Below are 115343 nucleotides of genomic sequence, written 5' to 3' on the forward strand. Positions count from 1 at the left end.
AAAAACCGTTCGATCATTGCCCGGGGGATGCGTGGTTTGCTTTCTCTTGAGGCGAGGGCGTAACCGATTAGTACTCCGTCGAGCGGGAGCTGGCCGCTGTGGTTGGCGATGATCAGTACCGGACCCTTTTCCGGTACTTTATCGACACCGTAGGCTTCGACGCGGAAGTAACGTTCATAGAGCAGTCGGACCAGGGAAAAGCCTACTTTAACGGCCTCGTTGTTATAACCCCAGGGGTCATAACCAAGTGTACCGATGGGCTTGCGTATCTTGTTGATTTGTTCGTCCAGCGCGGGCGAAACCAGTGCGGATTTAATCCGTGAGGTGATGCTCATGAAGGGTCCTTGTGTTCTTCCAGCCTACTGATCATGACGCTGAGGGTGTGGCTTTGGCCGCTATTGAGCACGTAGATGTTATCGAAAGCATTGGCGGTTTCGACGCAGAGCATTGTTTGCCAGGCCGTGTCAGGAAAATCCGAAAGGTGTCGGGATTTTTCAGGGCCTGGATTCCAAACCACAGCAGAGCGGCTTCCACTACTGCACAGGCGGTAGGCCGTAGCCGGGGTGTTTAATCCGATATCGGCACCCCCGGTATCGTAGATGCGGTCTACTTCCCCATCAAAGCACAAGGCGGTGTCCTGACGCTTGCGGGACCATTCATCAAGGGTGTCGATATAGTTGCAGCGATCCAGTCCGGTAATCTGGGTTCGGGTGATATCTGGCGTGGGCAGGTAGGTGTGGAGCGCCTGGGAAAACGCGAGGGGCGTTCGGCCAAGGTTGGTGCTGGTCAGTGCCACCTGAAGCGCTGTGGCGGCAAAGCGAAACGTGATTAGCGCCGAAGCGCGCCCGCCCCAGAGCTCGGCAAAGTCCTGGCTGGCGTCCAGGGATAGCGATATTTCAACATCCTGCGCGCTTTCCCGGACATCTTCTAAGTTCCAGACAGCCGTTCTTGCGAAGCCGTGTGGGGTGTCGCTGAGTACGGTCTGGCGGACGGGGTCCGGATTCTTGCCCGGGACGCCAAACCATGGCCAGCAAACCGGAATGCCCCCGCGAATGGCACGGCCAGTCATGAAGCGGGCGGTGTCGCTCAACCAGAGCCAGTTGCCTGCGCCTGCTGGTGCAAAGTGGGAGAGGTGGGCGCCTTGTAAAAATAGCCGGGCGTAAAATTCTGGGTGCCGTACTTCTAAGGCCTCCAGTTGATCGACGGTGGTCCAACGCGTAAATGACCAGGAGCCTGGGGCTGTTTTCACTTCCTGCCTCGTTTTAAGAAAGCATATTGAATCATAAGCATAGTGAAGATTAATTGAATTTGATCGAATGCGCGATAGAGTCCGGTGCGCCGGGAGACAATAATTGACGGAATGTTGCAATGGGGATTGAAGCCGCTGGCTAGCCCTGTTAACATGCGCGCCGCATCTGAACGAGCTGGTTCAGATCGTTATGGTGGCTCCGCTGGTGCCTCCGCAACAATAAACCGTGAACCCGGTCAGGCCCGGAAGGGAGCAGCCGCAGCGGTGGACTTGTGTGCCGGAGTGTCGCTGGTGGAGTCACCCCCAGTTTTATCTCTCTTCCTTCCCCGTTTTCCCGAAATAATCAGGCAGTTGGACATCGCATACCTGGAACGATCAGCTTCTTCTCATCCCGGGTCCGTGCTATTGTTGATTCCGAAATACAGCCGCAGTTGATGGAATATGAGCTACCAGGTACTAGCCCGTAAATGGCGCCCTCAGACGTTTCAGGACATGGTCGGTCAGGAGCATGTGCTCCAGGCACTTGTGCATGCCCTCGAGAACCAGCGTTTGCACCATGCCTACCTGTTTACCGGTACCCGGGGCGTGGGCAAGACCACCATCGGCCGACTGCTGGCGCGGTGCCTCAACTGCGAAACCGGGGTAACACCAACCCCTTGTGGTGTTTGTGACAGTTGTCGTGAGATTCAGGAGGGGCGCTTTGTCGACCTGATTGAGATCGATGCCGCCTCCAGAACCGGCGTTGATGATATGCGGGAGCTGACCGATAACGTCCAGTATTCGCCGACCCGTGGGCGCTTTAAGGTGTACCTGATCGACGAGGTCCATATGCTGACCAATCAGTCGTTCAATGCCTTCCTTAAAACCCTGGAAGAACCCCCGGAGCACGTAAAGTTCCTGCTGGCGACCACCGACCCCCAAAAACTGCCGGTCACCATTCTTTCCCGCTGCCTTCAGTTCAACCTGAAGCGGATGACGCCTGAGCATGTTGCCGGGCATCTCAAGCATGTACTGACGGAAGAGGGTATTCCTTTCGATGAGCCGGCGTTGTGGCTGTTGGCCCGGGCCGCAGATGGCAGTATGCGTGACGCCTTGAGTCTGACCGATCAGGCCATTGCCTATGGCAACCAGAAGCTGGCGGCCAGCGATGTCAGCAGCATGCTGGGTACCATCGACCAGCGTGATATCGAAAAGTTGGTGGCGACGCTGGTTGCCGGGAACGGACCAGCGTTGTTGTCTGAAATTCAGCGGATCTCTGACTTCTCACCCGACTACGGGGTAATACTCGCCGACCTGTTGTCACTGTTCCACCGGGTAACCATGGAGCAGGTAATCCCCGGTAGTGTTGATAATTCCCTTGGAGATGCCGGGCAGGTGCAATCGCTTGCTCGCCAGCTCAGCGCTGAAGATGCCCAGCTGTTCTATCAGTCGGCGTTGATGGGCAGGAAAGATCTGGCGATCACCCCGGATGCAAAAATGGGGTTTGAGATGACCCTGCTACGAATGCTGGCATTCCGGCCTGGTGCTGAGCGCCGCGAGCCTTCGGCGGTGCAGTCCGGCAGGCCGCTTGCTTCAGAGCCAAGTGAGGAACCGGGGCCGGTTGAAAGTGCCGGTGCTCATCCGGAGCCAGCAGCAGAAGCTGCTGAGGCATTGCCAATGCAGCCTGTCGCCGATGAGTTGAGCCATCAGACGCCGTCATTGGACAGCGCTGCAGCTGCCGAGGCTATCCCACCGGTTGAGGACTACCCTGGCGTGACTGAACCAGCGCCGGTAGAAGCTCCCGCAGAAACGCTGGTCGATCACTCTTCCGCCATGGCGATGGAGCCGAATGATCCGCCGCCCTGGGATCCAGATCCGGTTACTGAACACCTGGAGACGGTTCCAGCGGAGCCACAGTTTAGCCCGGAGCTGGGCACCACCGTTGCAGCCGAACCGCTGAACGCCAGCAAAGCGGACGCGGACGTTGAGGGTGCAAGTGCGCCAGAAGGCGAGCCAACAACTGAGATAGTAGCTGCCGAGACGGGATCCGATGGCGAGTTCCTGTGGGCGAGGGATTTTCGCAGCCTCGGTATCGCCGGTATGCCCGGTAATCTCGCCAGCCACGCGGCGATGGCGTGGCAAGGGGATGCTGTTGTACTCACCCTGGATCAAGGGCATCAGCGTCTGCTGACCGAGCGACATCGAGTTCGTATCCTGGAGGCCTTGCAACAACGCTTCGGTGACCATATTTCCCTAACGGTGCATGAAGGTGCTCCCGGCAGCGATACGCCTGCAGCTTGGGAGGAGCGTGCCCGCATTGCCCGGCAAAGGGCGGCTGAAAACGCGATACGAAACGACCCGCTGGTCAATTCGATCGTTGAACGATTTGAAGGGCGTGTGGTCGAAGACTCGATCAAGCCACTGTCTTAGGCGCTAGTCGCCGGGCAGGGACCGTATTTTAAGAGGTAAGCGATATGATGAATGGTATGGGCGACCTGATGAAGAAGGCCCAGAAGATGCAGGAAGACATGCAAAAGGCCCAGGAAGAAATTGCCAAGGCCGAGGTAACCGGCGAGTCAGGTGCTGGAATGGTTAAGGTTGTGATGAACGGCCGGCATGACGTTCGGCAGGTTGAGATTGATCCCTCCTTGATGGCAGAAGAAAAGGACGTCCTTGAGGACTTGCTGGCCGCGGCGGTGAATGATGCCGTGCGCCGGGTTGAGGCAAACCAGAAAGAAAAGATGTCTGGCATGATGTCCGGGCTTGGCATGCCTCCCGGCTTTAAGATGCCGTTTTAACATCTTGTAAAATAAATAGATTACGAGGTCCTTCATGGCATTCAGTCCACTGGTCGACGAGTTGGTGGAGTCGTTGCGCTGCTTGCCCGGTGTGGGCCAGAAAACCGCCCAGCGAATGGCGTTTCATTTGCTTGAAAAGGGGCGGGGAGGTGGCGAGCGCCTGGCATCAGCGCTGTCCGGCGCCATGACGGGTGTGCGCAGGTGTGAGCGTTGCCAGAATTTCTCTGATACGCCGGTATGTGGCGTCTGTGAGAATCCCAAGCGTAATAACGGCACGGTCTGTGTCGTTGAGAGTCCATCGGATCTGCTCGCGATTGAGCAGGCTGGGGGGTACGAGGGGAGCTATTTTGTGCTCATGGGGCATCTCTCACCCATCGATGGTATTGGCCCAGCTGATATTGGCATTGATCGACTGGTTGCGCGGGTTGGCAGTGAGAGCATCAGTGAGCTGATTCTGGCGACCAACCCGACCATAGAAGGTGAAGCTACGGCCCATTACATCGCGGACCGGCTGGATGGCGTAGACGTTTTGATTACCCGTCTTGCCCATGGCATACCGGTGGGTGGCGAGCTTGGCTATGTCGATGGATTTACCCTTACCCATGCTTTTCGCGGGCGCAAACCGCTCGTTGAATAAGTCTCCTTAACGTTTTGATAGCAAGTTTGTATGACTAACGACCACGCCGAATACGTCGAGGCAGCCCGATGGCTCAACTCACCGGAAGAGCTCAACCAATGGCTCTCCTCAACGCCGTCTGAGCCGCTGGCGGTTGATACCGAGTTCGAGCGCGTTACTACGTTTTTTCCTATCCCCGGCTTGGTCCAGCTCGGGATTGGGGAGTGCTATTACCTGGTCGATCCTGAAGTTGCCGAAGCCTCGGACGGCTTTCGGGAAGCCCTGGCGGATGGGTCGAGAATAAAGCTGTTTTATGCCATGAGCGAAGACCTGGAGCTGTTCCGGCAGTGGCTGAATGTCAAACCAGCGGGGGTTATTGACCTGCAAATTGGCGCAGGGCTTGCCGGAGCCGGTTTCTCGGTCGGGTACGCCAAGTTGGTTGAAACGCTTTTTGGCGTCCAGCTTGATAAATCTGCGACGCGCTCTGACTGGATCAGTCGCCCTCTGTCAGCTGCGCAGGAACAGTACGCGCTTGATGACGTTCGTTTTCTGCTCCCGCTTTATAATTGGGTCAGGGCAGGGCTTGAGCAAAAGGATTTGTGGGAAGCGTTGGAGCAGGAGTCTGCCCGATTTGCCAGTGACCTGTACGATCAAGATGACCCCGGCAGCCATTACCTGAAGCTTCGCGGTGGCTGGGCTCTGAATGGTCAGCAGCAGCAAGTGCTGCAACGATTGACCGAGTGGCGGGAGTTGGAAAGCCGGGATCGCAACCGGCCCCGTAATCGGATTTTGCCCGACCCGGTCCTGATCGCTCTGGCGGAAGCCATGCCCGATAGCAAGAGTGGCTTGAACGCGATCAAAGATTTACCCCCGGTCGTCGTGCGTCGATACGGTGACCGGTTGTTGGAGCTGATCAACCCCGGTGTGGATGACGACGCAGCTGAGCATGAGTTTCAGTGCATCCGGCCGCCGTTGACCAAAAGTCAGCAACAGCTCTACAAGAAGGTTAAGCAGGTTTTCGTCAGGGTAGCGGAGAGCCAGGACATCCCCATTGAAATTCTGGCACCCAGAAAACGCCTGGAAGTACTGGTGCAGAACGGCTTCTCCACTGAGGACGCGCTTATGCAAGGGTGGCGAGGCGCGTTGTTGAGCGATGTATCAAATGAAATCAAGGCAGCATTGAGTATATGACCGACAAGCAGTTTGTCTCCGTTTTCCGTAGCGGAAAGAAAGACGACACTTACCTTTTTGTTCGTCGTGGACAGGAGTGGGATGCGCTTCCCGAACCCCTACGGGAAGTGTTTGGAGCCCCTCTTCATGCGATGGATCTCATCCTGACACCTGACCGAAAGCTTGCCAGGACAACCGGCAAGGTAGTGCTTGAGGCGTTGGAGAAACAGGACTTTTATCTCCAGCTGCCGGAAGAGCATGAGGCCTATGTGGTGGAGTTCAAGGAAAAGCTAAGGAAGAACCGTGAATGATTGCGGCGATTCCGTTCTGGCAGCGTAAACGTCTGGATGAGATGACTCCTGCTGAGTGGGAGTCACTTTGTGATGGCTGTGGAAAGTGTTGCCTGGCAAAGCTTGAAGATGAAGACACGGACGAAGTCTATTACACAGACCTGGTTTGCCGGTATATGGATAGCGAAAGCTGTCGTTGCACCGTATACGATACCCGGCTTGCCAAGGTTCCTGAGTGTGTCGACCTGACGCCGCAGACGGTGGGCGATTATCATTGGTTGCCCTACACCTGTGCCTACCGAACGATCGCAGAAGGGCGTCCACTTGCCGATTGGCACCCGCTCAGATCTGGAGATCCTGAAAGCGTGCATGAGGCAGGCGTATCCGTCCGCAATCGCGTTATCTCCGAAGATAAGGTCCCAGAGGAAGACTGGGAAGAACATATTATTCACTGGATTTTGTGACCATGACTGCAGATGCACAAACCGCCTACGGGATCTTCTGGGCAATTTATGCGGTAGGATTTCTTATATTTTTCATCATGATGAGCCGGCTTTTTAAAGTCATACCTCTTTATGGCCTGCGGACGCTTTTGCTGGCAGTGCTGATTGTCCTGATATTGCCACCGGTTGAGTCCAGTGAAGTGGCTGGCTGGTGGGTACCCGCCTGGCTCCACGCCGGGTATGAAACGATTCTGGGCAACACCGAAGAAGCGGCCAGGGCGATGGTGAACATGGGCATTGCCGGTATTGTGATGGCTTTGGTCTGGATACTGGACCTGGTTCGTTATCGGCTGGTGAAGCGATAAGCTGAAAAGGGCGCTGAGGGCGTGGTGAATCGAGCTCTGCTCTGTCTGTGTCTACTTTGGGTGTTGGTGCTGCCCGGGCAGGTAAGCGCCGGACAGCCCATGCCACAAATCCCGGAGGGGCGGGATGTTCGCATCATCGTGGACATCTCCGGGTCGATGAAGCAGACCGACCCCCTCAATCTGCGTCAGCCTGCTGTACGTCTGTTAGCGCGAATACTCCCTGGCGATTCCACGGCAGGCATCTGGACGTTTGGGCAATACGTCAACATGCTGGTTCCCCACGGTGCCGTTAATGACGCGTGGCGGGAGCGGGCTATTGAGCGTTCGCGCCAAATCAACTCCGTCGCGCTTCGTACCAACCTGGGTAAAGCCCTTGAGGTAGCCAGTGATAGCTATTTCACCCAAGGTGACCTGAGCAATACCCACTTTATTCTGCTCACCGATGGCAAAATTGATGTCTCCGATGATGGGGCCCTAAACGATCAGGAGCGGGCAAGGGTCCTCAGTGAGGTGTTGCGGGGGTTGTCCGAGGCGGGTGCCACCATCCATACCATCGGACTGTCCGAGGCCGCAGACATAAATTTGCTGCGGGCATTTTCCGATCAGACCGGGGGCAATTTCAGCCTTGCGGAGTCAGCCGAAGAGCTCAACCATGCCTTCCTTCGTTCACTGAATTCGGCAGTTCCCCAGGAGCAAATTCCGCTTGAGGGTAACAGCTTCCTGGTGGATGACGGTGTTGAGGAGTTCACTGCCCTGATTTTTGGTGGTGCGACGTCCAGGGGGGTGACCCTGGTCAGTCCCGGGGGAGAGGAGCAGAATTCAAGTCGTCACCAGGCGTCGACGCGCTGGTTTCGTGAGCCTGGCTACGAATTGATCACTGTTACCGATCCCGATGCTGGTGAGTGGTCGGTTCAGGGCGCTTTAGGGGATGGCAGCCAGGTAACCGTCGTCAGCAATCTGAAGATGGTGTTGTCGCCTCTGCCTACCCGCTTCACCGAACAACACCCCGTCGTTATTGAAGCCGTGTTCTATGACCAGGCTGATCCGATTACCGATCCGGAATTCCTTGGTGTTATTGACGTCACGGTCACACTGACGTCGGCGGACGGACGATCCGGGACTAAGACTCTATCGGCGGATCAACCGCCGCAGGACGGCGTCTATCGGGACGAGATTAGCCGCCTGCCGTTTGCCGGTGAATTCACCCTGGAAGTTGTGGGTAACGGAAAGACGTTTTCCCGGAAATACAGTCAGACTTTGACCTTTGATGTGGCCGAACCGGAACAGTCTGTTTTGGCATTGCCTGATGGCGATGATGTGACTGGTTCCGATTTGGCTAACTCTACTATGGATAGTGTAGAGCCTGACCTATCGCCAGTTACCCCAGCCATAGCACCGATTGATGTGGCTCAGGTCGAATTACCAAGCCCTATAGCTCCGGTAGAGGCAGACGCGCCCGCGAACCTGGAGTCTGACGGGGAGGGATTGAATGCCTGGTACCTCGTAGGTGGTAGTGTTGTTGGCCTGGTGGTTCTTGCCGCTGGCTTGTTGCTGGTATGGCGGCAGAAGGCCAATTCTTCTGGTGTTGATGCGGCTGAGCCTGAAGGTGGCGATGAGGTCCTCGATACCGATGAACCAGCCATCCCCGAGCTGGACGAGCAGGTCATTGACGAAGAAGAGTTTGGCCTGGTGGATTTCGACCTTTCCGAGGTTGAAGGTGGCGAAGATGAGGGCCAATCCCAGAGCCATGACCGAGACGGCGGCGGAAGGAATGGGGGGCAGTAATCCGGGCATTTGGCTTGGGGTACGGACGGGTTGGTCTTTGCTGGGATCGACAGCAGGCGTTTAGGAAGATAGCATCCTATCAAGAGAGCCTCTGAGCTGGATGTGCAGAGGCTAATAACTGACTCGCTGACATCGGGCGTTTGATTACGGCGCCCCAGCGGCGGATATCACGACACAGGACTTTGATAATGAAGTTTACCGGTACCGAAAACTACGTCGCCACCGGCGACCTGCAAATGGCGGTTAACGCGGCGATTGCACTGCAACGCCCGCTGCTCATCAAGGGTGAGCCGGGTACCGGTAAGACGTTATTGGCGGAAGAAATGGCGTCGGCATTGGGAATGAGGCTTATTCCCTGGCATATCAAATCGACCACCAAGGCCCAGCAGGGCTTGTATGAGTATGATGCGGTATCCCGTCTACGGGATTCCCAGCTGGGTGACGAAAAGGTCAAGGACATCCGTAATTACATCGTCAAGGGCAAACTCTGGGAAGCCTTTGAGGCAGACGAACAAGTGGTTCTGCTCATCGATGAGATTGACAAGGCAGATATCGAGTTCCCTAACGACCTGCTGCTGGAACTCGACCGGATGGAGTTCTTTGTCTACGAAACCCAGGAATTCGTTAAAGCCAGGAAGCGCCCCATTGTTGTCATCACCAGTAACAATGAGAAAGAACTGCCGGACGCCTTCCTGCGCCGTTGCTTCTTCCATTACATCAACTTCCCGGACCACGACACCATGCAAAGCATTGTTGAGGTCCACTTTCCGAACATTCAGCAGGAAATCGTTCGCGATGCCCTTGAACTGTTCTTCGATGTCAGGAAGGTTCCGGGCCTGAAAAAGAAGCCGTCCACCTCTGAACTGATTGATTGGCTTAAGCTGCTCATGGCAGATGACCTTTCTGCCAAGCTGCTCCAGGAAAAGGACGCCAGCTCCGCGTTGCCGCCGTTGTACGGAGCGCTGGTCAAGAACGAGCAGGACGTGCACCTGCTCCAGAAACTGGCCTTTATGGCCCGCCGACGTGGCTGAGGGTTTAAGGTGAGCGTTTGTTTGCCAAAATTCACCCTGTTTACTGGGGGCGGTCATGCTGATTGATTTCTTCATGGAAGTCAGGCGAGCCAAGGTACCGGTGAGCCTGAGGGAATTCCTTGATCTGCTGGAAGCGCTGAAAGCCAGGCTGGCGTTTGCAGATATGGAAGAGTTCTACTACCTGGCTCGACTCTGTCTGGTCAAGGACGAGCGCCACTTTGACAAGTTCGATCGGGCGTTCGATGCCTATTTCAAGGGCATTGAGAACCTGGATGCCTTGCTGGAAGCCCTGATTCCCGAGGACTGGCTTCGTGCCGAGTTTGAAAAGCAGCTTAGTGACGAAGAGAAGGCAAAGATCGAGTCACTTGGTGGCCTGGAAGAGTTGATTGAAGCCTTCAAACAGCGGATGGAAGAGCAGAAAGAGCGCCACCAGGGTGGGAACAAGTGGATCGGTACAGGCGGGACTTCACCGTTCGGGGCCAATGGCTATAATCCGGAAGGGTTCCGTATTGGCCAGAAGGATGGGCGACAGGGGCGTGCAGTCAAGGTTTGGGAGAAGCGGGAATATCGTGACCTGGATGACAGCATTACCCTGGGAATCCGCAACATCAAGGTTGCCCTTCGGCGGTTACGGAAATTTGCCCGCCAGGGGGCTGCTGATCAGCTTGACCTTGATGACACGATTTCATCGACAGCAAGGAACGCCGGTTTTCTCGATCTAAAAATGGTCCCGGAGCGACACAATGCGATCAAGGTGTTGATCTTCTTTGATGTCGGTGGATCCATGGACCCGCATGTACGGGTTTGCGAAGAGCTGTTTTCAGCCGCACGACTCGAGTTCAAACACATGGAGTACTTCTACTTCCATAACTTTGTCTACGAGAGTGTCTGGACCAACAATATTCGCCGTATGAATGAAACCACCGATACCTGGGAAATTCTCCGTAAGTATTCGCCGGACTACAAAGTGATTTTCGTCGGTGATGCCACCATGGCGCCTTATGAAATTACCCATCCAGGTGGCTCCATTGAGCATTGGAATGAGGAAGCTGGTGCGACCTGGTTTCAGCGGATAACGGATCATTTTCGCAAGGTGGTCTGGCTGAACCCGCTGCCTGAGAGTTATTGGGGCACGGGGGGCTCACTGGGCATTACCAAACAGCTCATTAGTGACCACATGTACCCCCTGACCATTGATGGCCTTGAATCAGCCATGAAACAGTTGAGCAAATAGGGCAAAAAAAAGCCGATGCGGTTGAGAGCATCGGCAAAGCTCGGCATATCAAGCGGTATTCACTCAATTGCTTTCCCGCCGGTGGTACTCTAAGCAATGTCAGGGCCACTACTTGTATCCTTCTGAATTTACGAAAAAAATCTCTGGTTTTCTGAATTTTCAAGTTGTAGGTCAACCTACTTCTAACGCTGTTTGTAAAGAATTCTGACGACCGCTGTACGACTCCACGCCTCCAACTTTTTCATTTGGTGATCTGATACCGTTCTTGCTGCATTGCCAGTGTTACCCTTTCTGTACTTTTGTTACGGAATATATCGGGGATGACGTTGGGAATGATCAGTAAGCGTCTTTCATCGTTTCGAGTTGCAGGTACTCTGGCTTTAACGCTTTTACTGGGGCTGGGTTGGCAGCAGGGGCTGGCGGATGAGGGGCTGGATGCCCGGATCGAACAGCTGAAGGGTGAGGTTGCGGTGCTTAGCCAGGAATTGCTGGAGCTTCAGGAAGCGACACTGTTTCCGGCAGATACCCGTGTCTTTCTTTTTCTGTCCCTCGTGAACAAAGATGCTCTTGTACCGGAAAGCATCGAAATAGCGATTGATGGTCGCCCAGTCGCCACTCACCTCTATAGCCCTCATGAAAAAGAAGCACTGCAGCAAGGCGGCCTGCAAAGGCTGTACGCAGGAAACCTGGCCGTTGGTGAGCATCGCCTCGAAATCAAACTGGCGGCACAGACCGGGAATGAGCGATACGTTCGACGGGAATCTGAACTGATGTTCCGTAAACGGGCCGGCGAAAGCAGCATCGAGGTTCAATTGGGCGCAACGGCACCAGATTTTGAACCCACCATGACACTGCAGGACTGGCAGTAAGGTTGGTCAGGCCGTGTTCCCTATGAAGTTACGAACCTCATCTTCTTGTCTCCATTCGGTCATTGTTGCAACAGCGATGGGTATTGGGCTGTATGCGGCTTTCTCCATGCCAGTACATGCCGCTGGGATGGACGACGATCAGATCCGAGTGCGCTTGGCACAGTTTAGTTCCGCAGGCAGCCGCTATCCGGAGACGTTGGCGTTCTTGGGGGAGGTTGAGTCTCCGACCGCTCAGCTCCTACGCGCCAAATCCATGATCGGTACCGGACGAACCGCCGAAGCGGTCCCGCTGCTGCAACAATTAACACGAGGCGACCGCCACCGCGGACAAGCCTGGTTGTTGTTAGCTCAAGCCGGAATGGTAGGGCGTGCGGACGTTGATATTGACGACGCACTTCGCAATGCCGAACGGCTTGGGCACGGCGAAACACGCGAACAAGCCCGATTCTACCTGGCCGAATCGTTACGAACCCATGCTCAGCCAGACCGGGCCGGGCAAGTGTTGGCGACCATGGAACCAGGGTACTGGGCTGCTATTGGTTACCAGAATATTGCGGCTGATTACGCGCAGCTTGACGGTTCTCCTTCGCGATCATTGGTTGCGCTCCGTGTGGCACTTGCCCTGCTTGCGGAGGACGATGATGCCGAGCGAGCACGCGCGTTGAAATCTGAGCTGTTTTTGCAGGCAGGATACTTGGCCTATCGTGCTGAAGACTTCGCTAAGGCCGAAAGCTTCCTTAGGGAAGTGTCACTCGACAGCTACAACACTCCCCAGGCGCTCTATTTCCATGGGCTTGCCTTGGCCGGCCGTCAAAACTTCCGGGAAGCCATGCAATCCTGGCATCGGGCGAAAAAATATTCCCTGGCGTTACCCGGTGTGGCGGATGCCTGGCTTGGAATGGGGCAGGGCTACGACGAGCTTGGTTATCTGGGTCAGGCCGGTGAAGCGTTTCTGGCGGCCAACGCGGCGTTTGAAAGTGAGCGGGTGACCTTGAAGTCACTGATTGAACAGGTACAGCAGCAGGGCGCCTGGTTAGCGATGGCACAGGCCGCCCGCGCCACCGACCTTGAGTGGTTTCTGGCCGACAGCCAATCGCTGGCCCAGCCAAGGCGTGCCTACCTGCTGAGGTTTGCCGAGACCGGGGGCGGCCAACAAGTGATTAACCGGGTTGCGACGTTGTTTAGCCTGTCGAATGAGCTCGACTCCCGATACGAGGACCTGCAAATTTTCAGGCAGGCTGTTCAGCAACGGCTGAATGACCTTCCGTCCGAATCCTACCTTGATGACCAGCGCGTTCAGGCGGATCCCAGGATCGCGGGGCTGGTTGACGCACTGAAAACCATTGGCCCCAGCGCCAGTGGTGATCAGCGGCGGCAGCTTGAAGGGTTGGCGCAAACCCTTGCCGATTTGCGCTTTGCCTACCAACACCTGCCGGAGCAACAGCCAATGGCTCGTCGGCGGCTGAGGGAGCTTGACGGTAAGTTGGCCAGCATGAGCGAGGCTATCGAAGCATTGAAACGGCAGGTTGCCGGGATTCAGCGGCAGGCGGAGCAGGCGCTGGATCAGCAAATGGTCGCCTTCCTTGAAAGCGAGGGCGAGCGAATCGAGTTCGCCCAGGACCGTGCAGAGCAACATCTTGCGTACCTATACGAACACCTGGCTCTTCGCAATCTCAATCAGGGTGACAGGGAATGACGATCGTTCGCCATATCCGTCGTGCGTTGGCTGCCGGTACCCTGATGGGCAGTGCAATCTGGGCTCCAGCAATATCCGCCCAAGAGTCATTCCAGGTTAATCTGAATCAGGATGGCGACACCATCGGCGATATGCGCCCGGTGTACCTGCAATACCGCGCACAGGCTTTACCAGCAATCTCCCCCAGGGAGGCCGCCAGGCGATACCAGCAATTATTTGAGCAATCCGATGAGCCGGAGGTTCGGATTGACGCGCTCAACCGGCTGTCTAATCTTCAGCAGCTGGCTGAGGAAGACCTGCGTTTCTCCCCGGAGAAAGAGATGGAGGTCTATCAGGATGCGCTCGGCAGCTATGACGAGATCCTCGGTCGGGGAGCTTTTCAGGGCCGCCTGGATGAATTGCTGTATCAAATGGCGAAGGCCCATGCCTATGTTGGGCAAAACCCGCAATCGATCGCCCGGTTGAAGCAAATGGTCGGGCTGTATCCGGATTCAAGTCTTGTTCCCGAAGCTCGCTTCCGTATTGCCGAAGCGGCATTTTCTGCCGGCCAGTATCGGGAGGCCGAACTCATGTACCGGCAAGTCCTGAATGACACGGCGGCTTCCGAACAGCGGTCATCCCAGAGCCTCAACGACAAAGCCCACTACATGCTGGGCTGGGCTCAATACAAGCAGGGGGCTTTTGGTAGGGCTTCGGCGAGTTTCCTGGAAGTGCTCGACAAGCAGAATGAACGCACCCAGGGGTTTGGCGCTATTCCGGCGGCGTCGCTGGATATGATTGATGACACGTTCCGAATTATCGCAATCATGGCGGCCAAACAAGGGGGAGAGGCCGCTCTGGGCGCTATGCTCGATGGCACCCCAGATCGTGGCTATGTGAGTTTACTTTATGACCGCTTGGTGGATTTCTATGTGGGCACGGGGGAATACCTTGATGCCGTCGAGGTGGCGAATGCTTTTATCGAACGCTACCCAGACAACCGAGGTGTGCCTGCGTTTCGTGTTCAGAACGTCGATGTGTTCATGGCGAGCGGGGATAGCGTTCGTGCTTGGCGGGCAAGGGAATCGTTTGTTGAAGCCTACCAGTCGTCGATGGCCTTCGAGTCCCTCGGGGATCCTGAACGCCAGCGCTGGTGGGAATACTGTCGTATGGTTGCGGATCACTACTACCGGCAGGCCAGTGAAGGCGGTGCCCCGGCAACTGTGAAGGCTGGCTTCTCCAAGGCCTCTGGCTATTACGCGGTATTGGCAGACCGGGTAGCAGATGCAGGAGAGATATTGCGGCTAGCGGGAGATTCGGCACTTCAAGCCGGGGATTACCCCGCGGCAAATCGCTACTACCGGCGCGCAGCGTATAGCGCCGGCTCTTACCCTGGAGCGGCGGATGCGGGCTGGGCGTCGTTAATTCTCGAGCGAGAAGGGCTAGCAGAAGGTAGCACTGGGCTTGTGGATCTTCCGGGCTATGCCGCCAGCGCGGACCGGTTTGCACTGGCGTTCCCCGATGATCACCGGTTGGGTGAGCTTCAGGCTGACGTCGCCGGTCGGTTGCTGGCCGCCAATGACTATGCTGGCGCTGATCGCTTTGCAGGGCTTGCTATTGGCAACGCCGGAGAAGATAGCGGCATTCAGTACAATGCTTGGTTGGTTGCGGCTGAGTCACTTGGTGCACTGGCTCGTCATTCTGACGCTGAACACGCCTGGAGGCAGGCGCTGGCCCTGACGGCAGTTGGTTCAGTGGTTGTCTCGGTGGAGGAAGCTCAGACATTGAACCGCCAACTGGCAACCAGTATCTATCGTCAGGGGGAGGTCGCTGACCGGTCAGGTGATCTTGATCGGGCAATTGCGCACTATCAGCGGATTGAAGCCGTTGCTCCGGGGTCTGAGGTTGCGGTCAAAGGGCGATTTGACGCAACCAACGCATTACTTCACGGCGAGCGCTGGCAAGCCGCCATTAACGAGCTCCAGCGGTTTCGGCAGGACTACCCGGCTGATCGCCTGACCCCACAAATATCGGAAAAGCTGGTCTACGCCTACCAGGCATCTGGACAGCCCGTGCGGGCGGCGGATGAGCTGGTACAGCACGGTTCGGGTGATTGGCAAACCCGGTTAAGGGCGGCTGAGCTTTATCACGCCGGGGCTGCCGAACCTTCACGTAATGCAATCTATCAAGCATTCCTGGCCCAGGGCATTGTGGCGGATAGCCCGGATGCACACATCCAGCATCAGCGTATCCGTCAGCGGCTCGTAGAAAGCGCCGGGGAGGCAGAGCGTGGGGATGGCCTTAGGCGCGATATCGTCGAAACGGAACAGGCAAGCCGCTGGCACAGTGAGGAAACCCTGGCCTGGGCAGCTCAGGCTGCGCTTGCTTTAGGAGTTGAAAGCGCCGAACAGTTTGAGGCCATCGCGCTTGTTTACCCGCTTTCCGAGTCCTTGGCTAAGAAACAACGGCTTATGGAAAGTGCCAAGGCGTATTTCAACCTGATTCAGCAGTTTTCCGATGGTCCCTTGTATTCCGAATCCCTCTACCGCCGTGCGGAGCTGTACCGTGCTATGGCCCGCGACTTGATGGCGTCCAGCCGCCCGCCTGAGCTGACCGAGCTCGAACTGATGCAGTACGAGATGCTCCTTGAGGAGCAGGCATTCCCGTTTGAGGAGCTGGCGATCGAAGTGCATGAAGAGAATCACCAGCAGCTGGCGCAAGGGCAGTTTGATGAATGGGTGCAACGGAGCCTGCAGGCGCTGGCAGAGCTCCACCCAGGACGCTACGCCCGAGAGATGCAATGGATGGGGTGGGACAACAAGAGTGTGACCCAGAGGGAAGACGATGCTTGACATCAGTTCATACCGATTGCGTCTACTGTTGCGAGCTGTGGCCATTGCCGCGATCGCCGTGGCGGCTCTCAACGGGTGCGCGAGCTCGGCAGTAAACCCAGGGGCGGCGTCCCAAGCCGCCATCCCAGCGGTGACTGAACAACGGACCTGGGTGCCAGAGCCGGTCGAACCCCTTGATGAAGCCCAGAGTCAGCTGCTCGATAGTGCAGAAGGAGCCTTGGCCAGTGAAAACTGGGTGATGGCTGCAGAGCGTTTGGAGGCGCTGGCCAATGCCCGGCCAGATTATGCGTTGGCCAAGGCGCGGCTGGCCTGGGTCAAAGAGCGTCAGGGCGACATCCCGGCGGCAAAGGCGTTGTATCGAGAGGCCCTGGAGCAGCGCCCTGATGATGTCGTGTCGGTAAACAACCTTGCGTTGTTAATGCAGCGGGAAGGTGGCTTTGGTGAAGCCCGGGGACTTCTTGAACAGGGGCTTAAGTACTCGCCTGAAGTTCCAGAGCTACATTTTAATTTGGCAGTGTTGTCAGAGCTTTACCTGCTTGACCTGGAAACGGCGCTGGCCCACTACCGGCGTTACCAGGAGTTGTCTGAGGACGAGAATGCCCGGGTTGCCGGCTGGATAGCGGACCTTGAACGGAGGGTTCAATAGATGACGGCAAAGCAGTTGGCACTGCTGGCGATGTTAGCGTTGGGGGCTGCCCTTGTATCCGCTGATCCCGTAGTCGATGAGGATGATGCTGGCGGCGGCGAAACGGTCTCTGCGCTCACCGTTGAGGGCATCTCTGCGCAGCCGGGCGATGATGATCCTCGGGTTCTGTATATCCTGCCATGGCAGGCCCCAACGATACCTCGTCGCCCCAGGTCGGAACTGAGCTCCGAGATGCCGGAACTGATGACGCCCATTGACCCGGTGGTGTTCGAGCGTCACCGCAACTTTCGCGAAACCCTGAATCCAGAGCTGGATTCAATTTACACACCGAACTAGAAGGCTGGAGTTAGATCATGTTGGAGACAGTAGTACGTTTTTTCCAGGAAGGTGGCCCGTTCATGTACCCGATCGCTCTGGTTCTCATGGTTGGGTTAGCGATAGCGATTGAGCGTTTCGTGTACCTGTCCTCGGTTCGCCGGCGTAATCGGGTCGCGTTTGAGAAGGGTATTCTTCCGTTGTTGCAGAAACGTGATTATCAGCGCGCCATGAAGGCCGCGAACAGCTCCGATAGCGCCATCGCTTCCATCATGGGCGCTGGCATCGGCCGCTTGCTGAACAACCGGCGCAGGGAAGATATTGAATACGCTATGGAAGAAGGGCTAATGGAAGTGTTGCCGCGCCTTGAGAATCGCACTCAATACCTTGCTACCCTGGCCAACGTCTCAACACTTCTTGGCTTGCTGGGTACGATTATCGGGCTGATTGCAGCCTTTACCGCCGTCGCCAGTGCGGATCCTTCCCAAAAGGCGACGTTGCTGTCTGAAAGCATCTCCGTTGCAATGAACACAACGGCGTTCGGTTTGATGGCAGCAATCCCACTACTGATGTTCCATGCCCTGCTGCAAACCCGAACCAACGACATCGTTGATAGCTTTGAAATGGCAGGGGTGAAGCTGCTCAACATCATTTCGGATCACAATCCGGAACAGGCCGCCTGACACGGAGGCTGATCCATGAGAAGGAGACATCGCAGACTGGTCTCTACACCCGACCTCGACATCACCGCATTCATGAATCTGATGATCGTGCTGGTACCGGTGTTGCTGTTAGGAATGGTGTTTAGCCAGATAAAGATGATTGAACTCAACTTCCCCGGCATGGCTTCTGGTGAGGCGCCTGCCGCCGACCAGTTCAGACTGTCTGTAGCTTTGATTTCGGATGGCCTGGAAGTCGCCGACAGCGATCGAGGACTCATCCAGGCATTGCCGATGAAGCAGGGGGGCTATGATTTTGAAGGGTTAAGGGAAGTGCTTGTCCGTATCAAGAGCGCAGTTCCGGAAAAGACAGATGTCATGCTCGAAGTCGCTCCTGGCATTGATTACCAAAGCCTCGTTACCACCATGGATACACTGCGATCATACGAAGCGGTTGTTGCGGCGACTGTGGTTGAGGCCGAGTTGTTTCCCGATGTTTCGCTCGCTGATGCGGCGGAAAATCGAACTCTGGCGGTTGCGGCCGTAGGAGGGGGGCAATGAAGCTGTCCCGCCGCGCCAAGCGCATGCAACGCCATTACAAGCGGATGCACCGGCCAGGTGGGCTGAACCTGGTGTCACTGATGGACATCTTTACGATACTGGTGTTCTTCCTGATGGTGAATTCCTCGGACGTGAAGGTGCTTCAGAATACAGCTGATGTGCCATTGCCGAGCTCGAATGCTGAACACCAGGCCCGAGACACGTTGACCGTGTTGGTGACCGATGAGGCGATACTGGTCGACGGCCGGGAGGTCGCGAAGCTGTCATCTACTGATCCGGACGCCGCCACAGTGCCGGGATTGGCAGAAGAGTTGAGTTATCGCCGTGACCGTCACGCTGCGATCCCTGAGGCGGGACTGGAAGTCACCATTCTGGCCGGGAGGGACACCGAATATCGACTTCTTCGCAGGGTGATGCAGACCTGTGTCGATCACGATTTCCGGCAGGTACGGCTAGCGGTCGAGTCACAGAACGAGGGCGGTGACCATGGGTGATCGCTATGGCTCCAGTCTTCCATGGGCAGCAGAAAAGGGAGACCGTGCTCGCTTCGGTAGCATTGTCGTCATCCTCTCTGTGTTGTTTGTGGGACCGGCGTTGTGGATTCCGTTCGTCGAGCTCCCTGAGCCGGACCGGAGTGAGGCAGAAGCATTGCCGCCTCAACTGGCGAGGCTGATGGAGCGGAAGCCGTTGCCCGAACCTGAACAGGAGCCAATGGTAGCGGACCCGGAGCCCGAGGAAACGGTGGCGGAGCCGGAGCCGCCCGCGCCTGTGGAGCCTGAGGTGCGTCCAGCGCCAGCGGTTGCTGACAGGCCCAACGTCGAGCCGCCCCAACAGACGGTTCAGCAGGCCAGGGAGGTCGCTGCGCGATCCGGACTACTTGCGCTTCAATCACAGCTGGCACAAATGCGTGAGCCGAAAGTAAATGCCCCACAAACCATGACGGCCAATGTGGTCGATGCTTCAAGTGTTCACGCTGATGGGTTGGCGGAGCCGGGTCCTGAGGTTCTGAGCGGCAGTGGTGGGGTGCGCTCCGAGTCGGTGACGCATAGGGACGTCGAGTTGGCCGGCCACCAGGTGCGTCAGGTCGAAGATGCGTCGCCTGTCGAGGCTGAGGTCGCACGAGTACCGCCACCAGCCGGGCCGGCACAGCGTGGAATGAACAATATCCGCCAGGTGTTCGATGCTCAGAAAACGGCGTTGTATGCCCTCTATCGGAGGGAGCTGCGTCAGGATCCCACGCTAGAGGGCAAGGTGCTGCTTGAGTTGGTGATTGAGCCGGACGGTCGGGTTTCGCGTTGCGAAGTTATCAGCTCTGAGCTGGGCAACCCGACGTTGGAGTCGCGGCTGGCCAGCAGGGTGTTACTGTTCAACTTCGGGACGGAAAATGTGGAGCGCAGGACAGTACGGTTCCCAATCGATTTCCTCCCGTCGTAAAACGTACAAGGGGCGCCTTAGCCCTCAACCGTGATGTTCGGGAGTGATGGCGCTTCAAGTTCCACGCTCTCGGTGGGCGCCATCACCTTGGCTTCGCCAGTGACCACAACCTGATCGTTTTGATTGCAGACTGCACAGTCAATGATCACCCGGTTTTTAGGCAACTTCTCCTTCACGGTCAGGGTTACGGTCAAGGTGTCACCCAGCTTGACTGGTCGCTTAAAGGCCAGGTTCTGTTCCAGATAAATTGTGCCTGGTCCTGGCAGGGTGGTGGCGAGGGCCGCTGAAATCAGAGAGCCGCTCCACATACCGTGCGCAATCCGTTCCTTAAACAGGGTCGTTTTAGCGAATTCGCTGTCAAGGTGAACGGGGTTGACGTCCCCTGATACTGCGGCAAACAGAGCCAGGTCATTCTCAGTCAACGTACGGCTGAAGGTGGCGCTGTCATCAATCTTTAGTTCATCATAGGTAACGTTTTTCAGTATCTTAGGCGTGTCTTGCATGTGCTGATCCGCTCTGTGAGTGCGAAGAATGGGTGCTCGGAGAAAACTACCTCATCGCTCACAAAACTGCTATTCTCTGCCCTCATTTTCGAGGCTGATCCTTTGGTCTGGTTGCGTTTTGAGCGTTTTATGTGCTAATCGAAACCGTTTCGTTTGGCAGCCGCCATTGAATCAGTGAATTCAGACAGAATTTTATAAGGGCCTGTGTTCCAGCGTCGGAGCAACCGGCCTGATAACTACTAATAAGCACAAACGAGAACAGGAGATGGTGTGATGGATTTCGAGACGTTTTACAAGGATAAGTACCCCGCGGGCACGCCCCGGTCAGTGGATCTGGACAAATATCAGAGCATGGTTGATGTGCTTGAACAGTCCGTTAAAAAGTTTGCTGACCGCCCGGCATTTAGCGCCGTTGGCGTTACCCTGACTTATCGTGACCTCGATACCCAGAGCCGTAATTTCGCGGCCTGGATCCAGAACCACACCAACCTGAAGCCTGGCGACCGTATCGCCGTTCAGATGCCCAACGTGACCCAATACCCGGTCGTGGTTTATGGCGCTATGCGCGCAGGCCTGATCGTTGTTAACACCAACCCGCTGTATACCACACGGGAGATGGAGCACCAGTTCAACGATTCTGGCGCCAAGGCGCTGGTTGTTCTGGCCAACATGGCTGATAACGCCGAAAAAGTTCTGCCGCACACCGGCATCGAGCATGTGATTGTCACCGAAGTTGCAGACATGCATTCGCCGCTGAAGCGCACCCTGATGAATGCCGTGGTCAAACATGTCAAGAAAATGGTCCCGGCCTACAACCTGCCCAAGGCGCATCGTCTGCCTGCGGTTCTGAGCGCCGGTAGCAAGGCCAAATTTACGCCGGTCGAGCACAAAAAGGATGACATCGCTGTTCTGCAGTACACTGGTGGCACCACGGGTGTGGCCAAAGGTGCCATGCTGACTCATGGCAACCTGGTTTCCAACCTGCTGCAAACCCGTCCAATGTTGGGCGACACCATTGTAGAAGGGCGTGAAGTCGTTATCGCTCCGCTCCCGCTGTACCACATCTACTCGTTCACCCTGAACTGCGGCATCATGCTCGAAGGTGGCGCCCATAACATTCTGATCCCTAACCCTCGTGACCTGCCTGGGTTTGTGAAAGAGCTTAAGAAGCATAAGTTCACTGCGTTCCTTGGCTTGAATACGTTGTTTGTTGGTCTTTGCAACAACGAAGAGTTCAAGAATCTGGACTTCAGTTCGCTGAAAATGACCGCCTCTGGCGGCATGGCCCTGACCAGCGATACGGCCAAGCTGTGGAAGCGTGTCACCGGTTGTGAAATCACCGAAGGTTACGGCATGACCGAAACCTCTCCGGTTGTTACCTTCAACCCGCCTTCGGCTATTCAGATCGGCACGATCGGCCTGCCGATCTGCAACACCGAAGTGAAAACGATCGACGATGAAGGTAATGAGACGCCGCTCGGTGAGCCTGGTGAGCTGTGTGTGCGTGGACCTCAGGTCATGCGCGGTTACTGGCAGCGCCCGGAAGATACGCAGAAGTCCTTTACTGAGGATGGCTACCTGCGTACTGGTGACGTGGCTCTGGTCCAGGAAGACGGCTATATCCGTATCGTTGACCGTAAGAAGGACATGATCATTGTCTCCGGCTTTAACGTCTTCCCGAATGAAATTGAGGACGTGGTATCCAGCCACCCGAAGGTTATTGAATGCGCAGCCGTTGGTGTGCCAGACAGCAAGAGTGGTGAAGCGGTCAAGGTCTTCCTGGTCGCAAACGACAGTGGGTTGACTGAGGCGGAACTGAAAGAGTTCTGTCGCGAGCGCCTGACCGCGTATAAGGTGCCCAAGACCTTCGTATTCCGCGAAGAGTTGCCGAAAACCAACGTTGGTAAAATCCTTCGTCGGGAACTGCGTGATGAGGTCACCCAGTAACGGGTGATGACGTCCGGGAGTCTGTTAAAGCAGACTCGCATTTGAGAAAACCCTGCTTCGGCAGGGTTTTTTCGTTCAACGACCACGCGGTTGGCGGTACACTTGGAAAGCCTTCGACTCTCCCTCAATGGATGGCAAGCACGTTTTAGTCCAACGGAAATTTCGTTTAATGGTTCAGCAAGATACTCCCTCAAAGCTCGATTCGCCGGCAATCCAGGCACAGGTCAACACCCTTGTCGCTCAATTGGATGAGTGTAACCAATCGCAGGCTGCTCAGATTCGACGCCGACTTAACCGCTGTAAAGGGCGTCCCAATGCCGACGAGTTCGAGCGCCTGAATGATTTGTTGGCGCGAGGGAAGGCGATCGTAACCCAGCGGCGGGAGGCTCATAGGCAAGCCACGTTTCCTGAGGGACTGCCGGTCTCCGGACGGGTTGAGGATATATCTGCTGCATTGGAGCAGCATCAAGTCATCATCGTTGCGGGTGAAACCGGGTCCGGTAAGACGACTCAGATTCCCAAGCTCTGTATGAACATGGGATTGGGAGTGCGTGGCCTGATCGGCCATACCCAGCCGCGCCGTATCGCCGCTCGGAGCGTGGCTGCCCGGATAGCGGAAGAATTAGGGCAGGAGCTGGGCGACCAGATTGGCTACCAGATCCGGTTTACTGACACCACGAGTGAGTCGTCCCGCGTTAAGGTAATGACCGACGGCATTCTGCTGGCGGAAATCCAGAATGATCGATTCCTTGACCGTTACGACACCCTGATCATCGATGAAGCTCACGAGCGAAGTCTCAACATCGACTTCATCCTCGGATATCTCAAGCAGATGCTGCCCCGGCGTCCGGATCTGAAGGTCATTATTACCTCGGCTACGATCGAAGTTGAGCGGTTTAGCGAGTTCTTTGGCGGCGCGCCGGTGATCGAGGTGAGCGGCCGCACCTATCCTGTTGAGACCCGGTACCGACCTTTGGTTGGCGATGATGAGGATCGTGATCAGGGCTGGAATGATGGAATTCTTGCAGCGCTTGACGAAATCGAGGCCCATGAGCGCCAGTTGGGGCAGAGGCCGGGTGATGTGCTGGTGTTCCTGCCGGGTGAGCGGGAAATCCGGAACCTGAGCAAGCAGCTTCGTCACGTGGATTTGAAGCACACTGAGGTATTGCCGCTGTATTCGAGGTTGTCGAACCAGGAGCAGAACCGGGTTTTTCAATCCCACCGTGGCCGTCGGATCGTTTTGTCGACCAACGTGGCTGAAACGTCGCTGACGGTTCCCGGCATTCGCTATGTCATTGATACCGGTGTAGCCCGGATCAGCCGCTACAGTGTGCGTTCGAAGATCCAGCGCCTGCCCATTGAGCCGGTATCCCAGGCCAGCGCCAATCAGCGCGCCGGCCGATGTGGCCGGGTTGCTCCTGGTATCTGCTTTCGGCTCTACGGTGAAGACGACTTCCTGGGTCGGCCGGAATTCACCGACCCGGAAATTCTGCGCACGAACCTGGCGTCGGTCATTCTCCAGATGACCACCGGTGGGCTGGGGGATATCCGTAAATTCCCATTCCTCGAAGCGCCAGACAACCGGCTGATCAATGACGGCTACAAGCTGCTTGAAGAGCTGAATGCGGTTGACCGGGGCCGGAAGGTAACGAAACTCGGCAGAACCATGGCTCGACTGCCGTTGGACCCGCGCCTGGCGAGGATGTTGGTGGAGGCGTCTTCGCAAGGGAGTCTTGCTGAAACCTTGGTGATTATTGCTGGGCTCAGTATCCAGGATCCCCGAGAGCGGCCCCAGGAAAAACAGCAGGCTGCGGATCAGGCGCACGCGCAGTTTGTTGATAAGGAGTCCGACTTCATCAGCTTGCTGAACCTCTGGAATTTCTATGAAGAACAGCGTCAGGAGCAATCCCAGAATCAGCTGAAGAAGCTATGCACGAAGCACTTCCTATCGTGGATGCGCATGCGCGAATGGCGGGACATTCATCGCCAACTCGCGGTTATCTGTCGCGAACAGAAGCTGCCGGTCAACTCAGAGACCGCGAATTATGTCTCTGTGCACAAGGCGATCCTGGCTGGGCTTCTTGGGCAGGTTGCGCTGAAGCATGAGAACAAGGAATACCTCGCGACCCGAAATCGCAAGGTTTTGATCTTCCCTGGATCCAAAGTTGCTAAAACCGCGCCAAAATGGCTCGTAGCAGCGGAAGTGGTAGAGACCAGTCGGGTATTTGCCCGCATGGTTGCGAAGATCGATCCGGAATGGATTGAGCCGCTTGCGGGGCATATCGTCAAGCACAACTACTTTGAACCCCATTGGGAGCGTAAACGGGCTCAGGTGGTAGGGTTTGAAAAGGTGTCGCTGTATGGGCTAGACATTGTTCCGCGTCGCCGTGTTGTCTATAGCAAGATCGACCCGGTTGTGTCCCGGGACCTGTTTATTCGCCGCGCCTTGGTAGAGGGAGATTTTGACAGCAAGGCTCCATTTCTAAGTCATAACCAGGGCTTGTTGGAAGATATCGAAAACCTCGAGAACAAGATTCGCCGGCGTGACCTGGTTGTGGATGATGAAGCCTTAGTCTCGTTCTACGATCACAAGCTGCCCGATACCATTGTCAGTGGTGCCCATTTCGAAACGTGGTGGAAATCGCTGCCACCTGAGGCGCTGAAGGCCATGGAGATGGGTGAGGACGATGTCCTGCAACGCCCGCTTGATCAGGGCGCTGAACAGCAATACCCGGATCACCTGGACTGGGAGGGAGTGCAGTACCCGCTGAGTTACCAGTTTGAGCCAACCGGAGACGATGACGGCGTTACGGTGAAGGTCCCGCTGATGGCGCTGAAGCAGCTACCTAATCAGCGGTTGGAATGGTTGGTTCCCGGGCTGGTTCGGGAAAAGTGCATCGCGCTGGTGAAGTCATTGCCGAAGTCCCTGAGACGGAATTTTGTTCCGGTGCCGGATTTCGTGGATCGGGCCCTGGAAAACATGTCTCCGTCCAATGAGCCGTTAACCACTACGCTAGCCGCCCAGTTACGTCGGATGACCGGGGTCACCATCGATGACCAGGACTGGAATACGACGACGTTGCCACGACACCTGAAAATGAACGTCAAGGTCGTTGGCGACAAAGGGAAGGTGTTGGCGCAGGGAAGGGATGCGGATGAGTTGCAGCAGAGACTTGAAGCGGAGGCCGAAGCGGCTCTGAGTGCCACGTCAGTCTCGGCCAGGGCGGAGGATACGGTCGAGGCCGAAGACTGGCAGTTCGGTCACCTCGCTGTGTCACTGCGGGAGGAAAAAGGGGGGATGCAGGTAACGGTCTATCCTGCACTCGAAGATTTGGGGCATCGTGTCCGCCTGACCCGCTTCCTCGATCCGGTTGTTGCGGAAGACGAAACCCGCAAGGCAATTGCCAGGCTTTTAATCAACCGGTTGGGTAATACTCTGGAAGGCATTGATCGGCGGCTGAAGGACTTTAAGCCTGCTGCGCTGTTGTTTGCACCGGTCGGGCAGGCTCGGGCGCTGTTGGATGATCTACTTTTGGCCTCGGTCATGAGTCATTTCCTGGCCGACCAGCTGCCGAGAGATCTTCAGGCGTTTGAGCAAATCTATAATGACCGCCGGGGCGACTTCATTCCGGCACTGGAGAAGGACTGTCAGCAATTGCATGCCGCCTTGAAGGGGTATCATGCGGTGATGAAGCAGCTCAAAGGGAAGATCAACCTTGCCCTGGCGAATAGCATGGCTGATCTGAAATTCCAGATGGAGCAGTTGGTCTATCCAGGGTTTCTGGTCAATACCCCCGGGAATTGGCTGGCGCAGTTCGGGCGTTACTTTGAGGCGGCGGCGCTGCGATTTGAAAAAATGCCGCGGGAGATGGGCCGCGAACGAGAGTTTCTACACAGCATCGAACCGTTATGGTCCCGCTATGCTAAAAAGCGTGAACAGCACCAGCGCCAAGGCCTCCGTGATCCGGAATTGGTCCTTTACCGGTGGATGCTGGAAGAGTATCGGGTGTCTTTCTTTGCCCAGCAGCTGGGTACGCTGATGCCGGTTTCAGTGAAGCGGCTCGACAAGCAGTGGGCGAGTGTAAAGAGCTAGCCGAACATAGCCTTAGACACAGGTATACACGGACCTCGCTGCCGAATGTGCTAATATCGGTGCGGTTCGATCATTTAATCAATAAAACATGACATGGGGTTACGCGTGAATAAAGCCGTCATTAGCGGTACCGGACTTTACACACCGCCAGCAACGATCAGCAACGAAGAGTTGGTCGAGGCCTTCAACGCCTTTGTAGAGCTCCACAATAGCCGCCACAGCGACGAAATTTCCCGGGGCGAGATGGATGCGCTTTCGCCTTCTTCCGCAGAGTTCATTGAGAAAGCATCGGGCATCAAGCGTCGCCATGTGATCGACCGCGAAGGTATTCTTGATCCGGAGCGGATGTGCCCGCGTATTCCGGAGCGCAGTAATGACGAGCCGTCCGTTCAATGTGAAATGGCGGTTATCGCCTGTAACGAAGCCCTGGAGCAGGCGGGTAAGTCGGTTGAAGACGTAGATGCGGTGATCGTTGCGTGTTCCAACATGCAGCGGGCGTACCCGGCGGTGGCGGTTGAAGTTCAGCAGGCGCTGGGTATCAACGGCTTTGCCTATGACATGAACGTTGCCTGCAGCTCCGCTACGTTTGGCATCCAGGCAGCGGTGAATGCCGTCGAAACTGGCACTGCCCGTGCTGTGTTGGTGGTCAGCCCCGAGATTTGTTCAGGTCACCTGAACTTCCGGGATCGTGATAGCCACTTTATCTTTGGTGATGCCTGCACTGCGGTTTTGGTCGAACGTGACTCGCTGGTCGCGGAAGGAAAAGGCTTTGACGTTGTAGGAACGCGGCTCAAGACCCAGTTCTCCAACAATATCCGCAATAACTTCGGTTTCCTCAATCGGGCGGATGAATCTGGTATTGGCCAGCCTGACAAGCTCTTTATCCAGCAAGGCCGGAAGGTTTTCAAGGAAGTCTCCCCTATGGTTGCAGAGACCATTCAGGGGCATCTGGCCAGTCTTTCCCTGAGTCCGGAAGACCTCAAGCGTATGTGGCTGCATCAGGCCAACCTTAATATGAACCAGTTGATTGCTCGTCGGGTTCTCGGCCGCGACGCGACCACAGACGAAGCGCCGGTTATTCTGGACGAGTATGCCAACACCAGTTCCGCCGGTTCGGTTATTGCGTTCCATAAGCACAAGGCTGATCTTGTCAGTGGGGATTTAGGCATCCTTTGTTCCTTCGGTGCTGGTTACTCCATTGGCAGTGTTTTGGTTCGACGCCGGTAAGATACGCCGTTATCCGACTATCGGGCCAAAATGAATACCCGGTAGTCGGCATTTCCCGTTTTTTCCTATCCATTCCTACGTTTTTTGCGTAGCCTTCTTCTAGCCACCACTGGTAATGGCAGGCTTTCCCGCGTAGATTTGTGCGTCGAGATTGAGCGGGTGTCACAGGCGTAGAAATTCGGAGCGTCGGGCTAACGGGTTTACCGGATACTGGTGCCCCAACCGCTGTGGATAATGGACTGATACAATACCCGGCAATTCGGATAATCGGACACGGACAAGACGACTCAGGACTGGCATGAATCAGCCCCTCAGTACACGCTTATTGACCCCTCTAGCATTGATTGCACTGCTGCTCATGGCTGCGGTTGGGCAGGCCCAACCCTATGGGCCCGAAGATGAACCTGCCACGACCGAAGTCGACCCCTACGAAAGCTGGAATAGAAAAGTCTTCGGTTTCAACGAGTTTGTCGATTCATGGTTTTTGCGCCCAGTTGCCCAGGGGTACCGGACCGTGATGCCCAACTTTGCGGACCGGGCAGTGACCAATTTTTTCAACAACCTCAGCGAAATCAAAAATCTGGTCAATAGCATTTTTCAGTTGAAAGGGGAGTCCGCCGTCGTTGCCGTTGGTCGGTTTACCTACAACACCACGTTTGGGCTGGGTGGATTGATTGATGTGGCAACTGCATTCGACCTTCCGGAGAGGCCAGAAGATTTTGGTCAGACCCTTGGTTATTGGGGGGTAGGAAGTGGCCCATACCTGATGATGCCGTTGTTGGGGCCGTCCAACCCACGAGACTTTACCGGGTTGATGACCGATATCTTCGTGTTGCCATCGCCCTGGGATTCCGTGGACAGTCCTGAAAACTATTACGCCAGGGGTGTGCAGCTTGTCGATATCCGGGCAGATTTGATTCCCGCGGAAAGCTTTTTGTCCGGCGATAAATACAATTTTGTGCGCAATGCCTACCTCCAGCGCCGGGAGTTCCTGATTAACGACGGTCGCCAGGTGGTTGATCCGTTTGCCCAGGATGGCGAAGATTTGATGTTAGAGGATTTCTGATCGGTTTCTGAAGGTTTCAACAGGACAGAGTAGGGAGTGTCTCGATGGCCGATACCCGAATTCGAAGATACCGGAAGATGCTGGCGACAGCACCAAACTATGAAGTCTGGAAGGCCGCCGCTTTAGAGTTAGATTATTTGGAGCGGAATGTCGAATGGAAGGAGACGTTCTCCTCTGACCTTTACCATTACGAACTCATATACGACCGCCTAAGCAGTCTGCGTCAATACCATCAGCAATCCGACTTTGATCGACTGAAGCGGGCGCTCAGAGAGGGGCTCCATCACGATCTGGGTAACATCGGAAACCCCGCGCTTTACTCCCAATCCCATGTCGGTACCAAGCACCTGATTGAGGAATACATCAATCAGGTTTGCGAATCTCTGGAACTGCTTTGCAATAAGCCGATCCCCGGTTTCCCAGCGCGTGAGAAACTGCAGTTTTTCCGTGACACGCTGACCAGTTTTGGTCGTCCCACCTTATTGCTCAGCGGTGGTGCAACCTTGGGCATGTTTCATCTCGGGGTGATCAAAGCCCTTTGGGAAAAGGGGTTGCTTCCCCAGGTGGTTGCCGGCTCCAGCGTTGGAGCGATTATTGCCGGCATGCTCGGGGTGCATGCCGATGCCGAAATCCCGGAGATGCTGGTGCCGGAGAACCATAGCCTGAACGCCTGGAAGTGGAATGGACTGCTTTCCGCGCTTAGGGGTGGGGGGCTGATGGACCAGGGCCAGCTCAAGAGTTGCCTGCGAGGCAATATCGGTGAGTATACGTTTGAAGAGGCCTATCAGAAGTCGGGCCGCTCCATCAACGTGAGCGTCTCGCCAACACTGAGCCACCAGAAGGCGAGGTTGTTGAATGGCTACACTTCTCCGTACCTTCTGGTTTGGAGCGCGGTTCTGGCCAGTGCAGCCGTGCCGGGCATCTTCCCTCCGGTCACGCTGATGAAAAAGGATTTGCACGGCAGTGTGCTGCCTTACATGGCGAGGCAGCAGTTTGTTGACGGCTCGGTCGTAAGCGATCTTCCAATCGAGCGCCTGATGCACCTTTACGACGTGAATTTCACCATCGTTAGCCAGACAAATCCCCATGTCGTGCCGTTCCTTAACCGGAAGGGCAAAGATGAGAAACTCGGGTTGCGGCAGTTGCCGATGCACATACTCAAATCCGAGGTTCAGTTCCACGGTCAGGGTGTGTTTGACTACCTGAGAAAGCGGATGCGTCCTGAGTTGATGCGGCAGGTGTCGGGCCATCTATACACCATTATGGCTCAGCGCTACTTCGGTGACGTCACCATTGCGCCGAACTACGGCCTGCGGCACTACCGAAAAATGATCTCTAACCCCGATCCCGATTTTATCCGGCAGCTGATTCTGGAAGGGGAGCGAGCCACCTGGCCAAAGATCTCGATGATTCGCTCACATGCCCGCATCTCCAAAACACTGGAACGTTGCGTGGCACGCCTCAAAGGCCAGGTCAGTCGTCTTGACGGTGAGTTGCGGCTAGTGACTGGTTCTGATGGACAGAACGACTGATCGATGATGGATTGCTGGGAAGATGGCGTGGCCGGTGTCGGAACGGTATGATACGGCGATATATTTCGGACCCAGATTGGCGTGGGTCTGCCTGAGATTCTGGCCAAGCACCTGACTGGACATCCATGTACTACGACTTTTTCGGTTTCCGGGAACCCCCGTTTTCGATTGCTCCCGACCCTCGTTACCTCTATCTGAGCGACCGCCATAAGGAAGCACTGGCGCACCTCATGTACGGGGTGAGTGGTCATGGCGGCTTTATCGTGATTACGGGCGAAGTGGGTACCGGAAAAACGACGGTCAGTCGATGCTTTGTTGATAATGTGCCTGAGCATGTCGACATGGCTATTATCCTGAACCCCAGGTTGTCTGCGCGCGAACTGCTATCCAGCATCTGTGACGAGCTTGGTATAGCTCATCCGGCGGGATCATCGATCAAGAAGTTGGTTGACCTGATCAACAAGGACTTGCTGGAGGCCCATGCCGCCGGGCGCCATAAGGTCTTGCTGATTGATGAGGCTCAAAACCTGTCGTCCGATGTACTGGAGCAACTGCGATTGCTCACCAATCTGGAAACGGCCGAGAAAAAGCTCCTACAAATTATCCTGCTGGGCCAGCCCGAGCTGATCGAGATGCTGGCACGTCCAGAACTGCGACAGCTGAACCAGCGCGTTACAGCACGCTACCACCTGGACTCACTGACACGGGAAGAGCTTCCCTCTTACCTCCGGTATCGCCTGACGGTCGCAGGGCAACGGGGCGAGATATTCTCGCCAGCAGCGGTTAAAGCGCTATTCAGGTTAAGCTCTGGAACGCCGCGCCTGATCAACCTCATCAGCGACCGCGCTTTGTTGGGCGCCTACTCCGAAGGTGAACACCAGGTAGGTGTACAGCACGTTCGGCAGGCCGCCAAAGAAGTCGTTGGTGCGCCGAACCGCACGAACAAAAAAGGGACGGGCTGGGGGCTGGCCCGGGTTGCCAGCGTACTGGTTATGCTGGCGCTGATTGCCGGTGGAGCGTTTTTGTTAAAGCCAGACTGGCTGGCGGGCGCGGGCATCGTTGGGGTTGTTGACGAGCCAGCCTTGCCGGGAACAGACAAGGCCTCCACACCGTCGGTGCCTGTTGAACCAGAGTCCGCACCCAGTGCCCCGGAAGAGATGGCGCCTAGCGTTCCGTCTCCTGAGTTTTCCCTGTCAGAGAATACCTTCTCTCAAACCGAAGCGTTTCGCGCTCTGTTTGGCCTTTGGGGGGAGGATTACGTCGCATCGAACTACCCTGTGGCGTGCGATTATGCTCAACAGCGTGGGTTGAAATGCCTTTACCGCGAAGGGACACGGAAGAGCCTGGAACGGCTGAATCGGCCAGCGGTGCTGCAGCTGCAGGATGAGGATGGCAACACGACGTTTGTCACGGTGGCTTCGCTTGACCAGGGCAGAGTTCAACTGGTTCAGCACGACGGTGAGATGCTTGAGGTACCGTTCCATTCCTTAGACGATTACTGGTATGGCGACTTTACGATCCTTTGGCGCCTTCCTCCCTATCTTCGTGATGGCGCTGCCGGGAATACTGAGCAGGGCGAAGAAATCTGGTTGAGTTCCCAGTTAATGCAGTTGGCGGAGCGTTATGCCGGTGATGCCGTTGAGCGGACCGAGGTCTTGGGCATGGGTTACCGTGACCAGATTCGTTGGTACCAGGAAAAAGTGGGGCTTAGCGTCGATGGCATTGCCGGAGTTATGACCCTCATCCGGGTTAACAGCGATCTCAACCCTGGGGTACCACGACTGGTACCACCGTTGGTGACAGGCGGAGGTCTGAACTGACATGTCCTACATCCTGGATGCACTTCGCAAGTCAGAATCTGAACGACAGCAGGGTAAGGTTCCTGATCTCGGGCAGCAGGTTCAGCTGATTCATCAGCCCAAACGTAAGCCGGTGTCCTCCGGTGTTTGGCTGGGGCTGATCCTGACCATCAACACCGTTGTGTTGGCCTATGTTTTCTGGCCTGGGCGAATGCCGACGGTAGTGGCCCAGCCAGAGACGCAGCCAGAACAGACGCCACCTCCGGTTGTTTTACCACCGGTACAGCCGGCTGCCCAGCCGGCGGCCACCCACACCATTAAGGTGCAGATTGGCGATGCAGTTGCGGAAATTGAAGTTCCAGGCAATCTGGTGGTGGCAGAGCCATCGGTATCGGAGCCATTGGTGGATGAGGAGCCGACATTGGCCCAGGCGTCAACCGACCAACCCGAGATCACTGAGCGCCCGACGGTTATTGTGCCGTCAGCCAGCCGCTATCAACCATTGAGTGATTCAGACTACAACGACAACGCCTATGGGGTAGGAGATCGTGTTCCCCACCTGGTGGAGCTGCCGATGTCGTTTCAAAAGGGCATACCTGATTTGATCTTTAACAGCCATGTTTATGCCTCGGAGCCAGCGGCGCGACGGGTGATGATCAATGATCACTACCTCCGCATCGGCGACAGCTTCGACGGGCTGCGCGTTGAGCGGATTTCTGAAGAGGGGGTTGTGCTCAGCAAGGCCGGGACACGTTTCCGTGTTGGCGTGGTTCGTGACTGGATTAGCCCCCACTGATGGCCCTCTCTGACACTGTTAAGCAAGAAATCCAGCAAGCGTACCGCGCCATTCTTGCCGGCAAAGGTGTGAAAGCTCGGTACGGGCAGCGCCTGATGATTGCGGAGATTGCCCGCTACATAGGGGATATCACGGCCAATGACGGCAAGCGTACATCAGCGCCAGCGACGTGTGTGGTTGAAGCCGGCACTGGTACCGGGAAGACACTGGGCTATCTTGTTGCGGCAATTCCCATTGCCAGGGCGCTCGGTAAGACCCTGGTCGTTTCCACGGCAACCGTCGCACTGCAGGATCAGATCGTCAACAAGGATCTGCCAGACCTGCGCAAGCACACCGATCTGAAATTCAACTGGAGTCTTGCCAAGGGGCGAGGACGTTATCTCTGTATGTCCCGTCTGGAAGCCCGATTGCATGAGGAAGGCGTAGGCGATAGCGATACAATGCCGCTCTTTCTCCTGGACGACCCTTCAGACGAAGAGCCGGGTACCCGGGCGTTCTTTGAGGATATGTTGGCACGTTATGGTTCGCGCGAGTGGGACGGAGATCGTGATCACTGGCCAACTCAGATTCCGGATGAGACCTGGCGGCAGGTGACAACAGACCACCGTCAATGCACGAACCGTCATTGCAGCTATTTTGACAGCTGCGCGTTCTTCGACGCCCGAAAGGGGCTCGAAGATGCTGATGTGGTTGTTGCTAACCACGACCTGGTCCTTGCCGACCTTGCGCTGGGAGGCGGCGCGATCCTGCCAGAGCCAGAGAATGCCTTGTTCATTTTTGATGAGGCTCACCACCTGCCGGACAAGGCGCTAAACCACTTCGCGGCATCGGTTCCGCTGAACGCCACCCGTCAATGGCTGAAGCAGCTTTCCCAAGCGTTGGCGAAGATCCCCCCATTTCTTTCGCCAGGGACACTGGCCGCGAAAACCGTTGATAAGATAAGTGCATCCGCGCGGGACGTCGATGGTGTACTGGTACAGGTATACAGTCAGGTAGATGGTGAAACCCCGTGGGACATGAACGACGAGCGGCGTTCCGCTCAGTGGCGTTACCCGGAAGGAAACCTGCCGGATGCCTTGACCGAAATCGCAGCAACAGCCCAGGTCAGTACAGCCACGCTGGTTCGGCAACTCGGTGTCTTGGCTGACGAGCTTCAGAAGGCGTTCGATGACAAGAAGGATCACGACGTTGATCGAGCTACTGCTGAAGCCTGGTTTCCAGTTATTGGTGCATTTCACAGTCGCGCTGAAGATCAGTACCGGCTTTGGACCGCCTGGTGTGAAAAGTATGAACCGGAGGAGGGGCGTTACAAAATCCCTCCGCCTGCCCGTTGGACCGTTAAGCAACGTTGGGACCATGCTGAGGATATAACCCTGTTTAGCAGTCCGGTCTTGGCGGATAGCCTACTCTATAGTCGATTATGGTCGCGCGCCTATGGCGCTGTCTTAACCAGCGCCACATTGACGGCCCTTGGCCGCTTTGACCGGCTTCAAAGCCGCGCTGGATTGCCAGAAAACAGTCGTTTTTTGGTGGTGCCAAGTTCTTTCCGTTACGCGGAAATGGCAACGGTGGAGGTTCCTGCCATGTCCGTGATGCCGACAGACGACGACTTTACGGAAGCCTTGGTCAAACGCTTGCCGGATCTCTGGGCTGGCGAAAAAGCCACGCTGGTCCTGTTCACCTCCCGCCGCCAGATGCATGCCGTGCGGGACGCACTTGCGCCAGATTTCCCCGACCTGATTACTACCCAAGACGACATGGCAAAGGGTGAGGTGCTCAAGCAGCATTGCGAGCGGGTCGATGCAGACAAACCCAGCGTCTTGTTCGGTGTGGCGAGTTTTGCGGAAGGCATTGACTTACCGGGGCATTATCTTGGGCATGTGGTGATCACGCGGCTACCATTCTCGGTGCCGGATGACCCGATTGAGGCGAGCCTGGCTGAATGGGTGACGGGGCGTGGTGGCAATCCGTTTATGGAAATCACCGTTCCAGACGCTTCAGTGAAGTTAGTGCAAGCGGTTGGCCGGCTTTTGCGGACAGAGCAGGATACTGGCCGAGTAACCATTCTCGATCGCCGTATTGTCGCGCGTCGCTACGGTCAGTTGCTGTTAGATGCCTTGCCGCCGTTTCGGCGAGTTATCGAACGATAAAAAAAGAGCCAATCATGGATTGGCTCTGTCGGAAGTTGGTTGGGCTAACAACCTGAAGTTCACAAGTGTGGAAGAAGTCTGAAGGCCTGAATTTCAGAATTCTGCCAGTGAAGTTTCCCTCACCGTTGAAGCTATCTTAAGGGAGTAGGGGCGTAACCGGATCGTCCAAAGGGCGTAGGGGGCGTAGATATTGCCCGGAAAAGTGTGATGTATGTCACGGTTTGCTTAGAGGAGGCCAATATGGCGGGCTTTAGCCAGTGCCTCGGTGCGACTTCCTACGTCAAGTTTTCCGTAAAGATTCCGGATATGGGCCTTTACGGTTGTTGCTGCAACGGCCATTTTCTCGGCTATGTCCTTGTTGGCTAACCCTTCGTTGATCAACCCCAGCACTTCCTGCTCACGTTGGCTGAGCGGTTCAATCAGGCCGTCGGATCCGGCACCATTGGTGGTTTGGCGGGGGAGTTTTCCAACCCGTTTTTCGAGCGCATCCCGTAGCCGGGTGTGCCAGTGACCAGCGCCCTGAATGCCCTGAGTTGTAAGCAAAAGGGTCTTTAGTGAATCCGGTTCATCGAGGAAAATCTGAAAAAAGCCTCCCTCTGCGCCATAGTCGAGGGCCCGTTCGAGCATATTGCGGGCCTCTTCCAGCTGGCCACTAGCCCCAAGCGATGAGGCATAGACAAGCAACACCTCGATAACCAGGCGGCTGTTTTGTTCAGCCTCGGCCTTTGTTAGCAAGTCGGCGAGTAACGTGCACGCCAGGTCAAACTGCCCCAGCCTGATATGGACCCGTGCCGCACTGACGGCATTTTGGCAATCGTTGAGAGGGCTGCTCTGAGGGCGTTGCTGCCAATCACGCAGCCAGGCTTTTGCCTTGGAAACCTCATTCGCCGCGAGGTGACAACGAACAAGGAGTGCTCCACTGGCGGGCGGTTCAAACACAATATGTTCCCTGCGCCGCCGTGCCACTGACTCTGCGTCTTCCAGCGCTAAGATGGCATCCTCATAGCGCGCCTCGCTGAACGCCTGGTGCCCTCGAACGTGTTGGATCACAACATGTTGTCCGGGCTCCGTGCCATTTTCCAGGTGATCAAGTAACGGAAGCAGGCTGGCATCCGAGAGCTCCTTCTCTTTCCTCTCACGGTATATTTCGACCAGCGTGCTGTTCTGCCAGCAGGAGATCAGCCGCGGTTGTGAGGGATCATAGAAGTGGTCGTCTACCCAGGTGCGGATGTCAGTGGAGGTTTCCAGCGCCTGATCAATCTCACCACGGCTGTACTGAATCCACGCCAGTAGCCCACCACTAGACAGCACCGTGCTGGCCTTGCGCTCCAGCTGGCCATAACGGACGGAGGCGGCGAGGGCCTCTTCGGCTGCCCCAAGATCGCCTTGACCAAAATAGTCGAGACCCAGCCCATAGTAAGTCACCGACTTGAGCGGAATCCGGGTATGGTCAATCTCTCTCAGTACCTGCTGAGTCAGGTCTTGTGCGCTTTTATCGTCGCTTTTCGAGCGGGCGATATAAGACCGGATCAGCGAGATCTCGTTATGAAGGGCTAAAGCACCCTCTGCATCGGGGTGGGAGTCAGCGACGCGGCGGTCAAGGATATCCTCAAGGTCGCTCAGTTGAACTTCGATCTGCGACAGCCTGTTGGCAAAGAATAGCCCCCAGATCCTGACCATGAGTAGTTGGGGGCGGTTGATCAAAATATCCGATGGGAGCTTCTGGAGCCACTCTAGCACCGGGAGGTGGTGCCCACCCTGGATAAGGTTGTTTCCGTGCTGCTCAAGCACCGTTGCGAGTCTTGCCCAGTCTTTCCTTGAAATAACCTGAGCAACGGCTTCTTGCACATGGTCGTGTGTCAGAAGCCAGTCGACAGCCCTCTGCTCAAGAAGATTAACCCGGTCGCCGTCAAGGGCTCGTGCACGTTGCAGCAGGGCATCCCTGAACAGGTCGTGGTAACGGAACCATTCATTTTTGCTGTCCAGCGGGATCACAAACAGGTTCAGTCGAATCAGCCGCTCAAGAAAGGCCTGGCTGTCGCTATTGGCCCGCATGGCGTCACACAGCGAGCCGGACAGTCGCGAGGTCATAGCGGTATCGAGCAGGAACTGGCGGATGTCTTCGGGTTGCTGATCGAGAATTTCGCTGAATACGTAGCGGTTGATTTGTTGGCCGCCGACCTCGAGTGTCTTGGGGCTTTCATCGGCGTTGTCGGGGCTTCGGCCTGACAAGGCGGTTAGCTGCATGGCCGCCACCCAGCCTTCTGTTTGCCGCCATATCTGGCGAGATTCTTCATCGGACAGCGACAGTGCCATGTAGTCCCGAAAAAAATGGCGACATTCGGATTCCGAAAACGCCAGTACCTGGGGTTGGATATCGGTCACCCACTGGCGGACGCGCCATCGCTCAAGTGGTAACTCCGGCTCGGTTCGAGACGTTATCGTCACGGTGATACCGGGGGGGAGGTAGTCAATGAAGTAGGCGAATTGCCGGTGAATTTTCGGGTCCTGAATCAGGTGAAAGTCATCCAGGACAATCGTGCTGAGTGCGGGGGTTTGAGTGAGAGCATTCAGCAGGCCGGCAACGGCACCCTCCATCTCGTGATCTTCAAAGCTCGCAAGCCGGCGGCTGAGCTGGTCTGTGCCGGTTACGCCACTGTGTTGTGCAGCCCCAATCACATATTGCCAGAACCGTCTCGGGGAGTTGTCGTTCTCATCCAGCGAAAGCCAGGCGACATTCTCCGCTAACCCGACGCACCATTGGCTGACCAGGGTTGTTTTCCCATAGCCCGCGGGTGCCACAACAAGGTTGAGGCGTTTCGGAGGACTTGGGTCCAGCAGACGGTGCAGGCGGGACCGATTAACGGCACGCACATCCGCTGCTGGCTTGAGAAATTTTGTGGTCAGTAGCATGGGAGCTGTATACGACATTGTTGCTTCAATGAATTGTCTGATTTGAGCCGGTGAAGTCAAGGGGTGCTAGATCATTTTGTTACCAGTTGAGCGGGCGCTCGTTGAGATTTGGTCTAAACTGACAGAGCAAGGGCTATGTATTCTAAAAAAGTATGAAAAATAAAGTTTTTATGCGTATTCTTGGGGCTGTAGTCAGTGTGCAAAGTTCGCTGGTTATTACCCCATGCCATTGAAGGAGCGACCGAGTCGATGAAATTACAGCAGTTGCGTTATATATGGGAAGTTGCGCACCATGATCTGAATGTATCTGCTACGGCTCAAAGTCTGTTTACGTCGCAGCCTGGTATATCCAAGCAAATCCGGCTACTTGAAGACGAATTGGGTATCGAGGTCTTCGCCAGGAGTGGCAAACACCTGACGCGCATTACGCCCGGTGGTGAAACCATCATCCGTGAAGCAGGGGAGATCCTGAGGCGCGTTGAGGGCATCAAAAAGATTGCCCAGGAATTCAGTAACCAACGCAAGGGTGATCTCAGTATCGCCACCACCCATACCCAGGCCCGTTATGCGTTACCTCCCATTATCCAGGGCTTTATTGAGGCCTACCCGGACGTATCCCTGCACATGCACCAGGGCACGCCCATGCAGATCTCGGAGATGGCGGCCAACGGTGCGGTAGACTTCGCCATCGCAACAGAAGCAATGGAGTTGTTCAACGATCTGATCATGATGCCTTGCTATCGTTGGAATCGCAGTGTCATTGTGCCGAGAAACCACCCGCTGGCACAGGCAAGCACCCTGAGTCTCGAAGAGTTGGCCGAGTTCCCGTTGGTCACCTATGTTTTTGGCTTTACCGGTCGATCCAAGCTTGATGAGGCATTCCAGTCCCGTGGGCTGACCCCGAAAGTCGTATTCACCGCCGCAGATGCTGATGTGATCAAGACCTACGTTCGCTTGGGACTAGGCGTAGGGATTGTCGCTTCCATGGCCTATGACGAGAAGGTCGACTCGGATCTGGTGTGCCTGGATGCAAGCAAGCTGTTCCGCCCGAGCGTTACCCGGATTGGCTTCCGCAAAGGCACCTTCCTGAGGGGCTACATGTACGACTTCATCCAGCGCTTCGCCCCGCACCTGACCAAGGAACGGGTTGATGAGGCGGTGTCCCATCAGGGCAACCGAATGGAGTTGGAGGCGTTGTTCGACGACGTGGAGCTTCCGACCTACTAGACCTACTAGTGAGTTGCTGTGTTAGCGGATAACACTAAAAAAGGCCCAGAGTGGGCCTTTTTTGTAGGTGGCGGAATAGACGCTGGCGGTCAGTCGTGGGCGATGATGTTGCCAGCGTGCAGGCCGCACTCTTTTTTGGTCGCCTCTTCCCACCACCAGCGGCCTTCCCGTTCATGTTGCCCAGGCAGGACAGGGCGGGTACAAGGCTGGCAACCGATACTGATGAAGCCTTTCTCGTGGAGTTTGTTGTAGGGAGCTTCAGTCATCCGAATGTAGTCCCACACTTCCTTCGATGACCAGTTGGCCAAGGGGTTGAACTTGATCAGCTGCTTGTCGTCGGTCGAGAACGCCGTATCGATCTGTACAACCGGGACGTCGTTGCGAGTTCCGGGGCTCTGATCTTTACGCTGCCCGGTAATCCAGGCATCAACCATTGCCAGCTTCCGGCGTAGGGGGGCTACTTTGCGGATGCCGCAGCACTCGGAATGCCCATCTTCATAAAAGCTGAACATACCCTTCTTTTTAACGAGCGCTTCGACCTCGGTCGACTCTGGAAACATGACCTCGATTTCGATGCCGTAGTGCTTTCGAACCTGGTCAATAAACTCATAGGTTTCCGGATGAAGCCGGCCGGTATCAAGGGTAAACACCCGGAGGTTGTCGGTTAGCTTATGGGCAAGCTCGATCAGCGCGACGTCCTCGGCTCCGCTGAAGGAGATGGCAATGTTGTCGTAGCGAGCCAGCGCGGCCTTGAGAATTGCGCGAGGGCTTTGGTCTGCGAGTTCCTGCTGAAGCTGTTCAATATCGGTCATGGCACGCTTGAGTCTATGTAAGTGTGTGACAAATCTACCATTGTGCTGGTATTTACCGAAAGAAAATGGCGGTATATCGATATACCGGTGCCAAGGCCGGTGCATTCGCTTACGGATTTTTCTATCATACGACCTTCATCTGGGGCATCAGCCCGTTTATAGACAGAAATTAGGAGATCGCAGTGGAACTCGCTTGCCTTGACCTTGAAGGGGTACTGATCCCAGAAATCTGGATCGCATTTGCCGAGAAAACGGGAATTGAGGAGCTCAAGGCAACCACCCGTGATATTCCGGACTACGATGTGCTTATGACTCAGCGTCTGCGCATTCTGGACGAGCATGGCTATGGCCTGAACGAAATCCAGGAAGTTATCGGTACGCTTGATCCTCTGGAAGGGGCTCGAGAGTTCCTGGACTGGCTTCGTGAACGTTTCCAGGTGGTTATTCTTTCAGACACCTTCTATGAGTTTGCCATGCCATTGATGGCCAAGCTGGGCTTTCCTGCGCTGCTGTGCCATAAGCTCGAAGTGGCTGAAAACGGTCGCATCACCAACTACCTGTTGCGCCAGCGTGACCCCAAGCGGCAGTCCGTACGCGCATTCCAGTTGCTCAACTATCGGGTCATTGCGGCGGGCGACTCCTATAACGACACCACAATGCTGGCTCAGGCCGAAGAAGGCATCCTGTTCCACGCACCCCAGAATGTGATCGACGAATTCCCGCAGTTCCCGGCCGTTCATGACTTCGAAGCGCTGAAAGAGACCTTCCTGCGTCTTAGCAATCGTTTCTGAAGCCAGCGAAAGCCGGTGATGATATGAAAGGTCGCTTCCAGGATAACTGAAGCGGCCTTTCTTTTTTGGTTCGCTTAGCCCTTGTTTTCTGCAGTGCCAAACGCGAGGTTCAGTTCATTCATTAACGGGCCAACTTTGTCCAGGGTCTCCTGAAGTTCGGAATCGGGGTTGGAATCCGCAACAATACCCCCGCCGCCATGGCAATAAAGCGTGTCGCCGCGGGCATACAGGGTCCGGATGGCGATGTTGCTGTATAGATCACCCCGTGGATTCATCGCGAAAACGGAGCCGCAATAGGGGCCTCGGGGACTGACTTCGAGTTCGCGGATGATTTCCATGGCGCGTATTTTGGGAGCGCCGGTAATCGAGCCCCCCGGGAAGCCCTGGGCTAACGCTTTTACAGGGTGAATCGCCGGATCAAGTTCGCCAGTGACCGTGCTCACCAGGTGATGCACATTGCGATAGCTCTCAAGATAGAGGATCTGGTCGGCGCGAATGGTGCCGGGTTGGCAAAAGCGACCGAGGTCGTTTCGCAACAGGTCGACAATCATGATGTTTTCAGCCCGGTCTTTGGGGCTGGTCAGCAGATCCTGGGCGAGTTTCTGGTCGTCTTCCGGGGTTTTGCCGCGGGGCCGTGTTCCTTTAATGGGGCGGGTAACCACATGCCCTTGGTCGATCTCCAGGAAACTTTCTGGCGATATCGACAGCACGGGGTCTCCGTCAATGCTCACGTACGCCGAGTGCGCGGTCGGAAACCGGCGGGTGAGGTGTTGATAGGCCAGCCACAGGTTGCCCTGGTAGCGTGCCTGGAACCGGTGGGAAAGGTTCACCTGGTAACAGTCACCGGCCACGATGTAATCAAGGATTTTTAGAACATTGCCCTTGAAACGTTCGCCCGGCTCATCTTGTGAAAACGGCGCAATGGTAAGTGACTCTTCCTGGCCCGATGTACGGGCGGTCATTACCAGTTGCTCAAGCCGTGTGGTGACATCCGGGTCGGCCTCAGAGGACAGGTGAAGCTCCATTTTCAATGGGTCTGCCGTCGGGGTCAGGAACCAGCCATAATGCGCAGCCCTGATAGCGGGGCGGGCGCCTGCTGGAGCCAGTGGCCGGAGCGCCTTTTCTATTCCGTAGCCCGCCTCATACTCAAAAATCCCCGCCAGCTTCTGACCTGGCTTCAATCTGGCACCGACTTGCTCAAGCTGTAGTTCAATGTCGTCGCAACTCTGCCCGTCGCTCGCGATGTGCATGGAAGGTTGTGCGGCCATCCAGCTTTGGGTCTGATCTCCCTGCCATTCACCGTTACCAAAACAGACAAAGCCGGGTAGGGACGCGATCGCAGTGAGAAAACGATCACGGTGTTGTTGTGAATCAAGGTGCAGGATGTAAAGGCGTTCGGACATGGGGTGCTTTGATTGGTCGTAACGGCATTTGAAGCGAGAAAGTCCGTCATTATCTCAAAGATTCGGGCCCGTGAAACGCGGATTCGATCGATTGGAATCACTTTTGGTCAAAACAATGATAAATCAGGAGGACCTGTGAAGAAGTCAGGACTAATTTGCTCGGTTGTTGCAGCGAGCTTGTTTTCTGTTTCATCGATGGCTCTGGCGCAGCAGGAAGACGCACCGGCCCAGCCAACGGCTGAGCAGATTGCTCAAGAGGTTCAGGGAAATACCCGTTTTATTGCACAGAATGCGCTGAGTAAGGCCAAGTCTTTACTTGAATACTATGGCGACTTTGCCCCCTTCGGCCTGGCGCTGTTCCCAAATGGCGATATCAAATACGTTTGGGCGGTTCGCCCTGGCGAAGAAGTTGAGAACCTCAACGCTCCGTTGGTGCTTAACACTGTTCGTACCGCTTTGGGTACGCAGGCCCAGGCCGGACGTATTCTGGGGTCGGCTGTCGTCTACAAGTACCAAGCGACAGGTGACGCAGAGGAGCCCCAGATTAATATTGAACTAGAGTACCTGGGTGGGTTTTCTCAGGTCTTAGCCACCCGCTATACCGAAACTGACGAAGGGTACCAGTATAGTGAAGGGGTGTTTGGCAGCTTTAACCCGATCGTTTTTGCGGAGAACAATGCTGGGGTTGAAGCCAACTGACGGTGAAGTGAGACGCGGTTCTTGTAAAAAAGTGAAACGAGTCTCAGGGGAATGTAATTGGGTGTAAGTGGTTAGTTAATTATTGTGCGCCGGATCTCAGATTCCCCCTCACGGGTCTGCAAAACTAATCCTGCGGTTAAGGAAAAAATGATCGCAACAAAAATAATAGAAATATTCCTTACTAAGGAGAACAATTATGAAAGGCCTGAAGAAAATTGCTCTGGCAACTGCGGTTGCAGCTGTACCTTTTGCCGCCCAAGCTGAACTGCGCGCTATCGACGACGCAGCCATGGGTGATGTTACCGGTCAGTCCGGTATCACTGTTGAGTTGTCTGCCGAAGTAAGCGTTGGCGAAATCGCTTATCAGGACGACGGTTTCCTGGCCATCACTGGCGTGACCATCGGTGGTGCGGCTCCTGGAACTGCTCTTGATGACGTTAAAGTGTACATCGACGTTGCTGGTACTGGCGGTATCGCTGACACTGGTGCTCAAGCTATGGGCTCTCAGTACCTGACTGGCGCTGCTGCTGCTAGCGGCGGTGTTGTAGCTTGGTCCGACACTAACCCTGGTCGCGACACTATGCCGACTGTTCAAGACGGTGACCTGGTTATTGGTCTGCGTTCTGTGTCTGGCATGCCGATCGACTACGGCGTTAGCGTAGGCAGCGTGTCTCTGGCTAAGAGCACCAGCACTGTTGGCGACCTGGCCTCTACCGCTGGAACCACTCTGGTTTCTAATATGAACATCACTGGTCTGCTGGGTCCGATCGACATCGTGATTCAGGAAGACACCAGCGTGATGAACATCAACGCCTACTTCAACGCTCAGGGCACTCTGAACGCTGACTTCGTTGGCACTTACCTGGATTTCGAGCTGCACAACCGTCGTGGTGCTGACACCAACAACCTGAACATCGGTGGTGGTGCGGTTGACACTTCTTTCGCTCACGCTCAGGTTGATATCGGCCTGGCCACCAACGCTGCTGGCGAAGATGCCCTGGCATTCAACGTCAACAACTTCTCTGGTGACCTGGATCTGACCAACATTCGTATGGGTAACGCAGCCAACCCAAGTATCGGTAATGTTTACATGACCGACGTTGCTGTAAATGCTCAGATGACTGTTTACGGTCACTAAGCTGATCTTCAGCTTCGGCTGAGAGAAAACCACCCTTTGGGGTGGTTTTTTTATGGGCGCTTGTTTGTGCCCAATGTGGTTTGCATCGACAAAAAGAAAGGGCCTCCGAGGAGGCCCTTTGTGTGTTTCCCGGCTTAAGCGAGAGGAGGTTTACTGCTCCGGCACCTGAATAGAGAGGTCGAATCCGCCGCCTGGGCGAGGTACAAGTGTGATGGGGCCTTCGTCAATGCCTTGCGGCAGGGTGATCTGATCAATGCCGGGCGGGTTGCCAATCGACAGATTAAGGTTGCTGCCATCAAAGGCGATACCCAACTGATCGTTCAGGAAGGTTTGGGCAAAGGGACCTTCGGGGATCACCAGCTGTTCCCCAAAAATAATGGGCGGAATGTTGAGGATCTGATAGTCCGGCGGCTGAATGGCGGCGATCTCGGATGTCGGGGTGAGAAGGGTGCGGCGGATGAATTCTTCCTCGGCTTCTTTCAGTGAGGCAAAACGTTCTTCGTCCTCACGGAACTGGAATTCCGCCCGCTCTGCCTCGGCTTCGGACTCCATCTGCACAGGTTCCCCCGGGGAAATTGTGAGGGATCGCAAGATACGACGACGGTCTTCTTCGGCTCGCTGCTGTTGTCTTGGCACGACAATAACCGCGGAATCTTTAACGTACGTTTCAACCATTTCGTCTGACGTCAGGGTCCGTACGCCTGCAAATGCCGGCAGACTACCCACTGCCCCGATAATGGCAGTTAACAGGATAGATTGTTGTTTCATGAGCGGCCTCAGGCTATTAACCAGAACATTTAAAATGTTTCCGAATTACAGCAGCCAATCGGAAACTCGTACCTATTTCAAAGTATTTGTGTTTAAGGGGCCTAATTCAAGGATAATATGGCGGGTTTGTGATCGCCTTTGATGATATAGGGCGCGAGGACTTATCGGTTGGGCTAAGCGGGGTTGTGAATGCTTTTCAAGCTAGTGGGAAAGAGGCTTCGTCAACGATGGGCCCGTTGGGTGAATCGCCGGTTGCCACGATCTGATCAGCATCAGTTTGCCCAAAATAATATCTTCATCCTTCCCACCGGGATGGGCTGGCTGTTTGCTGCGCTGTTGATCGTTATGCTGTTAACGGGCATCAATTACCAGAACAGCCTGATCTTCCTGCTGACGTTTTTTCTCGGCGTGGTTTTTGTGGCTGCCATGCATCAGACCCACAGCAACCTTTCAGGACTGGAGCTGACATTGATTCACGCCGGGGAAGGGTACGTGGGCGACTCGATACCATTTCTCTTTCGTGGCAGTGCGGGCAAGCACGACAATCTCGCGTTAACCGTCGGCGTGGAAGGAGCCAGCCAGGGGAGCAGGCTGGTGATGCAGCATGTGAGACCCGAATCATCGTCCGACATGCGCCTGGTCGTCACTGCAACCGAGCGTGGATACCTGCTGCTTGACCGTGTCCGGATTGAAACCCGCTTCCCTTTCGGATTGCTGAGGGCCTGGTCATGGCTTCGCCCCCAGACAACCGCCATTGTCTACCCTAAGCCCCTGCTCCCACCAGTACCGGTGGATCATGGTGTGAGCGGGGATGAGTCCGGCATTGTTACTCAAGCGCCCGGTCAGGACCACGTAGAGATCAGGCCGTGGCGTCAAGGAGACCTTCTTCAGAGAGTGCAATGGAAACGCTTTGCCCGGACTGGCGAAATGGCGATTGCGGAGTGGCATGGTGAGCAAGGCAACCCCGACTGGCTAGATTTTGCGTCGTTTCCCGGGGTGGATACTGAGTTGCGCCTAAGCTACCTGACCGCATTGGTTCTTGAGCGGGATAAATCGGGCGAGGCATTTGGTCTAAGGTTGCCAGGGCAGGACGTTGAGCCAGATGGCGGCCCGGCCCATACCCAGAGGTGCCTGCGTGTACTGGCCTTATTTGGTACAAATGGTCGGAATTCCGATAGGGAGGCGGCATGAGGGGCACGAGTCATCCCAGCGCCGCAGATGTTGACCAGGAAATTCCCGGTCGCGCACTGATCTGGTTGATTTGCGCCTTTCTGTTGCTGCTCCTGCCCCAGTGGGACCGGTTACCTTTATGGCTGCCAACGATCTGCGTGGTGCTTGCTGGCTGGCGCTGGTTGGTTCACCTGGGGAGAATACGTTTACCTGGCCGGTGGCTGCGAACCGGCTTCATGATCGCCATGATCGCAGTCTACCTCACCACGGTCAGTGGGCGTTTTACCGTCGATACCGCGGCATCGTTTTTCGTCATTGCGATTGGATTGAAGTGGATTGAAACCCGCTCGTCCCGCGATTTCTATGTGCTGTTCTTTATACTGGTTTATCTCGCTGCCGTGAACTTCCTGTTCGAACAGGGGATTCTCTGGACTCTGGTTAACTTTACCGGAGTCATGTTCCTGTTAGTGGGGCTTCAAATCCTCAACGCCCCGAATGCGCCTGGCGCCTTGAGGGCCGGGTGGCGCCGGCTTCTGAGCATGTTCGTCAAGACGCTTCCCATTGTGATTTTGCTGTTCCTGTTCTTCCCACGGTTATCACCCTTGTGGAGTGTGCCTTTGGTGTCTGGGGCAGCCAAGACCGGTATCAGCGACACGATGACACCCGGTGATATCTCAAATTTGGCACAAAGCAGTGAACGGGCATTCCGGGTCGCGTTCGGGGGTGAAGTTCCGCCACCACAAGACCGATACTGGCGAGGGCTGGTGCTTGACCGGCTGGACGGAAACACCTGGACCCAGTCGCAACCCGAACCCTTCCGGCGGTTGGGGCGCGTTATGAATGACGGGGGCGCAGGCGAGTTGGGGGTGCGCGATTACGATGTGCTGATGGACCCAACCGGTCAAAGTTGGGCCTTTGCGTTGAAGGGGTCGGTGGCGGCTTCCGATAATGTCCGCCAGGTCGGCGAAGGCTTGTTTCTCTTCCAGCGCCCAGCGGATACCCCCGTCCGATACCGGCTGAGCCTCCAGGGTGACACTCCAGCCGCTGACGATCTCCAGGCGAGTGACCTGCGTCAATACCTTCAGCTACCAGCGGGCGGAAATCCAAGGGCGAGAGTACTTGCCAAGGAGCTCAAAGTAAGCAGTTTGGATGCGCGGTCGTTTATCGATTCGGTATTGCGCAAGTTCCGGAGCGAAGCCTATTACTACACGCTCCGGCCACCGCAGATGATGGGTGATTCAATAGATCAGCTGCTGTTCGATGCCAAAAGGGGATTCTGCGCCCACTACGCCGGCGCGACAACGTTCCTGCTTCGGGTGGCCGGCATACCTGCGCGAATCGTTGTGGGGTATCAAGGGGGTGAGCCCGGAGCTGGCGGAGAGTACCTGATCGTGCGGCAGTACGATGCTCACGCCTGGGTAGAAGCATGGCTGCCGGGGCAAGGGTGGGTAAGGGTCGATCCCACTGCTGCCATTGCTCCCAGTCGCATCGACGGTGGCTTGAGAGAGGCCGTCGCTGAGGAGGGGTCATTCCTCGAAAACAGCTGGGGCTCACCGCAGCGGTATTCAGACATTCCGTTGGTCCAATGGGCATCGCTACAGTTGGATCGGATGAACTACCAGTGGCAAAGATGGGTTGTCGGGTATCAGGGGCAGACCCAAATGGATCTTCTATCACGCCTTCCCGGGCAGTGGGGCTTAAAAGAACTCGGGTATTTCAGCGCGGGCCTGGTGGCGTTTGGCGTGCTGGTCGGGGCTGTGGTTTCTGCGCTCCGGCAGCGCGCCCGGTTCCGCCAGGACCCGGTTGCAAGGCTGGTGGGGCAGTGGCGTCAGGCTGCAAGGCGCAGCGGGGTGGATATTCAGGAAGGGGATACTCCGCTGCAGATAGCGGAGCGGGTTGCGGTCGTGTCTCCTGCGGCGGCGGGACCGGCCCGCACCTTTGCCCGGGCTCTCTACAACCATTACTATGTGGCGACAGAGCAAGAGGCTGGTCAGGCCGGCAGGAATGATCTTGACCGCCTCAGGCGGCTTCTTAAAACTGCGCGGAAGCAGATGAAGGTGGTGCGCCCAAGTGCACGAAAAACCTAGAGGTAGTTAGTCATGAGCGCCCATACAATGAACTGGCATAGTGATGCCTGGCGATTTGTCGACAGCAGTCTTAAGGCGGGCCGGTTATCACACGCTCTGCTTGTGGGTGGCGAGCGTGGCGTCGGTAAGACTGAATTCGCAGACGGCGTGGCTGCGTTACTGGTGTGCGACAAACCAGACGTTTCCCCTGAGTCGGGCAGGCTGGCACCCTGTGGCCGATGTAAGCAATGTGAGTTGGTCCAGGCCCAGTCCCATCCAGATATTCGGCGTTTTGCGCCTGAAAAATCACGAATGATCCGGGTGGATCAGGTTCGTGCATTATCAGCCTTTGCAATGGCATCCCCTCAGGTGGCCCGCCGGAAGGTGATCGTGGTGGATCGTGCCGACCAGTTGAATATCAATGCCGCCAATGCGTTGCTGAAAACCCTTGAGGAGCCGCCATCGGATTTGGTGTTGCTGCTTCTTCAGGAAAGCGGGCGGCCAATCCTGCCGACGTTGCGATCCCGCTGCCAGACCGTTGTCTTGCCAACCCCGGACTTTGCCACGGCCAAGGCCTGGTTGGAGGTAGAAGCTGCTTCCCGGGCCGTGGATGAGGGCGAATATGAAGGGGAGGCGCTTGAGCGAGCGCTCAGGTTGGCGGGCAACGCACCGAGGTTGGCCAGGGAATACCTCGAAGGTGAGTTTATTGCTCAGCGGAAAATTGCCTTGGACAGCTTTCGCCAATTCATGAAGAACGAGCTGCCCCTTCCCGAGGCCTCCAAGCCATTCAAGGATTTGGGGCTTGATGGAATGTTGTGGCTGCTGGAGGGGCTGGCAGCCGACCTTGCCAGGCTGGGATGTGGTGGCGAGCCCAGGGACACCGAAGCGGCGGATATGTTGCAGTACCTTGCGGTCAACAACCCGCCCTGGCGTGCCCACGAACTGCTGGAGGCCTGCCGCGAAACGCGGGCGGCGGGTATCTACAACGCCAGCGTTGAACTGGAGGCGGAGCGTCTGCTCATGAAGTGGCAGGCCCTGATGCCTTCAAGACGACGCAAAGCGGGTTGAGTGATGGCCAGAAACTTCTGTGCGCACCTGATATGTGCCTGCTATGATTGTGAAATACAATAAGTTTTAATTGCCGTTAACGCGCTGTGTGGTTTTGCAGGGCGCTACAGTAGCGGCTGGCTGGATTGCGATAGGGGTAGTGACATGGGGCCAGGTTTTGGCGCGCGCAGTGGTATTTTGACTCTGACGATCAAGGATAAGGCCGTTCTTTATGCGGCCTATATGCCGTATATCCGTCAGGGTGGGCTGTTCATCCCAACCCAGAAACAGTATCAGCTGGGTGATGAGGTTTTCCTCCTTCTTAACCTGATGGACGAGCCAGAGAAAATTCCGGTGGCAGGCAAAGTGATCTGGATTACACCGAAAGGTGCCCAGGGCAATCGTGCGGCAGGTATCGGTGTTCAGTTCAGTGGCGACGACGAGTCTGCACGGACCAAGATCGAATCGTACCTGGCCGGGGCGCTGAGCTCAGATCGACCGACCCACACCATGTAATATGAATGATCCAAAAGCAGGGGTAATTGCACCTCGGGAGCGCAACGTGCATCGGGAAATACGCTGGCCGTTGCGCCATATGGTGCTGGCAGGTCTCCACTGGCCAGCCCGAAACCCGGAAACCCGTGGTGTCCCAGTGGTCATGCTCCATGGCTGGATGGACAACTGCCTCACGTTTGCCAAGATGGCCCCGCTCCTGACCGAACTTGGCGATGTTTATGCCATCGATATGGCCGGGCACGGTCATTCAGACCACCGTCCGCCGGCGCAATCCTATCTCCTGGTTGATTACGTAGCCGACCTGGCCGAGCTTCTCGATACCCACTTTGATGGCCCGGTACGCCTTGTCGGGCATTCCCTGGGTGGAGTCATATCCCTGCTGTACACTGCGGCTTTTCCTGAGAAAGTGTCTCGGCTGAGCATCATTGACAGCTTTGGCCCATTGAGTCGTTCGCCCAGTCAGGTTATTCCCGAACTTCGGCGTGCATTGTTAAAACGTCAGGCGGGTTCCGGTAGGAGCCCACTGTACGACTCCGTTGATGCTGCCGCTGAGGCCCGTGCCGGAGGGTTCAGCCCGTTGTCTCATGAGGCCGCGCACATTCTGGTTCCCCGGAATCTTCGGGAAGTGGATGGCGGGTACTGCTGGAGAACTGACCCAAGGCTCCGGCACCCGTCCATGATGGCCTTTGATGAAGATCAGGTAATGGCGGCCCTGAAAGCTGTAAGTACGGAGACTTTGCTGTTGCTTGCGGAAGAAGGCTTACTCGCCAAGAACAGTAACGTCCAGGCCCGTTTCGATGCGGTGACATCATTGCAGGTGTCGACGGTTCCGGGCACCCATCATTGCCACCTCGACGGTGACGTTGAGCCAATGTCAGACTTAATCAAGGAATTTTTACAGGATGACGCGTGAACTAAGGGCGGTATTTGGTGGGCTCCTGGCGATTATGGTTCTTTGCAGTGCCATACCAGCCAGCGCTTCCGATTTTTTGGAGGCGTTCCCCCTGTCCAGGGTGGAAAACGAAATTAGCATAGAGTCACCGGCTCACCGGATTCTGTTCAGCCCGGTGAGGGAAGTTAATGACGAGATCCGCTCTGAAACCATGGTGCGGGTGCCGGTTTCCGGGATTGGCCAGCTAATGAAAATCGCCACAGACTCCGACCGTCGGGCGGCAAGGGATTATTATCGCCAGCGTTTGCAGGAGGTGAGGGCTTCGGTGCTGTATGAGTGCCAGGGCCGGGATTGCGGGCGCAGCAACGTCTGGGCGAACCAGATTTTTGGTCAGGCGACGCTTTATGGACGGGATGACCAGCAGGACTACCTGGCTGCGCTCGTTGAGAATAATGATCGCCGCTGGCTTGTGCTGGTGTACACCGTTACCAGGGGAAACCAGAGGGAGTATGTCTGGGTTGAACAGCTTGAGATCGGGGCAGACGCTGTTCTTCCCGGTGCGGCTAGCGACGGCGGGCGGGTTCGTGGGCCCATTATGGTTCCGTGGAGCGGCGGTGTTACCGTGAGGTTCGACTGGAGCTCTACCGATCGTCGCCACCTCACTTCCTGGGCCTCTGAGCCAGGGGCACAAGTAGTGCTGACCAGTCATGCGGAATTGCAGCCCAATGAGTTGCTCGAGCAATCGATGGAACGCGCCGCTCAAGCCGCGGATGCGATGTCGGCATTGCTGGCCAAGACCGGTGTCAGTGAAGAAAGACAGAAAATCCTGATCGTGGGGCCGGCCATCCAGTTCCGGGAGCCGACACGAAACGCAGATCACATCGAACTCCTGGTTATTCTAGCGCCATGACCCAGTCAAATTCCGAGAACGAGGCTCATTCCGAACCCGCCAAAGCCAATGCCGGCGTTCCGCAAAAAACAGCAGCTGTCAGCGGCGCCGTTGCGGCCAGCCCCGAGCGTTCCGGTCGCCGTAAAACTGTAGCGCTTACCCTCGGCAGCGGCGGTGCCCGGGGCTATGCCCACATTGGCGCCATCGAAGTCCTCCAGGAGCACGGGTACGACATCATCGCTGTTTCCGGCTGTTCAATGGGAGCGCTCATTGGCGGAGTTTTTGCTGCGGGAAAACTGAAAGATTACAAGGACTGGGTGACCGGGTTGGGGCAGTTTGATGTGCTTAAACTGTTGGATGTCACCTTCAATTCCGCAGGGGCGATTCGCGGCGAGAAAGTCTTTTCTGTTGTCAGGGAAATGCTCGGTGATACCCGGATTGAAGATTTGCGGATTCCTTATACGGCCGTCGCAACCGACCTGTTGTCCCACAAGGAAGTCTGGTTTCAGGAAGGACCAGTGGATCAGGCAATCCGTGCGTCCATTGCAATCCCAGGGCTGATCGCCCCCATGGTGCTTCAGGGCCGGGTGTTGGTGGATGGGGCGCTGTTGAACCCACTGCCGATCATTCCCACGATTTCATCCCACGCGGACCTCATCGTTGCGATCAACCTCGCTGGGGAAGAGGATCAGGTCCCGACCGTGCAAGACGCCATGTTTGCCGGTCAGGATGAGCCCAGGGAAGGCGAGGAATGGGCGGAGAAGGTGTTGGATAAGGCGTCGCGCTGGTTTGATTGGGACATCCTCAAGGCATTTACCGGCAAACGCGATGGGAGCGGCGGGGATTCCGCGGAAACCGAAGCGAGAATCAACCGGGCGCTCGAAGAGAAGCGGGCAGAGCAAAGCCAGATCGCTCAGGACAATGGGAAAGGCCTGTTGTCAGAGCTCGATGCACTGGATTGGGATAAGCTCGGTATTGGCCGGTTTGATGTCATGAACCTGGCGATTGAGTCGATGCAAAGTGCGCTGGTCCAATACAAGATAGCCGGTTACCCGCCTGACCTTCTGGTAAACGTGCCCAAGAACATCTGTCGCACCTACGATTACCACAAGGCACCTGAGCTGATCCAGATTGGCCGGGAACGAATGGAGCGTGCGCTGGAACGATACGAAAAGAGGCGTAGCAGCTCCGGTCCGCTGGCGCCCTGATTAAAGCAGGACTGCCGTCAGTGTGTGAAAGCGCGTATAATTCGCGGCCAGCCCAGTCGTACCCAGAAGGATGCCAGACCTGTGACACTGCCCATTGATGATCTCCACACCGTTCGTGATTACCTGCGGTACGTTTCTTCACGCTTTGCTGCGTCTCCACTGTTTTTCGGGCACGGTACGGATAACTTCTGGGATGAGGCGGTTCAGCTGGTGATGAGAAGCCTTCACCTGCCGCTTGAGAACAACAAGCTATTTCTCGATGCCCGCCTGACCCGAGACGAGCGGGCGCTGATTCTGGAGCGTGCAGAAAAGCGGATTGCCGACCGGACACCGTTGGCTTACCTGCTAGGTGAGGCCTGGTTTATGGGAATGCCGTTCAATGTTGATGAACGGGTGTTGGTGCCACGGTCTCCCATCGGCGAGCTGCTGCAGTCTGAACTCCAGCCATGGCTTGGGGACAAACCGGTTCACCGCATTCTGGACCTCTGTACGGGGAGCGGCTGCATCGGTATCGGCGCAGCGACAGTCTTTGAGGACGCCGAGGTCGACCTTTCCGATATCTCAGGTGATGCCCTGGAGGTTGCTGAAAGCAACATTGCTTTCCACCAGCTTGAGGACCGGGTTCGTGCCATCCAGTCGGACGTTTTTGATAACATCCAGGGCCAATACGATGTGATCCTGAGCAATCCTCCTTACGTGGATGCTGAGGATATGGCCTCAATGCCGGAAGAGTTTCACCATGAGCCGGAGCTGGGGCTGGCGGCCGGGGATGACGGTCTCGACATTGCCCACCGAATTCTCGACAAGGCTGCTGACCACCTCGCACCCGGCGGGCTATTAATCGTAGAAGTGGGCAACAGCTGGGTCGCGCTGGATGAGGCTTATCCTGAGCTGCCGTTTACCTGGCTGGAATTTGATCAGGGTGGCGACGGTGTCTTCCTGCTGCAGGCTGAAGACCTGCGGCAGTGGAAAGAGAATAACTCTCAGTAATCACTTTATCTAATCAATATAAGATTCTGAATTATGTCTGGAAATACCTTTGGCAAGCTGTTTACGGTGACCACGTTTGGCGAAAGCCACGGGTTGGCACTTGGCTGCATTATTGATGGCTGTCCTCCCGGACTTGAACTCTCTGAAGCGGATCTCCAGAAAGACCTGGATCTACGCAAGCCGGGCACGTCTCGCCATACCACCCAGCGTAGAGAACCGGACGAAGTTCGCATCCTGTCAGGGGTGTTCGAGGGAAAAACCACGGGCACACCGATTGGCCTGCTGATTGAAAACACCGATCAGCGCTCCAAGGATTACTCCAAGATTTCCGAGCAATTCCGTCCGGCTCATGCCGACTACACCTACACCCATAAATATGGGCTCCGTGACTACCGGGGTGGTGGGCGTTCGTCGGCTCGTGAAACAGCCATGCGTGTTGCGGCCGGTGCGGTTGCTCGCAAGTTCCTGGAGCAGCGCCTCGGTATTCGCATTCGTGGGTACCTGTCCCAGCTTGGTCCGATCACCATCGACAAGCTCGACTGGGACCAGGTTCACCAGAACCCGTTTTTCTGTCCCGATGCCGACAAAGTGGCTGAACTGGAGAGCTACATGGACGCCTTGCGCAAGGAAGGCAATTCCATTGGCGCCCGAATCAACGTGGTGGCAGAGGGTGTACCGCCGGGGCTGGGTGAGCCCATTTTTGATCGGCTGGATGCGGATCTGGCGCATGCGCTCATGAGCATCAATGCCGTCAAAGGTGTAGAAATTGGAGCTGGGTTTGGCTGCGTCACTCAAAAAGGGACCGAACATCGTGATGAGCTGACACCAGAAGGGTTCCTGTCAAATCACGCCGGGGGCGTATTGGGAGGCATTTCGTCTGGCCAGCCGATCCTGGCGAGCATTGCGCTCAAGCCGACCTCCAGCCTTCGCCTGCCTGGCCGCAGCATTGATATCCACGGTAACCCCGTTGAGGTGATCACCACCGGACGTCATGATCCCTGTGTCGGTATTCGTGCCACGCCGATTGCCGAAGCCATGATGGCCATCGTATTGATGGATCATTACCTGCGCCATCGCGGCCAGAATGGCGACGTCTCCGTCACCACGCCGGACATCGAACGCCGCTGAGGGCCGGGGCTATCTACTGGCGTCTGTCTAACCTTTATTTCTGGTTTTTCGCGCTTCTTGGCGCGCTCCTCCCATACTGGTCCCTCTACCTGCAGGGTAGAGGGTTCAGTTACCTCGAAATCGCCACCTTGATGGCGACCATTCAAATCACCAAAGTTGTCGCACCCAGTCTATGGGGCTGGCTTGGCGACCGTAGCGGGCAGCGGGTACGGTTGGTTCGCCTTGGCGCGGTGGTCGGCGCGATCAGTTTCGCGGGTGTGTTTATCGAGCCGGAGTTTTTCGGCCTGATGCTGGTGATGCTGGTGTTCACGTTCTTCTGGAACGCAATCCTGCCGCTGTACGAGGTCATCACCCTGCGGGGGCTCGGCTCAGATAAAGCGCGGTATGGGCGGGTACGGCTCTGGGGATCCGTAGGCTTCATCGCAGCGGTTGCCGTTGTGGGCACGTTGCTGGACTTCATACCGGTCGCAAGTTTGCCCTGGTTGGTTATGCCGGTGTTCCTTGGCATTGTGGTGTCCTCGTTCATGATCCCTTCAGAGCAAGGGCAGGTGCGAGAGCGTAGCGGTGGGGAGAGTCTTCGGGGCATCCTGGCCAACCCGGCAGTGATCGGGTTTTTCCTGATGAACTTCCTGCTGCAAGTGTCCCACGGCGCTTACTACACCTTTTTCAGTATCCACCTTGAGCAGTATGGCTACAGCAGTGTGTCCATTGGATTGTTGTGGTCACTGGGGGTTCTGGCCGAGGTTGTCTTGTTTGTTGCCATGCATGGCCTGTTCGCCCGTTACAGTTATCGCCAGATTGCGTTGGCGGCCTTGGCGCTGACCTTGGTTCGGTGGGTGCTGATCGCTGAGGCCACCCAGTGGCTGGTGGTCCTGTTGTTTGCGCAATTGCTCCACGCCGCTTCCTATGGGGCGCTTCATGCCTTGTCGGTTCAGTATATCCATGGGTACTTTGGTAAAGGTCATCATGGCCAGGGGCAGGCGTTATACAGCGGGCTTACCTTCGGTGCCGGGGGCGCATTGGGGGCCTGGATGTCGGGATTTCTGGTGGAAGGGTTTAATACCGATGTGGCGTTTTGGGGAAGTGCTATGGCGACCCTGGTTGCTCTATGGGTAACCTGGCGGTGGTTGAGGCCACCACCAAGTCAGGACTCGTCTGGTTAGACCGCCAATTAAAACGGGTTATCCAGGTCTTCCTCTTCTTCGTCCGTCGATTCTAGGCTGAGGGTGAAGCCACCGCTGCTGGCAGGTTTGTCGGTGGCTGCGCTGTCCTTAACACTGCTTCCGCCAGTCTCGTTGCCATGCAGCTTGATCTTCAACCGCAGGTTGTTGGCTGAATCCGCATTCTTGAGGGCTTCATCTTCGGTAATCTTGCCATCCTTCCAGAGGTGGTATAGCGCCAGGTCGAAGGTCTGCATACCGATATTGACGGATTTCTCCATAATCTCCTTGATGCCATCAATCTCACCGCGAAGGATTAGTTCACTGATGGTCGGCGTTCCCAGCAAGATTTCGATGGCGGCGCAGCGTTTGCCATCCACGGTCGGGATAAGGCGCTGGGACACGAAGGCGCGAAGGTTCATTGCCAGGTCCATCAACAGCTGCGGGCGACGCTCTTCCGGGAAGAAGTTAATGATACGATCAAGAGCCTGGTTGGCGTTGTTGGCGTGCAGGGTTGAAATACACAGGTGACCGGTTTCAGCGAAGGCCAGGGCATGCTCCATGGTTTCCCGGTCGCGGATCTCGCCGATCAGGATAACGTCTGGGGCCTGCCGCAAGGTGTTCTTCAGCGCTTTATGGAAGCTGCGAGTATCAACGCCGACTTCACGCTGGTTGATGATGCTTTTCTTGTGGCGGTGAATGTACTCCACCGGATCTTCGATGGTGATGATGTGACCGCTGGAGTTGGTGTTCCGGTGGTCAATCAGCGCCGCCAGGGACGTGGACTTACCCGAACCCGTTGCACCGACGAACAGCACAAGGCCTCGCTTGGACATGACCACGTCTTTCAGGATGGGGGGCAGGCCGAGTTTGTCTGCGTTTGGAATCTCCGTCACGATGTTACGTGCAACGATGGAAATCTCATTGCGCTGACGGAAGATGTTAATCCGGAAACGGCCAACCCTGGGAATGCTGTACGCCAGATTCATTTCGAGTTCCTGCTCGAACTCTTCAATCTGTTCGTCATCCATCACCTGATAGGCAATGTCCTTGATGGCGCCAGGAGCCATCGGAGTACGGTCAATGGGCTTGAGCGTGCCCTGGAACTTCGCGCAAGGGGGCGCCCCGGTGCTCAGGTACAGATCCGAACCATCCTTCATGGCGAGAATTTTCAGGTAATCATCAAAGCCCATGGGGTCTCCTAAGGTGTTTGCTCATTGTTGCTAGACCTCCGGGTATAAAGGAACTCCTGCTCCTGTTCCCGGACGATACGTTTAAGGGCATTTGCCGCCGCACTTGGCTCCCGGCCGGTAAGCCCAATGGCGCCCAGCGTTCGCGAAACGGGTTGGTCGATCGGAATCTGAACCACTGAGCCGTCAATCATGCCTTGTGGGATAACGCTCCACCCAAGCCCAACACTGGTCATCATCTTGATGGTTTCCAGATAGTTGGTCGGCATCTGTGAGTTCAGGATCAGGCTATGCTCAAGAAACAACCGACTCACCACGCGATAGGTTGCCGTCGAGGCATCTGGTAGCACTGCCGGGTACTGACTGAGATCGGCAAGCGTTACCTGATCCATCGATGCCAGGGGGTGATCGGGGCCCACGGCAAATGCCATTGGATCTGACCATTGTTCGTATACCATGAAATCCGCCCCCATACTGTCACTGAGTGTGACAAAGGCTAACTCTGCGTTTCGCTTGCGCATCTGTGCGTATGCGGCCTCAGACTCCATGAACTGCAGATTCACCCGTACATTGGGGTATAGGCGGTGGAATCGGCGGAGCCAGCTTGGCAGGTGATGGAGTCCAATGTGGTGGCTGGTGATGATGTCCAGGTCGCCACCAATGTCGGCGTTGTCCTGAGAAAGCGCTACCCGGGCGTTATGAAATTCATCAAGGATACGGCGGGCATGGGGCAGCAGGCGACTGCCGGCCTCGGTCAGGTGCAGTTGGCGCTGACTGCGATCTATGAGTTGGTGACCCAGCAGACCTTCGAGGGACGAGAGCCGCTTGCTAATAGCTGGCTGGGTAAGGTGAAGGGACTCAGCGGCTTCCGAGAAGGACCCGGTATCAACGATGGTGACAAATGCTTTCAGGCTGTTACTGTCCATGGTAGGTATACCTATCGCTATATCATTCCTTTGCGGAATGGAATCTATAAAAAACATGAATTGTGGTTATTCGACCAAAGGGTATACCATATTTGCCATACCCGCACTGTTCCGATGGACCCCTACCTGAGGCCCAGGATAGGGCGGTGCAACAAAAGAATTAACGAGAGAGCTGAGGAGCCTTCCATGGCCGGTAAGACCCTGTACGACAAATTGTGGGACGATCATCTCGTCAAGCAGCGGGACGATGGTTCCGCATTGATTTACATTGACCGTCAACTGCTGCACGAAGTGACCTCGCCGCAGGCCTTTGAAGGGCTCCGGTTGGCTGGCCGCAAGCCTTGGCGTCTTGACGCAAACCTGGCAACGCCAGACCACAACGTTCCGACTACTGATCGCGACAAAGGTATCGACGGGATTGTTGACCCGGTTTCACGTACCCAGGTCGAGACCCTCGACCGGAACTGCGATGAGTTCGGCATCCAGGAATTCAAGATCAAGGATCAGCGTCAGGGCATCGTTCATGTAATCGGGCCAGAACAGGGTGCGACCCTGCCGGGCATGACCATTGTCTGTGGCGATTCCCATACCTCCACCCACGGGGCGTTTGGCACCTTGGCCCACGGCATCGGAACATCTGAGGTTGAGCACGTACTCGCTACCCAGTGCCTGGTCCAGAAGAAAATGAAAAACATGCTGGTCAAGGTCAACGGTCAGTTAGGCGAGGGTGTGACCGGTAAAGATGTGGTGTTGGCCATTATTGGTAAGATCGGCACCGCCGGCGGTACCGGGTATGCCATCGAATTTGGTGGTGAGGCTATTCGTGGCTTGTCCATGGAAGCACGGATGACCATCTGCAATATGTCCATCGAGGGCGGTGCACGGGTTGGCATGGTAGCGGTGGACGACATCACCATCGATTACGTCAAGGGGCGCCCCTTTGCGCCGTCCGGCGACCAGTGGGACGCCGCGGTTGCCTACTGGCGCACCTTGCACAGCGATGACGATGCAGTGTTTGACAAGGTGGTGGAGCTTGAAGGTGCTGACATCAAGCCGCAGGTAACCTGGGGCACATCCCCGGAAATGGTGACCTCGGTTGATGGGCGCGTTCCTGATCCTGCGGAAGAAGCTGACCCGATCAAGCGTGAAGGCATTGTGCGGGCGCTGAAATACATGGGGCTTGAAGCCAACATGCCGATTACCGACATCAAGTTGGATCGGGTGTTTATTGGTTCCTGCACCAACTCCCGCATCGAGGACCTGAGAGAGGCTGCTGAAGTCGTTAAAGGACGGAAGGTGGCATCAACCCTCAAGCAGGCGCTCGTTGTGCCAGGCTCAGGGTTGGTTAAGGCTCAGGCTGAGGCTGAAGGTCTCGACAAGATATTTGTGGAAGCGGGCCTTGAATGGCGCGACCCCGGTTGCTCTATGTGTCTCGCGATGAACGCTGACAAGCTTGGGCAAGGGGAGCACTGCGCCTCAACCTCCAACCGGAACTTTGAAGGCCGGCAGGGCTTTGGTGGTCGTACGCATCTGGTCAGTCCGGCGATGGCGGCTGCAGCTGCAGTCACTGGCCACTTTGTCGATGTACGTGAACTGACCCACTGATCCACAGACGGAGAGAACCATGCGCGCATTTACGCAACACCAGGGCATCGCTGCCCCAATGGACCGTTCCAATGTGGATACGGACATGATTATTCCGAAGCAGTTTCTTAAGTCCATCAAGCGTACCGGGTTTGGCCCAAACCTGTTTGATGAGCTGCGCTACCTGGATGAAGGTAAGCCTGACCAGGACTGCTCGGGACGACCGCTAAACCCGGATTTTATTCTTAACCAGGCACGTTATAAGAACGCCAGCGTACTGCTTGCCCGGGACAATTTTGGTTGTGGTTCAAGCCGGGAACATGCGCCGTGGGCGCTGGACGATTACGGTTTCCGGGTCATTATTGCGCCGAGCTTTGCCGACATTTTCTATAACAATTGCTTTAAAAATGGCTTGTTACCCATTGTTCTTGAAGAGCAAATTGTCGAAAAGCTTTTCCAGGAAACGGAGAGTCAGGAAGGCTATCAACTGACGGTTGATCTCGACTCAAAAACAGTCACAACGCCCAGTGGCGAGTCCTTTGGGTTTGAGGTTGACGACTTCCGCCGTCATTGCCTGCTGAACGGTTTGGACGACATCGGTGTGACTTTGGAAGATGCCGAGTTGATCAAGAGCTATGAAGCCAAGCGCCGGGAATCATCACCCTGGCTGTTTAATGCTGGAAACTGAAACAAGGATTTAATATGAGCAAGTCAGTACTGTTGTTGCCGGGTGATGGCATTGGCCCTGAAATCGTTGCGGAAGCGGAAAAGGTTCTGCACAAGGTCAACGAAAAGTTTGGTCTTGGCCTGAAGTTTGACTCCGCCCTGGTTGGGGGTGCCGCGATCGACGACAGCGGTGTTCCGCTGCCGGAAGAAACACTCAGCAAGGCCCGCGATGCGGATGCGATCCTGCTGGGCGCTGTGGGTGGGCCCAAGTGGGATGCCCTGGAAATGGCTTTGCGTCCGGAGAAAGGGCTGCTTGGTCTGCGCTCCAACCTGGCACTGTTCGCCAACCTTAGACCGGCGATTCTTTACCCTCAGCTTGCTTCGGCATCGTCGTTAAAGCCTGAGGTGGTATCTGGCCTTGATATCATGATTGTCCGTGAGCTCACCGGTGGCATTTACTTCGGGCAGCCTCGCGGTGTGCGCGAACTGGAGAACGGCGAGCGTCAGGGTTACAACACCTACGTTTACACCGAATCTGAGATTCGACGCATCGGCCGGGTTGCCTTCGAAGCGGCTCAGCAACGTAACAAAAAGCTGTGCTCAGTCGATAAGGCTAATGTGCTCGAAGTCACTGTGCTGTGGCGCGAAATCATGGAAGATCTGGCGAAGGAATACCCAGACGTCGAACTCAGCCATATGTACGTCGACAACGCTGCCATGCAGCTGGTTCGTGCGCCCAAGCAGTTTGATGTAATTGTGACCGGGAACATGTTTGGTGATATTCTGTCCGATGAAGCGGCCATGCTTACGGGATCTATTGGAATGCTGCCGTCGGCTTCTTTGAACGCTGACAAGCAAGGGATGTATGAGCCGTGCCATGGATCCGCGCCCGATATTGCTGGTCAGGGCATTGCCAATCCACTGGCCACTATTTTGTCTGCGGCAATGATGCTGCGGTACAGCCTGCAGGCTGAAGAAGCTGCGCAGGCCATTGAAGCGGCGGTTAGCAAGGTGCTTGATCAAGGGCTGCGGACTGCGGACATTATGTCTGAGGGTCATACCCGGGTCTCCACCCTTGAGATGGGTGAAGCGGTGCTGGCAGCGCTTTGATGTAAGAGTGCTGGCTGCTTTTTTTAGAAAGCCCGACAGCAACAAGATGCTGTTGCTGCGGGGTTAGTCATCCTGTCCTTATCGGCGAAACAGGTAAGGGCGGGCATTAGAAGAGGTTCAAAGTTCGCAGATGAAACGAGTCGGACTTGTTGGCTGGCGAGGCATGGTTGGTTCCGTGCTTATGCAGCGTATGCGTGAAGAAAACGATTTTGCCGACATCGAACCGGTGTTTTTCACGACCTCCCAGGCCGGAAAGGCGGCCCCGGACGTCGGCAAGGAAGGCGTGCCTCCTCTGCAGGACGCTTACGATATTGAAATCCTCAAGGGGATGGATGTCATTCTGACCTGTCAGGGTGGAGATTACACCTCGGCGGTATTCCAGAAGCTCCGTGACGCCGGATGGAACGGCTACTGGATTGATGCGGCGTCAACCCTGCGCATGGCTGATCACTCGGTGATCGTGCTGGACCCGGTTAACCGCAAGGTCATCGATCAGGCGCTGGGTGATGGTGTTAAGGATTTCGTCGGTGGCAACTGTACCGTTAGCCTGATGATGCTAGCCCTTGGCGGTTTGCTGGAGAAAGACCTGATTGAATGGGTCTCTCCCATGACTTATCAGGCGGCCTCTGGCGCGGGCGCCCAGAATATGCGGGAGCTCCTGAGTCAAATGGGTGTTCTGCGTGACGGTGTGAGCGAGCTGTTGGCAGATCCGTCCTCAGCAATTCTCGATATTGACCGTACCGTGACTGACACCATGCGTTCAGAGTCTTTCCCTGCGGATAACTTCGGTGTACCGCTGGCAGGCAGCCTGATTCCGTTCATTGATAAGCAGATGGACAACGGCCAGAGCCGGGAAGAGTGGAAGGCGCAGAGCGAAACCAACAAAATCCTTGGTCGCTCCGAGCAGCCGATTCCCATTGATGGCATCTGTGTCCGTATCGGAGCCATGCGCTCCCATAGCCAGGCGCTGACGATCAAACTGCGCAAAGACCTGCCGCTTGATGAAATTGAAAGTCTGCTGGCTCAGGGCAACGACTGGGTTAAGGTCATTCCGAATGAGCGTGAGGCCTCTATGGCTGAGCTCACGCCAGCGAAAGTGACTGGCACCCTGAGCGTGCCCATTGGGCGGATTCGTAAGCTGGCCATGGGACCGGAGTACATTTCTGCGTTTACCGTTGGCGACCAGCTATTGTGGGGAGCCGCGGAGCCGCTGCGACGGATGCTCCGCATTCTCCAGGAGCGGTAACTCAGGAACCGGGAGGGTGGCGTAATGCCAACTGCGTCCGGTTTCAGGAACCCAAACAGGGGCGGAGGCTGATTTCAGTCTCCGCCCCTGTTATTTTTCAGGCGTTGTCGGTTCACGTCATGAGGTTCGTGGGCTATGCTTGCAGGGGCGAAATTCTGCCCGCTCTGGCGTGTGGTAACAGAGGGTTCCACGGAATAGCTGAAGAATTGGTGGAACGAATCTGGCTGATTGATTGATAAAACAGAATTTATCAACAATACTTGGCCCATTGAAGCGCTGGCCGAACAGGCCGAAATTGGTTATTCACAATAATTAGAACCGTTTTAGACGATCGTCTCAGGAAAGAAGTCATCCAACCTCGTCCGATTCTGTTTGTAGCGAGCAGTAAAGAATAACGGAGACTGGAAAGGAATTAGCATGAAGGTACGCAAACTTGCGGTTGCCCTGGCACTGGCTGGTGGGCTCGGCTCTGGAGTCGCACAGGCACTGGGACTGGGAGAGATTGAGCTTCAGTCCTATCTGAATGAACCGCTTGAGGCGGATATTGGTCTGACCCGAAGCGGGGGAGTTAGCCCGTCCGAGGTATTCGTAAACCTCGCATCAGATGAGGCATACCGCCAGGTTGGTATTGATCGAAGCTATTTCCTGAACAGGCTTAAGTTCAACGTTGCCACGTCAAGAGATGGCAGCCTTGTTGTCAATGTTTCTACCACCGAACCCGTAAGGGAGCCGTACCTCAACTTCCTGGTGGAGGTGACCTGGCCCAGCGGACGGTTGATGCGCGAGTATTCGTTGCTGATTGACCCCCCTGTTTACGCGGAAGATTCGGGTATTACTCAGCAGGTTCAGGCGCCGTCAGTAACAGCCGCGCCTGCTCCAACTCAAGCGCCGCAGCAAACTACAGCGCCAGCCAGTCGTCCACAAACAACGTCCACGACAGCAGCGTCTGGCAGTGCGCCAGGAACGTTCGGACCCACAGGTCCGGCTGACACGCTGTGGGGCATTGCGTCTGCCGTTAAGCCTGACAGTTCAGTCAGCAATCAACAGGTGATGCTGGCTATTCAGGACTTGAACCCGGATGCGTTCATTGGTGGGAATATCAATCGCCTGAAGCGCGGACAGGTACTTCGCGTGCCGACACTTGAGCAGATTCAGGCTCGGTCTGCCGCCCAGGCAACTCGTGAAGTCAGTCTCCAGAATCAGGCCTTGAGCACATCCACTCGCGCCGTTGATGCACGAGAAGAGTCACTGGTCGCGGATAGCGGCTCCCAGCAACCAGCAGCGAGTGTTGAGCCGGCAGGTGACGAACTCAAGCTGGTTGTAACCGAAACTGGCTCCGAAAGCGCCGACAACGACGCTGGTTCTGCCGGTGGCGAAAACCAGATGTCTGGTGGTGTCGATTCCGGATCTTCCGTCGCGATGGAAGAGCTGGACAGCACGCGGCGTGAGAATCAGGAGCTTTCAGGGCGGGTTGAGGATCTGCAGTCTCAGGTTGAGACTTTGCAGCGATTGCTGGAGTTGAAGAACAGTCAGCTTGCTGAATATGAGCAGTCGTTGGCGGCCGATGCCACTGAAGGCGAACCTGCGGGATCTGTTGTAGACCCCTCTGTTGTTGCTGCTGGTGAAGCCCTTGATGCTGGTGAGCCGGTCATGGGCGAAGGCGACGATGCCGAGACCGCCGGTGCTGGTGTCGAAAGTGAAGAGGGCGCTGACCTTGTAGCTGAAGGCGAGTCTGGCGTAGCTCAAGATGCCGCTGAACCCGCTGTTGAGGGTGCTGAAGAAGCCGAGTTCGCTGGCGAAGGCGGTGAGCTGTCTGACGAGGCATCCCTGACGGCGCCTGGTGTTGAGGGCATGAGTGATGCTGACACTGCTGAAGCTGAGCAGGTCGAAGCACAGCCGGACAATGAGGTAGTTGCTGCTGAGACTGGGGTTGCACCAGCTCCAACCGCGCAGGAAAAGCCGCGGCCAGTAGTGGCAGCACCGGCTCCGGCGGAAGCGGAGAACAAGGATTTCCCGCAGAACATTATTGATGCCATTGTTGGCAACCCCCTCTATCAAATCGCACTGGGAGGCGGGCTGGTTCTGTTCCTGCTGCTGATGCTGTTGGTCGCGCGTCGGAATGCCAATAAGGAAAAGGCGTTTCATGACACGCTAAATGATGAGTCTGAAGGTGATGATGCGCCAGTAGAGCTGGCAGCGGAAGGTCAGGATGAAGGCGAGGCTGGCAACGACCCGCTTGCAGAAGCTGATACCTATATTGCCTATGGTCGCCTGGATCAGGCCGCTCAGGCCCTAGAAAGCGCCATCTCCAATGAGCCTAGCCGGACCGATTTGCGCCTCAAGCTGCTTGGCGTTTACGCCGACGCGGAGGATCGCAACTCCTTCGAAAAGCAGTATGGTGAGCTGGAAGCACTGGAAGATGACGCGGCGATTTCTGAAGCCGCCGCCCTTCGCTCCAGACTTGAGGAGGCAGAAGCTGCGCCGAGCATTGACGAGCTCGAATCCCAGCTGATGTCTGATTCGTTCTCTGTCTCCTCAGAGTCAGAAGAGGTTCTGGCTGACAACGGTGCGGATGAATCAAGCGAATCAGATCTGGAATTTGGCGACCTGGACTTCACATCCGACGAAGAATCCGAGAAGCCAGCGGCAGAAGGGGCAGAATCTCCAGTCAGCGAGAACGATCTGTCGTTTGAGCTTGACGAGACTGTTGCTGACACGGCTGAAGAAGTGTCAGCAGACGCACCGATCGAGTTTGACCTGTCCGACCTTGAGCTTGACGCTGATGCCTCTGGAGAAGATGACGCTCTGGCAGGGCTTGAAGACGAAACTACCGCCGTATCTTCCCTTGAGGATGATGGCCTGAGCCTTGACTTCGATCTTGAGGGAGTTGCAGGCGATGAGGGTGTAGTGGAGGAAGAGGTCACGGATGTTGACCTTGACCTGGGCGAACTCGAAGTGGATATGGAGCAGGAACTCACGGACACCGCTGAAGAGACGGTTGACCTTGAGGACGATTTTGCATCACTCGATCTTGGCGAAGAGACACTGGAAGAGGAGTCCGTCAGCTCTGAAATGCTTGATGAATCTTTCCTGGATGAGTTGGATGCTGAGCTGGACAAAGTGGCAGGTGGCGAAGATCAACTGCCGGCTTCTGAACCAGATGCCCTCGAAGACCTTGAACTTGATATCACCGACGAGGATCTTGCGTTGATGGGTGAGGTGGCCAGCACCTCTGGTGATCGCGCGGAAGACGAAGATCTGCCTATTGCTGGCGATGAACTCGGGTTCGATGAAGCGCTGGGTGAATCAGGTGAGTTCGATATTGATGTGCCGGTGGCTGATGAGGCCGTGTCCGAGGATGCTACCTCTTTCTCAGGCGCGTCCACGGAGCAGACGGCTCAGCCTTCATCGGCTGACAGCATCGCTGGTATCGACGAAGCCGCTCTCGGTGACGATGACGATTTCGATTTCCTGGCCGGCACTGATGAAGCTGCAACCAAACTTGACCTTGCTCGAGCTTATATCGAAATGGGCGATTCTGATGGTGCGCGGGACATTCTGGAAGAAGTTGCCATTGAAGGCAGTGACGAACAGAAGGTAGAGGCCCAGGATCTTCTTAAATCTCTGTCCTGATTCGTTATAATGTAGTAAATATGGTGTAGAGCGCCGGCTGAAGGTTACCCTCAGACCGGCGTTTTACGTTATAGCGACAACTGACGGATTGTTGGCCCGCTACTTCCATTATCAATTGCTTTCGGTAACGCCCTTGTTTATCCATCCTCCTGAATTGACAACTGAAGTCGCCGTCGGTGATGGACGTGTCGCCATGGTGTTTGAATACGATGGTGAGCACTTCCATGGTTGGCAGTTTCAGAAGTCCGGTGTGCGCTCGGTCGAAGGTGAGCTGGTCAAAGCCATTCAGAAGGTTGCAGCACACCCCGTTGAACTCGTTTGTGCCGGACGAACCGATGCTGGCGTGCATGCCAGCTACCAAGTGGTTCATTTTGAAACAACCGCCGTTCGTAGTATCAGGTCTTGGGTGATGGGCGTTAATACGGCTTTGCCTGACGCCATTGCGGTTCACTGGGCGGGCAACGTAGCCGAAGATTTCCACGCTCGCTTCTCGGCGATCTACCGGCGTTACCGCTACGTGATCTACAACGGTCGTGTTCGCCCTGGAATCATGCGTCGACAGGTAAGCTGGAACTTCCGCTCACTGGATGCGGACGCCATGCATCGTGCTGCGCAGGCGCTTGTCGGTGAGCATGATTTTTCGTCTTTTCGCGCCGCAGGTTGCCAGTCTCGCTCCCCAAATCGATTTATGGAGTCAGTTTCGGTAAGCCGTAAGGGCGACTATGTCGTTATTGATGTTCAAGCCAATGCCTTCCTGCATCATATGGTTCGGAACATTGCCGGTGCGTTGATGGCAGTTGGGTGCGGACATAAAGACGAAGCGTGGGTTGGCGAAGTGCTTGCGAAGCGGGATCGAACCCTCGCGGGTGTGACAGCGCCGCCTTATGGGTTGTATCTTGTTGATGTCGGTTATCCTGAGGGCGCCGGTATCCCACTCGGAATTAGTGGCCCTGGGTTTGTCCGGCCATGGTTTTCCGGGCAAGAGAATCTTCCGATTGCCATGTCAAAGATTCGTATCAACAAGGCGCCAACGGCATGAACAGCAGGATCAAGATCTGTGGGATTACTAAGCCTGAGGACGCCCGTGTTGCCGCCGACGCCGGTGCTGACGCAATTGGGCTTGTCTTTTATGAGCCAAGTCCCCGAGCGGTAAGCCTCGAAGCGGCAGAAGAGGTCGTGAAGGCGATACCGGCTTTCGTAACGGTGGTCGGTCTGTTTGTTAACCCTGATCGCGCCTTTGTCGAAGAGGTTCTTAAGCGGATTCCTCTGGATCTGCTGCAGTTTCATGGTGACGAAACGCCAGAGTTCTGCCGGCAGTTCAACCGACGCTGGATCAAGGCGGTTCGGGTGAGGAATGCGGCGGATATCAACTCAGCATTTGCGCGTTTTTACGAAGCCTGCGGCCTGCTGGTGGATGCCTTTGATCCAGCGCATTATGGCGGTACCGGTAAATGCTTTGACTGGACGATGATTCCTGAAAAGCGGCCATTGCCCCTGATATTGGCCGGTGGGCTCAACTCTGATAACGTAGCTCGCGCTGTAGAGCAGGTCAGGCCCTGGGCGGTAGACGTCAGTGGCGGAGTGGAAATCCGTAAAGGCGTTAAAGACCATAAACGAATGACTGATTTCCTGAAAGAGGTCCAACGTGTCAACAAAACTTACTAAAGAACTGCTCGAAAGCCTCCCGGATGCTCGTGGCCATTTTGGCGACTATGGCGGGCGTTTTGTTTCAGAAACGCTGATGGATTCGCTGGTGACCCTTGAGCGCGAATACCATCGTTTAAAGGATGACCCGGAATTCCAGGAAAAATTTGATAAGGACCTGGCCCATTACGTTGGTCGCCCAAGCCCTTTGTATTTTGCCGAGCGCCTCACCCGGGAAACGGGCGGAGCACAGATCTGGCTTAAGCGTGAAGACTTGAATCACACCGGGGCTCACAAGGTCAACAACACCATCGGACAGGCGCTGCTCGCAAGTTTCCTTGGTAAAAAGCGCGTGATTGCGGAGACAGGCGCCGGCCAGCATGGTGTTGCGACAGCAACCGTGTGTGCACGACTCGGGCTGGAATGCCACGTATTTATGGGCTCCGAGGATGTTCAGCGTCAGGCGCTGAACGTCTATCGCATGAAATTGCTGGGCGCTGAAGTGCATGCGGTTGAAAGCGGCACTCGAACACTGAAAGATGCCATGAATGAGGCAATGCGTGACTGGGTGACGAACGTTGATGATACCTTCTACATCATCGGTACCGTTGCAGGCCCTCATCCATACCCACTGCTGGTGCGTGATTTCCAGGCTGTCATCGGCCGGGAAGCGCGGGCGCAGAGCCTTACCCAGGCAGGAAAGTTGCCTGATGCCTTGGTGGCCTGTGTTGGAGGGGGGTCCAATGCCATTGGACTGTTCTACCCATTCCTGACGGATGAATCGGTAGCGATGTACGGTGTTGAGGCCGGCGGTTTTGGTCTGGAGACTGGCCAGCACGCCGCGCCTTTGTGCGCAGGGCGCCCGGGAGTTCTCCACGGCAACCGGACCTACCTGATGGAAGACGAGAACGGCCAGATTTCCGCGACTCATTCCGTCAGCGCCGGGCTTGATTACCCCGGGGTAGGGCCAGAGCATAGCTGGTTGAAAGATGTCGGCCGGGCGAATTACGTTTCGGTGACCGACGAAGAGGCCCTTGACGGTTTCCGTCAGCTGACGCGAGTCGAGGGCATTATGCCGGCCTTGGAATCGTCCCACGCGGTGGCATACGGCACCAAGCTCGCTGCGGGCATGGACAAAGATCAGGTGGTTATCATCAACATCTCCGGACGTGGCGACAAAGACATTCACACCATCGCCAACCTTGATGGAATCGAAATATAAGAATCTTTTACCTGAGCCATCGCCAGCCGGATCAAAGATATTCGTACAGGAGCATCCATGAGTCGCATCGAAGGGGTTTTGAACAACCTTAAAGGGCAGGGGCGCAAGGCCTTGATCCCTTACATCACTGCGGGTGACCCAAGCCCCGCTTTAACCGTTGATCTGATGCACACGCTGGTTGAGGCGGGGGCAGACATCATTGAGCTGGGTGTTCCTTTCTCAGACCCAATGGCTGACGGTCCGGTCATTCAGTTGGCGTGCGAACGGGCGCTGGTACACGGTACCTCTCTAAAACAGGTGATCGACATGGTTCGTGAGTTCCGGACCAGGGATGACGCCACGCCAGTTGTGCTTATGGGTTACCTCAATCCCGTTGAGGCCATGGGCTATGAAGCATTTGCCGATGCAGCGGCTGACGCGGGGATTGACGGTGTACTGACCGTTGACCTGCCGCCGGAAGAGGCGGTTGATGTTGCTCCGCTGTTTGCAGCCCGGAGCCTGGACCCGATCTTCCTGCTTGCTCCGACCACAACTGATGAGCGTATTCGGGCGATCAGCGAGCACTCTTCCGGTTATGTGTACTATGTTTCCATTAAAGGGGTAACCGGGTCTGCTTCGATCAATGTCGAAGAGGTTGCGGCAAAGGTCCAGCATATTCATGAACTGACGGCGCTGCCTGTTGGGGTCGGGTTCGGTATTCGAGACGCCGAAACTGCCGCTGCGGTTGGTCAGGTATCCGATGGTGTAATTGTTGGTAGTGTTCTGGTCGATACAATAGCCAGAAATCAGACTGATCCGGAGCAGCTCAAGCGTGCGCTAACGGATCTGTTACAACCTATGCGCAATGCACTGGATAACCTCACTTCCTGAGAGAGGTGGGTCTGGAACGCAGGCATCGAACGACAGGACGACACAATGAGTAACTGGCTGGATAAGATTATGCCGAGCAAAATTCGCTCGGAATCAAAGCCTCGTGCGGGCGTACCGGAAGGGATTTGGAAGAAGTGCCCAAAATGTGGCGCCTTTCTGTATAAGCCCGAGCTCGATAAAAACCTGGATGTATGCCCAAAGTGTAATCACCACCTAAGGGTGACTGCGCGACGTCGACTTGAGATTTTTCTGGATCCGGAAGGACGCCAGGAAATCGGCGCCGACCTTGAGCCATGGGATCGTTTGAAGTTCAAAGATAGCAAGCGTTATAAAGAACGGCTTGTTCTCAACCAGAAAGCAACTGGTGAGAAAGATGCACTTGTTGCGTTTCGTGGTCAGACGCTGGGCATTCCTCTGGTTGCCTGTGCGTTCGAATTTAGTTTCCTGGGCGGTTCCATGGGCCAGGTCGTGGGTGAGAAGTTTGTTCAGGCGGCCAATATCTGTCTGCAGGAGCGAATTCCACTGGTTTGTTTTTCAGCCAGTGGCGGTGCTCGTATGCAGGAGGCCATTCTGTCGTTGATGCAAATGGCGAAAACGGCTGCGGTACTTGAGCGGATGAAGCAAGAAGGCATCCCCTATATTTCGGTGATGACGGACCCCGTTTTCGGTGGCGTGTCCGCAAGCCTTGCGATGCTTGGCGACCTCAACGTGGCTGAGCCCAACGCCCTGATTGGCTTTGCGGGTCCTCGGGTGATTGAGCAGACTGTCCGCGAAAAACTGCCGGAAGGCTTCCAGCGTAGCGAGTTTTTGCTGGAACACGGCGCGATCGATATGATCATTCATCGCCACCACATGCGTGAACGGCTGGCCTCGGTGCTGGCGAAGTTCACCAATCAGGATCGTCCTGAACCTGAGGCGCCCATTGAACTGGAAGTGACCGAGAAACCGGACGGTGATGTCGAACAGTCCTGATACTTCTGCAATGCAGCCGGTTTCGCCGGCTGTCGGAGCCACTCTTGACGAGTGGCTTTCTTATCTTGAAGCGATTCATCCCACAGAGATTGATCTGGGGCTTGATCGCGTTCTCACTGTGTTTCGCCGCATGTTTCGCACGCCGCCGAAGGCGCGCGTGATCACCGTTGCAGGAACCAATGGAAAAGGCAGTACGGTAGCTTGTCTGTCCTGGTTGCTGGGCAAGGCTGGTCGCACTGTTGGCACCTACACGTCGCCACACCTCCACCGCTATAACGAACGCGTTACCGTCAATGGCAAACCAGCTTCGGACGAAGCGTTGGTCTCGGCCTTTGAAGTCATCGAATCAGCTCGTGGGCGCACGTCCCTGACGTATTTTGAGTTTGGCACCCTCGCAGCATTCCACGTGTTGGCTGAAGCAGGTGTTCAGGATTGGGTGCTTGAGGTTGGGCTTGGCGGGCGCTTGGATGCGGTTAACGTTATTGACCCCCATCTGGCGATCATTACCTCGGTCGATATTGATCACGTTGCATTTCTCGGCGATGACCGAGAGGTGATAGGTTTTGAGAAGGCCGGAATTCTGCGTCAGGGCCGAGCTGCCATCTATGCGGATGTCGATCCCCCTTCGTCAGTATTGCAGCAGGCCGCTGCCCAGCGCATTCCGCTCATACGCCTCGGCGTTGACTATTCGTTGGCGGAACATGACGGAAAGGCCGTGCTGTCTCTGCCAAAGGGCAGAGGGTTGGTCGGGGGTGATGTTCAGATCCCCGATGTGGTGCTGCCGTTAAACAGCGTGGCTGCGGCGGTTGTTGCCATCTCCATGCTTGAGCCTGCAATGAGTTCCGATCAGATTACTGCATCGTTGGGCGGGGTGACGCTTCCCGGGCGTTTCGAACGTCTTGCCTCGCAACCTGATATCTACGCTGATGTTGGTCATAACCCTCATGCTGCGGCGTGGCTTGCCCGACAGGTGGCTAAGCGTCGTCGAGGCGATGGCCGGGTCTGGGCGGTCTACGGCGCACTGGCCGACAAAGATGTAGCCGGTGTGGTTCGGGAAATGGCCGTGGTTGTGGATTCCTGGTACCTGGTTGGGCTGGACTGTCCACGGGGGCTTTCTTCCGATGAACTGGCCCGCCGTTGCGGGGAACCGTTGAGCGGTCTTGACGTTTCGAACTATCCGTCCGTCGCTGATGCATTGGTTCAGCTTCGCCAGGAAGCTGACGAGCGAGATCTGATTATCGTATTCGGATCATTCTTTACAGTCGCGGATGGCCGTATTGCCCTTGCTGCCCAGGGTTGTTCCTGAAACCGCCTTAAACTTTCGTTAAATCCGGTCAGGGCTTTTGAGTTCTGCATTGGGGATGGTTAGTATCTGCGGTGACGAGCGTTTTATTAATTGAAACCGAACTGGAATAGGGGATAGGACAAGGTGGACGGACTCAAGCAACGGGTTATTGGCGCGCTGGTATTGGTTTCATTGGCAGTCATATTTGTGCCCATGCTGTTTGATGAGCCCCACTCAGAACGGTCATCCCGGGTTATTGACTTGCCTGAGGAGCCGCCATTCCCTGAAGTGGATGTGTCCGACCCTGTTGCACCGGCAACGCCTGTCACGCCAAACTACCGAGTGGAAGAAACAGCGGCGATTGAGGAGCCTGCTACTCCCCAGCCCGCGCTCGTTTCTGAACCTGTCGATCCTCAGCCAACGGAAGCAGTTGCACCAGTGGCCCCGGTTCCAGCACCAGAACCTGAGCCCCAGGTAACTGCCCCGGAACCCGCGCCTGAGCCAGTGACCCCCAACGAATATCGCAATGCACTTGATGGCGCATGGATTGTCCAGCTTGGCAGCTTCGGCAATGCTGAGAATGCTCGCCGTCTTCGGGATCAGGCCAGGGAAAAGGGGTACAGCTCCCATCTTCAGGAAGTCAGTCGGGGTGACTCCGTACTGACCCGGGTATTTTGCGGTCCGTTTGCAGAGAAAGCGGAAGCTGAGCGAGCCAAAAGAGCGCTTGATGCGGCCTTCGGCTTGAACAGTCTCGTCAGTTCCGGCGATAAGTGAGTCAGGGTAGGGCGGGCTGTTGAACCTCCGAACTAACGGTTTGGTGTGGCGGTGATTCCTGATAGAATCTGCGTTTCTGTTTCACCACCGGGTTTCCCATGGACGCGCTGATCTGGATCGACTGGGTCATCATCACTCTGATCGCCGTATCAACACTTATCAGCCTTAAGCGCGGTTTTGTTAAAGAAGCCCTGTCTCTGGTCAGCTGGGTTGGTGCGTTCATCATTGCCCGCACCTTTCACCCTCAGATGGAGACCCTGCTGGAGAGCTCCGTCGAAACCCCCTTGGTTCGTCTGATTGCTGCGTTCGCAATCCTGTTTTTCGCAACCTTGATCGTGGGGGCCATCATCAACAACCTGATCGGCCATCTCATCCATGTAACCGGGCTCACCGCAACCGATCGCGTTCTGGGAATGGGCTTTGGACTTCTGAGGGGCGTGGTGGTTGTGGTCGTTGCCATAGCCTTCCTGAGATATACGCCCGTGGTCAACGACACCTGGTGGCGTACATCCATTATGATCAACAACCTGGCCGTGATTGAAGACTGGTCCAGGCGCACCTTTGGTGACGAATTCGCCGAATGGCTCGGCCCGGTTGAGGAACAGCCGGAATCCATTATGGAACCGGCGGAAGCCGCCCGCTAATATTCAGTTTTAATGCTTCGGAGAAGATCCTACCCATGTGTGGAATTGTCGGTATTGTCAGTACTTCTAACGTCAATCAGGCACTTTATGATGCCTTGACGGTTTTGCAGCATCGGGGCCAGGATGCCGCGGGTATCGTTACCTACCAGGACGATCGCTTTTACCTCCGGAAAGACAACGGGCTGGTTCGCGATGTATTCCGCACCCGTCACATGCGTCGCCTTGTAGGCAACGTCGGCATCGGCCACGTTCGTTACCCAACAGCAGGTAGCTCCAGCTCTGCAGAAGCACAGCCGTTTTATGTCAACAGCCCTTATGGCATTACGCTGGCACATAACGGCAACCTGACCAATGCCGACGAGCTGAGCCGGGACCTGTTCCGCACCGACCTTCGTCACATCAACACCAACTCTGACTCTGAGGTTCTGCTTAACGTATTTGCACACGAACTGCAGAAGCTTGGTAAGTTGACTCCAACAAAAGACGATATCTTTGCCGCAGTAAAGGCTGTTCACAAGCGGTGCAAGGGCGCGTACGCCGTTATCGCCATGGTTACCGGTTATGGCATTGTCGCCTTCCGGGACCCCAATGGCATTCGGCCGGCTTGTTATGGGATTCGCGATACTGATGAAGGTCGTGAGTACATGATTGCCTCAGAGAGCGTTGCCCTTAATGCAGCAGGGTTTACCCTCGAGCGTGATATTGAGCCTGGCGAGGCGGTTTACATTGAAACAGATGGTTCTTTGTATACCCAGCAGTGCTCAGACAGTCCTCACCTGATTCCCTGTATCTTCGAGCACGTCTACTTTGCTCGCCCGGATTCCATCATCGACAAGGTGTCTGTCTATAAGGCACGGTTGCGTATGGGGGAAACTCTGGCCGACAAGGTTCTGCGAGAGCGCCCGGATCATGATATCGATGTTGTGATCCCCATTCCTGACACCAGTCGTACCTCCGCGATGCAGATGGCGCACCGGCTTGGCGTGAAGTTCCGGGAAGGCTTTATCAAGAACCGTTACATTGGCCGGACCTTTATCATGCCGGGCCAGAAACTGCGGAAGAAGTCTGTTCGCCAGAAACTGAACCCAATTGATCTGGAGTTCCGGGGTAAAAACGTCATGCTGGTGGATGATTCCATTGTGCGCGGGACGACCTGTAAGGAAATCGTTCAGATGGCCCGCGATGCCGGCGCCCGGAATGTGTACTTTGCATCCGCTGCACCCCCAGTTCGTTACCCGAACGTTTACGGCATTGATATGCCGACGGTGAATGAGCTGATCGCCCATGACAAGAGTATCGAAGAGATCTGCCAGGTCATCGGTGCCGACTGGTTGTTGTACCAGGATCTCGAAGACCTGATTACCTGTGTTAACGATGTTAACCCTGAAATTGAAGCCTGGGAGTGCTCAGTATTCGACGGCAAGTACATCACCGGTGATATTGATCGCGCGTACCTTGATCGAGTCGAGGCTCTGAGAAATGATCAGAGCAAGAGCAAGCAGAACGGCGATGAAGCCGACAACGGCATCATTGACTTGCACAACGATAACGACTGATTGACGGCGCTCCGGCCTTCAGTGAACAGTAGGAAGAACGCGTAATGACCTTTAGCCGCGAAGAACACGTACTGATCCCCGAATCGGACCTCGAGGGTATGTCCATTGATACCCTGGCCGTTCGGGCCGGCCAGGTCAGGACCGGTCAGCTTGAACACAGCGACCCGATTTTTCCGACCTCCAGCTTCGTTTACGGCAGCGCCGCTCAGGCAGCGGCCCGATTCGGGGGGGAGGAGCCGGGCAATATCTATTCGCGGTTCACCAATCCGACTGTTCAGGCTTTTGAGGGTCGTATTGCTGCAATGGAGGGTGGGGAACGTGCGGTTGCAACCGCTTCTGGAATGGCGGCCATACTGAGCACCTGCATGGCATTGCTGAAGTCCGGAGACCACGTGGTGTGCTCCCGTGGGGTTTTTGGCACCACTAACGTCCTTTTCCAGAAGTACATGGCGCGCTTTGGGGTGGAAACCACCTTTGTCAGCCTGACCGATATGGATGAATGGGCTGCAGCGGTTCGCTCCGAAACGCGGATGCTGTTTCTGGAAACGCCCTCCAACCCCCTTTGCGAGGTGGCGGACCTTGCCGCATTGTCCGAACTGGCCAAGCGTTCCGGTGCGCTCCTGGTTGTCGACAATTGCTTCTGCACCCCGATCCTCCAGCGCCCCCTGGATTTTGGTGCCGATATCGTCATTCATTCCGCGACCAAATACCTGGACGGCCAGGGACGTTGCGTGGGCGGCGTGGTCGTAGGCCCTAATGCATTGATGGACGAGGTCTACGGCTTCTTGCGGTCGGCTGGACCGACCATGAGCCCCTTCAACGCCTGGGTGTTCCTCAAGGGTCTGGAAACCTTACCGATTCGTATGCGTGCGCATTGTGAGAATGCGCTAGAGTTGGCCAAGTGGCTTGAACAGAACCCGATGGTGGAAGAAGTTTTCTACTCAGGACTGCCCGCGCACCCACAGCATGAGTTGGCAAAAAGCCAGCAAAAAGGGTTCGGCGGCGTGCTTTCATTCAGGGTTTCTGGCGGACGGACCGAAGCGTGGGCATTTATCGATGCAACACAAATGATCTCCATCACAGCCAACCTTGGTGATGTGAAAACCACAATCACTCATCCCGCCACTACGACCCATGGCCGGTTGTCTGACGAAGACAAGGCGAAGGCCGGAATCACCGAGAACCTGATCAGGCTGTCGGTTGGCATTGAGGATGTCGAGGACCTCAAACGCGATCTGAGTCGCGGGCTTGAAGCGCTGGGACAATAACTCGGCGCTAACGCGCCATCACGGTGGCAGCAGATAATCAGAGCCGTATCACGGCTGGTACACCCAAAAGGCAAAGGATTCGTCAGGCAGTTCATGGCAGAGGCAAAAAAAGCGACTCAAACACCGCCGCTCACTGAAAAACAGCAGCGTTTCCACGGACTGGTTGCCCAAGGCGCCAGGGAAGGGACGGTGATCGCCATGATCGTGCTGGCAATTTACCTGGCCATGGCGTTGGTGACGTTCAGTTCCGCCGACCCAGGCTGGGCAAGTGTTGGCCACCAGGTTGACGTAACCAACGCGGCCGGGCGCACAGGGGCCTGGCTGGCGAGCCTGTTCATGGACTTTTTTGGTCACGTCGCTTTTCTCTTTCCGGTGATGGTCTTTGGCTATGCCATCATGATGATCCGCCGCCGTAACGACCCACTGGAAATGCACTGGCCGTTGTTCCTTTTGCGATTCGGCGGGTTCGCACTTATCTTGTTGTCCGCAACCAGTCTCCTGGCACTTTATTCCGTGCTAGGCCTGAATGCCTCATCCGGCGGCGTGATGGGCGTGGCCGTTTCCGATGCCATGGTCCGTTTGTTCAACCTGCCCGCCACAACGTTGATGCTGGTTGCCATCTTCCTGTTTGCATTGACGGTGACCACCGGGCTGTCCTGGTTTTGGTTGATGGATCGTTTGGGCGCCATGACACTTTCCGGCTACGAACGGGCAAGTGCCTTCATCCGTGGGCGCTTCAGCAGACCTGAAGCTCAGGGCTCAGCTGAACCCGTGGTGCGCAAGCAATCCAAGGCCACAGAGCCTGAACCTCCAGTGCTCCAGGCGCCGACATCTCCAGCCCCAGAGAAACGCAAGGCCCCAGGACTGCTCGCGAAGCTTGGCAATTTGTTCAAACGTCCGGCGAAGAAGGGCAGGGCGTCCACCCAGGATGAGCGAAAAGAGCCAGGCCTGGACGGCGTTATGCCGGATATCGGCGAAGAGACCGTCTGTTTGGAAAGCTTCCCGAACGAGCGATTCGAACCGGAGGAGCGTCCGCTGGAAAGGTCGGCGGAGAGAGCGATGGAGAGGCCAGTAGTCGCTGAAAAGGCGATCACTGAATCCAGACCAAACAAACCGCCTGTTCAGGTTGATGAACCGAAGAAAAAGCTATCCAAGTCTCTGAAAATCCTGCCTTTCAAACGGGATGAAGAGGCTCGAAAAAAGGACAGCGAAACTCAGCCTTCCCTGTTTGATGACATTGAATGTCCAATTCCTCCGATCTCATTGCTCGACCCCCCTGAAGAGCAAAAGGAAAAGGGCTATTCCGAAGAGTCGCTTGAGCATATGTCCCGACTGCTTGAGGAAAAGCTGTCTGATTTCGGCGTGTCGGTGGAAGTGGTTGAGGTTAATCCCGGCCCTGTAATCACCCGTTTCGAGATCAAGCCAGCACCGGGTGTCAAAGTCAGCAAAATCTCTAACCTTGCGAAAGACCTTGCCCGCTCGCTGGCTGTGCTTAGCGTCCGGGTGGTCGAGGTTATTCCCGGCAAATCTGTGATCGGCATTGAAATCCCGAATGAAGCCCGGGAGATGGTGCGCCTAAGTGAAGTGCTGGGCGCGAAGGTCTTCGAGGAGTCCTCCTCACCACTGACGCTGGCGTTGGGGAACGACATTGGGGGTAACCCGGTGGTCGCCAACTTGGCCAAGATGCCCCACCTTCTGGTTGCTGGTACCACCGGGTCAGGTAAGTCCGTTGGTGTGAATGCCATGCTGTTGAGTATGCTTCTGAAGGCATCGCCGGAAGAGGTTCGTTTCATCATGGTGGACCCCAAGATGCTGGAACTGAGCATCTACGACGGCATTCCTCATTTGTTGTCACCGGTTGTGACCGATATGAAGGAAGCCGCCAACGCCCTGCGCTGGTGTGTCGCTGAGATGGAGCGCCGGTATCGATTGATGGCCAACCTCGGGGTAAGGAACATTGCCGGCTACAATCGCAAGGTCAAAGAAGCTATGGAGGCTGGTGAGCCGCTGCTTGACCCGTTGTGGAAACCGGATGAATACCTGGCCAACGACGAGCAGGAACGGCCGGAGCTGGATACGCTGCCGTTTATCGTGGTGGTGATCGACGAATTTGCCGACATGATGATGATTGTTGGTAAAAAAGTGGAAGAGCTGATTGCGCGGATCGCCCAGAAGGCCCGTGCGGCCGGCATCCACCTTATCCTGGCAACCCAGCGCCCCTCGGTGGACGTCATTACCGGCCTGATCAAGGCCAACATCCCCACACGTATCTCCTTCCAGGTGTCCTCAAAGATCGACTCCCGGACCGTACTGGATCAGGGGGGCGCAGAACAGCTGCTGGGCCATGGTGACATGCTGTACCTGCCACCGGGAACGGGGTTGCCAGTGCGTGTTCACGGCGCCTTTGTTGACGATGACGAAGTGCACCGCGTGGTTAGTGCCTGGAAGGCCCGAGGTGAGCCGATTTACGTCGACGATGTTCTGAATGGCGCGGAGGGCGAAAATCTTCCGGGTGTCCCCACGCTGTCGGAAGGCGGCGATGACAACGAAAACGATGCCTTGTTTGATGAGGCGGTGGCGTTCGTAACCGAGGGGCGTCGGGTATCCATATCTTCTGTTCAGCGTAAGTTCAAGATCGGCTATAACCGGGCGGCTAACCTGGTTGAAGCCATGGAAGCTTCGGGTGTCGTCAGTCCTGCGGGCCATAACGGAACCCGTGAAGTACTGGCCCCGCCACCTCCCCGAGATTAGGAGAATTACTATGGTGCTTCGTAACGTCCTCCTTGCCATGACCGCGCTGATTGCCGGTCTGTGCTCCCCAGTCACCCTGGCGCAGGACGCTGATCCGGCCAGTCGGCTCGCCGATATCCTGAAAGGGTATCGGACCTATCAGGCCAGCTTTATCCAGATCCTGGTCAACGAAAGTGGCGGCCCGGTCCAGGAAACCCGTGGAGAGCTTAAGGCTCAGCGGCCTGGTTTGTTCTATTGGGAAACGCAGGCACCACTGTCCCAGTTCATTGTCAGTGATGGCGAGAGCGTGTCTGTGTATGACCCGGACTTGGAGCAGGTCACCATCCACCGCCTGGATGAGCGAGCAAGCAGCACCCCGGCACTCTTGTTGAGCGGTGAAGTCGGTGACCTCTCCGAAAGCTATGAGGTGAGCCAACGGGCACTCGGCGAAAAGACCCTCGAATTCACCCTGAAGCCTCGCAATCCCGATTCGCTGTTCGTTTCCCTGCGCCTGTCGTTCTATGACGGTGAGCTTCAGGAAATGCGAATGGAAGACACCCTGTCCCAGTTCAGTATTCTCAGCTTTGACAACGTTGAATTGAACTCAACCCTCCCAGACAGCACCTTCACATTGGATTACCCGGAGGGCGTCGACGTAATTCAGGACGACGTCTGATGCAGGACAGCCTGTTTGGCGAACAGCCAGGCATAGAACCACTGGCCGCCCGGATGCGGCCGAAGACCCTTGATGATTACGTTGGTCAGACTCACCTGGTGGGGCCGGGTAAGCCGCTGCGCCGGGCGCTGGAGCAGGAACAGCTCCACTCGATGATCCTCTGGGGGCCACCCGGCGTCGGCAAAACCACCTTTGCCCGTTTGCTGGCCAACGTTGGGCAGCTCAGCTTTGAAACGCTCTCAGCGGTGCTTAGCGGGGTTAAGGACATTCGGGAGGTGGTCGAGCGAGCCAAACTGCGAAAGCAGTCAAATGGCCGCGGAACCCTGCTGTTTGTCGATGAGGTCCATCGCTTCAATAAAGGCCAGCAAGACGCCTTTCTCCCGCATATTGAAGATGGCACCTTTATCTTTGTGGGTGCGACTACCGAAAACCCTTCTTTTGAACTCAACAGCGCGCTGCTGTCCCGAACCCGCGTCTATGTACTGAAAAACCTTTCTGAGCCCGAGCTGCAGTTGCTGCTTCGGCGAGTGCTTGCCGCCCCTGAAGGGCTCGCCGGACAGGTGGCAGTCGCCGATGAGGTGTTGGCACTGATCGCCGCAGCAGCATCCGGGGACGCCCGACGAGCACTGAATATTTTGGAAGTAGGAGCCGACCTGGCGGAGCCCAATGACCAGGGCGTACCCACGATTTCGCGGCAGAACCTGGAACTGGTGCTGCAAACCAGCTTGCGCAGGTTCGATAAGGGCGGCGACGTGTTCTACGACCAGATCTCGGCGCTTCATAAGTCAGTTCGGGGGTCCGACCCCGACGCCTCGCTCTACTGGCTCTGTCGAATGCTGGATGGCGGCTGTGATCCGCTTTACGTGGCCCGCCGGCTGGTACGTATCGCCAGTGAGGATATCGGCAATGCAGACCCGCGAGCGCTTAGACTGACTTTGGATGCCTGGGATGCCCAGGAACGTCTCGGGTCGCCCGAAGGTGAGCTGGCCCTGGCACAGGCCGTAACGTATCTGGCGTTGGCGCCCAAGAGCATTGGGGTCTATCAAGCATTTAACCAATGCATGGCGGACATCCGTAGCGAGCCTGACTACGAGGTTCCGATCCATTTACGCAATGCGCCAACCAAACTGATGAAGTCGCTCGGCCATGGGGATGAGTACCGCTACGCCCATGATGAGCCCGGGGCGTTTGCAGCCGGCGAATCGTATTTCCCAGAAAGCATTCATGGACGCCGCTACTACCACCCGGTAGAGCGAGGTCTCGAAATTAAACTGGCTGAAAAACGGGAAAGGCTGGATGCCCTGAATGAGGCCAGCCCGCGGCAACGCTACCCAAACGACCCCGGAAGCTAATGCCAGCGCTGTGGCAAGGCGCGCTGGCGTAGGTATAATGCTGACATTGTGTCTTTAGCCCCTGGTGCTGTGGGCTCCTTTATAAACCCGAACTTTCGAAAATCAGGATAACCATGCTCGACCCCAAACGTGTCCGTAACCAGACCGAAGAGATTGCCCGTCAACTGGCGGTGAAGAACTACGCCTTCGATATCGCCAAATTTGAGCAACTCGAAGAGCGCCGTCGTTCAATCCAGGTGCGTACCGAGACTCTTCAGAGCGAGCAGAACAAACGATCAAAATCCATCGGAAAGGCCAAGGCGGCAGGCGAAGATATCCAGCCGTTGCTCGAAGAGGTTGAGAGCCTGAAGAAGCAGCGCTCTGAAGCCGAAGAGGAGCTTCGTCAGCTTCAGGATGAACTTAACGATTTCCTGGCCGGCATTCCCAATGTTCCGGATGACACGGTTCCCCCGGGCGAAAGTGAAGATGACAACGTAGAGGTTCGCCGCTGGGGGACGCCAAAGGAATTTGATTTCGAAGCGCTGGATCACGTCGCTTTGGGTGAAAACCTGGGTGGCCTGGACTTTGAACGTGCCAGCTCACTGGCGCACGCCAGGTTTGCGGTGATGACTGGCGGTATTGCCCGCCTGCATCGTGCACTTGCCCAGTTCATGCTCGACCTGCATACCAGCGATCATGGCTACACGGAAGCCTACGTACCTTATCTGGTGAACGCCGATACGCTTTATGGCACCGGCCAGCTGCCGAAGTTCGAAGAAGACCTGTTCAAGATGGAGGGTGAAAACCCTCTTTACCTGATCCCGACCGCGGAAGTGCCCGCCACGAACCTGGTGAGCAATACCATCCTTGGTGATAACGAGTTGCCGTTGCGCCTCGTGTGCCACACGCCCTGTTTCCGCAGTGAGGCCGGATCTCACGGGCGTGATACCCGGGGGATGATCCGTCAGCATCAGTTCGACAAGGTTGAACTGGTACACGTTGTTCGCCCGGCAGAATCCGACGCTGCGCTCGAAGCACTGACCGGCCACGCCGAAAAAGTACTGCAACTGCTTGAGCTGCCGTACCGGGTAGTGGAACTGTGTGGTGGCGACATGGGCTTCTCTGCTGCTCGTACCTACGACCTCGAAGTCTGGTTGCCGGGGCAGGGCAAGTATCGTGAAATTTCTTCTTGCTCTAACACTCGTGATTTTCAGGCACGGCGCATGCATGCACGTTGGCGTAACCCGGAAACCGGAAAGCCCGAGCCTGTGCACACTCTGAACGGTTCAGGATTGGCCGTAGGCCGTGCTCTGATCGCTGTAATGGAGAACTACCAGCAGGCGGATGGCAGCATTCTGGTTCCCGATGTGCTCAAGCCGTACATGCGAGGCATTGACAGGATTCAATGAACCAAAACAGACAACAGGGCGCCCCAATTGAGGGCGCCAGCACCAACACGGTGCCAACCCGCCATCAAACCAACCCAGTGACAGATAGCCGAAACGATTCTGCCGGCGAAGTGTTCCTCATTGGTGCGGGCCCGGGCGATCCCGAACTTCTTACCCTGAAAGCGTGGCGCTTGCTGAGTACCGCCGAGGTGGTGCTTTATGATCGACTCGTTTCCCCTGAAATTCTTGAGCTGATTCCCGAAGAGGCTGAGCGTATCCACGTCGGCAAACGGCGGTCAGAACATACGTTGCCCCAGGACCAGATCAACCAACGATTGGTTGAACTCGCGAAGAAGGGTAAGCGGGTAGTTCGACTGAAGGGGGGAGACCCGTTCATCTTTGGACGTGGTGGGGAAGAGATTGAAACGCTGGCAGAAGCAGGCGTACGTTTCCAGGTAATTCCCGGAATCACTGCTGCGTCAGGTTGCGCCGCATACTCTGGCATCCCACTGACTCACCGGAGCCATGCCCAGTCTGTTCGATTTGTTACCGGGCACCTGAAGGACGACACCTGTGATCTGCCCTGGCAGGATTTCGTCCAGAATAACCAGACGCTGGTTTTCTACATGGGCCTGGTTGGGCTTCCGGTTATTACCCGTGAACTGGTCAAACACGGGATGTCCGAGGATATGCCCGTTGCCTTGGTTTCCAAGGGCACTACGCCGGAACAGAAGGTTGTTGTTGGCGATCTGAGCAATATTGTTGAGCGGGTTAAAGACAGCGGCGTTACCGCCCCGACCATCATTATCATTGGTCATGTGGTGAGCCTTCGTTCCAAGCTCGACTGGGTTGGCGATCCATCGATTTGATCGCCGCGAGACACAAAAAAGCCGAAGCACCTGGTGTCTTCGGCTTTTTTGTGTCTGGCTACCGGGTCGTTCAGCGCGTGGGCAGAACGTCCTTCAGCTTCTCTCTCATTTCCCGAATGGCCTTCTCGGTCGTATCCCAATCGATACAGGCGTCGGTAATGGAAACACCGTACTTGAGGTCGTCCAGGTTGTCCGGGATGGCCTGCGCGCCCCAGTTGAGGTGACTCTCAATCATCAGGCCCTGAATGGATTTATTGCCCTCAAGGATCTGATGGCTAATATCCTGCATAACCAATGGCTGAAGCCCCGGGTCCTTGTTTGAGTTGGCATGGCTGCAATCCACCATAATGGAATTACGCAGCCCCGCCTTTTCCAGCGCCTGTTCGCACAGGGTAACACTGACAGAATCGTAATTCGGCTTGCCGCCACCGCCCCGCAGTACCACATGACCATAGGCATTACCGGCCGTGCGAATGATGGAAACCTGACCCTGCTGATTGATGCCCAGGAAACTGTGGGGGTGGGAGACCGATTTCATCGCATTGACGGCAACGTCCAGACTGCCGTCGGTCCCGTTCTTGAAGCCAATGGCCATGGAAAGTCCGCTACTCATTTCGCGATGGGTCTGGGATTCCGTGGTGCGAGCACCGATGGCGGACCAGGCGATGGTGTCCTGCAGGTATTGGGGAGAAATCGGATCCAGTGCTTCGGTTGCTGTCGGCAGACCAAGCTCGGCAATGTCCAGGAGTAAACGGCGCCCGATATGGAGACCTTGTTCGATGTCGAAGGTGTCATCGAGGTGTGGATCGTTGATCAGCCCTTTCCAGCCAACCGTTGTCCGGGGTTTCTCGAAGTAAACGCGCATGACAATCAACAGGGTATCGCTGACTTCGTCCGCCAGGACTTTCAGTCGCTCAGCGTATTCCCGGGCCGCTTTAACGTCGTGGATGGAGCAGGGGCCTACTACAACAAACAGTCGATGGTCCTTGCCGTCCATGATGTCATAGATCGCCTGACGACCTCCGTCCACAGTAGCCGCCGCCTTATCGGACAGAGGCATTTCCTTCTTCAGCGCTTCAGGCGTGATCAGTGTTTCCTGACTGGCCACGTTGACGTTCTCGAGCTTATTACCGGACATTCTGTTCTTATCCTCGATGTAATACGTTCTCGGAAGCAGTGTCACGAACTAAAAAGTGCTCCCGACCTTGATCGTTGTGCATGCTGGAACCGGCATCCCGCAAAGGCTCCAGAGGGTTCGATATACTGCGCCATTTACCTTGCCTTTGCAATCGGATGGCGCCCAGGCCCATGCGGCACCTGTGCCCCATCCGGGTAGATGTTCGTTGGTTACATAAACAGGTGGAAGTAGCGCTGCTTTCATGACGTAATGAACTGATTGTCGGCGATATTGCCTTTTTATCCAGAACCGGACGCTATGTTGAATGTCATTGACGACCCATGAGAATCCAGTACGACTGGACACCGCCGCTTTAGAGAAGAAAACCGACGCCATCATTCAGGGCATCCGTATTCCGGATCTCCCGTACCCGATCAAGGCCGTTGACCCTGGTCAGGAACCGGACTGGCGTCCGCTGTTGCTATCCTGTTGGAGTGAACAACGGAACGAAACGGTCTCCCACGTACTCCGCTCGGTATCCGTCTGCTGGACTGTCCGACAGGTTAATGCGGCCTATATCTCCGACCGGGTCATGGATGTCTTGCTGAAAACCTCGGGGTTGCACCTGGCCCTGGTCCAAAAAGTTGCCCGTTTGAGGTTCTTTCTCGCATGGCGGTTATCCGAAGAGGGCGGTAGTGCGTTTGACGGCCACCTGTGTGAGTGGCTGGACAGCCTGGGTGAGTGGCGCGGCTGGAGTGATACCGGAGGGCGTTCATCACGGGTTTTGCTGGATCAGCTTGAAGGCATGGTCATTGCGGTATCTGCGAGCTTTGAAACGCAGTCACTTGAACCGTTTCACCGCTTTTGTGACCAGTGGAAAAGCGATGCCCTGGCTCGTCATGAGCGTACGGCCAAACTCCAGGTCCGGTTGCTTGAATCGGAGACCGGCATGGCACGCCAAAGGCAGGCCGAGCAGGTGGCGCGAGCGGCTATTGGCCGCGCACTCACCAACCGGGAATTGCCACCCGTTATCTCAGGCTTCATCCGGAACCATTGGCTGCCGCTGATGCGTCAGGCCGTGCTGGCCTCCGGAACCGAGAGTGCGGATTGGCGTCATGCGAACAAGCTACTCCAGTGGTTGACCTGGATTGGTGACCCCTCGCTGTCCCATGGCAGCTCCGAGCGCCTCTACAAGGTAGGGGAGCAGATTGGCGACAGTTTGTCGTCAGTCTGGGAACGGGTTCAGGGTGGTTCGCTACCAAGTGGTGCTATGACCGCCATTGAGGGGGTAATCGTCGCACGTCTCAGGGGCGAAGAACTTGAGCTGGCTCCTGCGCTTGATGGCGGCTTGGAGACCTTTGACGAGTCTTGGCTATCCACCCAGAATCCATCCTCAGCCGATCTCGCAGCGGTCAGCAAGCAGTGGTTCGTTGAAGGTGTGGGGGCGCATGAACAGCGGCGGTTCTTTACCGCGTTTCTGGATGCCTCCAGTGAAGTGCTCTGGACCAATGGGGCAGGCACCAAACTTGGCATAACACCCTGGCATACGTTTGTTCAGGCACGAAACAGTGGCGCACTGCGCTTGCTGCCTCAGATCAACGGCTTTGAGGATTTGCTCTGTGACACCGTCCAGTCGTTAGACACCCTGTACCATCAGCAACGGCAGCAACGCCGGGCTGCTGCCGAGCGTGCGAGGGAGCAGGCCGATGCGCTTCGAAAGAAAGTGGAAGCGGCTGAGGACGCTAAACGGAACGAACTGGAAATGCAGCGGCTGGAGATAGAACGAGAGCATGCCGAACGTGAACGACGACAGCAGGAGCAGCGTGACGCTGAAGCGCTCAGGCTTCGCCGGGAAATGGAGTCCCAGGCGCGAGAACGTGTCGACGGGTTGAAGCTGGGAAGCTGGATAGCTGTTAATGACAGTGATACTGACAGTTCGCCCACCCGATTGAAGCTTGCGGTAAAAATTGCAGCCACCAAAAAATTGGTGTTTGTCGATCGTCTTGGCCTCAACCGAACGGAATATACCGAACAGGGACTTATCGACGATCTTGTTGAGGGCCGGGTGCGGGTACTCAGCGATGCGGCAGAGTTTGACGATGCCCTATCACGGGTGGTCGGGCGAATCCGGATGGGTAAGCACTAAAGAACGACTAGAATACCAGAGAGCCCGTCGAATTCGATTCTGGAAGGGAAACCGATGGATGAAGCATAGTGCCGGCGATCGTGAACAGCGTTCCGAGTACCGTTTAACGGGGCGCGCTAAAGTTGAGATTGAGCTAGAGGCTGCAGACCCTGAGCTGAGGCTATCCGCACACACGGTCACATCCTATACCCGTGATGTGTCGGCACATGGGATTCGTATAGAGACCGCTGAGTCAGTCAGGGTTGGCGCCCTGTTAAACGCGAAGGTACAACTCTCACCCGAGGAGAGGCCTTTCGAGCTGGTGTGTGAAGTGGTTTGGTGCGAAGCGACCAATGCCGGGGAAGAACGTTGGTTAATCGGGCTTAGAATGGCTGAATCTGAGGATGTCCGATTCCTGGACTGGATTGAAGCGGTTGCGGAAGCGATGGCGGGTGAATGAGTCCCGGGAGCGCGGAAGACGGCTCCCGGGTTGAAGCCAAACTGAACTTAGTCGTCCAGCTGGCCCATGGCGGTGACGTTAAAACCGGCATCAACGTGCATGATTTCCCCGGTTACGCCACTGGCCAGGTCGGAGCACAGGAACGCGGCTGCGTTACCGACTTCTTCCTGAGTAACGTTACGCCCCAGCGGTGCGCGCTTGGCATTTTCCGCAAGCATCCGACGGAAGCTCTTGATACCGGACGCTGCCAGGGTCTTGATCGGCCCGGCGGAGATGCCGTTGACCCGAACCCCGTCCTGCCCCAGGCTTGAAGCCATGAAGCGAACGTTGGCCTCCAGCGACGCTTTAGCCAAACCCATCACGTTATAGTTCGGCAACACCTTTTCGGCGCCAAGGTAGCTCAGGGTCAGCAGGGAGCTATTGTCGCTGAGCATCTGGCGGGCTCCTTTGGCGAGGGCGACAAAACTGTAGGAACTGATGTCGTGGGCAATACGGAAGCCGTCACGGGTCGTGACATCGACATAGTTGCCGTCAAGTTCGTGCGCGGGCGCAAAGCCTACGGAATGAACAATGATGTCGATCTTGTCCCAGTGCTCCCCGATGGCTTTGAAGACGTTTTCAATTTCTTCGTCACTGGCTACGTCGCAAGGGAATGTCAGGGAGCTTCCCCAGCCCTCGGCGAACTGCTCAACCCGAGATTTGAGCTTGTCGTTCTGGTAGGTGAACGCCAGCTCGGCACCTTGTTGATAAAACGCTTCCGCGATACCGGCCGCGATGGAATGTTTGCTGGCTACGCCTACAATCAGCGCTTTCTTGCCGCTGAGAATTCCCATTTGATGTCTCCCTGAGTAGCAATGTTCAAGTATTATCCCCGAAGCTGTGTGACGGGGTTACGCTCAATTGGTCGTAGTCCCGGCCACAGCGTCGGTGTCGCCATTACCGGCGTGCTGGTAGAAGAAGGCAGCTGACAGCAGCTCCCGAGTGTAGTCCGATTGTGGCTGGGCAAAGATAGATGCGGCATCGCCATATTCCACGATTTCACCATGGCGAAGGACCAGAAGCTTGTGGCTCAGGGCGCGAACCACCGCCAGGTCATGACTGATAAACAGGTAGCTGATGCGGTAGCGCGACTGGAGGTCCAGTAGCAGCTCGATAACCTGGCTTTGAACGGTACGATCAAGGGCCGAAGTTGGCTCATCGAGAATGATCAGTTCTGGCCGCAGCACCAGCGCTCGGGCGATGGCAATGCGCTGCCGTTGCCCTCCTGAGAACTCATGAGGGTAGCGGTGACGGTCTTCCGGATTGAGCCCGACGTCCTCAAGTGCCTGTACCACTTTATTGTCATGCTCACTGACGGGGGTGTCGGGCTCATGGATCTCCAGTCCCTCGCGGATAATCTCTGAAATGGACATCCGCGGGCTCAGGCTTCCAAAGGGATCCTGAAACACAATCTGAACCCGTCGCCGATAGGGCCGGAACTGCTTTTGGTTAAGGTTGGCCAGGTTTTTTCCGTTCAGCTCGACCGCGCCTTCGCTGGCTGTGAGTTTGAGCAGGGCATGTCCAATCGTGGTTTTGCCGCTGCCACTTTCCCCCACAATCCCCAGCGTTTCACCCGGATTGACGGAAAAACCCACGTCCTGAACGGCCTGAAACCAGGTCTTTGGTTTGCCAAGCCAGGTTTTTGAGGTCGGAAAGCGCACATTCAGGTCTTTGACGGTGAGCAGGGGGGCGTCCGCGGTGGAAGGCGTCGGAGGCGTTCCCTTGGGCTCCGAGGCCAACAGCTTCCGGGTGTAAGCGTGCGCTGGTTGAGAGAACAGGGACTCCGTATCCGCCTTTTCCACCAGCCGGCCTTTTTCCATCACCGCAACGGTGTCAGCATAGCGGCGGACAATGGTGAGGTCGTGGGTGATCAGCAACACCGACATACCCAGCCGCTTTTGCAGATCGCCCAAAAGTTCCAGTACTTGCTTTTGAACGGTGACATCCAACGCGGTGGTGGGTTCATCGGCAATCAGCAGGTCGGGCTCATTGGCCAGCGCCATGGCAATCATGACGCGCTGCTTCTGCCCACCGGACAGTTGATGGGGGTAGCTGCCCAGTCGCTCTTCCGGATTGGGGATTCCAACCAGGGTCAGTAGTTCAATGCAACGCTGCCTTGCCTGCGGCCCCCGCATACCCATGTGCAGCGCCAGGGTTTCAGTGATCTGCTTTTCCACTGTATGGAGTGGGTTCAGCGAGGTCATTGGCTCCTGGAAGATCATGCTGATGGTACGTCCACGTACCTGACGAAGCCGCTGTTCCGGAGCTTTGAGCAGGTCTTCTCCCTGATAGCGGATTTCACCCGTTGGGTATTGGACGTGCCGTCCATCGAGAAGGCGAAGGACGGAGAGGGCGGTGATGGACTTTCCGGATCCGCTTTCGCCAACCAGCGCCAGCGTTTCACCTGCCCGAAGGGATAACGATACATCTTCAACAACGTTTTTCCCGTCGTTGAACCGTATGGAAAGGTTGGAAATGCTCAGCAATTCTTCCATGGCCTAGTTCTTCCTGGGGTCAAACGCATCACGAACGGCTTCACCAACGAACACCAGTAACGTCAGCATCAGTGCGAGACTGACGAAAGCGGAAATGCCAAGCCAAGGCGCGTGGAGGTTGGATTTGCCCTGGGCGATAAGCTCTCCCAGCGACGGCGATCCCGAGGGGAGGCCGAACCCCAGGAAGTCCAGGGAAGTCAGCCCGGTAATGGCACCGGTTAAAATGAATGGCATAAAGGTCAGCGTGGCGACCATCGCGTTCGGAAGGATATGCCGAAACATAATCTTGCGGTTACCCAGCCCCAGCGCCCGTGCAGCACGCACGTATTCAAAATTGCGGGCACGAAGGAATTCCGCGCGAACCACATCCACCAGCCCCATCCAGCTGAACAACAGCATAATCCCCAGCAGCCACCAGAAGTTCGGTTCCACAATGCTGGAGAGGATAATGAGCAGGTAAAGCGCAGGAAGTCCTGACCACACCTCAATAAAGCGCTGGCCAAGCAGATCCACCTTACCGCCGTAATAGCCCTGGAGCGCACCGACGGCCACGCCCACAAGGCTGCTCAAGATGGTCAGGATCAGACCAAAAAGAACCGAGATCCTGAAACCATAAATCACCCGTGCTGCGACGTCCCGTCCCTGATCATCGGTGCCAAGCCAGTTTTCGCCAGACGGAGGCGCCGGTGACGGTACATCCAGGTCGTAATTGATGGTGTCGTAACTGAAGCGAATCGGTGGCCACAGGATCCAGCCGTTTGCGGTGATCTCATCCTTGATGAAGGGGTCCCGATAGTCCGCTTCTGTGGGCAAAAAGCCACCAAAGGTCTCTTCTGGAATGTGTTCCAATAAAGGGAAATACCAGTCCCCTTTATAGGACAGCGCCAGCGGTTTGTCGTTTGCAATCAGCTCTGCGGCTAAGGAGAGGACGAACAGCGCAAGGAAAAGCCAAAGAGACCAGTAGCCCCGCCGATTATTCCGGAAGTTCGATAACCGGCGTTGCTGGATGGGGGAAAGGTTCATGATGGCCATCATCAACCCTCCCGACTTTCAAAGTCGATACGGGGATCGACAAGCACATAGGTAATGTCGCTCACCAGTTTCAGCACCAGGCCAATCAGTGTGTAGATGTAGAGCGTTCCAAACAGAACCGGGTAGTCGCGGTTCAGCGCAGCTTCAAACCCGAGCAGCCCCAAACCGTCCAGCGAGAAGATAACCTCAATCAGCAGCGAGCTGGTAAAGAAAAGAGACACCAGCACACCCGGCAGACTGGCGATGACGATCAACATGGCGTTACGGAAGACGTGACCGTAGAGTACCTGCCGTTCCTCAAGCCCTTTGGCGCGGGCCGTCACCACATACTGCTTACCGATTTCATCCAGAAAGGAGTTTTTGGTCAACAAGGTGAGAGTAGCGAAACCGCCAATGACATTGGCAGTAACCGGCAGGGCGAGATGCCAGAAGTAGTCGCCGACCTTTTGCAGCCAGGACATCTCGTTCCAGTCGGGTGATGTCAGACCTCGCAGCGGAAACAAGTCGAAGTAGCTGCCCCCCGCAAACAGGACAATCAGCAGGAAGGCGAACAGGAAGCCGGGGATGGCGTATCCGACCACGATCGCGGAGCTGCTCCAGACATCAAAACGGGAACCGTTGGTGACGGCTTTCTTGATCCCCAGCGGGATGGAAATAAGGTAGATAATGAGGGTGGACCAGAGCCCCAGCGAGATCGAGACAGGCATTTTGTCGAGGATCAGGTCGATGACCGAGCGGTCACGATAGAAAGAATCACCAAAATTAAAGGTGGCATAGTCACCAAGCATTTTCATGAAACGCTCAGGGGCAGGCTGGTCGAAGCCGTATAAATGCTCCAGTTCCTCAAGCAATTCCGGACGGATGCCCCGGGTGCCCCGGCTTTCGGATGCCCCATCGCCACCGGACACTTCGCTGCCTCCGCCGCCACCGGCACGGGTGAGTGCTCCGCCCCCATGCCCCTCCATCTGAGCGACAAACTGTTCAATCGGCCCGCCAGGAGCCGCCTGAACAATGATGAAGTTCACCAGCATAATGCCAATGAGGGTTGGTATGATCAGGGCCAACCGTCTGAGGATATAAGCGCCCATAGTCAGCGCCCCCCCCGCAACCAGAGGGGGCTTTCCTGCCGTAGGGCAGAGCGGAACTGGTTCATGGTGTTATTGCTCAATCCACCAGTTATCGAGATCAATCCCGTTTTTGGGAATGGTTTCCGGCCTGTTCAGCTGGGACCAATAGGCAATTCGGTCCATGGCCAGGTGCCATTGTGGGATGACGTAGAAACCGTGGAGAAGCACTCGGTCCAGGGCGCGAACACGGTGTATCAGGGACTCCCGATCCGGCGCTTGGATTACCTGGTCAACCAGTTCATCGACAACCGGGTCATTGATTCCCATATAGTTCCGGGAGCCGACCATGTCCGCGGTCTCTGAGGACCAGTATTCCCGCTGCTCATTCCCTGGTGAGTCAGACTGGCCAAGTACCTGGGTAATCATGTCGTAATCGAAACTACGCACCCGCTGAATGTACTGGGTGGTGTCGACCATCCGGACTGCAACGTCTATTCCCAGCTTTTCGAGGTTGGCTTTGAAGGGAAGCACAACCCGCTCAAAGGTCTTCTGGAACAGAAGGATTTCAAAGGTCAGGGGCTCTCCGCTCTCAACATTGACCATCTTGCGATCACGGATTTCATAGCCAGCTTCCTTGAGCTTCAGCATGGCGATGCGAAGATTGCCCCGCAAGCTGTTGTCGCCCGTGGTGCTTGGCGGATTATACGGCTCGGTAAATACGCTGGCCGCCAACTGATCGCGGAAGGGCTCGAGAATCTCAAGCTCCTCGGGTGTTGGCAGTCCGCGTGAAGCCAGTTCACTGTTCTCGAAGAAGCTGTCAGTTCGGGTGTACTGCCCATAGAACAGGTTGGTGTTAGCCCAGTCGAAATCGAACGCATAGGCAAGGGCTTCACGAACCCGAGGGTCTGCAAACTGTGGGCGCCGGGTATTGTAAACAAACCCCTGCAAGCCAACGGGGCGGTGGTGCTCCAGGCCTTCAGTGCGAATCAGTCCCTGGTCAAACTTGTCGCCAGTGTAGGCTGTTGCCCAATTTTTTGCCGAACTCTCAAGGCGGAAGTCATAGTTCCCTGCCTTGAAGGCTTCGAGAGCGACGGTATCGTCAGTGTAATAGTCGAACCGGATATGGTCGAAATTGAAAAAGCCCCTGCGTACTGGGAGTTCTTGGGCCCAGTAATCATCAACCCGCGAATAGGTAATTGATCGACCGGCATCGAAATTCCCGATCCGGTAGGGACCACTGCCAACCGGTGGGGTCAGTCCGTTTTTTCCAAATTCATGGTCATCCCAGTAATGTTTGGGAAGTACCGGAATCTGGCCGAGGATGAGTGGGAGCTCCCGATTCTCGCTATCACCAAAGTCAAACCGGATTCGGTGACTGCCCTCTATGGTGACGGCCTTAACGTCCGCATAGTAGCTTCGGAAGAAGGGGTGCCCCTGGGTGGTCAGAAGTTCAAAGGTGAACTTGACGTCTTCGGCGGTTATGGGGGCGCCGTCGTGAAAGCGTGCCTCTTCCCGCAGATTAAAGACGACATAGCTGCGATCATCCGGAGTTTCTACCGATTCCGCGATCAGGCCATATTCACTGAATGCCTCATCAGCACTTTGAACCATCAGGGTATCGTACAGGTACGTGTTGATCCCGACGGCGGCGATCGTACCGATAACAAAGGGGTTGAACGAGTCAAACCCGTTGGACACGATGCCCCGTCGCAGGGTTCCGCCTTTGGGGGCATCGGGGTTGACGTAATCGAAGTGAGGGAAGTCCGCCTGGTAAGCGGGTTCTCCGTGCATCGCCAGGGCGTGCTGTGGGGCGACCTGGTCTGCGGAAAGTGGCAGGCTGCTGAACCCGAATAGTGCAGCAGCCATCAAGGAAAGAGCATTACGGTATGAATTCGTCCTGTTTCTTACCATGGATCTCGCACTTGTGGATTTTTGTAATGGTTAGTTGGCGTTACGAATATCCACGTAGAGTACCAGACTTTGTCCGGGTTGGAGATAGCGCGAAGTATTAAGGTTATTCCAGCTTGCGATGTCCCTCACATTGACCGAAAAACGGTTGGCAATGGCGGACAGGGAATCGCCACGGCGCACCTGGTAACCCACCCGGCGAACCATGGAGCTGTTGCGGGCGCTGGCAACGGTTGCCGGCGAAGCGTTCTGGGACCAGATCACCAACTTTTGGCCAACCCTGAGCGGGTCGCCTGGAGCCATGCCATTCCACGCGGCAACCTGGCGAACCGTGACGCCGTTCTCACGGGCAATGTCCCAGAAGGTGTCGCCAGAGCGGACGGTGTGCTCAAGCCTTTGACCGTTTCCACTGCGACCCCCACGGGCTTGGGTGGAAGCGAGCCGCTGGCTTTCACTCAGCGCATAGGCGGACGTTCCTTGCCTTGCCGTTGGGATCAGCAGGCGCTGCCCAATGCGAATCATGTCACCGTTCATGTTGTTAACTTCTTTGATGACGTCGGTGGTGGTACCGAACTTTCGTGCAATCCGAATCAGGCTGTCACCGGATTCAACACTGTAGTTCTGCCACGAAACCCGATGCTCGGGGGGCAGGGCGTTGAGCCCTTGGCGGAACTGTTCAGCACTCTCGGTGGGGACAAGCAACCGGTGCGGGCCATCTGGGTTGGTCGCCCAACGGTTGTAGGATGGGTTGAGCAGGTAGATCTCGTCGATACTGACTCCGGCCAGGGTTGCGGCCTGCGCGAGATCAAGTTGCGAGCCGGTTTCGACGACTTCGAAGTAGGGCTGGTTGTCCAGCGATGGAAGTTCGATGCCATACGCCGCCGGGTCCTGGTAAATTTTCGCCAGGGCGATCAATTTCGGAACGTAATGGCGGGTCTCTCGCGGCAGGTCCAGAGCCCAGAAATCCGTTGGCTTGTTGGCGCGCTGGTTGCGACGAATTGCACTGGAAACAGTGCCACCGCCGCTGTTATAGGCGGCCAGCGCGAGGGTGTAATCCCCGTCAAAACGAGTGGCGAGCCTGTCCAGGTAAGTGTACGCAGCATCTGTGGCCGCCAGGATGTCACGCCGGTCGTCATGCCACCAACTTTGGGTCAGGCCAAAATACTTGCCGGTTGATGGAATGAACTGCCAGAGGCCCGCTGCACGCCCATGGGAATAGGCGAACGGGTCAAATGCGCTTTCAACGACGGGCAACAGCGCAAGCTCAGTCGGGAGGCCCCGCTTTTCAGCCTCACCAACGATATAGTGCATGTAGCGACTGGCCCGCTCCGATACCCGGCGAATGTATGAAGGGTGGTTAACGTACCAGTTGAGCTGTTGCTCTATGCGCTCATTGGTAACCGATAGATCCAGGGCAAATCCGTCTCGGAGTCGTTGCCACAGATCGTTGTTTGCCATTGACGGCTCGACTTGCGGAGGAATGTCTTCCAGCGACTCCCGCGCTCTCTCCGCCGCTGCACGCAGTTCCGGGTCGATGGAATCATCAATACCGGATCCTGACACCTCGCCATCATTGCCGGACTCGACTGAGCGCACCAACCCTTCATCCCCGGCGGCAACTTGCAGGTTGTCTGAAGAAAGCAGCATATCCTCTTGATCTTCTGAGGAGTTCCACCACGAACCCGTTGGGGAAGACAGGCTGCTGCAACCAGCGGTAAGCGTGCTGGCGAAGAGGATTGTCGCAAAACGTCGTGACATCATAAGTCGAAGGCCCGGTTCAAATTCCCGTAAGAACCTGAATCTTAATGTTATGAATGGGATAGCTTGTAAATGTGTACAGAATTCTATGGGATGCGATTTTCTGCGGTCAAGAAGACTCGCGTTACTTCACCGACACCTTTTGTTAAGGGACGTGCAGTTGACGCGGTTTCGCGTCAAAAATGATCCTTGCCGTGCCTTACTGCCGCAAATACCTGGTCTGGACCGTCGCAGGAAAGGTTGTGGCTCTGGGCGTAGCGAGTGGCAGCGGCGATGACTGCAGGGTCATCCCAGCGCAGGAACGGGTTGAGCTGCTTTTCTCTGCCAAGAAGAGCGGGAACAGTGGGGGTCCCGTCTTGACGAAGCGCCTCACATTCGCGCTCAAAATCCGCCAAGGCTTGATCGGCGGGTAGCAGGTTCCTGGCGAATTTAAGGTTCGACAAAGTGTATTCGTGGGCACAGTAAACCCGGGTGTCATCGTCTAGCTGGAGGAACTGCTCAAGGGATGCCCGCATCTGAGCCGGCGTCCCTTCAAAAAGCCGGCCGCAGCCGCAGACGAACAGGGTGTCGCCACAGAACAGCGCCGGGCAGCCATCCACCGGTGAAGGGCAAAAATAGGCAACATGATCGAGGGTATGCCCCGGTACAGCCATCACCTCAAAAGTCACGTTTCGCCAGATAAGTCTATCGCCGGACGAAACCGTTTCTGAGGCGGCCTTGAAGGGGGAGTCCGATGGCGCGACTATTCGGTCTGGCCCCAGGGCTCGCACCAGTTCCGCGATGCCGCCGACATGATCGGGGTGGTGGTGAGTCACAAGAATGGTGTCGAGAGTGAGGCCATGTTCGTCGAGGTAGGCAATGACTGGACGCGCATCACCAGGGTCAACCACCAAAGCTTTGCGACTGTCACTGTCGAAAAGGCACCAGATGTAGTTGTCGTTAAAGGCTGGGATTGCAGAGATCGACAGCATGGTTACCCCGATGTTAACCAGTTGATGTGACTGCTATCATAAAACATTCGTTCATTTAGCCCAATGCCCGGGCTTACCGGAGTGAGGTGGTGTCAGCTATGGACTCAGAACGGCTGGGTTATGCCGAGCGCCTTCGGAATTTTGAACATTGGTTCCAGACCCCTCTGGGGCGAGCGCTTATCGCCGATCAGCGACGGTGCGTTGATTCCGTTCTGGCCGATATTGCGCCGGGTGCCCGGCTATTGCAGATGGGGCTGAGTCACCGCCTGCCACTGACCTCCGGGCTCGATTTCACCCACAAAGTCGTGACCACCCCCGAGTGGAGTCGCCATATGCCCGATGGCGTGGCGGTCTGCGACAACGACGAGCTTCCATTTTCCAGTGAATCCATGGATCTTGTGATCCTGCATCATGGCGCAGACTTTTCTGCGTACCCCCATCAGGTGGTTCGCGAAGCCTGTCGGGTTCTAAAAGGCGGCGGGCAGCTACTGCACATGGGGTTTAATCCGGTCAGCCTCTGGGGCTTGCGAAAGCTTCTGAGCCGAAGTCATAACGGTCCCTGGGGTGGGCGGTTTATCCTGCGGTCACGGATGGAGGATTGGTTGCGACTTCTTGATCTCGGGATCGATCGCTCTGGCAGCTATTTTCTCCATTTGCCCCTGAAGAACCTCAGCCCCAGCGGCGGCTTCCCATTCCTTGATAGAATTGCTGATCAGGGAATCCTTCCCGTGGGCGCCTATTACTGTATCCTTGCCACCAAACGAGTGGGGGCTCCGGTGCAAACCAGGCGGAGCTGGCGCCAGGGCAATGTGATTGCGCTTCCTGGCACCACCGCGATTGGCGCCTCGCGAGGATGTATCCGTGACAACGGTGGAGTGAATGGAAAATAAGGTAGTGATGTATACCGACGGCGCCTGCAAGGGCAATCCAGGGCCGGGCGGCTGGGGGGTAGTTCTGCGGTACGGTGACGCAATGAAGACCCTTCATGGCGGTGAACGGAACACCACCAACAACCGCATGGAATTAATGGCCGCCATTCAAGGGCTTCGCGCCCTGACCCGAACCTGCTCAATTGACCTTTACACCGACTCCCAGTATGTCCGCAAGGGCATCACGGAATGGATGAAAGGCTGGAAAAAGAACGGCTGGAAAACAGCGGCGAGAAAACCAGTGAAGAACGACGACTTATGGAAGGCCCTTGATGAAGAGGTGGGTCGCCATACGGTCACCTGGCACTGGGTTAAAGGGCATGCTGGAATTCCGGACAACGAGCTTGCCGATGAGTTGGCCAATCGCGGCGTGGATGAACTGACCTCGGCTTAATCAGGATTACCAATGCGACAGATAGTACTCGATACAGAAACCACAGGCATTGACCCGAACGATGGTCACCGGATCATTGAAATTGGTTGCGTCGAGCTGATAGAGCGCCAGCTGACTGGCCGGCATTACCACGTTTATATCAACCCCGAACGCGAGGTTGAGGCCGAAGCAATAAGCGTTCACGGCATTACCAACGAGTTCCTTGCCGACAAACCACTGTTCAAAGACATCGTTGAAGAGTTCTTCGATTTTATAAAAGGCGCCGAACTGGTCATCCATAACGCAGCGTTTGACGTCGGCTTTATGGATGCCGAGTTTGCCCGCCTCAGGCCGGTCCGGAAAACGGCGGACCACTGTGGCATCGTTGACTCCCTGGCCATCGCCCGGGAAAAACATCCGGGTCAGAAAAACAACCTCGACGCCCTATGTAAAAGGTACGGTGTCGACAACAGCAGTCGTGAGCTTCACGGCGCTTTGCTCGATGCGGAGATACTGGCGGACGTCTACCTGCTGCTAACCGGGGGGCAGACCGCACTGACTCTTGACGACAGCGATGAGAACTCAGGGGAGTCAGGGGGCATTCGTCGCCTCTCGTCCAGCCGCCCAGCTCTAAAAGTTGTCCACGCGGGAGCAGAAGAGGAGGCCGCCCACGCCGAGCTGATGGGCGTTATCGAGAAGGCCGCCGGCGAAACACTGTGGGGCAAACTCGAGCCCTAGTTCAGTGCCTCGGATCTGTTACCAAGTGCCTTGCCGGTGAGAACTGGGTCTGAGTGTACTTATTGTTACACTTAGGGTTTCTTGAGGAACATGAGTTTTGTGTTATAAGTAATGGTCAGTTCGCCAGTTTTTTACGTGGCGCGCTGTTCGGTCAGGGAGTGGCTTGGGCATAAGTCGGCGAACCGTCAGCGCATCGCCCGTAGCTAACACGGCCCCAATAAGAAAGAGGAAGCGGCTTGGCGCCGCAAACAGGTACAGGAAGCGTATATGGTTCAATCGTCTCTAGCGACGAAATCTCAGTCGTTTGACTTGGTCAAAGATGAAATTGGGCAGACCATCCGCCAGGCTGAAGCCAGCCTGGAACGCTTCCAGGAAAACCGTGACAGCGGGGAAGATCTGCAGAACTGTGTCGATTTCATCAACCAGCTGCGCGGGATTTTCGTCCTTGTTGAACTGAGGGGTGGGGCGCTGTTATGCCAAGAAGCAGTAGCGCTCGCCAACGATGTCCCAGTCGGAGCTAATGACGACAAGAACGTCCTGCTCACCACGCTGAACACCGCACTTTTCATCCTCCGGCGTTACGTTGAGTACTACCACCAGCAGCGTGAGGATCACCCTGAACTTTTGTTGCCGGTGATTAATGACCTGCGCGAGGCACGCAAGGAAAAGCCCTATCCCGAATCTGGCTTTTTCGATCTTGATGCCAAGCACCGCCCTGATTTCTGCAGTCATATCCAGGTAGCGCCGTTTGAAGGCAATGAACGCGACTTCGAAGTGATGGCTCGCCGGATGCGCCTGACCTTTCAGGTGGCACTGCTGAGCGCACTTCGCAACCGCAGCGACGTTGTGAGCCTGAAGCTGATCAGTCGTTCTGCCCGGGGATTTGTCCAATTGTGCGGGCGAGGGTCGATGGCTCAGATGTGGTGCCTCGTCGCCACCGTTGCAGACACCATGCTTGATCGTGCGATGGGCTTTTCCAAAGCACGAAAACGCATGTTGATGCGCATCGAACGATACACCCGCGAAATCGTTTATGTCGGCCGGGTAGCCACCGCCAAGGACGCCCCGGATTCGTTAATTAAAGACCTGGTTTACCTGCTGTACCGCAGCGGCTCGGCCAACCCGGAAGTCATCGATATTCTTGCCGGGTTCGGTACAGCTCCGGCAGAGTACTCGGACTCCATGTTTGAGGCGCACAGTAAGCGCCTCTACGGACCGGGTTCCGACGTGCTCAAGTCGCTTTCCGAGGCGCTACAGGAAGAGCTGAACCAACTTAAGGATAAGCTCGACATTATCGAGCGAGGCATCGAACCCGACCTGGCCGAGCTTGCCTCCATTGCCGAGACCCTCGAGCGCCTGGCCAATACGCTGGTTATGCTTGACCTCAACCAGCTTTCGAAAGCATCGCGCGCAGAAGCTGTGAAGCTGCGGCAGTGGGAAAAAGACTCACGTCTTCCCGGGGAAGAAGAGCTGTATACGCTGGCCGATTCTGTTCTCGCTATCGAGAGCGCCATCGCCCAGATGGAAACCCGGGGTATCACCTCTGAGACTGATGCGCTCGCCGCTGCCCGCAATACCCGTGACAGTTCGCTCTATCTCCGTGAAGCGTTATTTGTTGTGGGGGACGAGGCGAAAGGGGCTCTGACCCTCGCCAAGCGGGCCATCACAGCATTTATCGAATCAGACTTTGAAAAGCTCCATCTCGCCAACTTGCCGGCAACCCTCCATAGCATCTGGGGCGGATTGAAGATGGTTGATGACGAGGAAGCGGCCAGTGTGCTTGGACGGGTAGCAAGCTCCATCCAGACCAAGCTTCTCGATGAGAAAGAGGCGCCGTCAAACCAGATTCTTGAAGCGCTCGCAGACGCATTAACGTCGCTGGAGTATTACATCGAGTGCATTGGCACCCGGGAAGAGCGAAACCCGGATCTGCTGAAACTCGCTGAGTCCTCTCTTGACGATGTAGGGTTGTAATTAAGCCTTATCCTCCTCGTTGGTAGTCGCGTGCTTTCCCTGCTTGGCGGAATGTTCGTGGCTACCGCCTCACGGCTCTGTGATCGAAATGCACAAGACATAAAAAAACCTGCCAGCTGGCAGGTTTTTTTAAAGCAGGCTGGAACTTAGCCCATGGTGAACAGTTCACCCAGCTTGGTTGCCAGCATCATGTCGCCTTCAGCGCGCAGCTGACCAGCCATGAAAGCCTGCATGCCGTCAGTTTCGCCGGAAACGATGCCCTTCAGCGTGTCAGTGTTCATGATCAGGGTAACAGACGGATCATCGTTTTCACCTTCAACGAGTTGGCAAGTGCCGTCGTTGATGACCAGGTGGTAAGTGCTGTCGTCTTCGATAGCAAACTGGAATACCAGATCCAGGCCAGAAGCGGCGTCTGCGTTGAAATTCTGGGAAAGTGTTTCAAAGACCTGTGCTACAGACATTGTTTTACCTTCTAGTATTTTTGGCTTTCGCTCTTTTTTGAGTATTTGCCGGCGCGCTCTGGCCTTTACGACTGAAATGAGCAAGCGTTCAATATCCCGGCAACGCAATTCGACTTTATGGGGATGGTGGTTGGCTGTCAAGCTTGATCGAACGCTTGTTTTAATTTTTTCAGTTTTTGTCGCCTCAGGCCAAGCGAACAAAGAACCGCAAACAGCCTTGCTCAAGCTTGTTAGTTGCTCCCCCTCAGTTACAATCAACTCCCTTGAACTCAAGTCTCAGTTGGAGAAAGGCTTTGGAATTTCTGTCAGATTATGGATTGTTCTTGGCTAAGGTTGCTACCGTCGTCGTGGCGCTGATCATTATCATCTCAGTCATCGCGTCGGCGGCCCAGAAGGATCGTGGGGATCAGCAAGGAGAAGGGGAGCTGCGTACCCGGAAGCTTAACGACCGGTACCGACGCCTGAAAGAAGCCCTTCAGTCCAGACTGATGGACGATGAACAGCGCAAGCAGTGGCAAAAGTCCGAAAAGAAGCGGCTCAAAGCAGAGCAAAAAGCCAAAAAGCAGCGGGCCAAATCGACCACTGACAACGAAGGTGCGCCACGCAAGCCGCGGGTTTTTGTCCTTGATTTCCACGGTGACATAAAGGCCAGCGATACGGACATGCTTCGGCAGTCCGTGACTGGTGTGCTTAGCGTTGCTGAGGCAGGAACCGATGAAGTGGTTGTCCGTCTGGAAAGCGGCGGCGGACTGGTGCACTCCTACGGCCTGGCGGCGGCTCAGCTGGATCGCATCCGCAATAAAGGAGTGGCGCTGACGGTTTGTGTTGATAAGGTCGCCGCGAGTGGTGGCTACATGATGGCCTGCGTTGCCGACCGTATCATCGCCTCCCCCTTCGCCATTCTCGGCTCGATTGGGGTTGTCGCCCAACTGCCTAACTTCCATCGTTTGTTGAAGAAGAACGATGTCGATTTTGAGGTGCTCACCGCCGGGGAGCACAAGCGAACCCTGACTGTCTTTGGTGAAAACACCGAGAAAGGGCGGCAGAAATTCCTGGATGACCTGCAGGACACCCACGTTCTGTTCAAGGAATACGTCGGTGAGCGCCGGCCAGCTCTAGACATACACGCGGTTTCCAACGGCGACATTTGGTTTGGCAAGCGAGCATTGGACGTTCATCTTATTGATGAAGTGATGACTTCTGACGAATATCTGTTGGCAGCCTGCGAACGGGCGGATGTCGTTGCAGTTGGCTTCCATCAAAGGCGTTCCCTGCCGGAACGCCTTGGGTTGGCGACCAGCTCAGCAATCGAGCATTCATTCTGGCGCATCGTTGGCACATTCCGTAATCAGAATATTCAATAATAAATCACAAACAGAGGACGGCAGAGCAATGGCTGAAGACACTCAATTCAAAGCGTGGCAGGTCTCAGAGCAGGACGGTGAATTCCGGGGCGAAGAGGTTACCCGCAAGGTGGCTGATCTGCCGGAGCATGATGTGCTGATCAAGGTCCACTATTCATCCCTGAATTATAAAGACGCCCTGTCTGCCTCTGGAAATCGCGCGGTTACCCGAGAATACCCACATACGCCGGGCATTGATGCGTTTGGCGACGTGGTGTCCTCAGCCGACGACCGTATCAAGGTAGGACAACACGTTATTGTGACGGGCTATGACCTTGGCATGAACACCGACGGTGGGTTTGGAGAATATATCCGTGTACCCGCAGCTTGGTGCGTGCCGATGCCTGACGGCTGGGATGGGCTCAAGGCCATGACCTACGGCACCGCTGGCCTGACAGCAGGGTTGTGCGTCAGCAAGATTCTCATGGCTGGCGCCAAGCCGGAGCAGGGCAAGGTCGCTGTAACCGGCGCTACCGGCGCCGTTGGCAGTGTTTGCGTTGAGCTTCTGGCAGGGCTGGGGTTTGATGTGGTTGCCATCAGCGGCAAAGCCGACCAGCAGAGCCTACTTAACGAATTGGGCGCCCAGGAGGTAGTTGGTCGCGAGACCCTTACCCCGGGCAACCGACCGTTACTGAAGCCGGCGTATGCCAACGCCATCGACACAGTTGGTGGCGCGCCGCTGGCCGAGTTGCTCAAGCAAATTCAACCAGGGGGGTCCGTCGCCTGCTGCGGTTTGGTTGCCGGCGCTCAGCTAGAGACCACCGTGCTGCCTTTTATACTTCGGGGCGTCAACCTGCTCGGGGTCGATTCAGTTGAAATACCGCTTGAGGACAAAGTGGCGGTTTGGGAAATGCTGTCTGGCGAATGGGCCTGTCCGGTCACAGAGCAGCACCGGCGAACCATCGGCCGCGCTGAGCTTGCTGGCTCGCTCAGTTCATTCCTCAAAGGCGAGTCGGTCGGAAAGGTCGTCCTTGATCATTCACTCTGATCAGTAACCCTTAGTCGAGGTGAGACATCTCAAAAAAAAGAGGGCTCCAGCGTTTGCTGGGCCCTCTTTTTTTTTGAGTCGACCGAATCAGGAAGCGCGACGACGGAACAGTGGGACGTCAGTGTCCGTTGCTGCCTGATAGCTGTTGCTAAAGAAGTTCAGGCAAGCAGCCGCCTTGCTGGCGTCCTTGTCTTCCCGAAGGGCATAGGCGTCAAAGCCACAGCGCTTCATGAACTGCAGCTGGTCGAGCAGGACGTCACCAATGGCTCGAAGTTCATTCTGATAGCCGAACCGCTCCCGCAGAAGGCGCCCGATGCTGTATCCGCGGCCATCACTGAACTTGGGGAAGTTAACGGCGATCACCGGCAACTCGTTTACCAGGCCATCCAGGGCTTCCGGTTCGTCATGGCTTTCAAGCCAGACGCCCACATCGGTACGACCGGAAAAGTGTTCCTGTCCCGCGATCCATAGGTCCATCGGGATAAGCACAGGGCCTTCGGGAAGGTCCAGCGAATCACCAGGGGCAGGGCGCGCTACCACAGTCCAGTTGTCGGCGTTGATTGAACCGTCTTTGCTGATAATGTCAGGCATATACACGCTCCTTAAACGGATCGATACCAATACGGCGGTAGGTGTCGATAAACTCTTCTTCGTCGTTTCGGTTCTTCACATACACGTCAACAATCTTCTCGATGACGTCTGGCATGTCTTCCTGAGCGAAAGAGGGGCCCAGAATTTTACCGATGGTGGCGTCATGCTGTGATGAGCCGCCAAGGCTGACCTGGTAGAACTCCTCGCCCTTCTTATCTACTCCAAGCACACCGATGTTGCCGACGTGGTGGTGACCGCAAGCGTTCATGCAGCCTGAGATATTGAGATCAATGTTGCCAAGGTCGTACAGGAAGTCGAGGTTGTCAAAACGACGCTGGATGGATTCAGCGACCGGGATCGACTTTGCATTAGCCAGTGCGCAATAGTCACCGCCAGGGCAGCAGATGATATCGGTAAGTGTATTGAGGTTTGGTGTCGCGAAGCCCATCGGGATGATGGCCTGCCAAAGCTCAAAGAGTTGGTCTTGCCGCACATCCGCCAGAACAACGTTCTGTTGATGGGTAACCCGTATCTCACCAAAGCTGAACTGGTCGGCAAGATCCGCAATCTGCTCAAGCTGACGGTCGCTGACGTCGCCCGGTGGTGTACCGGTCGCTTTCATGGTGAGTGTCACAATCGCATACCCGGCTTTTTTGTGGGAGTCGACATTTCGGCCAACCCAGTTATCAAAAGCCTTGTTCTCGAACCGCAGTTTTGCCAACGCATCGGACTGATCGGCAACCGTTTCGTATGCTGGCTCAGTGAAGTAAGCCTGAACACGCTCAATGGCTTCAGCGGTAAGCTTGGTTGGAGAACCCTTAAGGTGCGCCCATTCCGCCTCAACTTTTTCAGCAAAACCTTCCGGACTCAGGGCCTTGACGAGGATTTTGATCCGCGCCTTGTACTTGTTATCCCGGCGGCCATAGCGGTTGTAAACGCGGACAACGGCCTCAAGATAGGTCAGCAGGTCATGCTCTGGCAGGAATTCGCGGATGACAGGACCGACCATCGGGGTACGCCCCAAACCGCCGCCCACATGAACCCGGAAACCCAGGTCGCCGGCGTCGTTTTTGACGACCTGCAAACCGATGTCGTGAACCTGAATCGCTGCGCGATCGGTGTGCTCTGAGGCGTTGACAGCAATCTTGAACTTACGCGGCAGGAACGCGAACTCCGGGTGGAAGGTTGACCATTGCCGGATGATCTCGCAGTAGGGACGAGGATCCACAACTTCGTCCACCTGAACGCCTGAGAACTGGTCCGTGGTGGTGTTACGGATACAGTTACCACTGGTCTGGTTTGCGTGCATCTCAACTTCGGCAAGCTCTGCCAGAATGTCGGGCACATCTTCAAGCGCCGGCCAGTTGAGCTGCACGTTCTGGCGGGTGGTGAAGTGTGCATAGCCCTTGTCGTAGTCACGGGTGATACGTGCCAGGCGACGAAGCTGTCCGGAACGCATCATGCCGTACGGTACGCAGATACGAAGCATTGGCGCGAAGCGCTGGACATACAAGCCATTCTGGAGGCGCAGAGGCAGAAACTCGTCTTCGCTCAATTCGCCGGCCAGTGCGCGGTCGGTCTGGTCCCTGAACTGGGCAACCCGTTCGGCCAGAATCAGCCGATCGTGTTCGTCGTAAACATACATAGCGGTACGTCCTGCTAAAGAGATTTCGGGCTATTTTGCGGTGGGGGAGAATAGCATTACCGCTATATTCTTAAAATGATTATTTCCAAATATGGTTATCGGTTTTAGAGATATAGATTGGACGAATCAAAGATCCCAACCTAGATTGAAGAGTACTTATAAAACAAAAAGGAAGGCGTCATGAAAAAGAGTGTCCGCACCGACAGTCAGGTTGATTCTGTGGCTGCAGTCGTATTGATCCTACTGATGGTTGCCTTTGCAGTGACGTGGGTCTCCGGCCAGTAGTTCAGGGAATAACCAGCTTAACCACCACCACGAGCGTCAACACAAACAGTACAGTAAAAACGACACCAGTAATGATGTAGGGCCAAGGGCTTTGGCTGGAGAAGTCCTCCTCTCGCCGTTTACTGGACTGCACGCCCAAGGCTCCGGCAAGAACACCCTGAATAACTTTCAGAATGCCTGGCCTGGATGGCGAACGAGAGTTTGGCGTTTGGGTATTCCGGGGGGTTGCCTGGCGCGTCATGGGCTTCTTTCCTTGCAAGCTTTCAGGAAAGGCTAGCCCATGACATGAAGAACAGCCAGGCAGGTTCGACTAGCGGTTACTCGGCAGGGTCGTAGGCCAGGCTTGGGGCCAACCAGCGCTCGGCCTCGGCTTGCGAGATACCTTTGCGTTTGGCGTAGTCTTCGACCTGGTCACGGCCGATGCGCCCGACGGCGAAATACTTCGAATCCGGGTGCCCGAAGTACCAACCGGAAACGGCCGCTGCTGGGAACATGGCAAAGTGCTCCGTCAGCTCGATCCCCGCATTGCTGGTTGCGTCAAGCAGGGAGAACAGTGATGCCTTCTCTGTGTGATCCGGGCAGGCCGGATAGCCCGGAGCCGGACGGATACCACTGTATTGCTCGCGAATCAGCGCCTCGTTATCCAGCGTTTCATCGGATGCATAACCCCAGAACTCTTTGCGAACCCGCTCGTGCATGCGCTCGGCGAACGCTTCAGCCAGGCGGTCTGCCAGGGCCTTGACCATAATCGCATTATAGTCGTCGTTGGCCTGCTTAAACTCCTCAGCAAATTCTTCCGCGCCAATACCTGTCGTTACCGCAAAACCGCCGACATAATCGGTGGCGCCAGCGTCTTCCGGCATCACAAAGTCCGACAGGGCAGCCATGGCCTGGCCTGAGGCCTTTTCATCCTGCTGCCTGAGGTGGTGCAGGGTGGCCAGCTCCTCGGAGCGGGTTTCGTCGGTGTAGAGCACCAGGTCATCGCCCCGGCGGTTGGCGGGCCAGAAACCAATAACGGCGCGAGCGGTTACCCGCTTTTCATCGATCATTCGACGAAGAATCTTCTGGGCGTCGTCGTACAGCGTTCTTGCCGCTTCACCACGCTTTGGATCATCGAAGATCTTTGGATATTTGCCCGCCATATCCCAGGAGATGAAGAAAGGCGTCCAGTCGATGTAGTCCACCAGCTCATTCAGGTCGTAGGCGTCAAAGGCGCGGACCCCGGTGAACGCGGGCTTGCGAGGCTGATAGCCGGAGAAGTCGAGCTGAGGGGCGCGGGAACGGGCTTCCTCAAGCGAAACCAGCTTAACCCTTTCGCCACGGTTTTTACGGCGTTCACGAATTTCATCGTATTCCTGGCGTGCCGCTTCAACAAAATCCTGCTTTTGTGACTGACTGAGCAACTGGGAAGCGACATTAACGCAACGGGATGCGTCGGCGACGTAGAGGGCGATGTCGTTTTTGTACTTGGGCTCAATCTTGACCGCGGTGTGCGCCTTGGAGGTGGTCGCTCCACCAATCATCAGCGGAATCTGGAAGTCCAGGCGCTGCATTTCGCTGGCAACGTGCACCATTTCGTCGAGAGACGGGGTGATCAGCCCACTCAGGCCGATGATGTCCACATCTTCCGTTCGGGCGGTCTCAAGGATCTTGTCGCACGGAACCATGACACCAAGATCAATAACTTCGTAGTTATTGCACTGAAGCACAACCCCAACGATGTTTTTGCCAATGTCGTGAACATCCCCTTTAACCGTGGCCATCAGAATCTTGCCTTTGGCCTTCTGACCCTCGGTCTTCTCCGCTTCGATAAACGGAATGAGGTGAGCAACCGCCTGCTTCATGACGCGGGCGCTTTTTACCACCTGGGGCAGGAACATTTTCCCGTCACCAAACAGGTCGCCCACCACATTCATTCCGTCCATCAGCGGACCTTCAATGACATGGATCGGGTGGCTGGCGTTTTGTCGGCAGGCCTCAGTGTCTTCTACTATGTAGGTGGTAATGCCTTTGACCAGTGCGTGCTCCAGACGCTTCTCAACCGGCCACTCACGCCACGCCAGGTCTTCGACTTCCGTCTTGCCGGCTTTGCCACGGTATTGTTCGGCGATTTCAAGCAGGCGGTCGGTGGCATCGTCGCGGCGGTTGAGCACAACATCTTCCACCCTTTCTTTCAGTTCCGGCTCGATTTCGTCATAGATGACGAGCTGACCCGGGTTGACGATCCCCATGTTCATACCAGCCTTGATGGCGTGGTACAGGAAAACTGAGTGGATGGCTTCACGAACCGGGTCATTGCCCCGGAACGAGAAAGATACGTTACTGACCCCGCCAGACACCGATGCATGCGGCAGGTTCTCACGGATCCACCGGGTCGCTTCGATAAAATCAACGGCGTAGTTGTTGTGCTCTTCAATCCCGGTCGCAATGGCAAAAATGTTAGGGTCAAAGATAATGTCGGCGGGGTCGAAACCGATACCGGTGAGCACATCGTAGGAGCGCTTGCAGATCTCGGTTTTGCGCTGGTAGGTATCCGCCTGACCGGTTTCATCAAACGCCATCACCACCACCGCCGCACCATACCGCATGCAGTCCCGTGCCCGATTAATAAACTCTTCCTCGCCTTCCTTAAGGCTGATGGAGTTCACAACCGCCTTACCCTGGATGCAGCGCAGGCCAGCCTCGATCACGTCCCATTTGGATGAGTCGATCATGATGGGCACACGGGAGATATCCGGTTCTGAGGCAACCAGGTTCAGGAACGTCACCATCACGTCCCTGGAATCGAGCATACCCTCATCCATGTTGATATCGATGATCTGGGCACCGTTCTCAACCTGATCCCGGGCAACACTGAGCGCTTCCTCGTACTGCTCGTCTTTAATCAGTCGCAAGAAACGCTTGGAACCGGTCACATTGGTGCGTTCGCCGACATTGATAAACAGCGTGTTCTTATCACCGGTGAATGGCTCCAGGCCGGAGAGTCGCAAAGCTGCCGGCCGCTCGGGGATCTTGCGGGGAGGGTACTTGGCCACGGTTTTGGCAATGGCAGCTATATGGTCCGGGCGTGAACCGCAACAGCCGCCGATGATGTTGAGGAATCCATCACGGGCGAACCCTTCAATGATGGCGGCCATTTCCTCGGGGGTCTGGTCGTATTCACCAAACTCATTCGGCAGGCCCGCATTGGGGTGGGCGCTAACAAAGGTGGTGGCCTTGTTGGACAGTTCCTCAACATAAGGACGCAGGGCGTCAGCACCCAGCGCACAGTTCAAACCGACAGAGAGCGGTCGCGCGTGGGATACCGAGTTCCAGAACGCTTCGGTGGTCTGACCCGAAAGGGTCCGGCCAGAGGCGTCGGTGATGGTCCCGGAAATCATGATCGGCAGGGTAATGCCACTGTCTTCGAAATATTGCTGGGTGGCATAGATCGCCGCCTTGGCATTCAGCGTATCGAAGACGGTTTCAATCAGGATGAGGTCAGATCCACCTTCAACCAGCCCGGATACGGCCTCGTAGTAATTGTCGACAAGGGTCTGGAAGTCGACATTTCGATACCCCGGGTTGTTAACGTCAGGAGAAATAGACGCCGTTCGTGATGTAGGGCCCACAGCTCCGGCCACAAAGCGGGGCTTCTGCGGGTCACGGGCGGTGACTTCGTCCGCGATCTTTCGGGCCAGCCGGGCTGATTCGACGTTCAGCTCCCTAGCGATACTTTCAAGCCCATAATCCGCCTGGGAAAGCCGGGTGGAGTTGAACGTATTGGTCTCAATAATGTCTGCGCCGGCCAGCAGGTAGTCTTCATGAATCCGCATCAGCAGGTCTGGCTGGCTCAGGCAGAGAAGGTCGTTGTTACCTTTGACCTCGCGATCGTAGTCGGCAAAGCGGTCACCACGAAACGCCGCCTCGTCCAGCTTTTCGTTCTGGATCATGGTGCCCATACCTCCATCAAGGACGACGATGCGTTCTTTCAGGATTTCTTGAAGGGAGTGCAGGCGTTGCTCTCGGTCGTTCATAGTGACTGCTTCCGGGTGCTATCAGTAGTAGGTGACAATCAGAGTCGTAATATAAAATTGGCGCAGGATCATAGCAAAATTGCACAATGTCGTCCTGAGACAAATTTCAATAGTTGATCATCATACAGCGTTAGAAAAAAGACTGAGTGTTTTACTTGGTCTTTTTTGTCCCGACGATCTCCATTAAAATAGAGCCACACTCGTTAAACAGGTTTGAAAAATGGCACTGGTAACTGTGACAGATCCCGCGCGGGACTACCTTGCGCAACTTATCGAAAAGCAGGATGTCGAGGGCATGGGTGTACGGGTATTTGTAACCCAGCCAGGCACCAAGCATGCGGAAACCTGCCTTGCTTACTGTCCGCCAAATGAGATTGTGCCAACCGACGAAAAAATCGACCTCGAAAAGTTCGTTCTGTATCTGGACCACGCCTCGGTGCCGTTTCTTGAAGACGCCTACGTCGACTACTCCAAAGATCAGATGGGGGGGCAGCTGACCATAAAAGCGCCTAATGCAAAAGTCCCCAATGTCGACGAGAACGCGCCGCTGACGGATCGAATCAATTACGTACTGGCATCGGAAATCAATCCAGGCCTTGCCTCCCATGGCGGTGAGGTGTCGCTGGTTGAGGTGATTGAAGGCGGAATTGCGGTACTTCGGTTTGGCGGTGGCTGCCAGGGCTGTAGCGCTGTGAGCCTGACCCTGAAGCAGGGCGTGGAAACCACGCTTGTAGAGCGCGTTCCGGAAATCACCGGTGTCCGTGATGTGACCGACCATTCGGTTAAAGAGAACGCCTACTACCAGTGAAGCGCTGCCAAGCGCCCACCTGCTCGAACCACTAAGACCAGCCTCCGGGCTGGTCTTTTTTTGCAGCTTTCTTGTCCCCTTTGGCATGGCGGCACGGCCAATGCCGGTAGCGACCACATCCTTCATCATTCTGTAAATAATTAATAAATCGGGCCGGGTCCCGGTTCATTCACAGAATGCAGTTCTAACCCGCGCTATGCGCTTACATACTTTATCTGGGGTTCGTTTTGGTCGACGTCGCACTTTGGTCCGTGCCGTTAATGGCAGCAGTGGTCGGTTGGATTACGAACTGGCTGGCGATTCAGATGTCATTCTATCCCGTCCAGTTTATCGGTATTGGGGGCATTGGCTGGCAAGGCGTTATTCCCCGCAAAGCCGAAAAAATGGCGCATATCTGCATCGACCGAACCCTCCAGCAATTTGGAGACCTTAACGAGGTCTACCGCAAGCTTGAGCCCCAGCGCATCGTTGAGCAAATTCTATCCCAGGTTACCCCACGGCTTGACGAGTACATCGACGAAGTCATGTACGAAATTCAGCCGGTACTGTGGGACAACATGCCACTATTCCTGCGCAAGCGCATTTATGACTGGGCGAGGGAGCAGCTACCTTCGCGGATCGAGTCGCTGGTTGAGGATTTTGGTGACGATCTGAACGACCTGGTTGACCTGAAAGCCCTGCTTAGCCGCGAGCTTGCCCGCCATCCGGACCTGATGAACCGGATTTTCAAGGAGGCCGGCGAAGTTGAGCTCAACTCAGTCATCAACAAAGGGGCGATCATCGGCGGAATTCTCGGGGCGATCCTGGCCCCAATCTGGGTTAGGTACCCGGAGCCCTGGGTGTTGCCTCTGGGCGGCTTTGTTGTTGGCTTCATCACCAACTGGCTGGCCATCAACCTGATTTTCAGCCCCTTGAAGCCAAAACGGGTGTTGTTCTGGAAAGTACAGGGCCTGTTCCTCCGCCGCCAGCCTGAAATCAGCGACATCTGGTCCAGATTGGTTGCCGAAGAGCTGATCACCGTAGAGAAAGTCGCAGATGCCATGCTTCACGGCGAGCACGGCGACCGGACACGGGCAATTATCCAGAAGCACCTCCGGCCTTTGCTGGACAATACGGTAGTGATGAAACTCACCACCCAGGTCGCAATCGGGATGACAGGTTACACAGACCTGAAAAAGGCCATGAATGAGAAGGCCGTACTTGCTACCCGCGACGTATTTTGTGACCCCTCGTTTAACCGGGATCGGGCCCCTGTGGTTGCCGGTGTTCTGTCAGAGCAGATGAAAGGCCTTGGGCCAGCGGAATTCCAGGATATATTGCGACCGGCCTTCCGGGAAGAAGAGTTGCAGTTAATGGTTGTTGGCGGACTGCTGGGGGCTTTAGCGGGAGCTGTGCAACTGGCGGTCTTCATGTTTGCGCTTTAACACAGCCAACGCCTGACCCGAATCAACACACGGAGATCACTATGGATTTTTGGCTGTTAATACTGGCAAACATTGTCGCAACCTCTATTGTTATAACGTCTATTTTAACAATTGGTTATATTTACTTTTTAAAGCCATATCTGAACTCAAAAGTGGAGCAACTTCTGCAGGCAGCTGACGGAGTTGAGGAAAGAGTGGCTGCGGGCGTCAAGCGCGGGGTGAGCGAATCGCTCAAGGAAATCCCCGAAGCCGCAGCCAAAGACTCGACGAGACAGTTCTTACGATTTGGATCCGAGCTGTTTGAAAATGGGCTGAGCAGCTTTCTCGGCAGCGTTGACGACTTGGCAAGGAAAGATTCCACCAGGCGGAACGCCCCAGGTAGCGACACCGCCTGAAGCCCCACAACTTAAAACCGACCTCTATCCCTTTGGCTCCACAAATCCTGGGCCTGCGACATTGCTTCTGACTGAGACATGGCGCAGCCAGACTCAAGTAGCGCAAAGGCCGCGGTTGATATGACTGCAGCCTCGCCGTAACTATCTTCGACCTCGCCCCGCCAAAGGCGTCGCATAGACTCTGGACTAATGTCTTTGGGTTTGACATGGCGTCGATCAAAGAGTGGGGGCCACTCCTCTTCACTCAAGGCTTGTTCGCCTGAGGACGCAATGCGCGCACGGAAGACCTTCAGTGCGTTATCCGGATTTCGTTCGATCTCTCCGCCTTCGCCCCTAATGACCGCAACACGGGGGTAGCCCAGCAACAATCCAGCCTCTTGGTGCATGCCGGCATAGGGCGGATGAAAAATCCCTTGCAGCACAGTAGGCGCGCTCAGGGGGTTGATCAATCTGGCCAGGGAGTGGACCGGTGACCTGAGCCCCATAACCGGTCGCAGGTCGATCATGTTCGCCAGGTTTTCAGCAAAGCACCTTAATGGCAGGTAACTAAATCCCTGGCTATCTAGCTGGTCGCTCACCTCTGACCAGTGCCGGGCAGGCGCAAAACCGAACTCTTCCAGTGCCTCGCTCAAATAGATGCGCTCAGGGGTATGCCCCTCCGCGCCATGAATGAACACCCGCAAGCCGTGATCGGCAAGGAGGAGGATTGAAAACAGGAACCAGGGGGCATGGCGACGCTTGCCCGCGTAGGAAGACCAGTCAATATCCACCTCAAGCCCTGCCGGCGCCTGGGACTGCTCACGGACTGCCTGGACGAAACCAGCAAGTTCTTCCGGCGTCTCTTCTTTAACCCGAAGCAGCATGAGGAAAGCGCCAAGCTGGACATCCTCAACCTCGCCCCGGAGTATCATTGCCATTGCGTGCCGGGCTTCCTCAAAGTTCAGCGAACGAGACCCGCGCTTTCCCTTACCAAGAATTCTTACGTAGGGCGCAAACGGATGTTCGCCTTCCTTTGGGGCTGGCAGGAGAGTGGCGTCATTATCGGCGGTCATGATGGTTCTATCTCTTCTGGATCAAAGGCAGTTAGTGGGCCGGGGTAGCCCGGCAATCCGACAAGCCGTCTTCGCAGGCGTACCAGGAAACAACTGCATCAGGTAAATGCTGTTCCCTTTTTCCTCGCCCATGGCGTCTTTCACGGCCTTAACGAACAAGCGATTCGATGGCGGCGACATGTCGTATTCGTGATAAAAGTCCCGCAGGAAATTGATAATCTCCCAGTGCTCCGGAACAAGCTCAATGGCGTCCTCCTGAGCAATCAGCACGGCGACATCGGGCGACCAGGAGGCAACGTCTTCAAGAAACCCCTCGTTATTGCGAGCTGGTAAAGTCATAGTGGTCACCAGCAGATCACCCGATCGGCTTCGACCGTCAGTTTCACCATCCCGTTATAGTCAATCGAGACAACACTCGCTCCGCTTGTTAGCCCGCGAGCCTTAAGATCTGCTTCCAGCGCAAAGCAGTGGGTGGGAAGCTCAAGGGAAGCCACCCCTGCAGCAATAACCGCATTTTCCGTGAGCAGCAACTGGTCATCGCGATCAAACGCCGCGAGACAGCGACCAAACCGAGCCTGCTCGGGAGACTTATTGACAATATGCAAGGTCTTCATAGGCACACCACATTCAGGTAATTGGCCACGAGCTCCGGTGAATACTCTACGGCGACCGCCCCCTCAACAAGCTCGTCCAGGGTGAGGGCATTGGCCTCCAGAGAAAGCCGGTCAGCCAGAATTTCCTCTATCCCAAAGATAGTGGCGGCCGATACGTTCCGCTCAACCGCCTTTTGGCTAATGCCGGCAGGGTCTTGCCCCTTGCGCAACCAATTTACACCCGCACCGGTGAACAGCAATGACGCGGGCTGATCAAAAGCTGCCAGTGACAGCGCCATATCCAGCGACTCCCGGCCGCGCCAGCTGCCATAGGGGGACTGATCAATTACAACGAGTACAGTCACCGCTCAGTGCTCTCCGTGAAAATAAAGGGTTTTCGAGGTGCTGGCGATGCTTTCGACCCATTCACCCAATCCCAGTAATTGATAGGGCGTGACAAGATTAGCTGCACTGCGTTCATAGCGTTGCTGCTCTTCAGAATTCAACACTCCCCGGCGAAGGGCAGAGGCAATACAGGCAACACCGGGGATGCCGTGCTCGATGAGGAATTCAGCCCACGCTAGACTCCAGTTGGTTTCGTCACTTGGAGGGGTGCTCAGCGCGGAAGCCAGGTGCACGCCATCGCCATACAGGAAGACCCTGTCGATACTGTGGCCCTCGGCGATGACAGCCTGTGCAAAGCTCAGTGCGGTCTGGGGTGCCTGACTGGAGTAGGGGGCGCCTGTAATAACCAGCGTGAATGCCAGCGATGTCGGGGAAGTCATGAATGTGCGTGCCTGCTTATGATTCGGTACAACCTATTGTAACCCACAAACAAAAAGCCCCGGCAACAAGGCCGGGGCTTTGGGGGCTAGCGCAACAATCAGTCGTCGCTGAAAGCACCAATCAAGTGCAGCAGGCTGACAAACAGGTTGTAAATGTTCAGGTACAGCGCTGTTGTGGCCATGATGTAGTTGGTTTCGCCGCCGTTAACGATACGGCTGGTATCAAACAGAATGAAACCGGACATCAGCAGAACAATGGCCGCGCTCATCGCGAGCTGGAACGCACTGACATCAACGCCAAACAGGGAGGCAACCAGGCCACCCACCATTGCAAACAGGACAACCATCAGACCCGCAAACAAGAAGCCGCCCATGAAGCTGAAGTCTTTCTCGGTGGTCACCACATACGCAAACAGGGAGAAGAAT

100 protein-coding genes, 1 other RNA gene and 1 pseudogene (2 of these 102 only partly in view) are annotated in these 115343 nt (G+C 55.9%); 73 read left to right on the forward strand and 29 right to left on the reverse strand.

The annotated features are described in order from the left end of the window. Positions 1 to 335: the start of a lysophospholipid acyltransferase family protein gene (locus BMZ67_RS14140; protein ID WP_092023784.1), read on the reverse strand. It extends 481 nt beyond the left edge of the window; 335 of the gene's 816 nt are visible here — the first part of the coding sequence; the start codon lies at positions 333 to 335; the stop codon falls past the left edge of the window. Further along, entirely contained in the window at positions 332 to 1249 is a 918-nt protein-coding gene (locus BMZ67_RS14145) for a D-hexose-6-phosphate mutarotase (RefSeq protein ID WP_342713588.1), read from the reverse strand. Before BMZ67_RS14145 ends, BMZ67_RS14140 begins: the two co-directional genes overlap by 4 nt. 200 nt (positions 1250 to 1449) lie before the next feature. Between BMZ67_RS14145 and ffs the strand changes: the two genes are divergently transcribed. The 20 genes from ffs (at position 1450) to BMZ67_RS14245 (ending at position 19971) form a co-directional block, all read left to right on the forward strand. Beyond that, positions 1450 to 1546, forward strand: an RNA gene (gene ffs, locus BMZ67_RS14150) — signal recognition particle sRNA small type. Between the two features lie 144 nt (positions 1547 to 1690). Further along, positions 1691 to 3658, forward strand: a complete 1968-nt coding sequence (dnaX, locus tag BMZ67_RS14155; protein ID WP_092023786.1) for a DNA polymerase III subunit gamma/tau — start codon at positions 1691 to 1693, stop codon at positions 3656 to 3658. Positions 3659 to 3702: 44 nt separating this feature from the next. Then, complete coding sequence (locus BMZ67_RS14160) at positions 3703 to 4026, forward strand: YbaB/EbfC family nucleoid-associated protein (protein ID WP_092023788.1); 324 nt, start codon at positions 3703 to 3705, stop codon at positions 4024 to 4026. 34 nt (positions 4027 to 4060) lie between these two features. Next, positions 4061 to 4663, forward strand: coding sequence for a recombination mediator RecR (recR, locus tag BMZ67_RS14165; RefSeq protein WP_092023790.1), 603 nt, complete (start codon positions 4061 to 4063; stop codon positions 4661 to 4663). Positions 4664 to 4693: 30 nt separating this feature from the next. Next, complete coding sequence (locus BMZ67_RS14170) at positions 4694 to 5833, forward strand: ribonuclease D (RefSeq protein ID WP_092023792.1); 1140 nt, start codon at positions 4694 to 4696, stop codon at positions 5831 to 5833. Further along, on the forward strand, positions 5830 to 6123 hold the full coding sequence (locus tag BMZ67_RS14175; protein ID WP_092023794.1) for a YcgL domain-containing protein: 294 nt from the start codon (positions 5830 to 5832) through the stop codon (positions 6121 to 6123). The genes BMZ67_RS14170 and BMZ67_RS14175 overlap by 4 nt, the downstream gene beginning before the upstream one ends. Beyond that, the gene (locus BMZ67_RS14180; protein WP_092023796.1) at positions 6120 to 6566 is read left to right on the forward strand and encodes a YcgN family cysteine cluster protein; all 447 of its coding nucleotides are present in this window, start codon (positions 6120 to 6122) and stop codon (positions 6564 to 6566) included. The genes BMZ67_RS14175 and BMZ67_RS14180 overlap by 4 nt, the downstream gene beginning before the upstream one ends. Before the next feature lie 2 nt (positions 6567 to 6568). Further along, positions 6569 to 6910 carry a hypothetical protein gene (locus BMZ67_RS14185; protein ID WP_092023798.1) on the forward strand — a complete coding sequence of 114 codons (342 nt, stop codon included), beginning with the start codon at positions 6569 to 6571 and terminating at the stop codon, positions 6908 to 6910. Positions 6911 to 7009: 99 nt separating this feature from the next. Further along, the gene (locus BMZ67_RS14190) at positions 7010 to 8695 is read left to right on the forward strand and encodes a VWA domain-containing protein (RefSeq protein ID WP_092023800.1); all 1686 of its coding nucleotides are present in this window, start codon (positions 7010 to 7012) and stop codon (positions 8693 to 8695) included. Between the two features lie 188 nt (positions 8696 to 8883). Beyond that, on the forward strand, positions 8884 to 9726 hold the full coding sequence (locus tag BMZ67_RS14195; protein ID WP_092023802.1) for an AAA family ATPase: 843 nt from the start codon (positions 8884 to 8886) through the stop codon (positions 9724 to 9726). A 55-nt stretch (positions 9727 to 9781) separates the two neighbouring features. Then, entirely contained in the window at positions 9782 to 10960 is a 1179-nt protein-coding gene (locus tag BMZ67_RS14200; protein ID WP_092023804.1) for a vWA domain-containing protein, read from the forward strand. A 332-nt stretch (positions 10961 to 11292) separates the two neighbouring features. Continuing rightward, positions 11293 to 11829 carry an AraC family transcriptional regulator gene (locus tag BMZ67_RS14205; RefSeq protein WP_139214387.1) on the forward strand — a complete coding sequence of 179 codons (537 nt, stop codon included), beginning with the start codon at positions 11293 to 11295 and terminating at the stop codon, positions 11827 to 11829. 22 nt (positions 11830 to 11851) lie between these two features. Beyond that, complete coding sequence (locus BMZ67_RS14210; protein WP_139214388.1) at positions 11852 to 13525, forward strand: ATP-binding protein; 1674 nt, start codon at positions 11852 to 11854, stop codon at positions 13523 to 13525. Further along, positions 13522 to 16356 (forward strand): tetratricopeptide repeat protein, encoded by a 2835-nt coding sequence (locus BMZ67_RS14215; RefSeq protein WP_092023810.1) that lies wholly within the window; start codon positions 13522 to 13524, stop codon positions 16354 to 16356. Before BMZ67_RS14210 ends, BMZ67_RS14215 begins: the two co-directional genes overlap by 4 nt. Beyond that, entirely contained in the window at positions 16349 to 17002 is a 654-nt protein-coding gene (locus BMZ67_RS14220; protein WP_092023812.1) for a tetratricopeptide repeat protein, read from the forward strand. The genes BMZ67_RS14215 and BMZ67_RS14220 overlap by 8 nt, the downstream gene beginning before the upstream one ends. Next, complete coding sequence (locus BMZ67_RS14225) at positions 17003 to 17338, forward strand: hypothetical protein (protein ID WP_092023814.1); 336 nt, start codon at positions 17003 to 17005, stop codon at positions 17336 to 17338. Positions 17339 to 17355: 17 nt separating this feature from the next. Continuing rightward, positions 17356 to 18000, forward strand: a complete 645-nt coding sequence (locus tag BMZ67_RS14230; RefSeq protein WP_092023840.1) for a MotA/TolQ/ExbB proton channel family protein — start codon at positions 17356 to 17358, stop codon at positions 17998 to 18000. 15 nt (positions 18001 to 18015) lie between these two features. Beyond that, positions 18016 to 18537 carry a biopolymer transporter ExbD gene (locus tag BMZ67_RS14235; RefSeq protein WP_092023850.1) on the forward strand — a complete coding sequence of 174 codons (522 nt, stop codon included), beginning with the start codon at positions 18016 to 18018 and terminating at the stop codon, positions 18535 to 18537. Further along, positions 18534 to 19031: an ExbD/TolR family protein gene (locus tag BMZ67_RS14240; protein WP_092023861.1), complete on the forward strand. Its 498-nt coding sequence runs from the start codon at positions 18534 to 18536 to the stop codon at positions 19029 to 19031. The genes BMZ67_RS14235 and BMZ67_RS14240 overlap by 4 nt, the downstream gene beginning before the upstream one ends. Then, positions 19024 to 19971 carry an AgmX/PglI C-terminal domain-containing protein gene (locus BMZ67_RS14245; protein ID WP_092023863.1) on the forward strand — a complete coding sequence of 316 codons (948 nt, stop codon included), beginning with the start codon at positions 19024 to 19026 and terminating at the stop codon, positions 19969 to 19971. The genes BMZ67_RS14240 and BMZ67_RS14245 overlap by 8 nt, the downstream gene beginning before the upstream one ends. A gap of 17 nt (positions 19972 to 19988) precedes the next feature. On the opposite strand, the gene BMZ67_RS14250 is transcribed toward BMZ67_RS14245, so the two are convergent. Continuing rightward, entirely contained in the window at positions 19989 to 20474 is a 486-nt protein-coding gene (locus BMZ67_RS14250; RefSeq protein WP_092023865.1) for a MaoC/PaaZ C-terminal domain-containing protein, read from the reverse strand. 273 nt (positions 20475 to 20747) lie between these two features. Here BMZ67_RS14250 and BMZ67_RS14255 point away from each other — a divergent pair, with 273 nt between their 5' ends. The 8 genes from BMZ67_RS14255 (at position 20748) to dinG (ending at position 35084) form a co-directional block, all read left to right on the forward strand. Further along, positions 20748 to 22421 (forward strand): AMP-binding protein, encoded by a 1674-nt coding sequence (locus tag BMZ67_RS14255; RefSeq protein WP_092023867.1) that lies wholly within the window; start codon positions 20748 to 20750, stop codon positions 22419 to 22421. A 169-nt stretch (positions 22422 to 22590) separates the two neighbouring features. Continuing rightward, on the forward strand, positions 22591 to 26514 hold the full coding sequence (hrpA, locus tag BMZ67_RS14260) for an ATP-dependent RNA helicase HrpA (RefSeq protein ID WP_092023869.1): 3924 nt from the start codon (positions 22591 to 22593) through the stop codon (positions 26512 to 26514). Between the two features lie 105 nt (positions 26515 to 26619). Next, complete coding sequence (locus BMZ67_RS14265) at positions 26620 to 27741, forward strand: beta-ketoacyl-ACP synthase III (RefSeq protein ID WP_092023871.1); 1122 nt, start codon at positions 26620 to 26622, stop codon at positions 27739 to 27741. Positions 27742 to 28039: 298 nt separating this feature from the next. Beyond that, the gene (locus BMZ67_RS14270) at positions 28040 to 28807 is read left to right on the forward strand and encodes an MlaA family lipoprotein (protein ID WP_092023873.1); all 768 of its coding nucleotides are present in this window, start codon (positions 28040 to 28042) and stop codon (positions 28805 to 28807) included. Positions 28808 to 28851: 44 nt separating this feature from the next. After that, on the forward strand, positions 28852 to 30339 hold the full coding sequence (locus BMZ67_RS14275) for a DUF3336 domain-containing protein (protein WP_092023875.1): 1488 nt from the start codon (positions 28852 to 28854) through the stop codon (positions 30337 to 30339). A 125-nt stretch (positions 30340 to 30464) separates the two neighbouring features. Then, complete coding sequence (locus tag BMZ67_RS14280) at positions 30465 to 32159, forward strand: ExeA family protein (protein ID WP_092023877.1); 1695 nt, start codon at positions 30465 to 30467, stop codon at positions 32157 to 32159. A gap of 1 nt (position 32160) precedes the next feature. After that, complete coding sequence (locus BMZ67_RS14285; protein ID WP_092023879.1) at positions 32161 to 32934, forward strand: general secretion pathway protein GspB; 774 nt, start codon at positions 32161 to 32163, stop codon at positions 32932 to 32934. After that, positions 32934 to 35084: an ATP-dependent DNA helicase DinG gene (gene dinG / locus BMZ67_RS14290; RefSeq protein ID WP_092023881.1), complete on the forward strand. Its 2151-nt coding sequence runs from the start codon at positions 32934 to 32936 to the stop codon at positions 35082 to 35084. The genes BMZ67_RS14285 and dinG overlap by 1 nt, the downstream gene beginning before the upstream one ends. A 225-nt stretch (positions 35085 to 35309) precedes the next feature. Here the strand turns inward: dinG and BMZ67_RS14295 are convergent, their stop codons facing one another. Further along, complete coding sequence (locus BMZ67_RS14295) at positions 35310 to 38015, reverse strand: winged helix-turn-helix domain-containing protein (RefSeq protein ID WP_245749990.1); 2706 nt, start codon at positions 38013 to 38015, stop codon at positions 35310 to 35312. Positions 38016 to 38246: 231 nt separating this feature from the next. Between BMZ67_RS14295 and cysB the strand changes: the two genes are divergently transcribed. Then, entirely contained in the window at positions 38247 to 39224 is a 978-nt protein-coding gene (gene cysB / locus BMZ67_RS14300; RefSeq protein ID WP_092023885.1) for an HTH-type transcriptional regulator CysB, read from the forward strand. Positions 39225 to 39313: 89 nt separating this feature from the next. On the opposite strand, the gene BMZ67_RS14305 is transcribed toward cysB, so the two are convergent. Further along, entirely contained in the window at positions 39314 to 40036 is a 723-nt protein-coding gene (locus tag BMZ67_RS14305; RefSeq protein WP_092023887.1) for a phosphoadenylyl-sulfate reductase, read from the reverse strand. A gap of 182 nt (positions 40037 to 40218) precedes the next feature. On the opposite strand from BMZ67_RS14305, the gene thrH reads away from it, so the two are divergent. After that, positions 40219 to 40827, forward strand: coding sequence for a bifunctional phosphoserine phosphatase/homoserine phosphotransferase ThrH (gene thrH, locus BMZ67_RS14310; protein ID WP_092023889.1), 609 nt, complete (start codon positions 40219 to 40221; stop codon positions 40825 to 40827). A gap of 74 nt (positions 40828 to 40901) precedes the next feature. On the opposite strand, the gene BMZ67_RS14315 is transcribed toward thrH, so the two are convergent. Then, complete coding sequence (locus tag BMZ67_RS14315; protein ID WP_092023891.1) at positions 40902 to 42230, reverse strand: anthranilate synthase component I family protein; 1329 nt, start codon at positions 42228 to 42230, stop codon at positions 40902 to 40904. A 135-nt stretch (positions 42231 to 42365) separates the two neighbouring features. On the opposite strand from BMZ67_RS14315, the gene BMZ67_RS14320 reads away from it, so the two are divergent. Then, positions 42366 to 42929 (forward strand): hypothetical protein, encoded by a 564-nt coding sequence (locus tag BMZ67_RS14320; protein WP_092023893.1) that lies wholly within the window; start codon positions 42366 to 42368, stop codon positions 42927 to 42929. A 196-nt stretch (positions 42930 to 43125) separates the two neighbouring features. Then, positions 43126 to 44067, forward strand: coding sequence for a DUF6160 family protein (locus tag BMZ67_RS14325; protein ID WP_092023894.1), 942 nt, complete (start codon positions 43126 to 43128; stop codon positions 44065 to 44067). Between the two features lie 150 nt (positions 44068 to 44217). Here BMZ67_RS14325 and BMZ67_RS14330 read toward each other — a convergent pair whose 3' ends face one another. Next, entirely contained in the window at positions 44218 to 44835 is a 618-nt protein-coding gene (locus BMZ67_RS14330) for a hypothetical protein (RefSeq protein ID WP_092023896.1), read from the reverse strand. A 252-nt stretch (positions 44836 to 45087) separates the two neighbouring features. Between BMZ67_RS14330 and BMZ67_RS14335 the strand changes: the two genes are divergently transcribed. The 10 genes from BMZ67_RS14335 (at position 45088) to BMZ67_RS14380 (ending at position 55904) form a co-directional block, all read left to right on the forward strand. Further along, a complete protein-coding gene (locus BMZ67_RS14335) occupies positions 45088 to 46026 on the forward strand; it encodes a DUF58 domain-containing protein (protein WP_245749991.1) in 939 nt (312 codons plus the stop codon). Next, positions 46023 to 48092, forward strand: a complete 2070-nt coding sequence (locus tag BMZ67_RS14340) for a transglutaminase TgpA family protein (RefSeq protein ID WP_092023898.1) — start codon at positions 46023 to 46025, stop codon at positions 48090 to 48092. The genes BMZ67_RS14335 and BMZ67_RS14340 overlap by 4 nt, the downstream gene beginning before the upstream one ends. A 12-nt stretch (positions 48093 to 48104) precedes the next feature. After that, positions 48105 to 49139, forward strand: coding sequence for a DNA polymerase III subunit delta' (gene holB, locus BMZ67_RS14345; protein WP_342713589.1), 1035 nt, complete (start codon positions 48105 to 48107; stop codon positions 49137 to 49139). A gap of 144 nt (positions 49140 to 49283) precedes the next feature. Then, positions 49284 to 49634, forward strand: coding sequence for a PilZ domain-containing protein (locus BMZ67_RS14350; protein ID WP_092023902.1), 351 nt, complete (start codon positions 49284 to 49286; stop codon positions 49632 to 49634). A gap of 46 nt (positions 49635 to 49680) precedes the next feature. Further along, a complete protein-coding gene (locus BMZ67_RS14355) occupies positions 49681 to 50547 on the forward strand; it encodes an alpha/beta fold hydrolase (protein ID WP_245749992.1) in 867 nt (288 codons plus the stop codon). Further along, positions 50537 to 51436, forward strand: a complete 900-nt coding sequence (locus BMZ67_RS14360; protein ID WP_175481934.1) for a DUF4892 domain-containing protein — start codon at positions 50537 to 50539, stop codon at positions 51434 to 51436. The genes BMZ67_RS14355 and BMZ67_RS14360 overlap by 11 nt, the downstream gene beginning before the upstream one ends. Beyond that, positions 51433 to 52623 carry a patatin-like phospholipase family protein gene (locus tag BMZ67_RS14365; RefSeq protein WP_092023906.1) on the forward strand — a complete coding sequence of 397 codons (1191 nt, stop codon included), beginning with the start codon at positions 51433 to 51435 and terminating at the stop codon, positions 52621 to 52623. The genes BMZ67_RS14360 and BMZ67_RS14365 overlap by 4 nt, the downstream gene beginning before the upstream one ends. Positions 52624 to 52704: 81 nt before the next feature. Then, positions 52705 to 53613, forward strand: coding sequence for a 50S ribosomal protein L3 N(5)-glutamine methyltransferase (prmB, locus tag BMZ67_RS14370; protein ID WP_092023908.1), 909 nt, complete (start codon positions 52705 to 52707; stop codon positions 53611 to 53613). A 33-nt stretch (positions 53614 to 53646) separates the two neighbouring features. Then, entirely contained in the window at positions 53647 to 54741 is a 1095-nt protein-coding gene (gene aroC / locus BMZ67_RS14375; RefSeq protein WP_092023910.1) for a chorismate synthase, read from the forward strand. 23 nt (positions 54742 to 54764) lie between these two features. After that, the gene (locus BMZ67_RS14380) at positions 54765 to 55904 is read left to right on the forward strand and encodes an MFS transporter (RefSeq protein WP_245750008.1); all 1140 of its coding nucleotides are present in this window, start codon (positions 54765 to 54767) and stop codon (positions 55902 to 55904) included. Positions 55905 to 55912: 8 nt separating this feature from the next. Here BMZ67_RS14380 and BMZ67_RS14385 read toward each other — a convergent pair whose 3' ends face one another. Both BMZ67_RS14385 and BMZ67_RS14390 read right to left on the reverse strand, forming a co-directional pair. Continuing rightward, the gene (locus BMZ67_RS14385) at positions 55913 to 57094 is read right to left on the reverse strand and encodes a PilT/PilU family type 4a pilus ATPase (RefSeq protein WP_092023914.1); all 1182 of its coding nucleotides are present in this window, start codon (positions 57092 to 57094) and stop codon (positions 55913 to 55915) included. Between the two features lie 8 nt (positions 57095 to 57102). Beyond that, positions 57103 to 58017, reverse strand: a complete 915-nt coding sequence (locus tag BMZ67_RS14390) for a LysR family transcriptional regulator (protein WP_092023916.1) — start codon at positions 58015 to 58017, stop codon at positions 57103 to 57105. A 186-nt stretch (positions 58018 to 58203) separates the two neighbouring features. Here BMZ67_RS14390 and leuC point away from each other — a divergent pair, with 186 nt between their 5' ends. The 20 genes from leuC (at position 58204) to cobA (ending at position 83485) form a co-directional block, all read left to right on the forward strand. Next, complete coding sequence (gene leuC / locus BMZ67_RS14395) at positions 58204 to 59622, forward strand: 3-isopropylmalate dehydratase large subunit (RefSeq protein WP_092023918.1); 1419 nt, start codon at positions 58204 to 58206, stop codon at positions 59620 to 59622. A gap of 19 nt (positions 59623 to 59641) precedes the next feature. After that, positions 59642 to 60289 carry a 3-isopropylmalate dehydratase small subunit gene (leuD, locus tag BMZ67_RS14400; RefSeq protein ID WP_092023920.1) on the forward strand — a complete coding sequence of 216 codons (648 nt, stop codon included), beginning with the start codon at positions 59642 to 59644 and terminating at the stop codon, positions 60287 to 60289. A gap of 14 nt (positions 60290 to 60303) precedes the next feature. Continuing rightward, positions 60304 to 61377, forward strand: coding sequence for a 3-isopropylmalate dehydrogenase (gene leuB / locus BMZ67_RS14405; protein WP_092023922.1), 1074 nt, complete (start codon positions 60304 to 60306; stop codon positions 61375 to 61377). Positions 61378 to 61507: 130 nt separating this feature from the next. Further along, positions 61508 to 62623, forward strand: a complete 1116-nt coding sequence (asd, locus tag BMZ67_RS14410; protein ID WP_092023924.1) for an aspartate-semialdehyde dehydrogenase — start codon at positions 61508 to 61510, stop codon at positions 62621 to 62623. 417 nt (positions 62624 to 63040) lie between these two features. Then, positions 63041 to 66256: a FimV/HubP family polar landmark protein gene (locus BMZ67_RS14415; protein WP_092023926.1), complete on the forward strand. Its 3216-nt coding sequence runs from the start codon at positions 63041 to 63043 to the stop codon at positions 66254 to 66256. A gap of 133 nt (positions 66257 to 66389) precedes the next feature. Then, entirely contained in the window at positions 66390 to 67295 is a 906-nt protein-coding gene (gene truA, locus BMZ67_RS14420; RefSeq protein ID WP_092024163.1) for a tRNA pseudouridine(38-40) synthase TruA, read from the forward strand. Beyond that, the gene (locus tag BMZ67_RS14425; protein WP_092023928.1) at positions 67292 to 67921 is read left to right on the forward strand and encodes a phosphoribosylanthranilate isomerase; all 630 of its coding nucleotides are present in this window, start codon (positions 67292 to 67294) and stop codon (positions 67919 to 67921) included. Before truA ends, BMZ67_RS14425 begins: the two co-directional genes overlap by 4 nt. Continuing rightward, positions 67902 to 69122, forward strand: coding sequence for a tryptophan synthase subunit beta (gene trpB, locus BMZ67_RS14430; protein ID WP_092023930.1), 1221 nt, complete (start codon positions 67902 to 67904; stop codon positions 69120 to 69122). The genes BMZ67_RS14425 and trpB overlap by 20 nt, the downstream gene beginning before the upstream one ends. A 57-nt stretch (positions 69123 to 69179) precedes the next feature. After that, on the forward strand, positions 69180 to 69992 hold the full coding sequence (trpA, locus tag BMZ67_RS14435; protein WP_092023932.1) for a tryptophan synthase subunit alpha: 813 nt from the start codon (positions 69180 to 69182) through the stop codon (positions 69990 to 69992). Positions 69993 to 70037: 45 nt separating this feature from the next. Beyond that, the gene (gene accD, locus BMZ67_RS14440) at positions 70038 to 70964 is read left to right on the forward strand and encodes an acetyl-CoA carboxylase, carboxyltransferase subunit beta (protein WP_092023934.1); all 927 of its coding nucleotides are present in this window, start codon (positions 70038 to 70040) and stop codon (positions 70962 to 70964) included. Then, complete coding sequence (gene folC, locus BMZ67_RS14445) at positions 70948 to 72270, forward strand: bifunctional tetrahydrofolate synthase/dihydrofolate synthase (RefSeq protein ID WP_092023936.1); 1323 nt, start codon at positions 70948 to 70950, stop codon at positions 72268 to 72270. Before accD ends, folC begins: the two co-directional genes overlap by 17 nt. A gap of 123 nt (positions 72271 to 72393) precedes the next feature. Beyond that, positions 72394 to 73023 carry an SPOR domain-containing protein gene (locus BMZ67_RS14450; protein WP_092023938.1) on the forward strand — a complete coding sequence of 210 codons (630 nt, stop codon included), beginning with the start codon at positions 72394 to 72396 and terminating at the stop codon, positions 73021 to 73023. A 98-nt stretch (positions 73024 to 73121) separates the two neighbouring features. Then, positions 73122 to 73667 carry a CvpA family protein gene (locus BMZ67_RS14455; protein ID WP_092023940.1) on the forward strand — a complete coding sequence of 182 codons (546 nt, stop codon included), beginning with the start codon at positions 73122 to 73124 and terminating at the stop codon, positions 73665 to 73667. 35 nt (positions 73668 to 73702) lie between these two features. Further along, the gene (purF, locus tag BMZ67_RS14460) at positions 73703 to 75223 is read left to right on the forward strand and encodes an amidophosphoribosyltransferase (protein WP_092023942.1); all 1521 of its coding nucleotides are present in this window, start codon (positions 73703 to 73705) and stop codon (positions 75221 to 75223) included. A 44-nt stretch (positions 75224 to 75267) separates the two neighbouring features. Continuing rightward, complete coding sequence (locus BMZ67_RS14465) at positions 75268 to 76491, forward strand: O-succinylhomoserine sulfhydrylase (protein ID WP_092023944.1); 1224 nt, start codon at positions 75268 to 75270, stop codon at positions 76489 to 76491. A 93-nt stretch (positions 76492 to 76584) separates the two neighbouring features. Further along, positions 76585 to 79242, forward strand: coding sequence for a DNA translocase FtsK (locus tag BMZ67_RS14470; RefSeq protein WP_092023946.1), 2658 nt, complete (start codon positions 76585 to 76587; stop codon positions 79240 to 79242). A 10-nt stretch (positions 79243 to 79252) separates the two neighbouring features. Then, positions 79253 to 79897, forward strand: coding sequence for an outer membrane lipoprotein periplasmic chaperone LolA (gene lolA, locus BMZ67_RS14475; protein ID WP_092023948.1), 645 nt, complete (start codon positions 79253 to 79255; stop codon positions 79895 to 79897). Next, positions 79897 to 81249, forward strand: coding sequence for a replication-associated recombination protein A (locus BMZ67_RS14480; protein WP_092023950.1), 1353 nt, complete (start codon positions 79897 to 79899; stop codon positions 81247 to 81249). The genes lolA and BMZ67_RS14480 overlap by 1 nt, the downstream gene beginning before the upstream one ends. A gap of 113 nt (positions 81250 to 81362) precedes the next feature. Beyond that, complete coding sequence (serS, locus tag BMZ67_RS14485; protein ID WP_092023952.1) at positions 81363 to 82637, forward strand: serine--tRNA ligase; 1275 nt, start codon at positions 81363 to 81365, stop codon at positions 82635 to 82637. After that, complete coding sequence (gene cobA / locus BMZ67_RS14490) at positions 82634 to 83485, forward strand: uroporphyrinogen-III C-methyltransferase (RefSeq protein ID WP_092023954.1); 852 nt, start codon at positions 82634 to 82636, stop codon at positions 83483 to 83485. The genes serS and cobA overlap by 4 nt, the downstream gene beginning before the upstream one ends. Before the next feature lie 70 nt (positions 83486 to 83555). Here cobA and BMZ67_RS14495 read toward each other — a convergent pair whose 3' ends face one another. Further along, positions 83556 to 84623 (reverse strand): 3-deoxy-7-phosphoheptulonate synthase, encoded by a 1068-nt coding sequence (locus tag BMZ67_RS14495; protein ID WP_092023956.1) that lies wholly within the window; start codon positions 84621 to 84623, stop codon positions 83556 to 83558. Positions 84624 to 84927: 304 nt separating this feature from the next. Here BMZ67_RS14495 and BMZ67_RS14500 point away from each other — a divergent pair, with 304 nt between their 5' ends. Further along, entirely contained in the window at positions 84928 to 86748 is a 1821-nt protein-coding gene (locus BMZ67_RS14500; RefSeq protein ID WP_092023958.1) for a DUF1631 family protein, read from the forward strand. A gap of 58 nt (positions 86749 to 86806) precedes the next feature. Then, positions 86807 to 87187 (forward strand): PilZ domain-containing protein, encoded by a 381-nt coding sequence (locus BMZ67_RS14505; protein ID WP_175481935.1) that lies wholly within the window; start codon positions 86807 to 86809, stop codon positions 87185 to 87187. Between the two features lie 47 nt (positions 87188 to 87234). Here the strand turns inward: BMZ67_RS14505 and BMZ67_RS14510 are convergent, their stop codons facing one another. From BMZ67_RS14510 to gloB, 8 genes and pseudogenes are all read right to left on the reverse strand, one after another. Beyond that, on the reverse strand, positions 87235 to 88020 hold the full coding sequence (locus BMZ67_RS14510) for an enoyl-ACP reductase FabI (RefSeq protein WP_092023962.1): 786 nt from the start codon (positions 88018 to 88020) through the stop codon (positions 87235 to 87237). Positions 88021 to 88083: 63 nt separating this feature from the next. Further along, positions 88084 to 88965: an ATP-binding cassette domain-containing protein gene (locus BMZ67_RS18865; RefSeq protein ID WP_425434248.1), complete on the reverse strand. Its 882-nt coding sequence runs from the start codon at positions 88963 to 88965 to the stop codon at positions 88084 to 88086. Further along, positions 88945 to 89721, reverse strand: a pseudogene (locus BMZ67_RS18870) (ATP-binding cassette domain-containing protein); the annotation flags it as partial. The gene BMZ67_RS18865 and the pseudogene BMZ67_RS18870, both read right to left, overlap by 21 nt. 3 nt (positions 89722 to 89724) lie before the next feature. Beyond that, positions 89725 to 90744, reverse strand: coding sequence for an ABC transporter permease (locus BMZ67_RS14520; protein WP_092024165.1), 1020 nt, complete (start codon positions 90742 to 90744; stop codon positions 89725 to 89727). Positions 90745 to 90755: 11 nt separating this feature from the next. After that, complete coding sequence (locus tag BMZ67_RS14525) at positions 90756 to 91841, reverse strand: microcin C ABC transporter permease YejB (protein WP_092023966.1); 1086 nt, start codon at positions 91839 to 91841, stop codon at positions 90756 to 90758. A 69-nt stretch (positions 91842 to 91910) separates the two neighbouring features. Beyond that, positions 91911 to 93686: an extracellular solute-binding protein gene (locus tag BMZ67_RS14530; protein WP_245749993.1), complete on the reverse strand. Its 1776-nt coding sequence runs from the start codon at positions 93684 to 93686 to the stop codon at positions 91911 to 91913. A gap of 75 nt (positions 93687 to 93761) precedes the next feature. Next, positions 93762 to 95489, reverse strand: a complete 1728-nt coding sequence (locus tag BMZ67_RS14535) for a LysM peptidoglycan-binding domain-containing protein (RefSeq protein WP_092023970.1) — start codon at positions 95487 to 95489, stop codon at positions 93762 to 93764. 173 nt (positions 95490 to 95662) lie between these two features. Further along, positions 95663 to 96457 carry a hydroxyacylglutathione hydrolase gene (gene gloB, locus BMZ67_RS14540; RefSeq protein WP_092023972.1) on the reverse strand — a complete coding sequence of 265 codons (795 nt, stop codon included), beginning with the start codon at positions 96455 to 96457 and terminating at the stop codon, positions 95663 to 95665. 98 nt (positions 96458 to 96555) lie between these two features. Between gloB and BMZ67_RS14545 the strand changes: the two genes are divergently transcribed. The 4 genes from BMZ67_RS14545 (at position 96556) to BMZ67_RS14560 (ending at position 100471) form a co-directional block, all read left to right on the forward strand. Continuing rightward, positions 96556 to 97347, forward strand: coding sequence for a class I SAM-dependent methyltransferase (locus tag BMZ67_RS14545; RefSeq protein WP_092023974.1), 792 nt, complete (start codon positions 96556 to 96558; stop codon positions 97345 to 97347). Continuing rightward, positions 97337 to 97780, forward strand: coding sequence for a ribonuclease HI (rnhA, locus tag BMZ67_RS14550; RefSeq protein WP_092023976.1), 444 nt, complete (start codon positions 97337 to 97339; stop codon positions 97778 to 97780). The genes BMZ67_RS14545 and rnhA overlap by 11 nt, the downstream gene beginning before the upstream one ends. A 12-nt stretch (positions 97781 to 97792) precedes the next feature. Then, positions 97793 to 98497, forward strand: a complete 705-nt coding sequence (gene dnaQ, locus BMZ67_RS14555) for a DNA polymerase III subunit epsilon (protein ID WP_092023978.1) — start codon at positions 97793 to 97795, stop codon at positions 98495 to 98497. A 267-nt stretch (positions 98498 to 98764) separates the two neighbouring features. Next, on the forward strand, positions 98765 to 100471 hold the full coding sequence (locus BMZ67_RS14560) for a FimL-related protein (protein WP_092023979.1): 1707 nt from the start codon (positions 98765 to 98767) through the stop codon (positions 100469 to 100471). A 146-nt stretch (positions 100472 to 100617) separates the two neighbouring features. On the opposite strand, the gene BMZ67_RS14565 is transcribed toward BMZ67_RS14560, so the two are convergent. Further along, positions 100618 to 100932, reverse strand: a complete 315-nt coding sequence (locus BMZ67_RS14565; protein WP_092023981.1) for an SCP2 sterol-binding domain-containing protein — start codon at positions 100930 to 100932, stop codon at positions 100618 to 100620. A gap of 293 nt (positions 100933 to 101225) precedes the next feature. On the opposite strand from BMZ67_RS14565, the gene sohB reads away from it, so the two are divergent. Both sohB and BMZ67_RS14575 read left to right on the forward strand, forming a co-directional pair. Beyond that, positions 101226 to 102296, forward strand: coding sequence for a protease SohB (sohB, locus tag BMZ67_RS14570; protein WP_092023983.1), 1071 nt, complete (start codon positions 101226 to 101228; stop codon positions 102294 to 102296). 28 nt (positions 102297 to 102324) lie between these two features. After that, positions 102325 to 103323 (forward strand): YhdH/YhfP family quinone oxidoreductase, encoded by a 999-nt coding sequence (locus BMZ67_RS14575; RefSeq protein WP_092023985.1) that lies wholly within the window; start codon positions 102325 to 102327, stop codon positions 103321 to 103323. Between the two features lie 87 nt (positions 103324 to 103410). Here the strand turns inward: BMZ67_RS14575 and BMZ67_RS14580 are convergent, their stop codons facing one another. The 4 genes from BMZ67_RS14580 to metH form a co-directional block, all read right to left on the reverse strand. Then, positions 103411 to 103914 (reverse strand): DUF934 domain-containing protein, encoded by a 504-nt coding sequence (locus tag BMZ67_RS14580; RefSeq protein WP_092023987.1) that lies wholly within the window; start codon positions 103912 to 103914, stop codon positions 103411 to 103413. Continuing rightward, positions 103907 to 105559, reverse strand: a complete 1653-nt coding sequence (locus BMZ67_RS14585; RefSeq protein ID WP_092023989.1) for a nitrite/sulfite reductase — start codon at positions 105557 to 105559, stop codon at positions 103907 to 103909. The genes BMZ67_RS14580 and BMZ67_RS14585 overlap by 8 nt, the downstream gene beginning before the upstream one ends. Before the next feature lie 286 nt (positions 105560 to 105845). Then, the gene (locus tag BMZ67_RS14590; RefSeq protein ID WP_092023991.1) at positions 105846 to 106085 is read right to left on the reverse strand and encodes a DUF2970 domain-containing protein; all 240 of its coding nucleotides are present in this window, start codon (positions 106083 to 106085) and stop codon (positions 105846 to 105848) included. Positions 106086 to 106161: 76 nt separating this feature from the next. After that, on the reverse strand, positions 106162 to 109860 hold the full coding sequence (gene metH, locus BMZ67_RS14595) for a methionine synthase (RefSeq protein ID WP_092023993.1): 3699 nt from the start codon (positions 109858 to 109860) through the stop codon (positions 106162 to 106164). Between the two features lie 220 nt (positions 109861 to 110080). Here metH and nfuA point away from each other — a divergent pair, with 220 nt between their 5' ends. The 3 genes from nfuA (at position 110081) to BMZ67_RS14610 (ending at position 112487) form a co-directional block, all read left to right on the forward strand. Beyond that, complete coding sequence (nfuA, locus tag BMZ67_RS14600; RefSeq protein WP_092023995.1) at positions 110081 to 110668, forward strand: Fe-S biogenesis protein NfuA; 588 nt, start codon at positions 110081 to 110083, stop codon at positions 110666 to 110668. A 305-nt stretch (positions 110669 to 110973) separates the two neighbouring features. Beyond that, positions 110974 to 112092 carry a DUF445 domain-containing protein gene (locus BMZ67_RS14605; RefSeq protein WP_245749994.1) on the forward strand — a complete coding sequence of 373 codons (1119 nt, stop codon included), beginning with the start codon at positions 110974 to 110976 and terminating at the stop codon, positions 112090 to 112092. A gap of 41 nt (positions 112093 to 112133) precedes the next feature. Continuing rightward, on the forward strand, positions 112134 to 112487 hold the full coding sequence (locus BMZ67_RS14610; RefSeq protein WP_092023999.1) for a hypothetical protein: 354 nt from the start codon (positions 112134 to 112136) through the stop codon (positions 112485 to 112487). A gap of 11 nt (positions 112488 to 112498) precedes the next feature. Here BMZ67_RS14610 and BMZ67_RS14615 read toward each other — a convergent pair whose 3' ends face one another. The 6 genes from BMZ67_RS14615 to BMZ67_RS14640 all read right to left on the reverse strand — a co-directional run. Next, positions 112499 to 113539, reverse strand: coding sequence for a glycosyl transferase family protein (locus BMZ67_RS14615; RefSeq protein ID WP_092024001.1), 1041 nt, complete (start codon positions 113537 to 113539; stop codon positions 112499 to 112501). A 21-nt stretch (positions 113540 to 113560) separates the two neighbouring features. After that, positions 113561 to 113878, reverse strand: a complete 318-nt coding sequence (locus BMZ67_RS14620) for a TusE/DsrC/DsvC family sulfur relay protein (protein ID WP_092024003.1) — start codon at positions 113876 to 113878, stop codon at positions 113561 to 113563. 5 nt (positions 113879 to 113883) lie between these two features. Further along, positions 113884 to 114153, reverse strand: a complete 270-nt coding sequence (gene tusB / locus BMZ67_RS14625; protein WP_092024005.1) for a sulfurtransferase complex subunit TusB — start codon at positions 114151 to 114153, stop codon at positions 113884 to 113886. After that, positions 114150 to 114497 (reverse strand): DsrE family protein, encoded by a 348-nt coding sequence (locus tag BMZ67_RS14630; RefSeq protein ID WP_092024007.1) that lies wholly within the window; start codon positions 114495 to 114497, stop codon positions 114150 to 114152. The genes tusB and BMZ67_RS14630 overlap by 4 nt, the downstream gene beginning before the upstream one ends. A 3-nt stretch (positions 114498 to 114500) precedes the next feature. Then, a complete protein-coding gene (tusD, locus tag BMZ67_RS14635) occupies positions 114501 to 114917 on the reverse strand; it encodes a sulfurtransferase complex subunit TusD (RefSeq protein ID WP_092024009.1) in 417 nt (138 codons plus the stop codon). A gap of 98 nt (positions 114918 to 115015) precedes the next feature. Then, positions 115016 to 115343, reverse strand: partial view of a Bax inhibitor-1/YccA family protein gene (locus BMZ67_RS14640; RefSeq protein WP_092024011.1) — the end only. It continues 386 nt past the right edge of the window; the window shows 328 of its 714 coding nt (coding positions 387-714); its start codon lies off the right edge, out of view — the gene reads right to left on this strand; its stop codon occupies positions 115016 to 115018.

Source organism: Marinobacter zhejiangensis (assembly GCF_900114775.1).
GTDB lineage: Bacteria > Pseudomonadota > Gammaproteobacteria > Pseudomonadales > Oleiphilaceae > Marinobacter > Marinobacter zhejiangensis.

Coding starts and splice junctions, on each gene's coding strand:
- BMZ67_RS14575 (WP_092023985.1), top strand. CDS start 102,325: ATGGCTGAAGACACTCAATTCAAAGCGTGGCAGGTCTCAGAGCAGGAC.
- BMZ67_RS14495 (WP_092023956.1), bottom strand. CDS start 84,623: ATGTCCGGTAATAAGCTCGAGAACGTCAACGTGGCCAGTCAGGAAACA.
- BMZ67_RS14330 (WP_092023896.1), bottom strand. CDS start 44,835: ATGAAACAACAATCTATCCTGTTAACTGCCATTATCGGGGCAGTGGGT.
- BMZ67_RS14325 (WP_092023894.1), top strand. CDS start 43,126: ATGAAAGGCCTGAAGAAAATTGCTCTGGCAACTGCGGTTGCAGCTGTA.
- nfuA (WP_092023995.1), top strand. CDS start 110,081: ATGGCACTGGTAACTGTGACAGATCCCGCGCGGGACTACCTTGCGCAA.
- cobA (WP_092023954.1), top strand. CDS start 82,634: ATGAACCAAAACAGACAACAGGGCGCCCCAATTGAGGGCGCCAGCACC.
- asd (WP_092023924.1), top strand. CDS start 61,508: ATGAAACGAGTCGGACTTGTTGGCTGGCGAGGCATGGTTGGTTCCGTG.
- dinG (WP_092023881.1), top strand. CDS start 32,934: ATGGCCCTCTCTGACACTGTTAAGCAAGAAATCCAGCAAGCGTACCGC.
- BMZ67_RS14205 (WP_139214387.1), top strand. CDS start 11,293: ATGATCAGTAAGCGTCTTTCATCGTTTCGAGTTGCAGGTACTCTGGCT.
- tusD (WP_092024009.1), bottom strand. CDS start 114,917: ATGACTTCCCCGACATCGCTGGCATTCACGCTGGTTATTACAGGCGCC.
- BMZ67_RS14200 (WP_092023804.1), top strand. CDS start 9,782: ATGCTGATTGATTTCTTCATGGAAGTCAGGCGAGCCAAGGTACCGGTG.
- BMZ67_RS14255 (WP_092023867.1), top strand. CDS start 20,748: ATGGATTTCGAGACGTTTTACAAGGATAAGTACCCCGCGGGCACGCCC.
- leuC (WP_092023918.1), top strand. CDS start 58,204: ATGGCCGGTAAGACCCTGTACGACAAATTGTGGGACGATCATCTCGTC.
- BMZ67_RS14220 (WP_092023812.1), top strand. CDS start 16,349: ATGCTTGACATCAGTTCATACCGATTGCGTCTACTGTTGCGAGCTGTG.
- BMZ67_RS14390 (WP_092023916.1), bottom strand. CDS start 58,017: ATGGACAGTAACAGCCTGAAAGCATTTGTCACCATCGTTGATACCGGG.
- BMZ67_RS14360 (WP_175481934.1), top strand. CDS start 50,537: ATGACGCGTGAACTAAGGGCGGTATTTGGTGGGCTCCTGGCGATTATG.
- BMZ67_RS14285 (WP_092023879.1), top strand. CDS start 32,161: ATGTCCTACATCCTGGATGCACTTCGCAAGTCAGAATCTGAACGACAG.
- BMZ67_RS14280 (WP_092023877.1), top strand. CDS start 30,465: ATGTACTACGACTTTTTCGGTTTCCGGGAACCCCCGTTTTCGATTGCT.
- BMZ67_RS14385 (WP_092023914.1), bottom strand. CDS start 57,094: ATGGGCTTTGATGATTACCTGAAAATTCTCGCCATGAAGGATGGTTCG.
- tusB (WP_092024005.1), bottom strand. CDS start 114,153: ATGAAGACCTTGCATATTGTCAATAAGTCTCCCGAGCAGGCTCGGTTT.
- hrpA (WP_092023869.1), top strand. CDS start 22,591: ATGGTTCAGCAAGATACTCCCTCAAAGCTCGATTCGCCGGCAATCCAG.
- BMZ67_RS14215 (WP_092023810.1), top strand. CDS start 13,522: ATGACGATCGTTCGCCATATCCGTCGTGCGTTGGCTGCCGGTACCCTG.
- serS (WP_092023952.1), top strand. CDS start 81,363: ATGCTCGACCCCAAACGTGTCCGTAACCAGACCGAAGAGATTGCCCGT.
- BMZ67_RS14275 (WP_092023875.1), top strand. CDS start 28,852: ATGGCCGATACCCGAATTCGAAGATACCGGAAGATGCTGGCGACAGCA.
- dnaX (WP_092023786.1), top strand. CDS start 1,691: ATGAGCTACCAGGTACTAGCCCGTAAATGGCGCCCTCAGACGTTTCAG.
- lolA (WP_092023948.1), top strand. CDS start 79,253: ATGGTGCTTCGTAACGTCCTCCTTGCCATGACCGCGCTGATTGCCGGT.
- leuD (WP_092023920.1), top strand. CDS start 59,642: ATGCGCGCATTTACGCAACACCAGGGCATCGCTGCCCCAATGGACCGT.
- BMZ67_RS14250 (WP_092023865.1), bottom strand. CDS start 20,474: ATGCAAGACACGCCTAAGATACTGAAAAACGTTACCTATGATGAACTA.
- purF (WP_092023942.1), top strand. CDS start 73,703: ATGTGTGGAATTGTCGGTATTGTCAGTACTTCTAACGTCAATCAGGCA.
- BMZ67_RS14505 (WP_175481935.1), top strand. CDS start 86,807: ATGAAGCATAGTGCCGGCGATCGTGAACAGCGTTCCGAGTACCGTTTA.
- BMZ67_RS14295 (WP_245749990.1), bottom strand. CDS start 38,015: ATGTCGTATACAGCTCCCATGCTACTGACCACAAAATTTCTCAAGCCA.
- BMZ67_RS14580 (WP_092023987.1), bottom strand. CDS start 103,914: ATGCCTGACATTATCAGCAAAGACGGTTCAATCAACGCCGACAACTGG.
- BMZ67_RS14500 (WP_092023958.1), top strand. CDS start 84,928: ATGTCATTGACGACCCATGAGAATCCAGTACGACTGGACACCGCCGCT.
- BMZ67_RS14425 (WP_092023928.1), top strand. CDS start 67,292: ATGAACAGCAGGATCAAGATCTGTGGGATTACTAAGCCTGAGGACGCC.
- rnhA (WP_092023976.1), top strand. CDS start 97,337: ATGGAAAATAAGGTAGTGATGTATACCGACGGCGCCTGCAAGGGCAAT.
- BMZ67_RS14510 (WP_092023962.1), bottom strand. CDS start 88,020: ATGGGAATTCTCAGCGGCAAGAAAGCGCTGATTGTAGGCGTAGCCAGC.
- BMZ67_RS14270 (WP_092023873.1), top strand. CDS start 28,040: ATGAATCAGCCCCTCAGTACACGCTTATTGACCCCTCTAGCATTGATT.
- aroC (WP_092023910.1), top strand. CDS start 53,647: ATGTCTGGAAATACCTTTGGCAAGCTGTTTACGGTGACCACGTTTGGC.
- holB (WP_342713589.1), top strand. CDS start 48,105: ATGAGCGCCCATACAATGAACTGGCATAGTGATGCCTGGCGATTTGTC.
- leuB (WP_092023922.1), top strand. CDS start 60,304: ATGAGCAAGTCAGTACTGTTGTTGCCGGGTGATGGCATTGGCCCTGAA.
- BMZ67_RS14160 (WP_092023788.1), top strand. CDS start 3,703: ATGATGAATGGTATGGGCGACCTGATGAAGAAGGCCCAGAAGATGCAG.
- BMZ67_RS14240 (WP_092023861.1), top strand. CDS start 18,534: ATGAAGCTGTCCCGCCGCGCCAAGCGCATGCAACGCCATTACAAGCGG.
- BMZ67_RS14305 (WP_092023887.1), bottom strand. CDS start 40,036: ATGACCGATATTGAACAGCTTCAGCAGGAACTCGCAGACCAAAGCCCT.
- BMZ67_RS14585 (WP_092023989.1), bottom strand. CDS start 105,559: ATGTATGTTTACGACGAACACGATCGGCTGATTCTGGCCGAACGGGTT.
- BMZ67_RS14465 (WP_092023944.1), top strand. CDS start 75,268: ATGACCTTTAGCCGCGAAGAACACGTACTGATCCCCGAATCGGACCTC.
- BMZ67_RS14520 (WP_092024165.1), bottom strand. CDS start 90,744: ATGAACCTTTCCCCCATCCAGCAACGCCGGTTATCGAACTTCCGGAAT.
- gloB (WP_092023972.1), bottom strand. CDS start 96,457: ATGCTGTCGATCTCTGCAATCCCAGCCTTTAACGACAACTACATCTGG.
- BMZ67_RS14185 (WP_092023798.1), top strand. CDS start 6,569: ATGACTGCAGATGCACAAACCGCCTACGGGATCTTCTGGGCAATTTAT.
- BMZ67_RS14530 (WP_245749993.1), bottom strand. CDS start 93,686: ATGGCTGCTGCACTATTCGGGTTCAGCAGCCTGCCACTTTCCGCAGAC.
- BMZ67_RS14190 (WP_092023800.1), top strand. CDS start 7,010: ATGCCACAAATCCCGGAGGGGCGGGATGTTCGCATCATCGTGGACATC.
- BMZ67_RS14470 (WP_092023946.1), top strand. CDS start 76,585: ATGGCAGAGGCAAAAAAAGCGACTCAAACACCGCCGCTCACTGAAAAA.
- recR (WP_092023790.1), top strand. CDS start 4,061: ATGGCATTCAGTCCACTGGTCGACGAGTTGGTGGAGTCGTTGCGCTGC.
- BMZ67_RS14590 (WP_092023991.1), bottom strand. CDS start 106,085: ATGACGCGCCAGGCAACCCCCCGGAATACCCAAACGCCAAACTCTCGT.
- BMZ67_RS14195 (WP_092023802.1), top strand. CDS start 8,884: ATGAAGTTTACCGGTACCGAAAACTACGTCGCCACCGGCGACCTGCAA.
- BMZ67_RS14315 (WP_092023891.1), bottom strand. CDS start 42,230: ATGTCCGAACGCCTTTACATCCTGCACCTTGATTCACAACAACACCGT.
- BMZ67_RS14620 (WP_092024003.1), bottom strand. CDS start 113,878: ATGACTTTACCAGCTCGCAATAACGAGGGGTTTCTTGAAGACGTTGCC.
- BMZ67_RS14455 (WP_092023940.1), top strand. CDS start 73,122: ATGGACGCGCTGATCTGGATCGACTGGGTCATCATCACTCTGATCGCC.
- trpA (WP_092023932.1), top strand. CDS start 69,180: ATGAGTCGCATCGAAGGGGTTTTGAACAACCTTAAAGGGCAGGGGCGC.
- BMZ67_RS14210 (WP_139214388.1), top strand. CDS start 11,852: ATGAAGTTACGAACCTCATCTTCTTGTCTCCATTCGGTCATTGTTGCA.
- BMZ67_RS14365 (WP_092023906.1), top strand. CDS start 51,433: ATGACCCAGTCAAATTCCGAGAACGAGGCTCATTCCGAACCCGCCAAA.
- BMZ67_RS14230 (WP_092023840.1), top strand. CDS start 17,356: ATGTTGGAGACAGTAGTACGTTTTTTCCAGGAAGGTGGCCCGTTCATG.
- BMZ67_RS14415 (WP_092023926.1), top strand. CDS start 63,041: ATGAAGGTACGCAAACTTGCGGTTGCCCTGGCACTGGCTGGTGGGCTC.
- BMZ67_RS14545 (WP_092023974.1), top strand. CDS start 96,556: ATGGACTCAGAACGGCTGGGTTATGCCGAGCGCCTTCGGAATTTTGAA.
- BMZ67_RS14535 (WP_092023970.1), bottom strand. CDS start 95,489: ATGATGTCACGACGTTTTGCGACAATCCTCTTCGCCAGCACGCTTACC.
- metH (WP_092023993.1), bottom strand. CDS start 109,860: ATGAACGACCGAGAGCAACGCCTGCACTCCCTTCAAGAAATCCTGAAA.
- BMZ67_RS14560 (WP_092023979.1), top strand. CDS start 98,765: ATGGTTCAATCGTCTCTAGCGACGAAATCTCAGTCGTTTGACTTGGTC.
- dnaQ (WP_092023978.1), top strand. CDS start 97,793: ATGCGACAGATAGTACTCGATACAGAAACCACAGGCATTGACCCGAAC.
- BMZ67_RS14170 (WP_092023792.1), top strand. CDS start 4,694: ATGACTAACGACCACGCCGAATACGTCGAGGCAGCCCGATGGCTCAAC.
- BMZ67_RS14615 (WP_092024001.1), bottom strand. CDS start 113,539: ATGACCGCCGATAATGACGCCACTCTCCTGCCAGCCCCAAAGGAAGGC.
- cysB (WP_092023885.1), top strand. CDS start 38,247: ATGAAATTACAGCAGTTGCGTTATATATGGGAAGTTGCGCACCATGAT.
- BMZ67_RS14225 (WP_092023814.1), top strand. CDS start 17,003: ATGACGGCAAAGCAGTTGGCACTGCTGGCGATGTTAGCGTTGGGGGCT.
- BMZ67_RS14235 (WP_092023850.1), top strand. CDS start 18,016: ATGAGAAGGAGACATCGCAGACTGGTCTCTACACCCGACCTCGACATC.
- BMZ67_RS14245 (WP_092023863.1), top strand. CDS start 19,024: ATGGGTGATCGCTATGGCTCCAGTCTTCCATGGGCAGCAGAAAAGGGA.
- BMZ67_RS14480 (WP_092023950.1), top strand. CDS start 79,897: ATGCAGGACAGCCTGTTTGGCGAACAGCCAGGCATAGAACCACTGGCC.
- BMZ67_RS14525 (WP_092023966.1), bottom strand. CDS start 91,841: ATGGGCGCTTATATCCTCAGACGGTTGGCCCTGATCATACCAACCCTC.
- BMZ67_RS14605 (WP_245749994.1), top strand. CDS start 110,974: ATGTCATTCTATCCCGTCCAGTTTATCGGTATTGGGGGCATTGGCTGG.
- BMZ67_RS14565 (WP_092023981.1), bottom strand. CDS start 100,932: ATGTCTGTAGCACAGGTCTTTGAAACACTTTCCCAGAATTTCAACGCA.
- BMZ67_RS14350 (WP_092023902.1), top strand. CDS start 49,284: ATGGGGCCAGGTTTTGGCGCGCGCAGTGGTATTTTGACTCTGACGATC.
- BMZ67_RS14175 (WP_092023794.1), top strand. CDS start 5,830: ATGACCGACAAGCAGTTTGTCTCCGTTTTCCGTAGCGGAAAGAAAGAC.
- BMZ67_RS14610 (WP_092023999.1), top strand. CDS start 112,134: ATGGATTTTTGGCTGTTAATACTGGCAAACATTGTCGCAACCTCTATT.
- BMZ67_RS14340 (WP_092023898.1), top strand. CDS start 46,023: ATGAGGGGCACGAGTCATCCCAGCGCCGCAGATGTTGACCAGGAAATT.
- accD (WP_092023934.1), top strand. CDS start 70,038: ATGAGTAACTGGCTGGATAAGATTATGCCGAGCAAAATTCGCTCGGAA.
- folC (WP_092023936.1), top strand. CDS start 70,948: ATGTCGAACAGTCCTGATACTTCTGCAATGCAGCCGGTTTCGCCGGCT.
- BMZ67_RS14180 (WP_092023796.1), top strand. CDS start 6,120: ATGATTGCGGCGATTCCGTTCTGGCAGCGTAAACGTCTGGATGAGATG.